The sequence below is a fragment of the Sphingomonas sp. LR60 genome, assembly GCF_036855935.1.
GTDB lineage: Bacteria > Pseudomonadota > Alphaproteobacteria > Sphingomonadales > Sphingomonadaceae > Sphingomonas.
Window position 1 is genome coordinate 3,316,258 of record NZ_JASPFK010000001.1, and the last position, 115,343, is coordinate 3,431,600.

Genomic DNA, 115,343 nt, shown 5'->3' on the forward strand with positions numbered 1-115,343 from the left:
GCCGATCTTGCCGCCCTTCGCGTATGGCGCGAGCAGGTCGATGACCTTGATCCCGGTGACGAGGATCGCATTCTCGGTCGACTGGTCGACGAAGTCCGGCGCCTTGGCGTGGATCGGCGCGCGCAGGTCGGTCGCGATCGGGCCACGCTCGTCGATCGGCTCGCCGATGACGTTCATGATCCGGCCCAGCGTCGCCGGGCCGACCGGCATCAGGATCTGCGCGCCGGTGTCGGTGACCTTCTGACCGCGGGTCAACCCCTCAGTCGCGTCCATCGCGATCGTACGGACGGTGTTCTCGCCGAGGTGCTGCGCAACCTCGAGCACCAGCCGGACGCCGTTGTTCTCAGTCTCCAGCGCCGACAGGATCGCCGGCAGCTGCTGGTCGAACTGCACGTCGACCACCGCGCCGATCACCTGGCTGATGCGGCCGGTGTTGTTGGTCTGGCCCGTAAGGTGAGTCGGGCGATCCTCTAGGACGGTGGCCATTGTCTTACCTCTTCGTCGCCCCGGCAACGGCGGGGGTTTCTGTCTGCTTTAACATACGGCATCCCTCGTGATGAGGGACGGTGACGTAACTTACAGTGCCTCGGCGCCCGAGATGATCTCGACCAGCTCGGTCGTGATCGCCGCCTGACGCGCGCGGTTGTACTGGATGCTCAGCCGCTTGATCATGTCGCCGGCGTTGCGGGTCGCATTATCCATCGCGGTCATGCGACTGCCCTGCTCCGAGGCGGCATTCTCCAGCAGCGCGCGGAAGATCTGGATCGCGACGTTGCGCGGCAGCAGATCGTCGAGGATCGCTTCCTCGCTCGGCTCATATTCCACCGTTGCGTCGGACGCCTTGGCGCCCTTCACTTCCGGGATCGCGACCGGGATGATCTGCGCCCCCATCGGCTCCTGCACCAGCGCCGACTGGAAGCGCGCGTAGAACAGATGCGCGACGTCGAACTCGCCGGCCTTGAAGCGCGCGATCAGGTCGTCGGCAATGTCCTTGGCGGCGTCGAAGCTCGCGGTCTTCATGTCCGACAGGTCATGATCCGCGACGATCCCGGTCGGGTAGAAGCGCTTCATCACGCGCCCCTTCTTGCCGGCGATGTAGAAGCGCACGGTCTTGCCCGCGGCTTCCAGCTCCTCGGCCTTGCGGCGTGCGGCGCGGACGATGTTGGTGTTGAACGCCCCCGCCAGACCGCGCTCCGAGGTCGCGACGACCAGCAGATGCACCTGATCCTTGCCGGTGCCCGCCAGCAGCGGCGACGCACCGACGCCGACCGTACGCGCGAGGCTGGCGACGACGCCCTCCAGCCGCTCGGCATAGGGACGCCCCGCAACCGCCGCCTCCTGCGCACGGCGCAGCTTGGCAGCGGCGACCATCTTCATCGCCTTGGTGATCTTCTGCGTCGACTTCACCGAGCCGATGCGGATCTTGAGGGCCTTCAAACTTGCCATTTGGGTCCTTCTTCTCCCTCTCCCCGTCGGGGAGAGGGCCGGGGTGAGGGGCCGGTGCCTCGCAGAGAGCGTCGTCTCGCTGAGACACCGGCCTCTCACCCAACCCTCTCCCCAGCGGGGAGAGGGCTAAATGCCTTTACGCGAACGTCTTCGCGAACTGCCCGAGCGCTTCCTTCAGCTTGCCCTCGGTGTCCTTGCCCAGCTCGCGGCTGTCGCGGATCGCGGTCAGCACGTCCGCATGGTCGGCGCGCATGTAGCTGAGCATCGCCGCTTCGTAGCGGTTGACGTCCGCCACCGGCACCTTGTCGATGAAGCCGTTGGTGCCCGCATAGATCGAGACGGTCTGCTCCTCGAACGGCATCGGGCTGAACTGCGGCTGCTTCAGCAGCTCGGTCAGCCGCGCACCGCGGTTCAGCAGCTTCTGCGTCGAGGCGTCGAGGTCCGAGCCGAACTGCGCGAACGCCGCCATCTCGCGATACTGCGCCAGCTCGAGCTTGATCGAACCCGACACCTTCTTCATCGCCTTGGTCTGCGCGGCGCCACCGACGCGGCTGACCGACAGGCCGACGTTGATCGCCGGGCGGATGCCCGCGAAGAACAGGTCGGTTTCGAGGAAGATCTGGCCGTCGGTGATCGAGATCACGTTGGTCGGGATATAGGCCGACACGTCGCCCGCCTGCGTCTCGATGATCGGCAGCGCGGTCAGCGAGCCCGAGCCGTTCGCCTCGTTCATCTTCGCCGCACGCTCCAGCAGGCGCGAGTGGAGATAGAAGACGTCGCCCGGATAGGCTTCGCGGCCCGGCGGACGACGCAGCAGCAGCGACATCTGGCGATACGCGACGGCCTGCTTCGACAGGTCGTCGAACACGATGACCGCGTGCATCCCGTTGTCACGGAAATACTCGCCCATCGCGGTGCCGGTATAGGGCGCGAGGAACTGCAGCGGCGCAGGGTCCGACGCGGTCGCGGCAACGACGATGGAATATTCCATCGCGCCATTCTCTTCGAGCGTGCGGACGAGCTGTGCGACGGTCGAGCGCTTCTGGCCGACCGCGACATAGACGCAGTACAGCTTCTTCGATTCGTCGGTGCCGGCGTTCGCCTGCTTCTGGTTGATGAAGGTGTCGATCGCGATCGCCGACTTGCCGGTCTGGCGGTCGCCGATGATCAGCTCGCGCTGGCCACGGCCGACCGGCACCAGCGCGTCGATCGCCTTCAACCCGGTCTGCACCGGCTCATGCACCGACTTGCGCGGGATGATGCCCGGCGCCTTGACCTCGACGCGGCTGCGCTGGTCGCTGGCGATCGGGCCCTTGCCGTCGATCGGATTGCCGAGACCGTCGACCACGCGGCCGAGCAGCCCCTTGCCGACCGGCACGTCAACGATGGTGCCGGTGCGCTTGACGGTATCGCCTTCGCGAATCTCGGAATCCGATCCGAAGATCACGACGCCGACATTGTCGGCCTCAAGGTTCAGCGCCATGCCCTGCACGCCATTGGCGAACTCGACCATCTCGCCCGCCTGGACGTTGTCGAGGCCATAGATGCGCGCGATGCCGTCACCGACGCTCAACACCTGCCCGGTTTCCGAAACCTGCGCCTCGGTGCCGAAATTGGCGATCTGGTCCTTGATGACGCGGGAGATTTCTGCGGCGCGAATGTCCATCAACTCAGCCTTTCATCGCGCTGGCAAGCGCATTCAAACGGGTGCGGATCGACGAATCGATCATCTGGGAACCGATGCGGACGACCAGGCCGCCCAGGATCTGCGGATCGACCGACAGGTCGACCGTGACCTCGCGACCGACGCGGCGGCGAAGCTGCTGCTTCAGCTCGTCGACCTGCTCGGCGGTCAGCGGGTGCGCGCTGGTGACCTCGGCAGTGGTCTCGCCACGATGCCGCGCAGCCATTGCGCGGAACGCGCGGATGATCTTGGGCAACGCCGACAGCCGGCGGTTTTCCGCCAGCACGCCGAGGAAGCTGCGCGTCGTGGGGTCGAGCCCCAGTTCGTCGGCGACGGCGAGCACCGCCTTCACCGCCGCGCCACGCGCGATCACCGGCGAAGCCGCCAGCTCCGCGAAGTCACTCGATGCGGCCAGCGCATCGCGCACCGCCATCAGGCTTTGTTCGACGCGATCGACCGCACGGGCCTCCACCGCCACATCGAACAGCGCACTCGCGTACCGGCCGCCTAGGCCGGCCTGAATGCTGCTGCCCTGATTACCGCTGGAACTCTCCACGCGATTCACTTTCCTCGTCATGACCCAAGGGTGCCTACCCATGCGAACGGATGGCGCACACCGGGTGCGCCTCGCTTGGGTACGGCGCGCGTAGCAAAGGGGGAACCGCGATGCAACCGGAGTGAAACCTTTGCGATGTCAGCGCCGGGGCTTTGAACGCAAGCCGCGGGATGCGGCGCGCCCCGCTCTGACGTAGACAATAAGGCATGAGCGCGACGATCGACTCCGACACCGCATGGGACGCCTTCGCCCGGCGTGATCGCGCCTTCGACGGGCGCTTCGTGGTCGCGGTCCACAGCACGCATATCTATTGCAAGCCGAGCTGCGCCGCGCGCCGTCCGCGCCGCGAGAACGTCGCCTTCCTGCCCGACGCCGCGGCGGCGCGCGCCGCCGGTTACCGCGCGTGCCGCCGCTGCCTGCCCGATTCGGTCGCGCGCGATCGACAGGCGATGATCGCCGCCGCCGCGCTGCTCGGCGGAGACGCGCCGCCAGCGCTGGCCGTCTTGGCCGCGTCGGTCGGTTACGCCCCGCACCATTTCCACCGGCTCTTCCATCGGCTGACCGGCGTCACCCCGGCCGCCTTCGCGCGCACGATCCGGGCCGATCGTGTTCTGGCGGCGCTGCGCGGCACCGATGGGGTGACCGCCGCGGTCTATGCCGCGGGCTATGCGGCGCCCAGCCGCTTCTACGCCGATGCCGCCCGACTCGGGATGACGCCACAGGCGGCGGCGACGGGCGGCGCGGGAGAGACGATCTATTGGACGCTCGCTTCGGCCCCACCCGGGTCGCTGCTGATCGCCGCGACCGCGCGCGGCTGGTGCCGGTTCGCGTTCGACGAAGCGGAAGCCGGCCTTCGCGCCGCCTTTCCGGCCGCCACGCTGCTGGCCGGCGATCGCGCCTTCAGCGCGCGGGCCGGCGACCTCGTCGAGCGCGCGACATCGGTGGCGACCGACGCCGCGCTGCCGCGCGACCTGCGCCGCACCGCGTTCCGCACCCTGCTGCATGTCGATGCAACTTCAGTTGGTTAGCCAATTCGAAAGGCTTGCGCAGTAGCGATCGTCGTCGAGCCAATTCGAGGACGATCAGGGTCGATGAACGCGTTCGGACGCCGCAATGGCGGCATGGGTAGCGGCGGCAACAACGGCGGGGTGCGCGGCGGTTTCGGCGTCGCACGTCCGATGCACGTCCAGCCGGGCCAGGCCGCGCGCGACGATCAATCCGAAGAGATCGCCGCGCCGCTCGACGCACTCGCCGCGCTCGATCCGCTGACTCCGCAGAGTCAGGTCGATGCGATGCAGCGGCTGTCGGATCGTCAGAACGCCACCGGCGAGCAGGGCGCGAGCCGCATGGAAGGCTTCGAGGCGTCGATCCACAAGATCAAGGAGCAGGTGCTCCCGCGCCTGCTGGAGCGCGTCGATCCGGAGGCGGCCGCGACGCTGGGCAAGGACGAGCTGGCGGAGGAATTCCGCCCGATCATCGGCGAGGTGCTCGCCGAGCTGAAGCTGACGCTCAACCGCCGCGAACAATTCGCGCTCGAAAAGGTGCTGGTCGACGAACTGCTCGGTCTCGGGCCGCTCGAGGAATTGCTCGCCGATCCCGAGATCAGCGACATCATGGTCAACGGCCCCGACCAGACCTTCGTCGAGCGCAAGGGCAAGCTCGAGATGGCGCAGATCCAGTTCCGCGACGAAGAGCATCTGTTCCAGATCGCACAGCGCATCTGCAACTCGGTCGGCCGTCGCGTCGACCAGACCACGCCGCTCGCCGATGCGCGGCTCAAGGACGGCAGCCGCGTCAACGTCATCGTCCCGCCGCTCTCGCTGCGCGGCACCGCGATCTCGATCCGCAAATTCTCCGCCAAGCCGATCACGCTCGACATGATGGCCGGCTTCGGCAGCATGAGCACGAAGATGGCGACGGCGTTGAAGGTCGCGGGCGCCTCGCGATTCAATATCGTCATCTCGGGCGGCACCGGCTCGGGCAAGACGACGATGCTCAACGCTTTGTCGAAGATGATCGACCCCGGCGAACGCGTGCTGACGATCGAGGACGCCGCCGAGCTGCGCCTGCAACAGCCGCACTGGCTACCGCTCGAAACCAGACCCGCCAATCTCGAGGGGCAGGGCGAGATCAGCATCCGCGACCTCGTCAAGAACGCGCTGCGTATGCGTCCGGACCGCATCATCCTCGGCGAAATTCGTGGCAGCGAGTGTTTCGACATGCTCGCAGCGATGAACACCGGCCACGACGGTTCGATGTGCACGCTCCACTCCAACTCCCCGCGCGAGGCGCTGGCGCGTATGGAGAACATGGTGATGATGTCGGACATCAAGGTGCCCAAGGAAGCGATCAGCCGCCAGATCGCGGACAGCGTCGACATGATCATCCAGGTCAAGCGCCTCCGCGACGGCAGCCGCCGCGTCACCAACGTGACCGAGGTGATCGGGATGGAAGGCCCGGTGATCGTCACGCAGGAGCTGTTCAAGTTCGAATATCTCGACGAGAGCGCCGACGGAAAGATCATCGGCGAATATCGCTCGATGGGCCTGCGCCCCTACACGATCGACAAGGCCAAGCAGTTCGGCTTCGATCAGGCATATCTGGAGGCGTGCCTGTAAGAGCGCGTCGCTTCCGTCATTCCCGAGAGGACGACACCCCTGCTTCCCGTTCCCCGGCGAAGGCCGGGGCCCAGTTGGGAGACGCTCGTAACTATCTGAAAGCCCTACCCACCTGGACCCCGGCCTCCGCCGGGGAACGGTGTCAGAAAGTCATGGTCCCGCCCGTTCGCAGAGGTCTAGAAAGTACCGCGCAGAACTTTAGCCCCCGCGGGATGACGGGAACGCGCGCCAACACCCACCCCACCCGTGACACGCCCGCCCGATCCGCTACACCGTCCGCGTGCCGATCCTGTCGCTCCTGTCGCTGGCGCTCGCCGCCGCGCCGCTGCCCGAACCCCGCGCGGCGTGGGTCGGTCGGTCGACGCTCGCCGCCGATGCGGAAGGTCGCTGGATCCCGTTCGACCTGACCCCCGGCAACCAGATCCGCTTCACCATGGCGGTCGACGGGCGCCCCGTCACCGCGATCCTCGACACCGGCGTCAGCTATTCGGTCCTCGCGCGCCGCTTCGCCGAAGCCTACCGCCTCCCGGTCCGTGCCGAGGGTCGCGCGACCGTGATCGGCGGCAGCGTCGCGATCGGGCGGGTCGAGACGCGCGCGGTCGCGATCGGTGCCGTGACGCGGCGCGGCGGCAGCCTCGCCGTCGCCGATCTGCCCGCCGCCGCCACCGGCAGCGCGCTGGCGGTCGACCTGCTCGTCGGACGCGACCTCACCGCGCCCTATGCGCTCGACATCGACTATCAGGCGCGCCGCTTCCGCCTGCTGCGCAGCGGCAGCCGCCCGTTCGCCGGGGTCACCGCCCCCCTGTCGATCGCGCCGGACCGGATGGTCTATGTCAGCGCGATCGGCGCGGCGGGCGCGACGCTGACGCCGATGGTGGTCGACACCGGCGACGGCTCGGCGATCACGCTCGGCCCGGCCGCCTGGGCGACCGCCCGCGCCGCCGCCGGCCCGGTAACCACCACCGTCTCGTTCGGCCTCGCCGGCGCGGTGGTCAGCGACATGGCGATCGTGCCGGCGCTGCGGATCGGCGATGCGGTCGCGCGCGATGTCGAGGTGCGCGTCGAACCGGCCGGCGGCTTCTCCGACACGATCGGCGTCGCGGGCCGGATCGGATCGGGGTTCCTCCAGCGCTACCGCGTGCTGCTCGACCCGGCCGCCGGCCACATGCTGCTCGGCCCCACCCCGCAAACCGACGCGCCGACCTTGCGTTCGACCAGCGGGCTGCTGCTCGCGATGACCGGCGAGCGGCTGCGTGTCCTCCACGTCATGCGCGGCAGCCCCGCCGCGAGCAACGGCTGGCGGGAGGGCGACACGATCTGCGCGGTCGACGGCACACGGATCGACGCCGCTTACGCCCGCAACCAGCTGGCCGGCTGGCCCGCCGGCGCCGCGGGGCGCGTCGTCACGCTCGACGATTGCGCGGGCCGTCGCCGCACGCTGACCTTGCGGAAGTTCTATTGACCTCGATCAAATAGCAGCCGGTATCGACCTGCAGCCCCGATCGTTAGCGTCACGGAAAGAGCAAAGGGTCGCGATGCCGAGTTTCACCATCATCTTCGCCGGCCGCGAGTCGGAATGCACCACGATCGAGTGCGCGGATCTGTCCGCTGCTCGCAACCAGGCCATCCAGCAACTTGGCCGCTACCTCGCCGACCATCCCCATTACGCCGAGGAAGGACATTGGCGGGTGACGATCGAGGATGAGATGGGTCGTGCAGCCGCCGCGGTGATCGTCGCGACCGTCACGCCGCGCCACGGCCCCCTGCCCGGCTGAAGCAATGACGCACGGCCGGCGGCGTCAGCGCGACCGGCCACCCTCGTCGGCGCGTGGCTCGCTCATCCGCTGCTGGCCGCGTGCGCGCGCGGCGCTGCGCACCAGTTCCTCGCTCAGCCGCATCGCGGCCTCGGCGGTAAGGTTGTAGCTGGCCCCACACCGCGACAATACGGTGACCAGCCCGTCATCGGCGCTGACGTTCGGCGCCATCGTACAAATATCTGGCTTCATGCGTACACCTGTCGTGACGGGTGAAGGCTGCCGAACCGATCTGGTGACGCGAACCTGTGCCGGGGCGTAGGAAACCGTCGCGATATGGGCCTTCGATCCCGACAAAAACCCGGTGCGGCGGCAGTGGTTCCCGGTTCGCTTTCAAGCCTTTAGCAGGATCCAGCCCGCGATCGCCGCCACGATCACCGCGATCACCTGCACCAGGGTCCAGTCGACCCAGCCGACCGCGTCGGGCTCCGCGCGCCCGCGACGACGATGCTCGCGCCACCCGGCGAACACCGCAACGAAGAGCGCTGCGCCCACAACAACATACAGCAGGTCTTGCGCATCGCTCATCGCCGCGTCAGCCTCCGGCGCATCCAATCGCGGAGAGGTTTACGTCCATGCATCGTCTCGCTCCCGTCCTGTTGCTCGCGCTACCCGCCGTCGCGGTCGCCGCCCCACGCGCGCCCGCGCCGATCGCCGCCGCGGTCGCCGCGCCGACGCGCACCCCCGCCAATATCGCGCGCGATCGTTACCGCCACCCTGCCGAGACGCTCGCCTTCTTCGGGGTGAAGCCGACCGACACCGTCGTCGAGGTCTGGCCGGGTGGCGGCTGGTACACCGAGATCCTCGCGCCGCTCACCGCCGCCCGCGGACGCTATTATGCCGCGGGGCCGTGGGAGAAGGGGCTGAACGCGGTCCGCGCGCTCGAGGGCAAGGACGCTGCGACCTATGGCAAGGTCCAGCTCGCCGCACTGCCTGCGCAGGCCGGTCAGCCGACCGTGCCCGATGGCAGCGCCGATGTCGTGCTCACCTTCCGCAACGTCCACAACTGGCGGTTCGGCGGCGAGGATCAGGCGCGGCAGATGTTCGCGGCGATGTACCGTATGCTCAAGCCCGGCGGCACGCTCGGCGTCGTCGAGCACCGCCTTCCCGAAGCACGCGACTCCGCCGCCGAAGAGAAGAGCGGTTACATGAAGCCGAGCAGCGTGATCGGCTTCGCGACCGCCGCCGGGTTCAAGCTGGCGGGCAAGTCGGAGGTCAACGCCAACCCGAAGGACACCGCCGACTGGTCCGGCGGCGTCTGGACGCTCCCCAGCTACGCGCTCAAGGACGTCGACCGCGCCAAATACGCCGCGATCGGCGAAAGCGACCGCATGACGCTCAAATTCGTCAAGCCACGCTGATCTCGACGCCAAGGATTTGATCGTCGGCCCCGCTTCTTGCCGACAGAAGTGAGAAGCGGGTGCCGGAAATATGTCAGGGTCGAAGTGCGACCCACCTGAAGCTTAAGTTGTGATCCATCAAAGCTGAGGTCGTACCCCGGCGAAGGCCGGGACCCAGTTGGGAGACGCTGCTGATACGCGTCGCGTTTCATCATTCTGGCCATCGCAACTGGACCCCGGCCTTCGCCGGGGAACGACAGGGATGGTTCAAACCGGATCGACCAAATCTTCGCAAGCCCGTCCATGCCGAGCCTGCCTCTATGGACGCGCCTCACCCACACCACTCGCGCTGAGCCTGCCAAAACGGGCGCGCCGCACCCACACCGTTCGTGCTGAGCTTGTCGAAGCACGTGCCTCGCGCCCCGCCCTCAAACAAACTCAGAGCAACGGCGGTCGCGTAAAACCCCCGCTCAATCCCCCAGCTTGTCGACCTTGTCCCGCAATTGCGCCAGCTCCGCCTTGAGCGCCGCAATCTCGCCGTCCTTGCCGCCCGCCGCCACCGGGGCCGCCGCCACCGGCGGCTTGAACGCCTGCGCCGCGGCCTCGAACATTTCGAGGTTGCGCTTTGCGATCTCCGCGAAGGGCGATCCCGCGAACGCACCCTCGACCGCGTTCTTGAACTGTGCCTGGTTGCGGCGGAAGCTGTCCATCGACGCGTCCAGATAGTCCGGCACCATCGCCTGCATCGAATCGCCGTACAGCGCGATCAACTGACGCAGGAAATTGACCGGCAGCATCGTCTGCCCGCGGCTCTCGGCCTCCATGATGATCTGCGTGAGGACGTTATGCGTGATGTCCTCGTCGGTCTTGGCATCCACGACCTTGAATTCACGACCCTCGCGCGTCATCGCCGCGAGATGTTCCAGTGTGATGTAGGAGGAGCTTTCGGTATTGTAGAGCCGACGATTGGCGTATTTCTTGATGACGACCACGCCGTCGGTACCATGCTGCTTCTTCATCCCGCGAGATCCCCGTGACCGAACCCGTTCGTGGTATTGCACAAAATGTGGCGCTGCAACACGCTGGATATGGCCCACGGCCGCTGCCGCTGTTCCTGGACATGCTGCGCCGCGAAACTGCAACATCGCCGCAACGCGCCGCCGCCGCGCTCGCCGGATTGCGCCGCTTTCAGGAAGCTCCGCGCAAACGGCGGCGGATGCGACCGATCCGCTACCGCAGCGGCGCTGCCCGACTGCGCGACGGCGCACGGGGCAGCGACGGCGTGCCCGTGGTGCTGGTGCCCTCGCTCATTAACCCGCACTGGGTGCTCGACCTCGCGCCCGGTCGCTCGCTCGTCGTGCATCTCGCCGCTGCGGGCTTCCACCCGTGGCTGGTCGATTGGGGTACGCCGCGCGCACAGGACGCCGGGCTCGATCTTGCCGGCCATGTGACGCGTCGCCTGCTGCCGTTGCTCGGGCGGCTCGACCGACCGGCGCTGCTGGTCGGCTATTGCCTCGGCGGCACGCTCGCGCTCGCCGCCGCTGCCGCTGCTGCGCCGGGCCGCGTCGCCGGTGTCGCCACCATTGCCGCACCATGGCGGTTCGCAGGCTATGGCGACGAAGCCCGCGCCGCGCTTGCCGCGCTCTGGGCACAGGTCGCGCCCGGGGCGCAGGCGCTGGGCGTGCTGCCGATGGAGGTGCTCCAGACCGCCTTCTGGCAGCTCGACCCGACGCGGACGATCGCCAAATATGCCGCCTTTGCGACAATGCCCCCGGAACGCACCGCCGACTTCATCCAGTTGGAGGATTGGGCGAACGGCGGCGCGCCGCTGACCTATGCCGCAGGGGCTGATCTGTTCGAAACTCTGCTCGCCGAAGACCGACCGGGGCGCGGCGATTGGCGGGTCGGCGGTCGACCGGTCGACCCTGGCGCATTACCTTGCCCCGCCACCGAGTTCGTCTCGCTCACCGATCGCATCACTCCCGCGGCCACCGCGATCGGGCTCACCTCGCGCCACGACCTCGCCGCCGGGCATGTCGGGATGATGGTCGGCGGCCGCGCGCGCGCGCTGCTCTACGATCCGCTGACCGAGTGGCTGCGCAGTATCGCGTGATCGGAGCCCGTCGCCCCGGATCGTGTCCCGGACGACGAGCGTGGCGAACGATCTACGACCACACCCGCTCGAACCGATCCGCCAACCCGGTCAGCAACTCATACTGGCTGACCCCGCTCGCCGCAGCGACATGGACCAGATCGTCGTCGAACCGCACCCAATCGCCTTCGCGCACCGCTGCCGCGCTGGCATCCAGCGCCACCAGGTCCATCGACACCAGCCCGATCACCGGCAGCGGCACATCACCCGCGAACGCGCACCCCCGGCTCGATAGCGCGCGGCGATAGCCATCGGCGTAACCTAGGTTGACCACCGCCACCGGCACGTCGCGCTCCGCCCGCCACGTCGCATTATAGCCGACCGTCTCGCCCGCACGCACCGTGCGGCATTGCAGCACCTCCGCCGCGATCGTTGCCACCGGACAGATCGCCCCCGCCAGCCCCGCGACCGGCACGCCGCCGTACAGCGCCAGCCCCGGCCGCGTCAGGTCGAAGTGATAAGGCGCACCCAGCGCGATCCCCGCCGAATTGGCGAGGCTCATCCGCTGCGCACCGGTCCGCCCCGCCAGCGCCGCGAACCGCGCACGTTGCGTTTGGTTGAGCGGATGGCCCGGTTCGTCGGCGCAGGCGAGATGGCTCATCAGCGTGTCGATCACCAGCCCGTCGAGCAGCCCGCCCGCGACCTCGGCCTCCGCCACGCCCAGCCGGTTCATGCCCGTGTCGACCATCACGTCGCACGGCTGCCCCGGCGCGACCAGCCGCCAGCGCGCGATCTGCGCGGCGGTGCTCAGCACCGGGCGGACACCGGGCAGCGCGGGCAACGGCAGGTCCGCCTCGCGCAGCCCGTGGAGCACCGCGATCGTCGCCTCGCGCCCGACGATCAGATCGGCGATCGCCGCCGCCTCGGCCCAGCTCGCGACGAACAGGTCGCGGCATCCGGCGTCGAGCAGCCGCACCACCACCTCGCGCGCGCCAAGCCCATAGCCATCGGCCTTCACCGCCGCCCCGCACGCCGCCGCCCCGCTCAGCCGCGCCAGCGCACGCCAATTGGCGACCAGTGCGTCGGAGGAGAGATAGAGGCGATGGGGACGGTGCGACATGCCCGCCCGGTTAGCGCCTGCCCGCGCCGCGCGCCACTGGTGAGCGGCTTACATGCCTGTGGATAAGTTGGTGGATAGCTGGTTGGCAGGCGGTGGACGAGCGGTTGGCGGTCGGTGGACGATCCGTAGACAAGCTGTGGATTGATCGTTCGCAAGCTGTGGATAGATTGTGGATGACGGGCACGGCGGCGCACCCCGCCGCAGGGGAGCGCCCGACTAAGCCTCCACTAGCCGTCACCCCGGCGAAGGCCGGGGCCCAGTGGGGAAAGCCGAAGAAACGACGCGCAGCGCGCATCATCAACGTCCCCCAGCTGGACCCCGGCCTTCGCCGGGGTGACAATAGGATCAGGTTCGATCCGGGCGGATCAAACGCTGGAAAAGATGTAGGACTTCAGGCCGAGGCTATCCGCCGATCGCCATGGCCCCGGCCGCCGCGAACCCGGCGATCGCCAATATCCCCAGCACCCGCGCCAGCGATTCCTTGCGGTAATCCGACAGCCGCGTCTCGTTGAGCCAGTACAGCCCCTCCGGCGTCTTCTCGATCGCGCCGAACGCCACCATCCGCTCGAACACGCGCCGATCGAGCCGCGACGTCGGCGTCGGGAACTTGGTCGCGGTCTCCTTCGAGGTCGCGCCTGCCGAGGTGAAATGCCAGGTGACGCGGTTGCGCGCCTTGGCGATCAGCGCCGCCATGATCGTGCCGGACATGCGAACTCCTTCTTACTTCTTGCGATTTTGATGACGCAGGTTGCCGGGTCGCCCGCGCCGCTTGAGCACGCGCGGCGGCTTGACGCCCTTCGCCGGCGCGCGCTCGCGCGACGCACCGCCATAGCGTCCCTCGGGCAGCTCGAAGCGCAGCGCCCCCGACACCGGATTGGCCTCGGCGAGCCGCAGCTCCAGCCTTTGCCCCTGCGCATATTCCTCGCCGCTCTGCTCGCCGACCAGCCGCCGCGCCGCCTCGTCGAAGCGGAAATATTCGCCGCCCAGATCGCGCACCGGCATCAATCCGTCGCCGCCGATCCCGTAGACCGTCGCGAAGAAGCCGAAATTGGTGACACCGGTGATCCGCACCCCGACCAATTCGCCGATCCGCTCGGACAGGAAGGCGGCGACGTAGCGGTCGATCGTCTCGCGTTCCGCCTCCATCGCGCGGCGCTCCAGCTTGCTGATCGTCGTGCCCGCCAGCTCGAACTCCTCGTCGCCGTTCAGCCCGCCCGGCCCCAGCGCATAAGCCGACACCAACGCGCGATGCACCATCAGGTCGGCATAACGGCGGATCGGCGAAGTGAAGTGCGCATAACTGCCCAGCGACAGCCCGAAGTGCCCGTGATTGGCCGGCGCGTAATAAGCCTGCGTCTGCGACCGGAGGATCTGCTCCATGATCTCCGGCCGGAACGGCACGTCGCCGATCCGCTCCAGGATGCGGTTGAAGGTTGCCGGCTTGACGACCTGCCCCAACGCGAACGGCACCTCGAACGTCTCGAGATAGTCCTTCAACGCCACCAGCTTCTCGCGCGCGGGCGCTTCGTGGACGCGGTACATGACCGGCGCCTTCTTCGCCTCCAGCGCCTTGGCCGCGGCGACATTGGCGGCGATCATGAAGTCCTCGATCAACCGGTGCGCGTCGAGCCGCTCGCGTGGGCTCACCGACATGATCCGCCCCTTCTCGTCGAGCACCACGCGCCGCTCGGGCAGATCGAGGTCGAGCGGCTCGCGCTTGTCACGCGCCTCCGCCAGCGCGCGCCAACAGTCCCAGAGGTTGGTGAGCGCCGGCAACAGCCCTTCCCCAACCCCTCCCCGGAGAGGCGGGAGATAGATGCATCAATCAGCGCCTGCGCATCCTCATACGCCACATTCGCCACCACCCGCACCACCGCGCGCGTAAACCGCCAGCTCTTGAGCGCCCCCGCCTTCGTCACCTGCAAATGGCACGCCAGCGCCGCGCGATCCTCGCCCGCCTTCAGCGAGCAGACATCCGCCGACAGTACCTCGGGCAGCATCGGCACGACGCGATCGGGGAAATAGACCGAATTGCCGCGCGCCCGCGCCTCGCGATCGATCGCGCTGCCCGGCCGCACGTAGAAGCTGACATCCGCGATCGCGACGATCGCCTTCCACCCGCCGGCATTGGCGGGATCGTCGTCGGGCGTCGCCCAGACCGCATCGTCATGGTCGCGCGCATCGGCAGGGTCGATCGCGACGATCGGCAGCGCGGTCAGGTCCTCGCGATCGTCCCCCAGCGGCTGCCGCGCCGCGCGCTCGGCGGCGTCCAGCGCTTCCTGCGTGAACGTGTCGGGGATGTTATGCTTGTGGATCGCGATCAGCGAGAAGCTGCGCGGTGCGAACGGATCGCCGAGCCGCTGCACCACCTTCGCCATCACGCGCGGCGGCCGCCCCGCGATCTCGGCGCTGACCAGATCGCCCGCCTCCGCCCCGCCGGCGTCGGACACCGGATATTCGCGGCGCTCCTTCTTCTCGACGCCCTGCAACCACAAGCGATCGCCCTCGCGACGCAGCACACCGATGACCTGTTCGGAGGCGGGCGCGAGCACCTTCATCGGATGCGCGGTCCAGCCACCGCCGCTTTCCTCGGTGCGCGCGAGGATCCGCTCGCCGACCCCCAACGCCCCATGCTTACGGTCGCGCACGCGGATGCGCGGGATCGGCACGTCGGCCTCCCACCGCTCGGGCACGCCCCAGACGTTGCCGCCCTGATCGACGTCGACGATCCGCAGCACCGTCACCTTCGGCAACCCGCCCATCTTGTGGAACGCGCGACCCGGGGCGGAGTCGATCAGCCCCTCGTCGCCCATGTCCTTGAGCAATGCCTTGAGCGCGATCTTCTGTTGCGCGGAGAGCCCGAAGGCCCGCGCGATCTCGCGCTTGCCTGCAGGCGTCGCGGAGGAAGTGATGAAATCGAGGATCTGCTCGCGCGTCGGCAGGCCGGGGCTGGGTTTCTTTGGCACGCACGGGAGATAGGGCGTGCGGGCTGCGAAAGCCATCTTTCCCGGACGTGCCCCGGGGGCTGCTTCTTCGCTGCACCTCGGCTGAAAGCCAGGCCGGCACGCCGTAGGATGAGCCCGCCCTGCCCCATCGTCATCCCCGCGCAGGCGGGGATCCAGAACCTCTGACCTGGCGGCTCTTACGAAGACCTGCGCGTCTGGATTCCCGCCTCCGCGGGAATGACGCAAGGGCGCGGGGATGGCGGAAAAGACCTACCGCCCCGCCGCGCTCATCTCGCTGATCGGATACACCGGCTGCGCCGACATCGTCCGCACCAGCGTCTCGAAGCGATCGCCCTCCACCCGGATCTCGTTGAACGCGGGCGGCGAGTTGCGCGTCCGCTTCGACAGCGTCCCCGCGCCGATCAACCGCAGCCGCCAGCCATTGCGCTCATACGGCATGTCGAACGGATCGTGGACATGCCCCGACAGCACCGCATGAACGCCGGCATCCGCCAGCGCCGCCAGCGCGACATCGCCGCGCTTCGTCTTCGCCGTCCCCTGGCTGCCGCCATCGATCAACGGATGGTGCCCGGCGACGAAGATCAGATTGCCGCGCGGCGCCGCCTCGACCAGCGCCATCGTCCGCCGCAGCGACCCCGTGCTCACCCGCCCCTTCGACCAGTTCCAGCGCCATTGCGCACGCGCGGTGGTCTTCAGCGGGACGATCGTGATCCCGTGGATTTCCAGCGGCCGCTCGATCATCTTCTCGACCGCGGCGTAGCGCGAATAGGGTGCGAACAGCCGGCGCAACGGATCCCAATAATAAGGGATGTCGTGGTTGCCGACCTCCAGCGTCACCGGCACGCCCAGGCTCTTCAGCCAAGCGCCGCCCTCGTCGAACTCGCGCTTGGTCGCGCGCATCGTCAGGTCGCCGGTCATGATGACCGCATCGGGCTTTTCTTCCGCCACCACATCGCGGAACCACGCGACCGCGACGGGGTCCTCCGCGCCGAAATGAACGTCGCTGACGTGGAAAAGCCGGGTCATCCCTGTCCTTTTATCGGTTATCCCACCGGCGAACGCGCGACGCGCCGATCGGCTGCGTCAGCCCCCAAACGAGCGGCCGCCGCCCCAGCCGCCGCTTGATCGCGCCGAGACGCGCCCACCGAACCCGCCGCGCGACACCACCGAGCTGCGCGTCTGGATGCGCTGCGTGGTGATCGGCGCGGTGACCGCGCGCGATCCGACCTGATAATTATACCCGCGTCCGCCATAGCCGCCGCCGTACAGCCACGCGCCCGACGGCGTGTACCAGCTGCCGTCGCGCCGGTTCTGGTACAGGCCGTTGTAGCGATAGCCGGACCCGTTCAGCAGCCGCCCGATCATGAACCCGGTCAACAGCGGCACGAAGAAGCTCTGCCCGCCCTCGTTGCGTGCCAGGCATTGCCCGGACCCGAACTGATCCTCGCACAGGCTCTTCTCGTCGAAGCGCGGCGCGGCCTTGCCGTCGGTGTTCGCGGCTTCCTTGGCGGCATTCTCGCACGTCACCTTGGCGAACGCGCCGCTCGCGACGCATTCGTCGACGGTCTTGAACGCCGACACCTCGGTGGGCGGGCCGAACTGCTGCTGGTCGGGGGTGCCGTCGCACCCGGACAGCATCGCCAGCGCCCCGGCGGCGGTCAGCCCGGCGGCGGCGGAGCGCTTGCGGCGGGTCGGAAGGGAATCGGTCATCGCGTCGACCTCAATAGCTCATGCAGGCGGCGTTGAGCAGCCCGACCGCGATCGACGTCGCCGCCATATACACCGCGCTCGCGACATTGCCGGTTTCGATCCGCGCCACCAGATCGCGGATCACGATACGCCGCACCACCAGCGACGCCACCACCTGGATCACGCCGGCCAGCACGCCCCATGCCACGAATTCCAACGGGTTGGCGGTCACCTCCAGCGCAGAGGCCAGCGGCAGCGCGAAGCCGACGATCGCCCCGCCGAAGGTAATCGCGGCGGCCATATTCCCCTCCGCGACCAGCCGCCGTTCGTCATAGGGCGTCGAGACCTGATACAGCCACTTGAAGATCGCGAGGAACAGGCACGCGATCGCAAAAGCGATCAGGAAATGCCCGGCCCCGAACAGAAATGCCGTCGTATCGAACATGCGTGCTCCCCTTTTCTATTCGATCGGCGGTCCTTCTCCCCGTCATCCCGGACTTGATCCGGGATGACGGCGAAGAGGTCGTCCGTCACCGAGCCCTGAATGTCGACCAAGTCTAGAGCATGAGCGCGCCCCCGAAACCGTCATTGCGAGCGTAGCGAAGCAATCCAGGGCGCCCTTGTCCGACACTGGATTGCTTCGCTCCGCTCGCAATGACGGCTGACTCCAGCCCCATCCCCTTGCCAGCCACCAAACCGTCAAACCAACAAGCGGCAAACCCGAGCCCCCGCCCCGTTCGTGCTGAGCCTGTCGAAGCACGTGCGTCACCCACAACGCCCGAAGCACGCCCTGCAACACCACCACCCGCTACGCACTGAACTCCGCCGGCGACAACGGCAGCCCGATCATGATGTCGTGCGTCGTATCGCCCCCTCCGGCCGCGCCGACAGCGCAAGCAGCAGCTCCTGCCCTTCCGGCGCCAGATCGCGGACATAGAGCATACATTGCTGGCGGATCTGCTTCACCGGGTCGCCGTCGCGTTCGTAATAGAGCGCTTCCCACAATTGCACCGGCGGCTGGACGCGCTCGTCGCCATCGTACCAGAAACGGCGGAAGGGTGGCAGCCCGGCCTCGTTCCACACCGGCTGGCTCAGCCGGTCGCGGAACGCCGCATCGTCCCACCCGCCGGTCGCATAGGTCGAGGACCATGGCCGGAACAGCGTGAAGTCATCGGCGTCCAAGCCGTCCGGCTGCTGGCTGACCGCCTGCAGCATCAACTCGTCGTCGGTGTAGAAACGGTGGACATAGCCCCCGCCGTCGTCGAGCTTGATGATCCCCTGCGCGGTGATCTCCAGCGTGTCGCGGTCGAGCGTGAAGGTGCCGCCCGCCAGCCGCCGCCACGCCAGCGCGTCGAGCCGCACCATCCGGCCGATCGTCACGTCGCGCACCACCGCCACCGCGCTGCGCGCGTCGTCGCGTCCGCCGCCGAACAGGCTGCCGAAGATCATGTCGCGCGCATTCCCGTAAGCCCATTCACCTTGCCAAAGGCTGCGGGCTTATGCTTGGAGTGTCAAGCATACCGAGAGGACGAAGAGCGTGGACGATACGGCACGGGTATGGACGATCGGGCGACTGGCCGAGGCGCTGGGCGCCGGCGACCATGCCGCGGAACTGAGCGTCGAGCGCGTCGGCGACGTGCTGCGCGTCACGATGCACGACCACGGCGACCTTGCGGTGTTCCTGAGCGTCGCAGGCGAACAGATCGTCGTCTCCAGCCTGTTGTGGCCGGTCGACGAGATGGACGACGACGCCGCCTTCAACCACTTCCTGCTCAAGGCGCAGAAGCTGGTGCCCTTGTCCAATTTCGCGATCACCGAGGTCGACGGGCGTGAATATTACGAGCTGATCGGCGAGCTTTCGATCGAGTCGACGCTGCGCACGATCCTGATCGAACTGCGCGTGCTGGCGCACAACGCGCTGGATGCCGCGGCCGATCTGCGCCACGCCTTCGCCGCTGCCTGAGGAATACTGACCGATGTCGATGTGGAAGCAATTCGTCACGCTGATCCGCGGCTCCGCGCATGAGGCTGGCCAGTCGGTGGTCGACGCGCGCGCGCTGACGATCCTCGACCAGCAGCTCCGCGATGCCGGGACCGCGCAGGCCAAGGCGCGCGACGATCTCGCGACCGTCACCGCCAAGCGCCGGCTGATCGAAAAGGATATCGAGCAGCTCTCGGCACAGCGCGACAAGTACGAAGCCTCCGCCCGCGCCGCGATGGGGCGTGGCGACATGGACCTCGCCCGCGAGGTTGCCGAGCGGCTCGCGCAGATCGAGCGTGAGCTGAACGCCAAGACGCCGCAGGTCGCCGACATGCGTGGCGCCGAGGACCGGATGCGCGGGATCATCAAGCAGGGCGACGGCAAGATCGAGGCGCTGCGCCGCGAGGTCGACGTCGTCCGCGCCAACGAGAGCGTCCAGCAGGCGCAGGCGCAGATCGCCAGCAACACGCACGGCGCACAGTCGCAGCTCGGCTCCGCCGCCGACAGTCTCGCGCGGCTCAAGGAGCGGCAGGCGGTGCGCGAGGAGAAGTTCCGCGCCTCGGCCGAGCTGGAGGACATGCGCACCGGCGCCGACCTCGACGCCAAGCTGGAGCGCGCGGGATTGTTGCCGGGCGCGTCGAGCGCCGACGACATCCTCGCCCGCCTGTCCGCCCCGCGCGATGGCGGCGAGGCACGGCGCGAGGTCGGGCGGCTCGACGACAAGTCCGGCGGCTGACACCCGGTGGAGCGGACCGTCATCGGTGAGCGTGCCGGGTGGGAGGAGACCGCCCGCGCGATGGGTTTCACCTTCCATCACATGGATGGTCAGCGTTACTGGGACGAACGCGCTTATTACCGCTTCTCGCTCGACGAAATCGAGGCCGGCATCGAGACGCCGAGCGCAGAGCTGCACTATTTTTGCCTCGATCTTGTCACCGAGGTGGTCGGAAGCGACACGCTGATGCACCGGCTCGCGATCCCGGACGCGATGCGCGACGTGGTCGCCGCGTCGTGGAAGGCGAACGCGCCCTCGCTCTATGGTCGCTTCGACTTCGCCTATGACGGCACTGGTCCGGCCAAGCTGCTGGAATATAACGCCGACACCCCGACGAGCATCTACGAGACCGCGCTGTTCCAGTGGCAGTGGCTCGAAGACCGCATCGCCGACGGCACCCTCCCCCGGACGCCGACCAATACAATCGCCTCCACGACGCGCTGGTCGCCCGCTTCGACGCGCTGCTAACCCCTGGAAGTACCTTGCATTTCGCGAGCGTCGCCGATCATGAGGAAGACCGGCAGACGGTCCGCTACCTCGAGGATACCGCGCGTCAGGCAGGGCTCGACCCGGCGTTCGTCGCGATCGACCGGATCGGCGTCGACGAGGACGGCCAGTTCGTCGACGAGGAAAGCGTTCTGATCGCTGCGCTTTTCAAGCTGTACCCTTGGGAGGACATGCTGCGTGAGCCTTATGCCGCGCACCTGCCCGCGACCAAGACGATGTTCCTCGAACCGGCATGGAAGGCGATCCTCTCGAACAAAGGGATGCTCCCGCTGCTCTGGGAACGCCACCGCGGCCACCCCAATTTGCTCCCCGCCGCCTTCGCCGACGATGCCGTCGGCGCGGCGGCGATCGGCGAGCGCTTCGTCCGCAAACCCCTGTTTTCACGCGAAGGCTGGGACATCGAACTCCACGACGGCAGCGCGGAGGATCGCGGTCCGGAAGGCGGCTACGGCGAGGAAGGTCACATCGTCCAGGCGCTCAGCCCGCTGCCGGTCTTCGACGGGCAACATGCGGTGATCGGCTCGTGGATCGTCGGCGACGAGCCGGTCGCGATGTCGATCCGCGAGGACGACGGCCCGATCACCCGCGACCTCGCCCGCTTCGTCCCGCACGCGATCGTCGGCTAAGACCGCCCGTTAGGCGTCACCCCGGCGAAGACCGGGGCCCAGCCGGGAAGGCCGTTGTTACAATGCGCTGGGCGTCGTCACCTACCTTCCGCAGGTAAGGTGACGCCCAAAACCTACATCGCCGCCACCCCACGACTGTCGCTGACCTCCAGCCAATATCCATCCGGATCCTGCGTGTAGATCTGTCGCACGCCATCGAACCGCGTCTGCATCGTCCGCGACTTGCCCGCCAGATCGGTCCACGGCCGCTTGTGCGCGTCGAGCCACACGGTTACGCTCGCCAGATCGTCAACGTGGATCGCGACGTGCTCGTTGATATTCGAAGGCTTGGGCGCGGTCCGGCCGTCGAGGATGTGCATCGCGAAGCCGTTTCCGAGATCGATCCAGCGCCGGTTGGGCAGCGGCTGCTTGATGAGCTGCAGCCCGAACGCCTCGTGGTAGAAGGTCGCGCTGCGATCGATGTCCGACGCCTGGATCGCGACATGCTCACCCTGCGCGGCGGCAGCGAGAACAAACAGGGCAGATAACAACGACATCGGTAACGCGCTCCGGCAGAAATCAGGTCAGCCACGCTACCGCATTTCGCGCCGTACGCCAGCGCGACGTTGGTCTGTCCTACACGCTCCAGCATCCGGCATGACGACCGCATGATGCCGCCGTTCGTCCGTCGCCGTTACCCCGCCAGCGTCTCAACATTCGCAACATTCACGCCGCCGCGCGCAACGGCTCCGGCGTCGCCGCGCCCGTGTCGTTCACCGCGACGCTGCCCGTCCGCTCCAGCTTGCCCCAGCCGACCTTCGGTCCGGTCGCAGCGACGTACAGCGCGCGAAGCACCACCGCGTAAAGCAGCTGCCGGTACCCAAACCGCTGCAACAACAAGCAGATGCCGGGGAAACGCGCCTCGCGACCGTCGAGCCGGTAGGCGATCCATCCACACGCCAGATCGACCGCCGCGAACGCCGCCCAGAATGCGACCACGGTCAGCGCGTCGCCGCCCGCCGCATCCCAACCGCGATCATAGACCCGCCACGCCGTACCACCGACTCCGAGCAGCAGCGCGAAGTCGATCAACGGCGCAGCAAGCGTGAACAGCAACTGGAAAACCAGCGCCTGCGGCAAGCCGATCCGTCCGAGCCCCCGCTTCGGCCGAGCACGCCGCGATGCTTCCACAGGCATTGCAACGTCCCGAACGCCCAGCGAAATCGCTGCTTGAACAACGCGCGTATCGTCTCCGGCGCCTCGGTCCAGGCGATCGCGTCATTGTCGCACGCCACGCGCCATCCGGCGCGCTGCACCGCGATCGTCAGATCCTGGTCCTCGGCGAGCGTGTCTTCGGGATATCCGCCGACCGCATCGAGCGCGGTGCGCCGCCATGCGCCGACCGCGCCCGGCACCACCGTCACCGCGCCGAGCGACAGCAGCGCACGACGCTCGAGGTTCTGCGCGGTGACATATTCCAGCGCCTGCCAGCGCGTGATGACGTTGATGCGATTGCCGACCTTGGCATTTCCCGCCACCGCACCGATGCGCGGATCGGCGAACCAGCGCGTCAGCTTCGCGATCGTATCGGCCTCGAACTGTGTATCGGCGTCGAGCGCGATCACCACGTCACCGCGCGCGGTGGCCAGCGCGGTGTTGAGCGCGCGCGCCTTGCCGCCGTTCTCCAGCGTCAGTAGCCGGACGCGCGGGTCGATCCCGAACGCCGCCTGCACCACGTCGCTGGTGCCGTCGGTGGAACCGTCGTCCATCACGATCACCTCGACACGCGGTCCGATGCTGGCGAGGATGCGACGCACCGACGCCTCGATCACGCGCGCCTCGTTGAAGGCAGGGATCAGCACCGAGACAAAGGTCGGCACCAGATGCGGCGCGCCCGTCGGCACCGTCTCCCGACGACGCGGCCACAGCGCCAGCCCGGTCAGCGCCACCGCGCGCGCCATGCCGATCGCGATCACCACAGCGAACAGCACCGCCCCGGCGTCGCGCAGCCACGCCAGTCCGTCGAACAGCCCGCGCGTCCCTGCCGCGTCGATCGCCGCATGACCGCGCAGCGCTGGCATGACCGAAGCAGGCGAGAGCCGCGCCAGCGTCGAGACGGCAACGAAGTCATAGCCGCGCGCGCGCAGGCCGCGAATGATGAGCGGCAGCGCCTTGATCGTCTCGGTCCGGTTTCCACCCGAATCGTGGAGCAGCACGATCTGCGCGGGGCGCTCGTCAGTCCCCGCAATGATTTGAGCGATCACGCGCTGCGCGATGACCTCGGCCTTCGGCCCCTGCCAGTCGAGCGGATCGACGTTGAGGCCCACCGTCAGATACCCCAGCCGTGCCGCGACGCGTGTCGCATGCAGTTCGTCGCGGCGATCCGGATCGGCGTCACCGAGAAACGGCGGGCGGAACAGCGTCATCGCGCGGCCGGTATAGGCCTCGACGATCCGCGCGGTCGCCTTCAACTCCAGCGCAATCGCCGCCTCGGAGCGGCGCGACAGATCGGCGTGCGACGTCGAGTGATTGCCGAGCTCGCCGCCCTGCGCGACGATCCGGCGCAGCAACGCACCCTGTCCCAACGCATTGGCGCCGGTGACGAAAAAGGTGGCGGGCACGTGTTGGCGTGCCAGCACGTCGAGGATCAACGGCGTCCATGCCGGGTCCGGTCCGTCATCGAAGGTCAGCGCGACCTGCCGTCGATGCGCGCCGGTGCGCTCGACGGTATCGGGCTGGGGCATCTGCACGAAGCGCGCGGCGCGGATCAGACCGTCGCGCCACGTCACCTCACGCGCACCCGGTGTCGCCTCCGCAGTCATGCGCATGATCTCGCCTTGTCCATGCACCGCGACCCCCGTCGGCGCAGGCAAGCGGCGAAGGTCCGGCGGCGTGCTGTCCGACAATGCCCGCCACACTGACGGATCTTCGCTGCCCAGCCGCCACAGCGCCACCCCGGCCGCGCCGGTACGCCGCACCGCCGCCATCTGATTGGCGGCGCTGAGCGCATCGAGCATCCACACCTCGTGATGCTTGCCCTGCATGTCATAGGCGAAGTGGCTGTTGCCGCTCGCCGCGTCGAACTGCGGCGTCACGCCTGCTTGCGCCGCCAACGCCAGTGCGTCGAAGATTGCGAGCGGGACGGTCGTGCGCCCCTGCCAATCATAGGCATAGCTGCCGATCGCGACGATCGCCTTGTCCGTACCGGCTTGCGCCACCGCCTGCGCGACGACGCGCGCGAACCACGGCTGCGACGCGATCGGCCCCGCCGCGCCGCCCATCCAATGCTCGTCATAGGCCATCAACACCAGCTGATCGGCGACAGCGGCATAAGCGCGCAAGTCCCAGTCCGGATCGGCCACCGGCGTGGCGAGCGCCACCATCCAGCCGCGCGGTGCGAAGCGCGCACGAAGCTCGCCGAGGAAAGTGCGATAGTTACGATGCGCGCTCACGGGCAGGCTCTCGAAATCGAGCATCACGCCCGCGCCGCTCTCGCGCGCCACCAAGGCGACGATCTGCTCCACGAGCCGCGTCCGCGCAGCACGGTCGGTGAGCAATGCGGCGGTTCCTGCACCGTCCCAGCTCCCGTCCGCCGCCGCATTCTGCACCATCGGCAACACACGAGGACGATGCGTGGCACGCGCAAGTACCTGCCGCATGTACGGATCAGCCTCGGCGACGAAGCGATGGTCCGCGCCGGTAACGGTCGCGAGTCCGGGGACCAGCCACTCGAGATCGTCGACATGCGTCGCCAGCGACTGCCGCGACGGCGTGTCCCAGGGCATGTAGAAGCCCATCGTCCCGCCGCTCAGCGCCGCGCCGCTGCGCGCGGGCAGCCAGGCGCCACGCGCTTCATCGCTCACTGGCGCGGCGACCGCGGCCTGGGGCGCGTCGGGCATTGCGAAGCGCGGCGCGACGGTCGCGACCGGGCGCAACACGGCCGCGATCAGCAACGCCGCAAGCAGCAACGGCACGCATACGGCAACGCCCAGCGCCACACGCACCCGCCGGGCGCGCCGCCCGCTGGCATCGTAGAATATCGCCACGCCTGTGCCCGTCCCATCGTTCCGATCGAGGACAGCCCGTTATACAGCGTTGACGAACAAGCGGTTAACTACGGCAGCTCATGCATCCTCGCTGCTCAGCAACCATGCGACGTCGCGCGTCATCACCCGCGGCTGCCGCGCCGACATCGCTCGCAGCCGCGGCGCGTCGAGCAGCACGACGCGGTGGCGGTCGCGCGAGACCAGCCCGCTTTCGGCCAACTGGCGGAACACGCGGTTCACGTGCACCGCGGTCAACCCGAGATGGTCGCCGATCTGTTCCTGCGTCAGCGGCATGTCGAAGCCCTCCTCACTGGCCGCGCCGAGCGCGTGCAATCGCTCCCCGACATCAAGCAGCAGCGCGGCGACACGTGCGATCGCAGGGGTGCGCCCGACGGCGGCCAGCCGGTCCATCAACGCCACCCGCTCGCGCTGCGCGCTCAGGAACATCGCGGCGGCAAAGCGCGACGAGGACGCGAACAGCGCGCCGAACGCTTCCAGCGGCACGCGGCTGATCGTCACCGCGGTCAGCGCCGTCAGCGTATCGGCTGCCTGCGCGAGGCACATGCTTGGCGTGCCCAGCATGTCGCCGGGCAGGTGGAACTTGACCATCTGGCGTTCGCCGCCGTGCAGCAGCACCGACGCGCCTACCCAGCCGCTGACCAGCAGATAGATGTAGCGCGGCGCCTCACCCTCACGATGCAACACCGCATGACGCGGCAGCGACACCGGCGTCTCGCCAAGCGCCCGTACGCGTTCCTGATCCTCTTGGGACAAGCGAATGAATTCTTCGAAACGATGGAAAGGCAGGCGTCCAGACACACGATGTTCCCGAAAAATCTTTGCGCATCCTAGACAGGGTCGCAGGGATATAGCGCTGATCCACTTTAGGCCGACGATCACTTTCGCATCATTAAGGCGGGCGCTGCGATTGGCGCGTGACGCGCCGCACGGATCGCGGCACGATGGCACTGCAATCAGGGGAAATCTCTACACGTGACCTTCCGCGCTATGACCGCCGTCGCCTTGTGCCTGTCCGCCGCGCCTCTCGCCGCGCAGGACAAGCCCGTCGAACAGACCCAGGTGCCGGAGAACGAGGCGACTGCGCCGACGCCGACCACCGCCGGCACCCTGCCGCCCCCTGCGCCGGCAACCACCGCATCCGGCGCGAAGGACGCCAAGCCTGCGAAGTGGGACGTCAACGCGCCGCGCGGGCTGCGTACCAAGCAGGTGCGGATGACGACCGACGAAGGCAGCTGGATGAACGTCGACGTGGCGCCGGACGGGCGGACGATCGCCTTTGACCTGCTCGGCGACATCTACACGATGCCGATCGCAGGCGGCACGCCGACCCGCATCGCCGAAGGGCTGGCGTTCGAGCATCAACCGCGCTTCTCGCCCGACGGTCGCCGGATCGCCTTCACCTCCGACCGCGGCGGGGGCGACAACATCTGGGTGATGAACGTCGACGGCAGCGACAAGCGCCAGGTGACGAAGGAAGACTTCCGCCTGCTCAACCAGCCGACGTGGAGCCCGGACGGACGCTTCATCGCCGCGAAGAAGCATTTCACCACCGGCCGCTCGCTCGGCACCGGTGAGGTGTGGCTCTACCATGTCTCGGGCGGGGGCGGGGTGCAGCTGGTCAAGCGCGCCAGCGAAGTGCTGCAAAAGGAACTGGGCGAGCCGATCTACGCCCCCGATGGCAAGAGCATCTATTACACGCGCAACGTCTCGTCGGGCCCGATCTTCGAATATGCGCAGAACTCGCGCACCGACCTGTTCGACATCGAACGGTACGACATCGACTCCGGCGAGGTGACGACCGCGGTCAGCGGCGTCGGCGGCTCGGTGCGGCCGACGCCGTCGCGAGGCGGCAAGATGATCGCGTTCGTCCGCCGCGACGACAATGTCACCAAATTGTGGGTGAAGGACTTGGCCAGCGGCGTCGAGCGGATCGTCTACGGCCCGCTCGACCGCGACGTGCAGGAAACCTGGGCGGTGACCGGCGTCTATCCGAACATGAGCTGGACACCCGACGACAAGGCGATCGTCTTCTGGTCGGGCGGCAAGCTGCGCCGCGTCGGCATCGACGGCGGCACCGCGAGCGTGATCCCGTTCCGGGTCGACGACACGCGCGTGATCGCCGAAGCCAGCCACCCGCAGGTCGAGGTCGCGCTCGCACGCTTCATGACCAAGGCCACACGCTGGGCGACGGTCTCGCCCGATGGCAAGCAGGTGGTGTTCGAAACACTCGGCAAACTCTGGATCAAGCCGCTGGCAGGCGGCGCCCCGAAGCGGCTGACGCGCGCGACCGACGAGCTGGAGCTGTGGCCGAGCTGGTCGCGCGACGGGCGCACGATCGTCTTCACCGGCTGGACCGACACTGGGCTCGGGCAGGTTCGCACTGTCGCGGCGAGCGGTGGCGCGGCCAAGTCGGTGACGACCGTCGCCGGCCATTATCGCCGTCCGCGCTTCTCGCCCGACGGCAAGACCATCGTCTTCGAACAGGGTGAAGGCGGTGAGCTGACCGCCGCGCGCGGCAATCCCGGCAGCGGCGTCTACCGCGTCGCCGCGACCGGCGGTGCGCCGGTCCGCGTCGCGAAGGACGCCTCCGCGCCGCAGTTCGGCACTGCCAACGATCGCGTGTTCCTGATCGTCAACGAGGGGAACAAGCGCCAACTGGTCAGCACCGATCTGTCGGGCGAGAACCGCCGCGTCCATGCGGCGGGCGAGTTGGTCAACGACTTCCAGATCTCGCCGGCCGGCGACTACGTCGCCTTCCGCCAGAATTACGAAGCGTTCGTCATGCCGCTGATGCCCGGCACGCAAGCGGTCGAGGTCGACGCCAAGTCCGGCGCACTGCCGGTGACGCGGGTAAGCGCGGACGGCGCCGACTTCATCAATTGGTCAGAGGACGGCAAGCGTATCCACTGGAGCGCCGGCCCGACGCTCTACTCCGCCGACACCGCCGCGCTGTTCCGCGCGGCACCGGCCGCAGAGGACGCTGCGAAATTTGACGCGCCGCGCACCGGCGTGTCGCTGTCGATGGACGTCGCCGCCGCCAAGCCGACCGGTACGGTCGCGCTCACCGGCGCACGCGTCGTGACGATGGCCGGCGCCGATGGCTGCATCATCGACGATGCCACGGTGCTGATCCGCGGCGATCGCATCGTTGCGGTCGGGCCGCGTGCCTCCGTGCAGGTCCCCGCGGGCGCGACCACCGTGGATGTCTCCGGCAAGACGATCATCCCCGGGCTGGTCGATGCACACGCGCATGGACCGCAGGGCGACGAGGAGCTGGTGCCGCAACAGAATTGGTCTGCAATGGCCAATCTCGCGCTCGGCACGACCACCGTCCACGATCCGTCGTCGCGCTCGGCCGAGATCTTCCCCGCCGCTGAGATGCAAGCCGCCGGGCTGGTGCTCGCGCCGCGCACCTTCTCGACCGGCGAGGTAATCTACGGCGCCAAGAGCCCCGACGTCTATGCGCAGATCGACAGCTATGACGATGCGCTGTCGATCGTCCGCCGGCTCAAGGCGCAGGGCGCACACAGCGTAAAGAACTACAACCAGCCGCGTCGCGAACAGCGGCAGATGGTCGTCGCCGCGGCGCAGGCCGAGGGAATGGAGGTCGTGCCGGAGGGCGGCTCGCTCTACACGCTCGACATGTCCCTGGTGCAGGACGGCAATTCGACCGTCGAGCACAACGTCCCGCTCGAACGTTTCTACAATGACGTGCTCAGCCTGTGGGCGCAGACGACGGTCGGCTACACCCCGACGCTGGTCGTCGCTTATGGCGGACCGGCGGGCGACCCGTATTGGCGCGCGCACAGCGACGTGTGGCGGCACCCGCTGCTGACCCGCCACGCGCCACCCGCTTTGCTCGCCGCACAGAACGCGCGTCGTTCGATCGCGCCGGAGGAGGATTATGTCGACGGCGCGACGGCGCGCGAGGCCAAGAAGCTCGCCGACCGGGGCATCCATGTCGCGATCGGCGCCCACGGCCAGCAGCCGGGGCTCGGCGCTCATTGGGAATTGTGGAGCTTCGTGCGCGGCGGGATGACCCCGATCGAGGCGTTGCGCGCCGGCACGATCGCCTCCGCGACCTCGCTCGGCTATCAGAAGGATGTCGGGTCGCTCGAAGCGGGCAAGCTCGCCGATCTGGTCGTGCTCGACGCCGATCCGACCGCCGACATCCGCAACAGCGACAAGATCAGCCGCGTGATGCTCGGCGGCCGGCTCTACGACGCCGCGACGCTCAACGAGGTGACGACCGGCACCCGCAAGCGCCTGCCCTATTGGTGGGAAACGACCAGCGGCCGCGGCGCAGACACCGGCGCCAAGGTAACGGTCGGCCATGGACACGGGAACAGCGACCTCGATTGACGACACGCCCCCGGCGGCCTTCCTCGATGCGCTCGAGGGTTGGTCGCCGGGCTATGGCGAGGGCGTGTGCGATGCGCGCCGCTGGGGCGTCACGCTGACCGAGAGCAGCGATCGGCGGCGGGTTTGGCTCTACGACGAGGAACTCGGCGGCGCGGCGCGGGTGAGCTTCAACCTCTATCGACTTGCCGGTGGACGCGTCGCGCTGCGCCCATGCGAGATGCCGGCGGCAACCGTGATCGCCTTTGTGCTAGGCTACCGCGCCGAATCGCGTTGACGCCGCCAATGCCCCATGGCAACGGAAGCGACACGCGGGTGTAGCTCAATGGTAGAGCAGAAGCTTCCCAAGCTTACGACGAGGGTTCGATTCCCTTCACCCGCTCCACATTCGCGCTGAACCCACATAAATCCGCCATTCCGGCGTCCGGCCGCGCCTCGCGCGACACCTGGCTGTAGCACCAAGCTGCGCACACGCCGCAGTCGTCCGCCCGCTATCGAAGCCCGTGCCGGCGACCGGACGATACATGGGACATGGCCTCGATCACCTATCTCTGCTGGCGTGGCGCTCGCTATTACTACCGCCGCCGCCTCTACCGGCGGAGCGTCGTCAACCATCCGATAAGCATCTCGCTCGGTACGGCCGACCCGGTCGAGGCACGTCGCCTCGTCCCCCGGCTGTCGGCCCGATCGGAGATGATGGCGATGCAGATGTTCAACCGGACCAGCCGCGGTTTCCTGCTGGCCTAAACGAGGAGTGCGGCGTGGCGCTGAGCCCACGGACCCCAGCGAGCGCCTTCTCAAGATGCGCGCGCCGAGCAGCGCTTTAGTCCCGGCCGAGCCGGCAGCGGTGGTGATCTTGCCCGCTTGGATATCGTTCACGATCGCCTGCAGGCCGCCGCTGTTCATGGTGCCGGTCTCGGCTTCTTCCGATCGCGATGCCATTCTTGGCACCGGCAACGCGGGTCCAGTTCGACCACTAGCGACGGGAGAGGAGTTGAAGTAGCGCAATGGCGAGACTGCCTCGTGCGCACGAGGTATGCGATCACCCTAGCTGACGATTGGCTGCCTACCAGCAGAGGCGTTTGGCTTGATTGCTTTTCCCGCCAGGCACGTCAGGGGTCCAGAGGGTCCATGGGATCGTTGCGCAGTGACGCGATATCGGGACGGAAGACGGCTTCGTTGGGCGATGGTCTCTGCGTGATCGTACCGGGTTGGTATCCGAGCTCGGCCTGATTTCGCGTGGTAAATGCCGGGCTGACGATGGCGTCGATGTGGCTGACATTGCTGACGACCAGCACGTCTCGCGAGAGCGGAGCGCCCAGAGCGAATAGCCGCCGGGTAGCGTTGCGGAGATTGGTGGTCGTATGCCGCGCGTAAGGCTCAACGACGATCGCCTCCGGCGGAACCGCAAAGCGTTCGATCAGCGCCCGCTGCATTTCGAGCGCCTCGACATGCCGGGTGTCGCGTGGGTGAACCGCGCTGCCGCTCACGATGATGAAGGGTGCCACGCCTTGCGCAAAGCGTTCCGCTGCAAGCCGTACGTTGACCTTCCCACGAGCGCTCAGCGGCGTGACCAGGTCGTCGGGGCCAACTCCGAGCGCAACGATGGCCGAATAGCGAAAATGCGACCAATCCAAATTTCGGGCTTTCGCCAGCGATGCCGCATTGAACCGCTGATCGAGCGGCTCGAACGCCACCGCGCCGTCCTTGTCGTTGGCATCCAGCAGCGCAAGCGCCAGTGACAGGCTGTAATCGCCGGCGACCGCCGGATCATTGCGTTGAACGTCGGCCAGCATCACCGCGTCGGCAACTCTCGCAGCGAACGCGGGACTACCGAACGGCTCGTCGGAGCCGTCGACCAGCGGATAGCGCGGCAGCTTGCCTACCCCGTAGACGCGCAGAACCTCGTTCAGACCATCGATTTCGCGACGGATATCGTCTGCTTCATTCGGCGCGCGGCTTGCCAGGCGCTCGCGCTCGCCATCACGCCAGATCGCCGCTTCGACCAGACACGGCGCGCGTCCGGCGCAGGCGTCAAGGCGGCGCTGTCGATCAGGGTTCGTTGGCAAGGCGCGCAGGTGGGGGAACAAGCGCGTTGCCAGTTTCGCGAGATGAACGTCACGGGCCGGCGCAGCAGCAGTCGATGCGGCCAGGAGCAGCAGCGCTGCTCCGATCGCGCCGACCCTTGGCTTCACCACGCCTTGCTCACGATGAAGCGCACGCTGCGACCGAAGATCGGGCGACCGTAGATCGCATCGCGCGAGGTCTGCCCGTCGAGCTGGTCGGTCCGCGGATTGCCCTCGGTCAGCCCCTTGTTGTTGAAGATGTTGTCGCCAACCACTTGGAACTGGAAGCCGTTATGGGTCAATGTTCCGCCCAGCCCAAAGGTGTTGTATGAGGGCAGTCCGGTGCGATTAAGCAAGTCGACATAGCGCCGACCGATATACTCGTAACGGCCATAGATCTCGACCTGATCGCCGCCAGCATCGAACGAGAAGGTCGGACGGACGTTGCCGAACACCTTGGGTTCGCGGATGATCTGATTGCCGTTCACCGCCGACGGATCGGCGCCGGAGCTGTTCTGCAGATTCTTGTACTGTGGGTCTTGGTAAGTGAAGGACCCTGACACGAAGAACCACCGCACTGGTGCGAGCGTACCATCGACTTCGACGCCCTTGACCTCGGCCTGACCAATGAACGGCACCGCCTGGTCGTTGCGACCCGTCGCGGGATTGAACGCCACGAACGAGGCATTGAAGGGATCGAACTTCGTGTAGAAGCCGGTGAGATACAGGTAATTGCGCCCGAACGACGCCTTCAGCCCGGCCTCATATTGGTCGGCCTGCGTTTTCACCAGCACCGGGTTGATATTGTAATAGCTGGACGATTGCGGCGGCACTTCGAGGTGCGATGCGCGGACATAGCCACCGAAGTGGTCGCTTACGTCATAATTGACGCCGAGCGTCCAGTTGGTGGCGGTCGGATTGTCCTTGCGCGACTGCCGCCCGCCGTCGAACGTACGGACAGCGTTGTCGGCCAGCGTCGTCGGGTCGCCCAGATTGACGCCGTTGGTGGCGGTCGTCAGGCCATAGCCATCGATGTGATACCATTCATGCCGGATACCTCCGTCGACGCGCAGGCCGGAAACCACCTCCCAGGTATCGTTGGCGTAGAGCGAGTAGACGGTCGAATCGACATCGCCTTGGTTAAGTGTGGTGCCGTAGCGCAGCACGCCTTTGTCGGTGACATAGCCGAGCACGTTGTTGTTGGCGTCATAGGCGACGAGATCCAGCGTCCGTGGCTGACCGCGCACCTCCATCAGATAGTCTTGATAAACCGCCTTGTTGGTCAGCCCGTACGCCGAGGCGTAGCCGCCGATGCGCAGATCATGCGTCCCAATTCCGGTTTCGAACTTACGCGTTACGCTGACGTCGCCCTGACCCGAATAGAAGCTGGAGCCGACACCGCGATATTGCGCCTGCACCACCAGGCCCGAGGCGCCATAAGGGTCGTAAGCGGTAGCGCCGTTGCTGCCCGAAAGAGCATAGCCCAGCCTGGCGACCGGAGTAGCGGTCGTGCCGAAAGCAGTGTTGGCGGCGGCGCGGAAGCCGTTGGCGAAGGTGGTGGCATCCACAGGGTTCGACGTCGAATAAAGCGCGTCGAAGTTCAACCGCCCCTTCGTATAGCCCGCACGAACCGCAAGCTGCCAACCGCTGAACTCCGCATCATATTGCAGCCCGATGTTGCCATATTCCATATGGCGGCCATCGGCGAGATCGCGCGTTTCGCTCTGCGTCACGCCCGCCGCATCGCGATACTTCAGCGTCACGCCGCGGAAGGCAGGCGAGTTGAGCGTACCGTGGAAGAAGTCGATGAATGGATCGAGCGACACCGACGGGTTGCGCGGATCGGCGACCGGGATCGGCAGGTAGAAAGTGTTATGGTCGTTGAGGTAATTGACGCTCAACCGCACCGATCCGTTGTCGAGGTCATGCTTGATGTTGGCGCGGATCTGCCCGCCGCGATCGTTCGGAAAGCCGTTGTCGCGCTGTCCGCCGTCACGACGCAGGAACCCGCCGATCGCATAATAGGTGCGCTCGCCCAGCGGACCGGATTGCATCGCGTCGAGCCGGTAGAGATCGGTGGTCCCGACCGTCATCTGCACCTTGCCGCGCGGCGTGTCGGAGCCGGTGACGGTGATGTTGTTGACGATCGCTGCCGCCTGGCTGGCGAAGATCGGCGCGGGGCCACCACGCACCACCTCGACCCGCTCGGTCATGAGGTCGTAGCGATTGAGGCTGTCGCCGCGAAAGAAGTTGCCGTTGATGTCGTGGAAGAGCGGCAGCCCATCCTGCTGGAACACGGCATAGCCATCGTCGGTTGGGATGCCGCGGATGCGGGTGACGTTCTGCACCTCACCGCCGGTCGCCTCGACCTGGATACCGGGCAATTTGCCGAGCAGGTCGGCGAAGTTGAGCGGTGCAAGCCGCTTCACGTCGTCCTGGCCGAGCGAGTTGACGGCATAGGACACGTCGAAGCGACGTTGGCGCCGGGCGGACCCGGTGACGATGATGTCGGAGCCGGTGACTTCCTCGGCGATAGTCGTCGCGGCATCCGAGTTCGTCTGCGCTGCGGCTGTCGCGGACGCCGTGCCGTCGGTCTGCGTCGGGACCGCTTGAGCCTCTACGGTGAGCGGCGTCGTCAGGAGTGCCGAGGCAGTGACGATGGCGGCTGCATACGTACCCCGTAGCAGCATGGACTTGGCGTTCACTATCATCATCCCCTTCAGGCCGGCAGTGCCGCAGCCCGTCGCGCCTGATTGCGACACCGTCATGAAAGCTCAAGCTTTTCTTAACCATTCTGCGCTGATCGCAGCACGAGTGTTGCCTTGAAGTCGCTCCAGACGCGTCGAGTAGCTTCCCGGAACCGGACATGCCTTCATCGTAGCCCGACTCCGGGTGACGTCGGTGCCGCCACTGCGCAAGGCCGCGCGCCCGCTTAACCCGCCCCCACCGTCGAGAGGATCGCGCTCCACCAGTCAGCGATAGGCGGCAAGGGTGAGCCCGCCGATTGCCCGCAACATGCCGGCCTGCGCGACCAACACGTCGGCCCGCGCGCGCGCCACATCAAGCTGCGCACCGCGATAGCTCTGATCCGCGATCAGGATGTCCACCGTCGAGCGCAGGCCGAAGCCATATTCTGCGCGCACGCCGCGAAGCGCGAGGTCAGCGGCCTTCAGCCCGGCGACCCCCGCGTCCAACCGCGTTCGGGCAGCGATCAGCGCTGCCCAGGCGGCATCCGTCCCGCGCTCCGCCTCGCGCGTGGCGGCATCGACGGCGAAGCGGTCCGCACGCCAGTTCGCCCGCGCCTCCCTCACGCGCGATCCGACGAAGCCGCCGGTCAGCAGCGGGATGCGCAGCGTCAACCCGGCATTGCCCGCCAACGGGAAACCGCCGCGCGTATCGCCAATCCGCGTTCCGCGCCCGTACCCGCCAGAGGCGTCCAGCGCGGGCGCCCCTTCCGCTCGCGCGGCATCGATCCGCGCCGCACTGGCACCGAGCGTGCGACGCTGCGCCAGCAGCAAGGGATTGTTCTCCGCCGCCGCGCCGCGCGCGTCGCTGAGCGTGCGCGGCAGGTCCGGCCCGGTGCCGTCCGCAGGCGCCGTCAGCGTGCCCGCCGCGCGCCCGACGATCGCGCGATAGCCGGCTTGGGTGGTCGCCAGTGCGCCTTCGGCATCCGCGAGGTTCGCGGCGACGCTCGCGCGCTGCGCCTCCAGCTGCGCCACGTCGGTCAGCGTCGACTGCCCCAGCCCGAAGCGCGCGCGCGCCTCCTCGACCTGCTGGTCGAGCCGCTCGATCCCGACGCGCGCGACCTGCACCGACTGCTGGTTGAAAAGCAGGGCGGCATAGACCTCCACCACCTGTTCCAGCACCGCCTGTTCCGTATCCCGCAGCCGCTCGCGCCCCGCCGCGACGTCACCGCTGGCGGCGCGCACCGCCGAGGGGACGCGTCCGCCCGTCCAGATCGGCAGCTTCGCCGCCACGGCGCCCGTCGCGGCTCGGCCATAGCCGAGGTCGTCATACCCCGCACCCCCGTCGCTGCGGCGGTGAGGCGACCGGCGGCACGCGCCTGTTCGGGGGCTTCCGCCAGCGCCTCCTGCCGCGCACGGGCCGCGGCGAGCGCGGGATTGCTCGCCCACGCCTCCGCCAGCGCCTCGCGCAGCGTTTCGCCCGAGGCCGGGGCGGCCAGCGTCAGCGCCGCGGTCAGTAGCAGCACGCGCTTAGTCATGGCGCAACGCCCAGGCGGGTGCCGCACGGCTGGCGCGCAGCGACTGGCCGAGCACGGTCAACACCGCGATGACGATCGCCAAAGCGCTCGCCGCGAGGAAGTAGACCGGCGAGAGCGTCACGGCATCACTGAACCCCGCCAGCCACGTCCGCATCGCGAAATAGGCGAGCGGCCAGGCGACGAGGTTGGCGATCAGCACCGGACGCAGGAATTGCCCGACCAGAAGCTTGACGATGTCCCCCGACGACGCGCCCAGCGTCTTGCGGATACCGATCTCCTTCGTCCGGCGCGCGGTGTTGAAGGAGGCAAGTCCCCACAAGCCGACGCACCCGATCAGCACCGCCAGCCCCGCACCGATCGCGAAGAGGTGAGTGGCGCGATCGTCAGCTTCGTAGAAATCGGCGAGGCGTTGATCGGCGGTTTTGAGTGCCAGCGGCACCTGCGGCACCATACGCTGCCAAAGGTCCGCCACGTTCTTGACCGCGCTGCGTGGATCGCCGGCGACGCGGATCGTCGCAACCGACGTGCCGATCGTCTCCGGCTTGCGCGTGTAGATGTAGTAAGTGGGCGCGATCGGGTTGCGCGGCGTGTCGAAGCGCATGTCATCGACCACGCCGACGATGGTGCGCGGCCGATCGCCGCCCAGCGTCTTGCCGATCGCCTCCTGCGGCGTCCTGAACCGCAGCGCGGACAACGCCCGGCGATTGATGACGATGTTCGTGCCATCCGTGCCTTTGCGACCGGTCGTGTCGTCGCCGCCATGTGCGTCGTCGAACCAGCGGCCGGCGAGCAACCGCGTGCCATGCGTTTCGAAGAAGCGCGGGCCGACCTGAACCCAGGTGAGCGACGGTCCCGGCCCGGCCACGCCGGGCAGCGGCATGTTGGTGTTGTTGCTCTCCCCGCTGCCTCCGACCGCGGCGTTGGCGATGGTGGCGTCCGTCACCTGCGGCAAGGCGCGGATCGCGGCGATGATCGTGTTCTTGCGATCGACGGGCACGGCCGGGTCAGACAATGAGGTCATCACGAGCAGCGAAGCGCGCTGGAAGCCGAGGTCTGTGGAACGGACGTGCCGCGTCTGCGCGACCAGCACCGCCGTGCCGATCATGAAGGCGATGGCGAGTCCGAATTGCCCGATCACCAGCAACTCGCGAACGCGGGTGCCCGCCCGTCCACCGCCGGGTGAGCGTGACGAGGCCAGAACCGCCGCGGCAGGAAAGCGCGCCAGCATCAGCGCGGGATAGACCCCTGCCAGCACGCCGACAACGATGGCGAGCACTGCCAGCGCCGGGACGATCACGCCGTAGGGGATCGTCAGCGACAGGCCGCCCGCGGCATTGACCAGTGGCAGCCCCAGTTCCGCGAGGATCAGCCCGACGAGCGCGGCGATCGCCACGGTCAGCACCGCCTCGCCGAGGAATTGTCGCACCAGTGCGCCACGGTCTGCGCCGAGCACCTTGCGCATCGCCACTTCGCGGGCGCGCAGCCCGGCACGGGCGGTGGCGAGATTGACGTAATTGACCACCGCGATCAGCAGCGTCAGCACACCGACCAACCCCAATGTGACGACGGTCAGCTTGCGGCTCCCGCCATCGCTGCCCTCTGGCGTCAGGTGCAGATCGGTCAGCGGCAGCAGCTTGAGTTGCTGGGTGTCCGATGGCTTGGTTCCCGGATCCGCCAACTCCTTGCCCCGACGGTCGACGAAGGCGGGCAGCTTACCCTCGAATGCGCGCGCAGCGGACGGTGTGTCGAAGCGAACCAGGGTGCGCAGCGACGCGCTGCCCCAGTGATGCCAATATTTGTTGGCCATGTCGCGGGTGAGCGGCACCAGCACCGACAGCTTGAAGTCGCTGTTCTTGGGCAGGTCACGAAACACGGCGCTGACGCGATAGGTGCGAACCTTGTCCATCGACAGCACCAGCGTCTGCCCGATCGGATCGCGATCGCCGAAATAGGCGCGCGCGGTCGTTTCATCGATTGCGGCGTTCCCCGGCTGCGCCAACGCGGACGCATGATCGCCAGAAACCAGCGGCAGCGGCATCACCTTGAAGAAACTTGGGTCGACCTGCGCCGCATCCACCGTTGTCGCGCGGCCGTTGGCGAGGATCGCACCTCCCTTGTCGCCGCCATTGATCTGGACGCCGAGGATGCCGGGAAAATCCTGTCGCATCTCGTCGAGCAATCCGCCCATCGTCCAGGGATAGGGGCCGTTCGCCGGGCTCTCCGGGATGGTCCATACCGTTTGCACGACATAGACCTTGTCGTGGCCGGGCAGCCATTTCTCGAAGCTGGTCTCGAACCGCACGTAAAGCCCGAGCACGAGGAACACCGCGATTCCGACGGCAAGGCCGCCAATGTTGAACGCGGCGTAGAGCCGGTGCCGCACCAGCGCGCGGTAGAAGGAGGTGAAGGCGGAGGCGTTCATCGGACGGGCTCCCTTCAGATCGCGCGCGCGGCGGAGGCGACGATGCGGCCGTCGAGCATGTCGATGCGGCGCTTCGCCATGTCGGCGTGGCTGGGCGAGTGCGTGACCATCACGATCGTCGTGCCGGCGTCGTTCAGGCCGGTGAGGATGTTCATCACCTGCTCCCCATTGGCGAGGTCGAGGTTGCCGGTCGGCTCGTCCGCGAGGATCAGCTTCGGCTCGCCGACGATCGCGCGAGCGATGGCGGCACGCTGCTGCTGACCGCCGGACAATTGATGCGGGAAGTGGCGGGCGCGATGCGCGATGCCGACCTTGTCCATCGCCGCCGCGACGCGCGTACGCCGATCCGACACATCGCTGCGATAGGCGAGGCCGAGCGCGACATTCTCCTCGATCGTCAGCTCATCGATCAGGTTGAAGCTCTGGAACACGAAGCCCAGCGTCGTGCCGCGAAACCGGGCGAGGGCCTTTTCGTCCAGGGTAGCGAGGTCCTGGTCGCCGAACAGATAGCGGCCGGCGCTCGGCCGATCGACGGTGCCCAACGTATTGAGCAGGGTCGACTTGCCGCAGCCGGAAGGGCCCATGATGGCGAGGAACTCGCCGCGTGCGACGTGCAGGTCGATGTCGGCCAGCGCGATGGTCTCGACCTCGTCGGAGACATAGTGGCGCTGGATGTTCTCCATGCGGATCATGTGCTTGGCTCCCCTATCGAATGTTCAGGATGTCGCCCTTCACGGACGAGGTGTTGCTGGTGACGATGCGCTCGCCGGGATTGAGGCCGGACACGATTTCCACCTGTTCGGGATTGCGGCGGCCGGTCCTGACCGCGCGGCGGCGGGCATGCGCGCCGTCCGCGTCGAGAACGAAGGCCGAATTGCCGCCCCCGACTCCAGCCAGCCGCCGACCGGCGCCACGACTGCGTTGCTCGCTGCGCCGAGCGTGATGCGCAGGTCGAGCGTTTGGCCGCGGTTGAGCCCCGCGGGCGGCGCACGGTCGAAAGTCAGTTCGACGCGGAAGCGGCCTTCCTTCACCGCCGGCAGCACCTTGGAGACGGTCATCAAGACGCCGTCTGCTGTCTTGGCCTTCTGCCCGACCGCGACGCGGCCGAGGAAGAATTCGTCGACGTCCGCTTCAAGCTTCCATGAGCCTTCGCTGTCGACCTGCCCGGCCGGATCGCCAGGCTTCAGCGTCTGGCCGGGCTGCAGCGTAAAGTTGGTGAGCCGCCCGCCTGCAGGCGCACGGACCGTCAGCGTCGACAGCCCGGCGCGCACCGCGCTCAGATTGCCTGCGAGCCGGCTCTGCGTCTCATCCAGCCGCGCCGATTGCGTCGAGGTGATGCGGGCCTCAGTGGCGCGCCCATTGCGGAGCTGCGCCAGACGCCGCTCCTGATAGGCCGCTTCCTCCTCGAAGCTCTTCACTCCTGCGTCTGAAAGGAACCCCTTGTCGTGAAGCTGCTGGCGAATGCCGAGGTCGCGGCGCGCCTTGATGAGGTCATATTCGGCCTGCGACACCTGCGCCGCGCGGTCGAGCCGGTTGCGCTCGATCCCCATGCCTTCGCTGGCGATGCCGCCGAGCTGGCTCGCGATCTGCGCCTCGCGCGTCAGCACGTCCAGTTTGAGCGTCGGATTGGCCAGCATCGCGAGCGGCTGCCCCTCCACCACCATCGCGCCGTCCTGCGCCAGCAGTTTCTCCACCTGCCCACCCGACAGGACGCCGACCAAAGTGGCCAGCCGAGGAGCGACGGTGGCGCGCACCGGAAGATAATCGTCGAACGCGGCGCGCGTGACCTCGCCGGTGTCTACGTCCCGGGCCGAGATGTCGGTCGATCCGGCCGCCGGCAGCATCCACCACGCCGCCACGGCGACGAGCGCGATCGCCACCACGATCAGCACGCCGCGCTGCCGCCACCACCGCTTCGGCTTCTGCGCCACGCGCCGGTCCATTGCAGCACCGGAGCCCGTGCCGGACGGGGCACTTGCGCCCATCTTCTGTTCGGTCATCATGGCCGCAGTGTCGCGCAGATCGAGAAAAACCCTAAGTCACTATGAACGCAGGATTTTCTTCAAAGGACGCGGATAGTGTCCGTCCGAATGCGGACACGGTGTTCGGGAATGGACACCCGAGCGACGCGTCAAGCGGGCTCTCGATCCTGCTCGTCGACGACAACCGCCATGTCGCCGAATCGCTCGGGGTGGCGATGCGGCTCGCGGAGCACCGGCTCGCGCACGCCGAGGGGCCGGAGGCGGCGTTGTCGCTGCTGGCGTCGCAGCGGTTCGACGCGATCCTGCTCGACCTCAATTATTCGCCGGGCAAGACCGACGGCGCGGAGGGGCTGGCGCTTCTCGCGCGCCTCCACGCCGAGGATCCCGCCGCGCGCATCGTGGTCATCACGGCACATAGCGGCATCAGGATCGCGGTAGCGGCGATGCGTGCGGGTGCCAGCGACTTCGTGATGAAGCCGTGGCGCAATGCCGACCTCATCGCCACGCTGGAGCGGGTTGCGCGGCAGACCGGTCCGGCCCCGACGCTCGCGTCGGTGGCGATGACAGACCAGCCGGCTCGCCTGATCGGCGAAAGCGACGCGATCGCCCGCGTCCGCTCCCTGATTGCGCGCATCGGCCCGACACCCGCAGGGATCGTGGTGAGCGGTCCCTCGGGAAGCGGGCGCAGCCTCGTCGCCGCCGCGCTCCACGCCGCCTCGCCGCAAGCCGCCGAGCCGCTGACGATTGTCGACCTGCGCGACGCGGCGTCATGGTCGGAGATTGCCACGGCGCGCGGCGCGCTGCTGCTGCGTCATCCCGACCGGCTCGGCGAGGTCGAGCAGGACCGCCTGCGTCACTTGTTGCCCGGTGCGGCGCGCTGCATCGCGATCGCTGACCGTCCCGCTGCGATCGCGCCTGCGCTCGCCCGGCGCATCGCCACGGTCGAAATTGCGGTCCCGCCGCTCACCGCGCGCGGCGACGACGTGCTAATTCTCGCGCGACACTTTCTCCGCCTCGCCGCTGAGCGCTACCGACGGTCGGGCGTGCGCCTCTCCCCGGCCGCAGAAACCGCGCTCCGTACCGCCGATTGGCCCGACGAGGTGCGCGGCCTCGCTGCCGCGATCGAGCGCGCGGTGCTGCTTGGCGAGGGCGACACGATCCACGCCAGCGATCTCGTCGCTACGTCTGCCCCGACCGCGCTTCCCGCACCTGCGGCGCGCTTCGACCTCGACGAGAACGAGCGCGCGATGATAGAGGCGGCCTTGCGTGAACATCGCCACAACGTCTCGCACGCTGCCACCGCTCTGGGGCTGAGCCGCGGCGCGCTTTACCGCCGCATGGCGCGCCATGGCCTTTGAGGGGCGCAGCTTCACGACGATCGCATCGGGGCTGGGACTGGCGATCGGCGGCGGGTTGCTGGTGTTGGCGTGGCAGGCGGGGCTATGGGCCTCGACCGCGGGGGCACTGCTGGTCGTGATGTGGATCGTGGCGGCAAGCGGATGGGCAGCGATGCACCGCCCACCCGCGAAGGACGCGATACCCGCGGAACCGCTCGACCCCTTGTCTGTCCGCCTCCTGCTCGATCAGATCCCTGTGCCGCTGGTGCGGGTCGATGCGGGCGACGCGCGCGCGATCAATCGCGCCGCCCGGACGTTGTTCGCGACTGACGAGCGCATCCTGCCCGTCCCGCCGGCGCTCGCCGATCCCACCGCGCGCACCCTGCGCCACGAGAGTCGCGGCCTGCGGATCGACGCGGTCGAGGGGCGGCGCGGCGACCGGCTCCTGGCGTTGATCGACGTCGAGGCGGAGGAGCGCGCTGCGCAGGATCGCGCTGCCGACGAGATGATCGACATCCTCGGGCACGAGCTTCTCAACGGCCTGTCGCCGATCGTATCGCTGGCCGACAGCGCGATCACCGCCGCGGCAGCGGGGCACCCATCGCTGCCGGAAATTCTCGCGACGCTCGCCCGCCGGATCGAGGGGCTGGAAGCGTTCACCCGCGGCTATCGCGATCTCGCTCGCCTCCCTGCCCCCGTTCGCGGACCGGTGTCTCTCCCGGAATTCGGCGACGATCTCGCGCGGTTGTTCGCCGTGCGCTTCGGCCCGGAGGTGACGCTGACCTGCGCGATCTCGGACGCGGCTACAGCAGACGTGGATCGCGACCAGTTGACGCAGGCGGTCTGGGCCCTGCTCCAGAATGGCGCCGAGGCGGCAGGCAAGGATGGTAGCGTCACGCTGTCGATCACGCACACGCCGACGGCGCTGACGATCCTGGTCGGCGACAGCGGCGCCGGTGTCGCGCCCGACGCCCGCACCCGGATCTTCCGTCCCTTCCACACCAGCAAGCCCGATGGTTCGGGGATCGGCCTCACCATCGCCCGCCGCATCGCGCGCGCACACGGCGGCGACGTGACGCTGGACGACGACCGTACCACACGCTTCAAACTGACCGCGCTGCCCTGTTGTGATTGAGGACCGACCTCAGAAAACCGGAGCCAAGGGTGGGGAACTCCTGAAAAGGGGGATCGTGACCCAGGCAATTTCTCGTTTGCGATCCTGGTTCAAGCGAGCCGCTGCCGACTCGAAAGCGTTGCCGATCTTCCGTCGGCGTTGGCCGATTGACACTGCAAGCCGCCTGCCAGCGACGGTGCCGGTACGCTTCACCAGTCGCACCGCTTTCTCGACCCACTGCTGGGCGAGTGCCGTAGGCGTGGCACTGGTGCCAGAACCACGATTGACATTCCGCCAAAGCCCGTGCGAGCAATAATACCAGAACATTACAAATTGCTCTTCGGAGAAGACCAATTCGTGCCGCGGATGCCATTCGACTCTGATCTCGTCAGACGGTGCAGACGCTTATCCGAGAGGGAGGGAATAACTTGGCGATCTCGATTCAAGACGCCGCGCGGGGGCGTGGGGTGATGGCACGGCGTGCGGCCCCGCTGCTTGCCGCGCTGCTGCTTGCGACGCCAGTGTCGGCGCAGACCAGTGCCGACGCGCGCGCGGCGCTTGTGCGGCTCGGTGTTCCCGCCCCGCGCGTTTCGGTGACGCTCAGCTCCGCTTCCGACGCGCGCTATCGCGTGCAGACCGCGCGCGATCGCATCACCGTCACCGCGTCTTCACCTGTGGCGGCGGTACGCGGCGTCACCGCTGCACTTACCGAACAGGGCCGCTTTCATGCATCATGGGAAGGCAGCCGTGTCGGCACACTGACCGGACTGACGACGAAGGATAGCGGCTGGGTGACGTCGCCGTTCGGTTTCCGCGCCTATCTCAACACCTGCACCTACGGCTATACGACGCCGTGGTGGAATTGGGCGCGCTGGGAGCGCGAGATCGACCTGATGGCGGTGCACGGCGTCGACATGCCGCTCGCCATGGAAGGACAGGAATATATCTGGCGCGCCCTGTGGCGCGAACAGGGGCTGAGCGATGCGCAAGTCGACCAGTTGTTCGCTGGCGCGCCGTTTCTGCCGTGGGAGCGAATGGGCAACATGGCGGATTATCGCGCGCCACTCTCGCCTAACTGGATCGAGAAGAAGCGCGTACTGCAAAAGCGCATCCTCGCCCGGATGCGCGGATTGGGCATGGCCCCGATCCTCCCCGCCTTCGCTGGTTACGTGCCCGAAGCGTTCGCCAAAGCGCATCCCGAAGCGCGCATCTATCGCATGCGCGAATGGGAAGGCTTCCCCGGCACCTATTGGCTCGATCCGTCCGATCCGCTGTTCGCCAAGCTCGCTGCGCGCTTTATCAAGCTCTACACCGCGGAATATGGCGCCGGCCGCTATTATCTCGCCGACGCCTTCAACGAGATGGTGCCGCCGATCGCCGACGATGGCAGCGACACCGCGCACGCCAGCTACGGCGACAGCACCGCGAACACCGCCGCCACTCGCGCCGCCGCGCTGCCGCGTGCGGTCCGCGACGCGCGGCTCGCCGCATACGGCAAGCGTCTCTACGCATCGATCGCGGACGCGCAGCCGGGCGCGACCTGGGTGATGCAGGGCTGGCTGTTCGGCGCCGACAAGGAATTCTGGACGCGTGACGCGATCGCCGCCTTCCTTCGCGAGGTGCCCGATCGGCGGATGCTGATCCTCGATATCGGCAACGATCGCTATCCGGGCATCTGGAAGCAGACCAGCGGCTTCGATGGCAAGGACTGGATCTACGGCTACGTCCACAACTACGGCGGCAGCAATCCGGTTTATGGCGCGCCCGACTTCTACCGGCGCGATATCGCCGCGCTGCTCGCCGATCCGGCGCGCGGACAGGTGCGCGGCTTCGGGATGTTCCCGGAAGGATTGCACAACAACAGCCTGGTCTACGATTATGCCTTCGATGCGGCGTGGCCGGCGGGCGACATGGCGCTGGCGCCGTGGCTCGCACGCTACACGCGCGCACGCTATGGGACGAGCGACGCAGCACTCGTCGCGGCGTGGCAGGACGTGGTGGCCGGCGTCTATGACGTGCGCTATTGGACGCCGCGCTGGTGGAACCAGCGTGCGGGTGCGCATCTGTTCTTCAAGCGTCCTGCGGCGGACGCGCCGACCTTCCCCGCCGCGCCTGGTGATCGCGCCAAGGCGCGGGCCGGGATCGACGCATTGTTGCGGCTGGCCGCGCAACACGGCGACAGCGCGCTGTTCCGCTACGATCTGGTCGATCTTGTCCGGCACGAGGCGAGCCTCGCGCTCGACGACCACCTCAAGGCGGCGGTCGCGGCCTATCAGCGCGGCGATGTCGCGGCCGGAGACCGCGAAGCCGCGCGCATCACGAATATCGCGCAGGCGATCGACCGGTTGATCGGCGGACAGCAGGAGACGCTTGCGAGCTGGATCGGCGACGCTCGGGCCTATGGCGACACGCCCGCCGAGCGCCGCCGGTTCGAAGAGGACGCGAAGGCGCAGGTGACGATCTGGGGCGGCGCAGGGCATCTGGGCGATTATGCGTCAAAGGCCTGGGCAGGGCTCTACGCCGATTTCTACCTGCCGCGCTGGACCATGTACCTTGCGGAAGCACGCGCTGCGGCGCTGGCGAAGCGCCCCGTCGATGATGCCGCGTTCTTGAAACGGCTCCGCGCGTGGGAAGATCGCTGGGTCAGCGATGGCCGCAGCTACCGCGCCGTTGCACCTGCCGATGGGGTCGGCTCGGCGCGCGCGCTGATGGCGCAGGTGGCACGTCCATGACCGTCGCGGCACGCGCCGAGCGTTTCGCCTCGCTCGACATGTTCCGCGGCGCGACGATCTTCCTAATGATCGTCGTCAACACCGCTGGTGCCGGGCAACCGTTCACGCAATTGATCCACGCGCCGTGGATCGGCTTTACGCTTGCCGATCTCGTCTATCCGTCATTCCTGTTCGCGGTCGGCAACGCGATGAGCTTCGCTCTGACGCGCCCGATGGCCAATGGCGTGTTCCTACGGCGAATCTTCAAGCGGGCGGCGCTCATCTTCCTGCTCGGCTTCCTGATGTACTGGTATCCGTTCGTCACCCATGCCGCGGACGGGAGCTGGTCGGTCAAGCCGTTTGCAGAGACGCGCGTCACCGGCGTGCTGCAAAGGATCGCGCTATGCTATCTTCTGGCCGGGCTGCTCGCCCGTTATTTGTCACCGCGACGGCTGCTTGCCGCCGCGGTCGCGCTCGTTGCGACGCATTGGGCGATCCTGGTCGGGTTCAGCGCGCCTGGCGAAGCGTTCGGGCGCTACCGCAATGCCGGCACGCTGCTCGACCTGCGGCTGATCGGACCGGAGCATTTGTACCGCAAGGATCATGGTTTCGATCCGGAAGGCTTGCTGGGCACGCTGCCCGGCACCGCCAATGTCATTGCCGGCTATCTCGCCGGGCTGGCGATCCAGCGCTGGGGCAAACATGCCACGACCGTGACGCGCATGGCGTTGATCGGCATCGCACTCGTCTTGGTTGCGCTGCTGCTCGCACCGATCCTGCCGATCGCCAAGAAGTTGTGGACCGGCTCGTTCGTGCTGCTGACCGTTGGGCTCGACATGATCCTGCTCGGCGCAGTGATCGGGGTCGTCGAAGTCAGGGGTGCGCGCGTCGGGCGAGACTTCCTCCCGATGCTCGGACGCAATCCGCTCGCGATCTACCTGTTTTCCGAGTTGCTCGTGGTGACGATGGAATTGATCCACGTCCGGCCCGGCATCGGACTATACCGCTGGATCGGTGAAAGCTGGTTTCAGGCGATCGCCCCGGGCCCGGTCGGATCGTTGCTGTGTGCGCTCGCCTATACATTCCTGTGCTGCTGGTTCGGTCGCGTGCTCGATCGCCGGGGTATCATCCTCAAGGTGTAACGGATGAAGCGAACGACGCCCGCCCCGGCCAAAGCCGGGACGGGCGTCGCAGAACCGCAAAGTTGCGCGTCAGAACTTGACTGCACCTTCCAACCCGATCGTGCGCGGCGGGTTGAAGTTGGCGTAATCGCCGAGCGTTTTCGCGTTGGCGGCCGAACGACGGTAGATGTGCGTTTCGTCGAACAGATTGCGCGTCCACAATGACAGCGTCACCTTCGTCCCCGCATCGTTGAGCGGCAGATCGGCCAGTGCCAGACGCCCGTTGACGATGAAGCTGGCGTCTGTCTTCGTCGGCTCGTTCTGGAAGCTGTACATCGAGTCCGAATAGTTCGCGTCGATGTGGAAGCGCGCCTTCGCCTCACCGATCGCGACCGGCAGCTCGTAATCGAGCGATGCCGACGCGGCGTTGCGCGGGGTAAACACCACGAACACCTTGGTCAGCGCATTGCCCAGGAACGGGTTCGCGGTCGCCGGCACGTCGGTGTAGGTATAGGCATACGAGCCACCGAGGGTCAGACCATCGACCGGGTTGATCGTCAGATCGGCCTCGATGCCGCGGATCTTCGACTTGCCCGGCGCATTGCGCGTTTCCTCGGTGTGGAGGTTGAACGTCGGGCTGCTCGTGACGGTATCGACGTTATCGAAGTCGATCTGCGTCCCGGTGCGATCCATGATGTAGCCGGCGAGATTCAACCGAACATGGCGGTCGAACAGGTCCATCTTCGACCCGACCTCATACGACTTCACCACTTCCGGTCCGAACGACGCGAAGGTCTGCGAACGATCGTTGGCGCCACCCGCACGATAACCTGTCGCGTATTTGGCGTAGAGGTGCACCGTGTCGGCCGCATCGAACGCGGCGGTGACCATCGGATCGAAGCGGCTGCGATCGAACAGGAATTTGAAGTTGGTCGGCTTGTTCACCACCGTGAACAGCGTGCCGTCGCGCTTGTCCTTGGTGTAGCGACCACCGACGGTCAGGTGGAACGCCGCGAACGCGTCCGGGGTAAACGTTGCCTGCGCGAAGGCGGCATAGCTATGCGCGGTGGCTGCGCTGGCGCGCTGCAGGAAACGCGATCCGACCGCCCAACCCTGATTGTCACTGGTGATCGTGCCGCTCACGAGAGGAGGCAGGATCGTGTAGGCGGTGCCGTCGGCGTTCCACTGGTTGGTGCTCGGCGTCCCAGCCGATTCCCGCGCATGTTCCTGGAAGTAATACAGGCCCGCGGTGTAATCGAGCTGCGGAATGCTGCCGACCGCCTGGAATTCCTGGCTGAATTGGCGCTGCGTCATCCACGACAGGCTATAGCGGCTGAACTTGCCGTTCGGCGAGAAGACCGTGCGGTGCGCTCCGCCCGAATTGTCCCATTGATCGGTATCGACGCCGCGCCACGCGGTGATCGAGCGCAACTCGATCGAGGGTGCGACCTCCCACTTGATCGTCGAGGACACGCCATGGGTGCGATCGGTGCTGAGCTGCTGCGGCACGCCGATGTCGGCCCGCGTTATGCGCCGGTCGCCCGAGACGACGACGAGCGCCGGCAGCGGTGCGATCGTGCCCGACGGCGCCTTGCCCTTGTTATTGGCAAGCTGCGTCAGCGTCGCGACAGGCAGGTTCGTCGGGTTGTAATTGACCAACTGGCTGTAGAACGGCGTATTCTCGTCCTTCGCCTGATCGTAGGCGACGGTCACCGACAGGCCCGGGGCCGGCTTCCACAGCGCGGTCGCGCGCCCGCCGACGCGATTGTAATAGTTCCAGCCGTAGCTGCCCGGCAGCGGGTTGCTGACGGTCGCGTCCTGATGCTGCGCGACGCCGTCGAACTTCAGCGAGATGTTCGCGAACTCGGGCATGTTGACGTGGAACTGACCGGTGTACGCGCCGTAATTGCCATAGCCCGCGGTCAGCGTGCCATCGAACTTGCCGGTCGGCGCGGCGGTGACGATCGACAGCGCGCCACCTTCGGTGTTGCGGCCGAACAGCGTGCCCTGCGGCCCACGCAGCACTTCGATCCGAGCCACGTCGAACAGGGCGGCGTTCAGCCCTTGCGAGCGGCCGAGATACACGCCGTCGACATAGACGCCGACGCCGGTGTCCCGCGCGGTCTGGTTCTGGTCGAACGGTACGATGCCGCGGATGCCGATGGTGAGAGCGGACTGGCGCGCCTCGAAAGTGGCGACGCGCAGCGACGGGATCGCGCCATCACCCAGATCGAGCAGGCTTTGGATGTGACGATCCTTGATGATGACCGGATCGATGACCGAGATGGCGATCGGGGTTTTCTGCAAGTTCGTTTCGCGACGGGTCGCGGTGACGACGACCTCGGTCAGCCCCTGCGTATCCGTCGCCTCGGGCGAGGCGGGCGCGGGATCGGCGGCGGCAGGCGTTTCGGCGTGCGCAGCGAACGGCAGCGTCAGTGCGGCAATTCCGGTAAGCAGACGCAGCCGCGTCCGCGAAGCATTCGACATGATAACGATCCCCTTTCGGCCAATTGGCCTGACGAGGCTCGTCTAATTCAGTTCGGCTGCAAGCTTGTGACGCATTGGTGACATCCGCAGATGGCGAATTTCATCTTGATTACATGTTCAGATCAGATGGTCCTTGATCGTAGAGCACAGAATAACAATCCGCAATCGCTCGAAAAATTGCGGATTACTGTAATCATCGTCTTGGGGACGATGATTATTCTGTCGCAGCGATCCGTCCGCCAACTGCGGCGAAGAGCGCCACGGTGTCGGTCAGCCGCGCCGCGCGCGCCTGCACGAGTTGCGCGCGGGCCTGCGCATCGGCGGCGCTGGAGTTGAGCAACGCCAGCGTGTCGATGTCGCCAAGCGCGAGCCGCCGTCGGGCAAAGGTCAGCGCCTGGTTCGACGCGTTCGCGGCACGCGTAGCCGCGTCGAGGGCGACACCGTCGGTCGACAGTCCGGTCAGCGCGTCCGAGACGTCACCGAAGGCGGTCAACACAGCGGTGCGATAATTGGCCTTTGCGCCGTCGAGCGCCGCCTCAGCAGCGCGTTGCTGGTGGCGGAGCTGTCCCGCGTGGAACAGCGGCTGCGTGATCCCGCCGATCAACGTCCAGAAAGGATTGCCGTTCTTGAACATGTCGCCGAACCGCTGCGCCGACCCGCCGGCATTGGCGCTGAGCGTGATCGACGGGAGGCGCGCGGCGATCGCGGTCTGGACGTCGGCGCCGACCCCTTCGAGTTGCGCGCGCGCTGCCTGCACGTCGGGGCGTTGCGCGACGAGGTCGGACGGGAGCACCGCGGGCAGTTGCGTCGGCAGCGTCAGCTGCGCGAGCGTCGGCAGATCGGGGAGCGCTTCACCGGCCGCGCGGCCGAGCAATGCTGCGATCACAACGCGTTGATGCGCCTCCTGCCGGACCAGCGCGGGCAGCGCGCCCTCGGCGGCGGCGAGCGCGGTTTGCTGGGTCACGACGTCTGCGGCGCCGACGGCGCCGAGGCGCTCGCGGAGTTGCAGGCGATCGAGGATATCGCGGTTGACCGTCACCGCCGTCCGCGCGGCGTCGAGCTGGTCGGCGAGCGCCGCGCGCTGGATCACCGCCTGCACCAAGTTACTGACAACAGTGGTTCTTGCCGCGTCGAGGCGGCTGCGCTGGACGGCGGCTTGGGCGCGGGCGGAGCGGACGCGGCTGCGGGTGCCGCCGAAGGCGTCGAGCGTGTAGCTGACGTTCACCTGCGCCGTGTGGAGCGTGTAGAGTTGCTGGTTCTGGTTGGCGATCACCGGCGAGATCGCGTCGGAAACGCGTGCCCGTTCCGCCTGATAGCTGGCGTCCGCCTGTGGCAACAACGCCCCGCCGGCGGCGCGCGCCTGCTCCGCGGCCTGACGCAAGGAGGCGTCGGCGGTGGCGATGTCGTTGTTGTGGCGGAGCGCTTCGGTGACCAGACCATCGAGTTGCGGACTGGCAAACGCCGTCCACCATGCCGCCTGGGACGCGGACGACCCCGAAAATACCTGGCTCGGCGCGCTCTCCGGCGTGATCGGTGCCGGCGTCGATGCCGCCGGGAGCGCGATATGCGGGTTTAGATCACGCGGGCCGACGGTGCACGCCGCGATCGCGGTGCAGCCGAGCAGCAAAGCGAGCGTCCGGGTCATGCGATCACCTCCGATCCGCCATTATGGTGGCCAACGTCGCGGCCATGCGCACCGCGATCGGCGGGCGCGACGCGGCGTGAGAAGCGGTCGATCAGCACCGGCAGGATCAGCAGGATCAGCACCGGCGCGAGCGTCATCCCGCCGACCACGACCAGCGCCAGCGGCTTCTGCACCTGGCTGCCGATCCCGTGCGACATCGCGGCGGGAAGCAGACCGATCGCGGCGACCAGACAGGTCATCACCACCGGGCGCAGCGAGTGGCGCACCGTCGTCGCGATCGCATGCGCGCGGTCGAGCCCCTCGTCGATCGCATTGTTGAAGGTGGTGACGACCAGGATGCCGTCCATCACCGCGATGCCGAACAAGGCGACGAAGCCGATCGCTGCCGAGATGCTGAACGCGGTGCCGGTCAGCGCCAGCGCCAGCACCCCGCCGACCACCGCAAGCGGGATGGCGGCGAAGGCGAGCAGGCTGTCGCGGATCGACCCGAAATTGGCGTAGAGCAGCAACAGCATCAGCAACAGGCTGATCGGCACGACGATTTCCAGCCGCGCGATCGCGTTGTTGAGATTGTCCAGCTCGCCCGCCCATTCGAGATGATAGCCCGCGGGCAGATGGACGTTGTGCTGGATCCGCGCGCGCGCCTCGTCGACCGCGCCACCCAGATCGCGCCCACGCACCGAGAATTTGATCGGGATGTAGCGTTCCTGATGCTCGCGATAGATGAACGACGCCCCCGAGGTCAGGCGAACGTTGGCCACCTCCGAGAGCGGCACCTGGATGGTCTGCGCGCTGCCGTCGAGCGCGGGCGCGCCGATCGTGATCCGGCGCAGCGCCTCGAGCGAATCACGCTGTTCGGACTTGAGCCGGACGATGATCGGGAAGTGCCGATCGGTGCCGGTCTCGTAGAGATCGGCCGAGCTGCTGCCGCCGATCGCCGCCGCGACGACGCCGTTCACGTCGTCGGGCGTCAGCCCGTAGCGCGCGGCGCGCGCGCGATCGACGTCGATGCGGACGGTCGGCTGACCCAGCGATTGGAAGACGCCGAGATCCTCGATCCCGCGCACCTTGCCCATCTGGTCCTTGATCTGATCGGCGTATTTTTCGAGCGTCGGCAGATCGGGGCCGAACAGCTTGATCGAATTGGCGCCCTTCACGCCCGAGGCGGCTTCCTCGACGTTATCCTCGATGATCTGCGAGAAGGAGAAATCGACGCCGGGATATTTGGCGCTGAGCTTCTTCGACAATTCGTCGATCAGTTTTTCCTTGGTCATGCCCGACGGCCATTCGTCGGCAGGCTTGAGCGGCACGAAGAATTCGGCGTTGAAGAACCCGGTCGCGTCGGTGCCGTCGTCGGGGCGGCCGTGCGCGGACAGCACCGCGGTCGCTTCAGGATATTGCGCGATGATCCGGCGGATGCCGTTGACGGTCGGCTGACCCGCCTCAAGGCTGATCGACGCCGGCAGCGTGGCGCGGATGTACATATTGCCTTCTTCCAGATGCGGAAGGAATTCGATGCCGAGCGAGCGCACCCCGACCATCGCGACCAGCAACAGCAGCACGCCGCCGCCGAGCGCGAGCACGCGATTGCCGAGCGCGAAGGCGGCGGCGGGTTCGTAGGCGCGGCGCAGCTTGCCGACGATGAACGTCTCCACTTCCGACAATTTGTCCGGCAGCAGCAAGGTCGCCAGCACCGGCGCGACCGTGAAGGTCGCGATCAGCCCGCCGGTGATCGCATAGGCATAGGTCTTCGCCATCGGGCCGAAGATGTGCCCTTCGACGCCGGTCAGGGTGAACAGCGGCAGGAAGCTGGCGATGATGATCGCGGCGGCGAAGAAGATGCCGCGGCTGACCTCGCTCGACGCGCCCAGCACCGCCGAGAAGCGGTTGGCGAGCGAATAATGGCCCTTGCCGCCTTCGACGTGGGCCGATCGTTCGACCATGTGGCGGAAGATGTTTTCGACCATAATGACGCAGGCGTCGACGACGAGCCCGAAGTCCAGCGCGCCGACCGACAACAAATTGGCGCTTTCGCCCTGCAACACGAGGATCAGGATCGCGAAGGCGAGCGCGAACGGGATCGTCGCCGCAACGATGATCGCGCTGCGCAGGTTTCCGAGGAACAGCCATTGCAGCGCGAAGATCAGCAGGATGCCGACCACCATGTTTTCGAGCACGGTGTGGATCGTCAGCTTGATGAGATCCGAACGGTCGTAGATCCGTTCGAGATGGACGCCGGGCGGGAGGACGCCCGAATCGTTGATCTCCGCGACTTCCTTCTGGACGCGCTCGATCGTCGGCATCGACTGCGCACCGCGCTGCATCAGCACGATGCCCTGCACGATATCGTCCTGGTCGTTGTAGCCGGCGATGCCGAGCCGCGGCGTGTTGCCGATCGTGACCCTGGCGACGTCCTTCACCAGCACCGGCTGCCCGCCGGCCGTGCCGACCAGCACGTTCTCGATGCCGGCCGGCGACTGGATCAGCCCGACGCCGCGGACGATCGCGGCCTGTGCGCCGAAATTGATCGTCTGTCCGCCGACGTTGCCGTCGCTCTTGGCGATCGCCTGCAGCACCTGGTTGACGGTGACGCCGTGCGCGGCGAGCCGGTCGTTATCGATCACCACGTCATAGGCGCGCAACTTGCCGCCCCAGCCGGTGACGTCGATCACGCCGGGAATGCGCTTGAAGCGGCGTTGCAGCACCCAATCCTGCAACGTCTTGAGATCCATGACCGAATAGCCCTTGGGCGCGGCGATACGGTAGCGGTAGATCTCCCCGACCGGGCTGGTCGGCGACAGCGTCGGCTGTGCCCCGCCCGCCAGCGGCGGCAGCTGCGACAGGCGGTTGATGACCTGCTGCCGCGCCTGTTCGTTGGTGTAATCGTAGCTGAACTGGATCTTGATGTCCGACAGGCCGAACAGGCTGATCGCGCGGATCGCGGTCAGATGCGGGATGCCCGCCATCTGCACCTCGATCGGGATCGTGACGTTGCGCTCCATCTCCTCGGCGGACAGACCCTGAGTCTGGGTGATGACCTCCACCATCGGCGGGACCGGATCGGGATAGGCCTCGATATTCAGGTTCGCGAAGCCGATCACCCCCGCCACCAGCATGGCGACGAAGATGCCGACGATCAGCAGCCGCTGGCGCAGCGCGAAAGCGACGATGCGATTCACTCGCCGAGCCCCGCTTCGTTGACGAACAAGGCGCCGGCGGTGACGATCCGCTCACCGGGGTTGAGCCCCTTGACGATCGCGACCTGCCCGTCCTGGCTGTCGCCGGTTACGACGTCGCGCGATGCCAGCAGCCCGCCGGGACGCATGACCCAGACGCGCGCCTGCTCGCCTTCGTGGATCACCGCGGCGGCGGGAACGCGCATCTCCGCGCTCGCGCTGGCGCGACGGATCGCGAAGCTGGCGAACATCTGCGGCTTGAGCGCGGCGCCGGGATTGGCGATCGCGGCGCGCACCGGCAGGCGGTGCGTGACGGGATCGAGCGCCGCGCCGACCAGATCGATCCGCGCGCTGAAGCTACGGCCGGGCAGCGCGGGGGTGGTGACGGTGGCGGCATCGCCGACATGGATCGACTCGGCATCGCCTTCCGCGACCTGCGCGACCAGCCAGACGCGCGACGGATCGGTGATCGTCATCACCGGCTTGTCGCCGCCCTGCCCGACATATTGCCCGGCGGACACGTCGCGCGAGGCGATCAGCCCGCTGATCGGCGCATGGAGCGTCGTGACGTCGTGGATACCCGATACTTCGCTGACATTTTCCAGCCGGCGGATCTCGGCGGGCGACTTTCCCAGCACCGCGAGCTTGTCGCGTGCCGCGCCCAGCGAGGCGGCGGCAGTGCGCGCGCTCGCCTGTGCGGCGGAGAGATCGGCCTGCGCCTGCTGGTAATCCTTGAGCGCGCCACCGGCGGTCTCGTAGATCTGCTTCTGCCGGTCGGCCGCGCGCTGCGCCGCGACGAGCTGCGCCTGCGCATTCTGATAGGCGGCGCGCGCCGCGAACAGCGAGCTGCGCGCCTCGACGAAATCGCCGGTGCGCACCAGCATCAGCGGCTGCCCCTGCACGACGCGCTCGCCCGCCTCGACCAGCACCTTCACGACCTGACCCGCATAGGGCATCAGCACCGGCGTGCTGCGATCGCCGTCGACGGTGATCGCACCGCTGGCCAGCACCTGCTCGGCCGATCCGCCGTCGCCGACGCGCATCGTCTGGAGCCCGGCAAGCTGCATCGGGGTCGGACGGAAGGTGCCGGGCGGCGGCGGCGCGGGCGGTGCCTCTTCATTATGGGTCAGTTTGCCGATCAGCGTGACGAGCAGGACGATCCCGACCAGCGCGGCAGCGACGATCGCCAGCCAGCGCCATTGCGCCGGGCGGGACAGACGGTTCGCGGGGGAAGCGGAACGGATTCGTCGGCTGCGTGCATGATCGACTCTGCGTACGGTGAACCGTAAGGCGCGTAGCGGTTCCGGCTTACATGTTTCTTACTATTGCTGCGCTGCGGGGGATCATTGCGCATATTATTTATCGAGGATGACGCGGCGTTGGCGGAAGCGTTGGCGGCGGCGTTGCTGCAACGCGGGCTGACGCTCGACCATGCCGCGTCGCTGGACGAGGCGGAGGCGTATCTGGCAGCGGTGGACCATGCCGCGATCCTGCTCGACCTCGGACTGCCCGATGGCGACGGACTGGCGTGGCTGCGGCGGCGGCGCGCGGGCGGCGAGACGCGCCCGGTGCTGGTGCTGACCGCGCGTGGCAGCGTCGAGGCCCGCGTGCGCGGGCTGCACGACGGCGCGGACGATTATCTGGTCAAGCCGTTCGACGCCGACGAGCTGCATGCGCGGCTGCTCGCGGTGCTGCGGCGGAAGGGCGGCTATCTGGGCGTATCGCTGACCTGCGCGCGGCTGACCTTCGATGTCGAGACGCGGACGGTGCGGGTCGGCGAGACGTTGCTGACGTTGTCGACGCGCGAGACCGAATTGCTCGAACTGCTCCTGCGGCGCGCGGGGAACGTCGTGCCCAAGCGCGTGGTGGAGGACCAGTTGTTCGGGGCGGGCGGCGATCAGGGATCGAAAAACGCGGTCGAAGTCTATGTCCACCGGCTGCGCAAGCGGCTCGACGAGGCCGGTACCGGCGCGCGGATCGATACGGTGCGCGGGGTCGGCTATCTGTTGCGCAGCGCGGCATGAGGCGGTGGTGGCCGCGGTCGCTGTTCGGGCAGCTGGCGCTGCTCAACGTAGCGATCGCTCTGGCCGCCGCGGTGACGTTGCCGGTGGCGGTCGGGGCCTTGCTCCACCGCGTCGCGCGGCATTACCAGCATGAGGTGCTTCACCAGCAGGCGCAGCGGGTCGCCGACCGGCTGAGCGCCGATCACGGCGATGCGGCGCGGGCGATGGCGAGCGTCGACCTGCTCGCGGGCGGGCTGTCGCTGGCGATCGTCGATGCCGGGCGGCACGTGGCCGGCGCGCGCAGGCCGGCGCGGGCGGAGGTGCTGGCGGCGGTGCCGCTGGTGCGTCGGGCGGCGCTGGTGCGGCGCGGGCGGATCGCGGTGCTCAGCCGACCGGCGGGGGCGCGGTGGATCGTGGTGTCGCAGGACAGCACCGCGCCCGAGGTGGTGACCGACGATATCGTCACGACCTTCCTCAAGCGGTTCGTGCTGTTGCTGCTGCCGTTCGTGATGCTGGGGCCGTTGGTGGCGGCGTGGCTGACGCGCGGGATACGGGCGCGGATGCGGCGCGCGGCGCAGACCGCCGCCGCGATCGGGCCGCGCGCCCTCGATGGGCGGCTGCCGCTGGGGACGCTGCCCGCCGAGATCGAGCCGCTGGTGGTGGCGACGAATGCCGCGCTCGACCGGCTGGAAGAGGCGTTTGCGGCGCAGGCGGCGTTCGCGGCGGACGTCGCGCATGAGCTGCGCACGCCGTTGGCGACGATCCGGCTGCGCGCGGGCGCGGTGACGGATGCCACGGCGCGCGCGGCATTGGTGCAGCAGGTCGACCGCGCGGCGCGGGTGATCGCGCAATTGCTGAGCCTTGCCGACCTGGAGCGGCCGGTGCAGGACGACGGCGCGGTGGTCGATCTCGGCGCGATCGCGGAGAACGTGGTGGCGGAGCGCGCCCCGGCGGTGCTCGCAGCGGGGCGGACGATCGAACTTTATGTCGATGGCGCCGCCGTGATCCCCGGTGAGCCGGCGGCGATCGTGCTGGCGCTGGAGAATCTGATCGACAATGCGGTGCGGCACACGTCGGCGGGGGCGCGGATCATGGTCGGCGCCGGGCCGGGGGCGCGGCTGTGCGTGTGCGACGACGGCGCGCCGATCCCGCCCGAGCGGCTGGTGCGGATGCGCGAGCGATTCTGGAAGGGCGAAGCGCGCAGCGGTGGATCGGGGCTGGGGCTGTCGATCGTCGCGCGCATCGCCGCCGCGCATGGCGGGGTGTTGACGCTTGAAGCCGGCGAGGGCGGGCGCGGGTTGAGGGCGGCTATGGTGTTCTGACCATCATTGCGCCTGCTTTACCGGGACGATCGGGAGCAGGACCGCGCTGGCCTGCGCGCCGCCGCGTTCGATCGTCACCGTCGCCTTCCGGTAATCGCCGGGCTGCGCGAAGAAGATGTTCTTCACGTAGGTCTGCGGGTTGCGGTCGTAGAGCGGGAAGAGGCTCGACTGGACCTGCACCATCACGCGGTGCCCCGGCTGGAAGACGTGGTTCACGGTCGGCAGGCGGAAGCGGTAGCGCTGAACCTTGCCCGCGGGGATCGCGCTGGGCCTGGCGAAGCTGTCGCGATAACGGCCGCGAAAGATGTCGAGGCTGATCGGAAGCTGATAGCCGCCCATCTTCGGATCGGCGACGTTCGGTGGCAGCACGTCGATGATCTTCACGACGAAATCGCCATCGGTGCCGGTCGTCTTCGCATAGAGATCGGCAATCGGCGCGCCCGAAACGCGCATCGGCTGCGTCAGCACCGGCGTCATATAGGTCATCACGTCGGTGCGGCCATCGGCCGGGCGCTGGTCGCTGACCAGCCAGTCGCCCCAGCGGCCGTCGTCGAAATTGACCGGGCGCGGCAGATGCGGGACCGGCTTGGCGGGATCGGACACATAAGCGTCGCCGCCTGCGGCGCCCTTGGCGCTCGCCAGCCCGCCGTCCGCTTGCAGATACATCGGCGTCAGCGGCGCGGCGCAGCCCTGTTCGCACGCCAGCGGCCAAGTGGCGAAGCGGTCCCAGTGGTTCTCGCCGGTGTTGTAGATCGCGGCGGTCGGCAGGTTCGCCGCGGGGCCGTCGTTGAGATATTGGTCGAACAGCGGGCGCACCATCTGCTCGCGGAATTGCGCGGCAGTGTCGCCGTTCCACTGGAACGGGCCAAGGCTCCGTCCCTCGCGATTGACCTGGCTGTGCCGCCACGGTCCCATCACGAGAAAGTTGTTGCCGACCTTCCCCTTGGCCTTGAGCGCCTCCCATGCGGTGATCGCGCCGTACATGTCCTCCTGATCCCAAAGCCCCTGTTCCCAGAGCGTCGGCACGTTCGAGGGATTGGCGGCGAGCAACTTGTCGAGTGCCTGCCCCTGCCAGAAGGCGTCATAGGCGGGATGCTGCGACATGCGCGTCCAATAGGGCAATTGGTCGTAGCCCGATCGCTTCGCCCAATCGCCCGCCGACTTGTCGCGGAAATTGTCGTAATCGTCATAGCCGCCGGTCGGCGGCAACGGGCCGCCGCTCTTGTAGCCGGTCTGCCCGCCGAGCCACGCGATATTGGCGAGCCGGAACGCACCGTAATGGAACCAGTCGTCGCCCATCCAGCCGTCGATCATCGGGCTTTCGGGCGCGGCGACCTTCAGTGCGGGGTGCGGGTTGAGCAGCGCCATCACCACCGTGAAGCCCTCGTAGGACGAGCCGATCATCCCGACGCGGCCGTTCGACTGCGGCAGGTTGGCCTTGTTCACCAGCCAGTCGATCGTGTCATAGGCGTCGGTGACGTGATCGACCTTGGTCGGGTTGAGCGGGCCGATCACCGGGCGCGTCACGACATAGTCGCCCTCCGACCCGTATTTGCCGCGCACGTCCTGATAGACGCGGATATAGCCGCCCTTGACGAAGACCTCGTCGGCGAGCGGCAGGGCGTTCTGCATCGACGGGCTGTCACTGCGGTTCGCACGCGCCGAGGCGTTGTACGGCGTGCGGGTCAGCACGATCGGGGCGTTGGTCGCGCTCTTCGGGATGACGATGACGGTGTGGAGCTTCACCCCGTCGCGCATCGGGATCATCACGTCCTGCTTGATATAGTCGCGCTCGACCGTCGGCAGGCGGAAGGCGGCGGGAATGTCGCCACCGGCTGGCGGCCGCGTCTGCGGGGCCTGCGCCGCGACGGTGGCCAGAGCGATAAGCGGCAGCGACAGCACGGAACGACGCATGGAGAACTCCGGCAGGATTGTTGTCGCGATCTGTGCGGCAGGACGCCCGCCGCCGCAAGCACGTCGAAAGGGGTGGTCATGCGCCGGGTCGCGAGGCATGATCGTGAAAACCAGTTCTCAAAAATCAAATCATCGCGAGAGGAGCAGCCCATGAAGGTGACACGCAGGCAGGCGCTGGGCGCGGGTGCGACCGCAGGGGCGATAGCGGCAGTGCCTGCCGGGGCGGCGGCGACTCCGGCGACCTGCGCCTATAGCACGCGGCCCGGCGGCGCGCGGGCGGTGCGCGTTTCGGCGCCGCGCGCCTTTACCGGCGACTGGCGTTCGCTGACCGACGGATACAGCGTGCCGGACTGGTTCCGCGACGCCAAGTTCGGGATCTGGGCGCACTGGACCGCGCAATGCGTGCCTGCCGCAGGCGACTGGTACGCGCGCAACATGTACCTGCAGGGGTCGACGCAATATGCGCATCACCTGAAGAATTACGGCCACCCCGCCGATACCGGCTTCATGGAGATCCAGAACCGCTGGAAGGCCGAAAAGTGGGACCCGGTGCGGCTGATCGACCTCTATCAGAAGGCCGGCGCGCGGTATTTCATGGCGTTGGCCAACCACCACGACAATCTCGATTGCTATGCCTCGACGCATCACGCGTGGAACAGCACCCGCGTCGGCCCGAAGCGCGACATCGTCGGGACGTGGGAGAAACTGGCGCGCGAGCGGGGCCTGCGCTTCGGCGTGTCGAACCATTCGGCGCACGCCTGGCACTGGAACCAGGCCGCTTATGGCTATGACCCCGAAGGGCCGCGGCGTGGCCAGCGCTATGACGCGTTCCGGCTGACCGCCGCCGACGGCAAGGGCAAATGGTGGGACGGGCTCGACCCGCAACAGCTGTATACCGGGCGCGACGACATCATGCCCGACGGCATCCAGACGCTGTTGGAGGCGGATGCGTGGCACGAGGCGCACGACCGGATGTGGAACGAGGGCACGCCCGCCAATCAGGCGTTCGTGCGCAACTGGTATCTGCGCTGTCAGGAACTGGTCGACCGCTATCGCCCCGACCTGGTCTATTTCGACAATTTCGACCTGCCGCTCGAACAGGCCGGGCTCGACATCACCGCCTATTTCTACAACCGCAGCATGGCGTGGAACGGCGGGCGATTGCAGGCGGTGGTGACGGGCAAGAACATCCCGCCGCAGCGCCGGATGGGCGTGGTCGACGACGTGGAGCGCGGCGGCAAGACCTATATCGAACGCTTCCCGTGGCAGACCGATACCTGCATCGGCGAATGGCATTACGATCAGGCGGTCTATGATCAGGACCGCTACAAATCCGCCGCCACGGTCATCCACACCTTATGCGACGTGGTGTCGAAGAACGGCAATCTGATGGTCAACGTGCCGCTGCGCGGCGACGGGACGATCGACGACAAGGAAGAGCGGATCGTCGAGGGGATCGCCGCGTGGATGCAGCGCTATGGCGACGCGATCTACGCGACGCGCCCGTGGCGCGTGTATGGCGAAGGGCCGCGCAACGGCGGCGGCGGGTTGTTCTCGGAGGGCGGGCCGAAGTCGCTCTATGGCCCGAAAGATATCCGCTATGTGACGAAAGGCGAGCGGCTGCACGCCCTGGTGCTCGGCTGGCCCGAGGACGGGATCGCGCGGCTGACGTTGCTCGCGAAGGACAATCGCGTTGGGCGCGGCACCGTCCAGCGCGTCACCGTGCCGGGCAGCGACGCCCCGCTGCGCTTCGTGCGCACCGGCGACGCGCTGGAGGTGACGCTGCCGCCGGCGCTGCGTAACGATATCGGCATCGCGCTGATCCTCAGCGGTTCGGGGCTGACGGAAGGATCGGTGGCTTAGGGACCTCACATTGCTCCGTCATTGCGAGCGAAGCGAAGCAATCCAGAGCCGGACCTGGACGCCTTGGATTGCTTCGCTGCGCTCGCAATGACAGCCGGACTCACGTCATTAATTCCGCGGCTGGCCTGCGGCAGTCCGGTATTTCTGCGAACGCAGGAACACAGAGCCACAATGGGCAGCGCGCAAGGCTCTGGGCTCCTGCGTGCGCAGGAGCACGGAATTCAGGGTATCGACCTTAACGCAGGATAACGGACGCATTCAGTCTCCGCTCAACGGCTCCCACCTATCGCTGTGATCGTCGCAGCCGCTTCGGCCTGCGGCAGTGATGCGTGAGGGGAGCTGGATCATGTGGAAGAAGGTCTCGGTCGGTTTCGGTTCGATGGCGCTGGCGATTGCTGCGCTGACCCCGGTCGCTGCGCAGGCGCAGCGGTGGGTCGAGCGCGACTATTACGAGCGCGACTATCGCGGCTATGACGACGATGGCTATCGCGACCATGACCGCGCGTATCGCGATGCGTATCGCGACGGCTGGAACCGCGGCCCGCGCTATGCCGAATATGATCGTGGCGGGTACGATCGCGATCGTGGCTATGCGCGTGACGATCGCCGCTATCGTTATCGTGCGCGCTGCCAGAACGGCACGACCGGCACAGTGCTCGGCGCGATCGCCGGCGGTCTGCTGGGCCGCACGATCGACCAGCGCGGCGACCGCACGCTCGGCACCGTCCTGGGTGCGGGTGCAGGCGCACTGGCGGGCAACGCGGTCGAGCGCGCCGACAACCCGCGCTACTGCCAGCGCTGAACGACCGATCTATCATCGCGGCGAACCAGCCCTCTCCCTCACGGGAGGGGGCTGTTCCTTTTCGCGTGATGTCAAACCCTTCGATCAAGTACGTGGCGGTCGTGCCATCGATGTTGCATGGCATGTCGCGTTTCGTCGAAGAGGAAGATCGTGGCACGCCCAGCGGTGCTCAACACGCTCAGTCTGGCAATCTCCAGCGGACTGAACTTCATCTCATTGTTATTGTGGGTTCGATTGCTTTCGCCGGGTGAGTTCGGTCAGTTCACGCTCATCACCACGACGACGCTGCTGATCAACGCGATCCTGTTCGAATGGGAGCGAATCGTCAGTGCGCGTACACTTTACTCTTCGACCTCAGCGACGCTTATCGACCCGCGTCGCGCCGATGCCCTGTTCACGATCGTCGGCGGGCTGATCCTCGCGCTCGGCGGCGTGACCGCGATCCTGTCGATCTCGGGGCAGACGATCTTCGGCATGGCACCCGACTGGCTGTGGATGTTGTTCGTCTTCCTGGTCAGCGAGGTGGCGCTGACGCAATTGAACGTCATCAGCCGGGCGCGGCAAGCGGCGTGGCACACCTTCTGGGTGATCGTCACGCGATCGGCATTGTCGCTGGCGATCGGCGTGACGCTGGTGCTCGGCTACCGGCTGGGGCTTGCGGGCGTGTTGCTCGGGCTGGTCATCGGTCAGTCGGCGGCGGTGATCGGCGGCGTCGTGACCGACGCGGTGTGGCGGCGGCTGCGGCTGCGCGGCACACGGCGAGAGGATCGCGCGATCATGGGCGGGATGCTCAGGCTGGGTGCGCCGTTGATGCTGAGTTCCGGGCTGTCGTACGGCGTCGGGGTGCTCGATCGCTATCAGGTCGAGCATATCCTCGGCACGTCGAGCGTCGCTTATTATGCCGCGCCCGCCGACCTGCTGCAAAAGACGCTCGGCTTCGCGATGCAGGCGGTCAACATCACAATGTATCCGGCGATGGTGCGCGCCTATGAGGACAACGGTCCGGATGCGGCGCGCGTGCTCCTGGAAGACGCGGCCGTGCTGTATTGGGCGATGTGCCTGCCGATTCTGATAGCCGCGACGGTGCTGGCCGGGCCGGTCAGCCACCTGTTGCTCGGTGCGCGGCTGGCGGCGCAGAGTGCGCCGTTGCTGCCGCTGGTCACCGCCGCGGCGCTGCTGCGCTTGCTGACCATCTACCACGTCCAGATCGCGTTTCAGCTGACGCGCCACATGCGGCTGCTGACGGTCGCGCCGACGGTGGCGATCGCGATCTTCGTGCTGCTGGGCGCGGCGTCGCTGCATCGGTTCGGGCTGGTCGGGATCGCGGGCGTGTCGCTGCTGGCGCAGGCGAGCGGCTATGCGATCAGCGCGACGCTGGCGCGGCGCACGTTCGGGATGCGGCTGCTGCGGCGCGACAATGTTAAGGTGCTGGTGGCCGGCGCGGCGATGGCGGCGGCGATGCTGCCGTTCGCGCACGTCACCGGCGTGGCGATGACGCTGGTCGCCCTCATCGCGGGCGGGTCGGTCTATGCGGGCGCGATCCTGCTGTTGCGGCTCGATCGGGTGCGCGCGATCACACCGGGGGCAGCGCGGGCAGGCAGGACCGGCCGCGCACCGTGGCGGGCAACGGCAGCAGCTTGCCGACCGGCGAGGAGAAGGCGACGGTGAGCGTCACCGACAACCCGCTCGTCGATCCGCCGCAGGTCGCCGCCGGATCGATGACGACATTGGCGGGCGTGACGGTGATGCCGTTCGCCTTGGCGCGTGTCACGGCGTAGCTCACCTGCTTCGCCGCACTGTCGCACGCGGCGCTCGCGATCGTGCGGCAGCGCGCGGTGCTGTAGGCGGCCTGGTCCAGCGCCTGATCCATCCAGATCAGCCGCGCGCCCTCGATCAGCCCGAACAGCGCCATCAGCAGCAAAGGCAGGACGATCGCGAACTCGATGACGGTCGCGCCGCGTTCGTCGCGGATCATTGGAGCCGCACCGTCGTGCTCTGCGACACCACGCCGTTGCCCAGCATCCCGCGCGGGAGCAGCGCCGGGCGGAACGGGTAGGACGCGGTCATCTTCAGGTAATAGCCCGACTGGCTGTTCGCCGACGCACCGCTGCCACACGGCGCGCCGCAGCTGCCGGCGGGCACCAGCGTCGCCGAGGAGGTCAGGCAGGCGCAGGTGCGCGAGGTGTTGACGCAATTGTCCTGCCCGCTGTTGCACCCGATCCTGACCGTCAGCGCACCCGGCGTCGTGACGTTGGAGGCGGCGCGCAGATAGCCGGGCAAGGCGCTGTAGTTGACCGCGTCGCGCGACTTGAACGCGGCGATCGACGCGCCGCTCATCGCCTGCGCCAGCCTCGCGCGCTCGATCGAAAAGGTGCCGATGTCGAGCGCGGCGAGCATGGTGATGAAGAACAGCACCATCCACAGCGCGAATTCAGCGGCGGCCACGCCGCGCCGGTCGCCGGAAAGGCGGCGGAGAAGGAAGCGCTTGCTCATGAGATCAGATCCACCGTGCCGCTGCCTCCGCTACCCGCGCCGATCCCGGTACACGTCGATCCCGCCGTCGCGCCGCCGGTCAGGGTCACGCGATAGGCGACCAGCATGAAGCAGCGCGCCGTCGAACCCGAGCTGTTGCCGCCGCTGCTGGTGAGCGCCGAATTGGGAAGATGCACCGCGCCGCTGAAGACGCTGGTCGCCCCGCCGGCCCATGTCGTGTCGGTCGAGGTAAGGCTGTCGAGCAGGATATCGGCGATCGCGCCGCCGCTCGTCGTCGTGGCGGGGGCCACGATGATCGTCTTGGCCGCGCCCGCCAGATTGATCGTCCCGGAGAGGACAAAGGTGACGTTGATCCCGGCCATGTTGTAGCCGCTGACGTCGGTGCCCTCCAGGGTATTCCCCCACGTCTGGTTGTTGATCGGTGAGGTATAGGGCCATGCATTGCCGCCGGTGCCGTTCGTGAGGCCGCCCTTGATCGTGTAGCGGCCCGCACCGAACAACACCGCTCCCGCCACGGAGAGGTTGCCGTTGATGAGGTGGTTGGCGGTCTTGCCAAATACCAGCTTGCTGTCCCCGCCCGTCACGATCGAACCATTGGCGCTGAACAGGCCATCGCCCATGAAGAAGCGTCCGCTGCCGTCGAGAGAGATCGCGTTGCCGCCGGGATTGGAAAGCGTGACGTCGGCCGCCCCCGCGATGATGGTCGAATCGCCGCCGACCGACACGCCGCCCGTGACATCGAGCGCCCCGGCCCCCAGCGTCAGCCAGCTGCCACCGCCGACCGAGATCCCGCCGAAGGCATGTGCCCCGGCCCCGATCGCCAGCGTGGCGCCGCCGCCGATCGAGAGTGGTGCGTTGATCGTCACCGGCCCGCTGCCGATGCGATTGGCGCCGGAGAAGTTGATCGTCCCCTGCCCGATCGACAGCTCGCCATCGCCGAAGACGACGTTCGCCGCGGAGAAGCCGCCGTTGATGCGATAGGTGCCGTTGCCGAAGATGACCGTCGCCCCGCCATCGATCGTCACCCCGCGCGCCACGGTCACCGTCGAATCCGCACTGAAGGTGACGCTGACACCGCCCGTGGCCGTGAGCGTGTCGATCGTGTAATTCCCGGAGGGCACCACGAAATTGCTGCTGCTGCCCTTACGGAACTTGGCGGCCGCCGCAGACGGCGAACTGCTGAACGACCAGGCCGCGCCGCCGCTCGGCGTGGTCGGGTTGGCGAGCGTCACCGGGGCGCGCCACGTTCCGATCAGCGAACGTGCGCTGCTGAGATCGAGATTGTCGGCCAGCGGATCGGCGACGGTGGAGCTTTGCTTCACACGCTTGTCCGCGCTGGGCACGTTGTTGTTCCAGCTCGGATTGGTGAAATTGCCGGCGTAGCGGAGCAGATCGGCGGTGAGCGTGCCGTAATTGTTCACGATGTCGCCGGCACCGGAAATAATGTTCTTGGCGTTGATGGCGGTGCCGTTGTTCGCGACCGATCCGACCCCGGCAACCGCGCACGCCGCCGCGTTGATCGTGGCCCCACCCTGCGTCTCGATCGCATTGCCCGAGTTGGCGAGCCCGACGATGCAGCCAGCGGTCGTCGGGGAAGTGGCGAGGCTGGCGGTGGCGGTGGTGCTGACGGGATAGCTCGCGCCGAGCCCGAGCACCCGGCCGAGCGTGATGTTGAGCGGCACGGTGATCGTCACCTGCACCGCCTTTGCACCCGGCGTCGGCACATCGGTGACCAGGCGCGCGACGACGGTGCCGTTGGTGATGCCGTGAACGGTTGCCAGATCCTGCGCGGTGGGTTGCAGGATCGCCTCGCTCTTCGCCGCGCTATACGCGACCCCGGCGGCGAGCGCGGCCATGTCGGCGACGCGCTGGTTCGACACCATGGTTTCGTAACCGCGATTCAGATCGACCGCGAAACTGGCCATGCCGATTAGGCTGACCGCGGAGAGCGCCGCAAGCACGGTGACGCCGCCGCGACGATCCGCGAAAACGTTCCTCAGCCTGAATGGCGCGCGCTTGTTCCAGGTCCACACACGCCGGACGCTAGCGGCGCTTAGTAAATAAATTCAGATCAAGTTGGGCAGAACCCACGAGAAGATCAGCGAACTTTTCGCAGAGCCGCCCGCAAGCCTCCATGAGGCGGTGCAGCGATCAGCCGTCGCTGCACCGTCACCGAGTCACAGACGCTCGACCGTTCCGGCCAGCACCACCGGCCCGGTCGGCTGCCCGGTCGGCGAGCCCCCGAGCGGCTCGATCGAGATCGCCAGCGTGCTGCCCGCCATCGGCAGGTTCGCGAGCGCCACGCGCACCTCGCGCCCGTCGCCTCGCGGCAGCAAGCCAAGCGGGATCGGCTTGCCGCCCGCCGGGATCCGCCACAATTGCCCGTCGCGCCCATCGGGCGTGTCGACGGCGCGGCTCAACCGCACCGACCCGGTCGCCGACTCGACGATCGCGACCGGGGGCGGCGCCTTCGTCTTGTCGGTCCACGCCAGCTGCGCGATCATCAGCCCTGCCGGAGTCGCCGGCACCGTCACCGGCGGTGCAGGAGATACGACGGTGGCGGGGGTGAGCAGCCAAGCGGCGAGCGACGCGGCGATCGCGCCGCCGGTCGCGCCGAACGCGAGCGAGCGCCAGTGAACGCGCTTCGTGCGTCCCGCGACGTTCGGCAGCCCCAGCATCGCCTCGATCCGCGCCGCGAGGTGCGGCGGGGGCGTGACCTCGCGATAATGATCGAAGAGCGGTGCGAAGCGGGTTTCCCACCACTCTACCTCGGCGGCGAAATCGGTGTCCTGCGCGCGCCGCGCTTCCGCCACGGCAGCCTCTTCCTCCGCGAGCAGGCCGATCACCAGCTCGGCCGCGAGAATGCGATCGTCAGGCGTCATCGTTCAGACACTCCCGCAGACGGATCAACGCACGACGGATGATGCTCTTCATCGTCGGCAGCGGCACCCCCGCGCGTACGGCGACATCGGCATAGGTCAGCCCGTCGAGAAACGCCGACCGGATCGCGTGGCGCGGCCGTTCGTCGAGTTCATCCAGACAAAGGTCGAGTCGCTGCCCGTCCTCCACAGCGACGATCGCCTGATCCGCCGGCAGCGCATCGTCGACCGGGTCGTGCGCGTCATCGGTGGGAACCGGGGTCAGGACGCGGCCGCGCGGCGAGCGTCGCCAGTCGAGCGCGCGGTTGCGCGCGATCGTCGCCAGCCACGTCACCGGGTGGCTCCGTTCCGGCCGATAGGCGGCGGCGCGACGCCAGACGATCAGATACACCTCCTGCAAAACGTCCTCCGCCGCCTGTCGCTCGCCACAGATACGAAGGCAGATGCCGTAAAGCTTCGCGGCGGTCAGATCGTACACGCGTCGAAACGCCTGCCGGTCGCCGCCCGCGCTCATCGTCAACGCGGCGACCAGCGTCGCTCTTCGCGACTCCGCCGTCTGTGTGTCGGTTGCCGTCACCGTTTCACTCCGCTGGCAGGATCGCCCGTTAAAATAGTTTTTTAACGATCCCGCATCCTAACCTGAATTCGTCTCGTACCTGCATTCACCCACGTCGAGGAAGATGCTCCGTGTCATTCCCGTGGGTTGTGGGAGGTGCGAAGTGACGATGCAAGACGCCCGAACCGAGCAGGATCTGTTGATCGAAACTTTCGACGGCCGTGCGCGCCGCCGTGAGAACCGCCGTGCCTTCTTCACCGCCGCCCTGGGCGTCGCCGCCGTCGGCGGTGCCTTCGCCTATGCCGATCCGGCGCTGGCGCAGAGCAGCGTGACCGACAGCGACGTGCTCAACTTCGCGCTCAACCTCGAATATCTCGAAGCGCAATTCTATCTCTATGCCGTGGGCGGCACTGGGCTGACCAGTGACCTGACCGCGAGTGGCGGCGGCACGGCCGGTGGGACGGTCACGGGTGGTGCCGCGGTCAATTTCACCACCGATCCGCTGGTCGGCGCCTATGCGCGCGAGATCGCTGCCGATGAGCTGGCGCACGTCAAGTTCCTGCGCACCGCGCTGGGCACCGCCGCCGTCGCGATGCCGAACATCAACATCAGCGGCGACGCGACCGGCCCGTTCACCGCGGCGGCGCGCGCCGCCGGGGTAGTCGATTCCACGAGCGGTGTCTTCAACCCCTATGCCTCGCCGACCGACTTCCTGCTCGGCGCGTTTATCTTCGAGGATGTCGGCGTGACCGCCTATAAGGGTGCGGCGCCGCTGCTCAGCAACAAGACCTTCCTTGAGGCCGCCGCGGGCATCCTCGCGGTCGAGGCGTATCATGCCGCGATCGTGCGCACGACGCTCTATTCGAAGGGCGTGCAGGCGCTGGTCGACGCGACCGAGAAGATCGCCGCCGCGCGTGACTCGCTGGACGGCGCACCGACCGAGGACAAGGTGCGCGGCATTGCGCCGAACGACGATCAGGGGATTGCGGCCTCCGGTTCCGGTGACACGCTGACCGCCAACCTGTCGCCGCTCAACAGCAACGGGCTCGCCTTCAGCCGGACGCCGGGACAGGTGCTCAACATCGTCTATCTCAACCCGGGCACCGCGACGATGGGCGGCTTCTTCCCCAACGGCGTCAACGGAAACATCAAATCGACGACCTGAGCGCGGCTCTCTGCGCTCCCGATGATGTTCTCCTGACGCTCCGAAGGAATTTCCGATGATCGATCCGTTCAAAGCTCTCGAAATCCTGTCCGCCGCCGACGCGCGACGCGCCGCACGCCGCGGCTTCCTCAAGGCCGCCGGTGGCGGCGCGGTGCTGCTGGGTGGCGCTTCGCTGTTGTCGGGCTGCTACGGCGATTACGGCGATACGGTGGACCCGACGCCGACGCCCTCGCCTACCCCGACGCCAACCCCGACCGCAATCACCGACAGCGACGTGCTGAACCTTGCGCTCAACCTCGAATATCTCGAAGCGCAATTCTACCTCTATGCGGTCAACGGCACCGGCCTGACCGCGGCGCAGACGGCCAGTGGCGGCGGCACGGCCGGCGGCACCGTGACCGGCGGCGCGAAGGTCGACTTCTCGGGCGATCCGGTCGTGGGCGCCTATGCGCGCGAAATCGCTGCTGACGAAGCCGCGCACGTCGCGTTCCTGCGCGCCGCGCTCGGATCGGCAGCGGTGGCGATGCCGAACATCAACATCGACGGTGGCGCGAACGGTGCCTTCACCGCCGCGGCACGCGCAGCGGGGGTGATCGGGTCGACCGACACGTTCAATCCCTATTCCTCGCCGGAGAACTTCCTGCTCGGCGCGTTCCTGTTCGAGGATGTCGGGGTGACCGCGTATAAGGGCGCGGCGCCGTTGTTGACGAACAAGACCTATCTGGAGGCGGCGGCCGGTATCCTGGCGGCCGAAGCGTATCACGCCGGGATCGTGCGCACCGTTCTCTACGCCAAGGGCATGTCGGCCACCACGCTGATCACCGCGACGACCAAGATCTCCGACGCGCGCGACCTGCTCGACGGCAAGCCGACCGACGACACCACCCGCGGCATCGGCGCCGACGACGATCAGGGGCTGGTCGGCGACAACAATGCGGCCAATCTGGTGCCCGCCAACGTCAACGGCCTCGCCTATAGCCGCAGTAGCGAGCAGGTGCACAACATCGTGTATCTGAACGCGACCGGCGCCAACCGCACTGGCGGCGGGTTCTTCCCGAACGGCACCAACAACCCCAACGCCGCGTTGCGCGTCGGGCTTTCGTCGTAAAGCACGCGCCGTCCGGGTGATATCGCCCGGACGGCCGTCTGCTATAACAGCAGTGCACTCGCGTAGGCGTAGGGTCTGTAGCGGATCGAGACCCAGCAGCACCCATGCCAGCATGATCAAGTTCAGCTCATCTTTGTGCGAAGGTGAGCTTTTCCGGTAATTGGCGGCGACATTGGCTCAACGCACGAGGCCAGCTTTGCTGACCCCTTAACGATCGCGACGATTGCTCAGGCGCGCGCTTGAACGGCGCTTGGTCGCAACTTCACTCTCTTCGGACTGCGCTTCAATATGGACGGCGGATGGATGCTGGCCGCCGTAAGCCCGGTTAGAAGGATCAGCATCAGCATCGTCGTGTCCATCGCCTCCCCGTAAGCGTAGGTGACCAACATGGTAATCATGTAGAGCGGCGCGCGCGCCGTTGCGGGCGAGTTGAGCCAGCCGTGGTTGGCCACATGTGCGACGGCGCGCCAGCCGATCGCCGCCAGATACGACAGCACGATGATGATTCCGACCATGCCATTCTCGGCCGGGACGCGGTGCCGCTCACCATGCACGTTCATCGAGAGGCCGCCGCTCACGCTGCCAACGCCGTACCGTTGCCTTGCCCATGCCTGATAACCGGTCGCACCGACACCGAAGACCGGGTGTTGCGCGAACAGATTGTCGGCATTTCGATTGACGAAGGTTCGGATCTCATCGCTGTGATCGGCGATACTCCTGATCGTGAGGAACGCGCGCGTGGGGATCTTGGACGTGTCCTCCGAACCGCCGCTCAGCTGTTTGCCGACATAGGAGTTCGGAAAGGCGGCGAGGAATGCCAGCGCGCCAGCCATGCTGACGGCGACGATCGTCGCCTTCACCGTGATCGAGGCACGCGACAGGAAGAATATACCCGCGACCAGGAGATACGCTTTTCGCTCGCCGCTCAGCAGGATGATGCCCGTCAGGCAGATCAGCAATGCGTACCAAGTCCCATTCGAGCGACGACGGATATCATCCTCGAAGTAGAATAACGCCACCACCGATGCCGAGAAAGCAAACTTCGTATCCAGCAGGTATTTCCACGTGACGATCTTGCCGTGGGATAAGTGATAGATGATGATATGAAGAAGCACCGCCGCGTTTAGCCAGGCGAAGCGGCGATAGAACTTCTTGGCGGTTTCCAGATCGGCAGCCGCCAGATATTTGGCGATGGCGAGCCCCCCGGCGACGACAAGGGTGAATTGAACCGTCCGGCTCGCTCCTTCATTGGATGAAACCAGATAGGCGGCCAAGGAGCCAAGACCGACGTACGCGATGCCGAGACCGACGATCGGCACGGAGGGATGCCACTCAGCCTTCCTCAACCGGTACAAGGAGCCGCTAAGCAGCACGAGGAGCGCGAGCCCAAGCGGAAGCACTTTGTACAAAAGGGAGAGGTACAGGGCTAACGTAGCGAACTGGAACCACTGTCCCGGAATGGGAGCCGTCGTAGCGAAACGCTGAGCGCGCGCGCGAAGACGTGCGCTGTTGGCGAATCGTACCGAATGACCTCCGGCCTGGCTCACCGCACCGCCAACGGGCTGGCGAAGAGCCGGCGACCTCCGCATTCGTAGACTGCCAAGCCCTACCTTCTCGTCCACTTGCCTGTCGCTCCGTCGTCTACCGCACGCCGAGCGCGCACCTGAAGGCCACGCGCAACAAGCGCGTCACTGCAAGCCTCTGTACTCTTCCATACCCCTCTAACGAAGCGGATTTTGGCCGAGGTTGCGCGGGGATTGCCCAAGATTGCCATCGGCCGCCGAGCTGCCCGTGCTGAGGGCGCGATCACCTGAAGCTCGCTCGGACAGCAGCTGCGCTTCATCGCGCGCCATCAGGGAAGGAGGAGCGAGGCATCCCCGTAGGAGTAGAAGCGGTAGTCATTCTCGATCGCGTAAGCGTAAGCCGCCTGCATCCGGTCGAGCCCCATCAGCGCCGATACCAGCATGAACAGCGTCGAGCGCGGCAGATGGAAGTTGGTCATCAGGCCGTCGATCCCGCGAAAGCGATAACCGGGGGTAATGAAGATCGACGTGTCGCCTTCGAACGGCTGGATGCGGCCATCCTGATCGGTCGCGCTCTCGACCAGCCGTAGCGAGGTGGTGCCGACCGCGATCACCCGCCCGCCGCCCGCGCGCACCGCGTTGAGGCGGTCTGCGGTGGCGGGATCGATACGGCCCCATTCGGCGTGCATCTTGTGGTCGGCGGTATCCTCCGCCTTTACCGGCAGGAAGGTGCCCGCGCCGACATGGAGCGTCAGCGTGGCGTGCTCGACACCCGCCAATTCGAGCGCGGCGAGCAGCGCGGGGGTGAAGTGCAGCGCGGCGGTCGGCGCGGCGACCGCGCCCGGCTCGGCGGCGAACATCGTCTGATAATCCTGCGTATCGCGCGCGTCGGTGTCGCGCTTGCCCGCGATATAGGGCGGCAACGGCATCCGCCCGGCGCGTTCCAGCAGCAGCTCGACCGGGTCGTCGCCCGCAAAGACCAGCGCCCAGCTCCCGTCTTCGGCACGGTCGTGCGCGGTGGCGACGACCTGCTGTCCGAAGTCGATCGCGTCGCCGTCGCGCAGCCGCCGCGCGTTGCGGACGAACGCGCGCCAGCGGCGCGGCCCCTCACGCTTGTGGAGCGTCGCGCCGATCCGCGCCGATCCGCGTGTGCCTTCGAGTTGTGCCGGGATCACGCGCGTATCGTTGAAGACCAGCAAGTCGCCGGCGCGGAGCTGCGACGGGAGGTCGGAGACGACGCGATCCGTTAGCCCCTCGGGGGTGACCACCAGCAGCCGCGCCGCGTCGCGCGGGGCGGCGGGGCGCAAGGCGATCCGCTCCGGCGGGAGCGTGAAGTCGAACAGATCGACGTTCATCGTGTCAGCGGCGGGTAGCGGTCTTCTTCGGCGAAGGCTTCGCCGCGGCCGGTGTGGTGCCGGGCAGCGTCGGAAGCGTCGCCGGCAGCGTCGGCGCGGCCGCGGCTGGCAGCGGCTGATAGGCCGGGGGATTGTCCGAGGCGATATAGGCATGGACGATCCGCGACGGGTTCTGCGGCGGCTCGCCCTTCTCGATCGCGTCGACATAGTTCATGCCAGTCAGGACGCGCCCGAACACGGTGTACTTCTTGTCGAGCTGGAAGCGCGGTTGCAGCACGATGTAGAACTGGCTGTTCGCGCTGTCCTCCTTCTCCGCACGCGCCGCCGCCACCGCGCCGCGGACGTGCGGCAAATAGTTGAACTCGGCGGGCAGGTCGGGAAGCGTGCTGCCGCCGGTGCCGTCACCCTTGGGATCGCCGCCCTGCGCCATGAAGCCGTCGATGACGCGGTGGAAGACGAGTCCATCGTAGAAATGCTGGCGCGTCAGCGTCTTGATCCGGTCGACCATCTTCGGTGCGACATCGGGACGCAGCGCCACCTCGACCCGGCCGCCCGTCGAGAGATCGAGCACCCAGATGTTGGTCTTGTCGCTGAGCGGCGGAGCGGGAAGCCGGTCCTGCGCGGCAACGGGGGTGGCGACAGACACGGTCGCGGCGAGCGCGGCGGCGAGAAGGGCGATCGGGCGCATCGGGTCTTTCGGATCGGATCAGTGGATTCTGCTTCGCCCTAGACCAGAAACGCGCTTGCGCCAAACTGAACGCGTGCGGGGGTTGGGACGAGAATCTACCATCGTCATCCCCGCGAAGGCGGGGATCCAGACGCGCAGGTCTGTCGATAGAGGCGCGGCACCGGAGGTTGTGGATTCTCGCCTTCGCGGGAATGACGGAGAAGCGGCAAGGAATGACGGAAAGAGCGGGAGGAACGGCGTAGAGTCGGTGGGACTGACGGAACGAAGGTGGGGAAAGACCCAGAAAACTCAGCTACCCCGGCGTCCGTCGCGCTCGACGCGGGCCACCACCTCTTCGCAGACTGCCGGGCTGACGAACTTGCCGATATGCCCGCCGAAGATCGCAATCTCCTTGACCAGTCGTGACGCGATCGGTTGCAGGCAGACGTCGGCCATCAGGAAGACCGTCTCGATCCGGTCGTTCAGCTGCTGGTTCATCCCCGCCATCTGATATTCGTACTCGAAGTCGGCGACGGCGCGCAGGCCGCGGACGATCATCGTCGCGCGCTCACGCTCGGCGAAATCCATGAGCAGCGAGTCGAACGAGACGACACGAATGTCGCCGCCGATGTCGGCGACCTCGCGCTCGACCATCGCCATCCGCTCGTCGAGCGAGAACATCGGCGACTTGCCGGGATTGGTGGTAACGCCGACGACCAGTCGATCGACCAGCTTCGCGCCACGCCGGATGATGTCCATATGCCCCAGCGTGACCGGATCGAAGGTGCCGGGATAGACGCCGATACGCATGGGAAAGCCTTCCGGTCAGCCGCGACGGTCGATGACGAAGCGCGCGATCGCGCGGAGCAGCTCGGCCTCCTCGCCATAGCTGCGCAGATGGTCGATCGCCTGGTCGACCAGCATCCGCGATTGCTGGCGCGCGCGGTCGACGCCGAGCAGCGAGACGAACGTCTCCTTGCCCTGTTCGCCGTCCTTGCGCAGCTTCTTGCCCGCCAGTTCCTCGTCGCCCTCGACGTCGAGCAGGTCGTCGACGATCTGGAAGGCGAGCCCCAGGTCGTGCGCATAGCCGCGCAAGTGCCGGCGGCCCTCCGGCGGGATGCGCGCGAGGATCGCACCACCCTCCACCGCTGCGCCGATCAGCGCACCGGTCTTCATTTGCTGGAGCCGGGTGACGGTGCCCAGGTCGAAACGGGTGCCGTCGGCCTTGAGGTCCATCGCCTGCCCGCCCGCCATTCCCGACGGACCGGAGGCGCGCGCGAGGTCGGCGATCAACTCGGCACGAACGAACGGATCGGCGTGTGTCGCCGGATCGGCGAGCACCTCGAATGCCAAGGCGTGGAGGCAGTCGCCCGCGAGGATCGCGGTCGCCTCGTCGAACGCCTTGTGGACGGTGGCCTTGCCGTGGCGCAGGTCGTCGTCGTCCATTGCGGGCAGATCGTCGTGGATCAGCGAATAGACATGGATCGCCTCCAGCGCGGTCGCGACGCGCCCCGCGGCATCACGCGAGACGTCGAACAGCCGCGCGGTGGCGAACACCAGCAACGGGCGCAGCCGCTTGCCGCCGCCGATCGTGGCGTGGCGCATCGCGCGGTACAGGTCCGCGCGAGGATCGTTCGGGATCGGCAACAGCGCGTCGAAGCGCCGGTCCATTTCCGCCGACACTTCCTTCAGCGCCGCTTTCAGCTGCGGCGAGGCGTTGGCGGCGACGTTCATCCGGCGGCGAACGGCTCGACCGCGGCGGGGCGCCCGTCGGCACCGGTACGGATCGCCTCGATCCGCGCCTGTGCGGCATCCAGCCGGTCGGCGCAGCGTTGCCGCAGCACGCTGCCGCGCTCGTAAAGGCGGATCGCCTCCTCCAGCGGGGTGTCACCCGATTCCAGCCGCGCGACGATCTCCTCGAGCTCGCGTAGACCGGCTTCGAAGGACGGCGTCTCGGTCGTATTCTCCATGATCGGGCTATGCGCCGGGCAAGCCTGACGGGTCAAGGAGATGCGGCAGGTTAGGCCGCGCGGCGCTGCATCCCGCCGAGCACGTCGCGCGCGGCGCGCTGTGCGGTGGCGATTTCGCGTGCGGTCATGTCCTCGGCGATGTCCGAACGGGCGGCAGCCGCCGCGTCATTGCCCCAGGCCGCCGACAGGTTGAACCACTTGTGCGCCTCGATCAGGTCGAGGACGGCACCCATGGTGCCGGTCGAATAGGCGACGCCCAGGTCGTAGGCGGCGTCGGTATCGCCGCGGGTCGCTTCGTTGATGCGGCGCGCCAGTAGCGCGGTATCAAAATCACTTACCATCGGATCACCCCTCAATCCTTCAATGTGAAGAGGAGTGTGCACCGATTCGGCTCACCAAATGGTTAAGAGCGCGAACACCTAAGTGATTGAGAATACGCGATGTCGTCGATCAGGACGGATCGACCGCGAGGTTGTCGATCAGCCTTGTGTTGCCGAGCCGCGCGGCGGCGAGCAACTGCCGACGCCGGCCCGGAGCGGGGTCGCTTTCGAGCGTTTCGGCATCGACCAGCGTGACGTAATCGATCACGAAGCCCGCCGCGACCAGCGTCGCCTGCGCATCCGCCAGCGCCTTGGCCGGATCGCCCCCGCCGAGCACCGCGCGCGCCGCGACACCCAGGGCGCGTGGCAAGGCGACCGCCTTCTGGCGCTCCTCGGGCAACAGGTAGACGTTGCGCGACGACAGCGCGAGGCCGTCATCCTCGCGCTGGGTGGGCACGCCGGTGATCTCGATATCGAAGTCGAGGTCGGCGACCATCCGGCGGATCACCGCGAGCTGCTGGAAATCCTTCTCGCCGAAATAGGCGCGAGTCGGGCGAACCTGGTTGAACAGCTTCGCGACGACGGTCGCGACGCCGTCGAAATGCCCGGGACGCGCCGCGCCGTCCCAGCCCTCGCTGACGCCCGCGACCGAGACGTTGGTCGCGAAACCGGCAGGGTACATCTGCTCGACCGGGGGCAACCACAACAGGTCGCAACCGGCATCGGTGAGCATCGCGATGTCGCTGACCTCCTTGCGGGGGTAGCGCGACAGATCCTCGTTGGCGCCGAACTGCTTCGGGTTCACGAAGATCGAGGCAACCACCAGGGCGCCCGGCCGCCGCGCGGCCTCGACCAGCGCGATATGCCCGGCGTGGAGCGCGCCCATCGTCGGCACCAACGCCACCTCACGCCCGTCGGCCGCCGCCGAGCGAAGCGCGGCGCGCAAGCCGGCGAGATCACGATACACTTCCACCCGTTACCCCTCGAAACTCGCGGTCGGGGGTTCTATGGTCGCGGCGGGACGCAATCAATCGAGGATGCGACGAATTGTCCGAAACGGGGACGCAAGCGCCACACGGTCGCACGCACGTGATTGTGTTTGCGAACGAAAAAGGTGGGACCGGTAAGTCGACAACGGCGGTTCACGTCGCGATCGCCTTGGCCGCGAAGGGCGCACGGGTGGCGTGCATCGATCTCGACCATCGCCAGCGGACGCTGGGTCGCTACCTCGACAATCGCGAGGCGACCGCCAAGCGCGCGGGGATCGAGCTGGCCGTGCCGGTCCATGCCACGGGTGACGGTCGCGCCGACGGCGTCTTCCCGGCGATGTATCGCGACTTCACCGACGGGTTCGACTTCCTGGTGATCGACACGCCGGGGCGCGACGATCCGGCGGCGCGGATCGCCGCCGCGCTGGCCGATACGCTGGTCACGCCGATGAACGACAGTTTCGTTGACTTCGACCTGATCGGGCAGGTCGATCCCGAGACGTACAAGGTCGTGCGCCCCAGCTTCTATTCGGAGCTGATCTGGGACGCCCGCAAGGCGCGCGCGCGTGAGGATGGGACGACGATCGACTGGGTCGTACTGCGCAACCGCCTGCAATATCTGGAAGCGCGCAACATGCGGCGCGTCTCCGAAGCGCTCGACCAACTGGCCCGGCGGGTCGGCTTCCGGATCATTCCGGGGCTGGGCGAGCGCGTGATCTATCGCGAACTGTTCCCCAAGGGACTGACGCTGATCGACGCCAAGGAGTTCGGCGGAATGGGGCTGAGCCATGTCGCCGCGCGGCAGGAACTGCGCGAGATGATGGCCGCGCTGGCGCTGCCCGAAATCGGCGCGACGCAGGCCGCCTGACGATGCTGATGAAATGGATCGTCGCCGCATTGATCATCTGGGGCGTGTGGATGCTGCTTCGCAAGCCGGCGAAGAAGCGCCCCTCCCCGCTCGGCGAGGCGCGGCGCGTGCTGGGGGTCGATGCGCAGGCCGATGCGGGCGAGATCCGGGCCGCGCACCGCCGGCTGATGAGCGAGCTGCATCCTGATCGCGGCGGCTCCGAGCAGCGTGCGCGGCGCGTCAATGCCGCGCGCGACACGTTGCTGTCGTCGCTCAAGGACCCGCGATGACGCACCGGCTCTCGCCCGAGATCCTGCGCGCCTATGACATTCGCGGGCGGGTCGGCGACACGCTGACCGAGGCGGATGCCTGGGCGGTCGGGCGCGGCTTTGCGACGCGGGTGCGCCGCGCGGGCGGGACGCGGGTCGCGGTCGGCTATGACGGGCGGACGCATTCGCCGATGCTGGAGGCGGCGCTGGTGGCGGGTCTTACCGCGTCCGGGGTCGATGTCGTCCGTGTCGGTGTCGGACCATCGCCGATGCTCTATTACGCCGCCGCGACGCTAGAAGTGGATGGCGGCGTACAAGTGACGGGCAGCCATAATCCCCGCGAGGACAATGGCTTCAAGCTTGTGATGCAGGGAAACAGCTTCTGCGGGCCGGACGTGCGCGATCTCGCGCGGCTCGCCGAGGCCGGCGACTGGGAGAGCGGGGCCGGCAACGTCACCGAGGCCGACGTGCTCGACCGCTACGTCGGCCGGCTGCTCGACGGCTATGCCGGGGGCACGTACCGGATCGGCTGGGACGCCGGCAACGGCGCCGCCGGGCCGGCGATCGCCAGGCTGACCGCGCAGCTGCCGGGCGAACATCACCTGCTGTTCTGCGACATCGACGGCACCTTTCCCAACCACCACCCCGATCCGACGGTGGAGGCCAATCTCGCACCCCTTCAGGCGCTGGTGGCGGAAAAGAAGCTCGATTTCGGACTGGCTTTCGATGGTGACGGCGACCGGATCGGCGCGGTCGATGCGCAGGGCCGCGTGCTGTGGGGCGACGAGATCCTGTCGATCCTGATCGCGCCGATCCTCGCCGAATTGCCCGGCAGCACGATCGTCGCCGACGTGAAATCGAGCGATGCCTTGTTCGAGCGGATCACCGCGCTGGGCGGCACGCCGGTGATGTGGCGAACCGGGCATAGCGAGATCAAGACGAAGATGAAGGAGCTGCACGCGCCGCTGGCGGGCGAGCTGTCCGGACATATCTTCTTCGCGCACGACTATTACGGGTTCGACGACGCTCTGTATGCCGCGGTGCGGTTGATCCATGCGGTGCATCTGTCGGGACGCTCGCTCACCGCGTTGCGCGAGGAAAGCTCGGCGCGGGTCGCGACGCCCGAGTGGCGCGTGCCGGTCCCCGAAGTGCGCAAGGTCGCGCTGGTCGAAGAGGTCGCCGCGCAGCTTGCCAGCCACGGCGCGCGCGTGACGGTGACGGACGGCGTGCGGGTGTCGACCGACGACGGCTGGTGGCTGCTGCGCGCCTCGAACACGCAGGCGGCGCTGACGCTGCGCGCGGAGGGGCGCGATGCAGAGGCGCTCGCGCGGCTGGTGGCGACGATCGACGCACAACTGGCGGCGTGCGGGCTGTCGCGCAGCAATTAGCGCGCGGTCCCTCCGTTACGCCGGCTGCACCTCGGGAAGCCATGACAGGTCCGCGCCGTCGCCGCGATCGTTGCGGCCCGCGGCGCGGCGCATCCCGGCCTCGTCGAGGATCGTCACCCGCCCGGGGGTGCGCGCGATCAGCGCCTGATCCTCGAGCTGACGCAGCATCCGGTTGACGTGCACCGCGGTCAGCCCGACCGCGTCGCCGATCTCCTCCTGCGTCAGACCGGGGGCGAAACTGTCACCGATCGCGGGATCACCACGCCGCATCCGCGTGCGGATTTCGAGCAGCATCCCCGCGACGCGCGCGCGCGCCGGCGTCTTCGCGACCGACGCCAGCCGATCCGCCAGCGACGCGCTCTCGATCTGTTCGAGCGCGGTGAGCGCCAGCGCCAGCCGCGGATGGCGCAGCGTCGCCTCCGCGAGCGCAGCCCGATCGATCGGCGCGACGACGCTGTCGGCGGCGGCGACCAGCGTTTGCTGCGCCTTGCCGAACACCATCACCTGCGTCCCGAACAGATCCCCCGGAAAGATCAGCCGCAGGATCTGGCGTCCGCCGTCGCCGAGCAGCACATAGCCCATCATCATCCCGCTTTTCAGCGCGAAGAGGTCGGTCCCGCGTTCATTCTGTCGCACGAGCGTCGCACCGCGGCGAAGCGGGCGTTCGCGCTCGGCAAGTCCTGCCAGCACGCTGCGTTCGACCGCCGAAAGGGATAGAAAATCACCGACCCGGTCGGCGAAACTAAGCGCTGGCACCCAATCCTAATCCTCAAATTCCTCGGATCGTTACGCGGGCGGGGGTGGACCCGCATTAAAACCGATCAACCGGCGGGCGCGTTGCTTCACTTGGCGCGACGCCGCAGCTTCGATAGAGCGTGCCGATGGACCGTATCATCATCCGCGGCGGCCGCCGCCTGACCGGCAAGCTCCCCGTTTCCGGCGCCAAGAACGCCGCCTTGACCCTGATGCCGTGCGCGTTGCTCACCGACGAGCCGTTGACGCTGCGCAACCTGCCGCGGCTCGCCGATGTCGACGGCTTCGGGCATCTGCTCAACCAGCTGGGTGCCTCGACGCGGATCGAGGGCAGCAAGCCCGACGAATTCGGCCGCGTGATGACGATCCGCGCCGGGCAGCTGACCTCGACCGAGGCGCCGTACGACATCGTGCGCAAGATGCGCGCGTCGATCCTCGTGCTCGGGCCGATCCTCGCGCGCGCCGGGCAGGCGCGCGTGTCGCTGCCGGGCGGCTGCGCGATCGGCAACCGCCCGATCGACCTGCACCTGAAGGCGCTGGAGGCGATCGGCGCGACGCTGGAGATGAGCGCGGGCTATGTCACCGCCACCGCGCCGGGCGGACGGCTCTCGGGTGGCAGCTACAGCTTCCCGGTGGTGTCGGTCGGCGCGACCGAGAATGTCGTGATGGCGGCGGTGACCGCCAAGGGATCGAGCCGGATCGAGAATGCCGCGCGCGAGCCCGAGATCGTCGACCTGTGCCGCTGCCTGATCGCGATGGGCGCGCGGATCGAGGGTGTCGGGACCGGCACGCTGGAGATCGAGGGCGTCGATGAGCTGCACGGCGCGACCTATGCCGTGATGCCCGACCGGATCGAGGCGGGCAGCTATGCCTGCGCGGTCGCCGTGACCGGCGGCGCGGTCGAGCTGACCAACGTCAATGCTGCCGACATGGGCGCGACGCTCGACGCGCTGCGCGCGGCCGGCGTCGGGATCGAGGAGCGGCGCGGGTCGATCATGGTCACCTCCGAGGCGGAGCTGAAGCCGCTGTCGCTGTCGACCGCGCCTTATCCGGGCTTCGCCACCGACATGCAGGCGCAGTTCATGGCGATGCTGTGCAAGGCGCCGGGCACCAGCACGCTGACCGAGACGATCTTCGAGAACCGTTACATGCACGTCCCCGAACTGGCGCGGATGGGGGCGGACATCAGCGTGCGCGGGCGGACCGCGGAGGTGACCGGGGTCGACCGGCTGGTCGGCGCGCCCGTGATGGCCACCGACCTGCGCGCCTCGATGAGCCTGATCATCGCCGGACTGGTCGCGGACGGCGAGACGACCGTGTCGCGCGTCTATCACCTCGACCGGGGTTACGAACGGCTTGAAGAAAAGCTGCAGGCGGTCGGCGCCGATATCGAGCGCGACGGCGGCGGCTGACGGTCGCTTCGCCGTGGCGCATTAACGGTTCATCAAGCAATATCGATTAAGCCCTTGGCGGGGCGTTGACGAACGGGCGCATAACCGGTCCTCTCCCGGCCCTGCGGCGGCACGAGTCGCCGCATGCCCGAGGGTGGAACGATGGACGCGATGACCGGCGGCTCGCCGCTCGAGACAATCCTCTGGACAGCACGCAGCGCCGGCGCGACGTTGATCATCTCGCGCGGCAACGATCCTGCGACGATCCGCCAATTGCTCGACGAGGGGCTGGTGCGCGAGCGGTTGGGGCATCTGGTGCTGACGATCAAGGGCTTGCAACGGCGCCGGGCGTGCGCGCCTTATTGAACGCGGTGACGATTCAGTTTGACGCCGAACCGTTCAGTTTCACTCGTCCACGACAGTCCATTTGATCGCATCTGAACAACGACAGGCACTTGCACCTTCGTTCTTGCCAAAGCCACGAGCAGAGCGGATCATGACCCAATGGTTGAGATCGTCGTCCCGCTTGGTGCGCTGGCATTCCTGTCATTGATGTTCACGCAGGTGTGTCGCCTCATCTCACAGGCGATCCTCAATCGCACGGTGCGCAAGGCGCTCGATGCCGATCCCGCCAGCGCACGCCTGCTGATCGAAAGGCTCGAACCCCGTTCACGAACATCGGCCGGACTGATCGGTTGGGTGATGGTCGTCGCGGGCGTTGCGATCGGCGCAATCGGCGCGATCGAAAACCCGCAGGACCATAACGACAGCGTGCCGATCGCCGTGCTCAGCCTCACGGTCGGTCTGAGCATCCTGCTCTATGCGTGGTGGGTCGGCCGCTCGACACCGGCGATCGAACAGACCGACGCCGCGTAGCATTAGGCGCTTACAACGCGTCAAAGTCGATCGCCGCGTGCCGGTCCAGCCGCTGCTCGGCAGACGGTAGCGGGTATTTCAGCCCGGTCGCGCAGTTGAACAACACGACCTCCTCATCCTCGTCCACCTCGCCGTCGCGGAGCGCCTGTCGATAGGCCGCCAGCGTCGCGCCGCCCTCCGGGCAGAGCAACAGGCCGTCCTTGCGCGCGCACTCGTCGACGGCCTTGACGATCGCAGGGTCACCGACCGCGAGCGCCTTGCCGCCGCTCTCGCGCACCGCACGCAGGATCAGGAAGTCGCCGACCGCGCGCGGAACGCGAATGCCCGCGGCGATCGTCTGCGCATCCTCCCAGCGTTCGGCATGTTCCTCGCCTGCCTCGAAGGCGCGGACGATCGGCGCGCAGCCCGACGCCTGCACCGCGTACATCCGCGGGCGCTCGGCACCGATCCAGCCGAGTTTCTCCAGCTCGTCGAACGCCTTCCACATGCCGATCAACCCGGTGCCGCCACCGGTGGGATAGAAGATCGCGCGCGGCAGCCGCCAGCCGAGCTGCGCGGCGAGTTCGAGCCCCATCGTCTTCTTGCCCTCGATCCGATACGGCTCCTTGAGCGTCGAGAAGTCGAACCAGCGCCCCTCCGCGGCGCCCTTCGCGACGATCGCGCCGCAATCGTCGATCAGGCCGTTGACGCGCCACACACGCGCGCCCTGTGCGGCGATCTCGCGGACGTTCACCTCGGGCGTGTCGTCGGGGCAGAAGACGATCGTCTCGATCCCGACGCGGGTGGCGTAGGCCGCGAGCGCGGCGCCCGCATTGCCGTTGGTCGACATCGCGATCCGCGTGACGCCGAGTTCCCTCGCCATTGCGACCGCCATCACCAGCCCGCGCGCCTTGAAGCTGCCGGTCGGCAGGCGGCCCTCGTCCTTGACCCAGACGTTGGGGCCGGCGCTCGCGGGGATCGGGATCAGCGGCGTCTCGATTTCGCCGAGGCTGACGATGTTGCGCGTCTCGCGCACGGGCAGCAACTCTCGCCACCGCCACAGGTCCGTCGCGCGCGCGGCGAGCATGTCGCGGGGGAGCGCGGCGCTGACGGCATCGATGTCGTAGCGCACGAGCAGCGGGCGCCCGGCGCGGGAGAGGTTATGAAGCTGGTCCGCCTCATACCGCTCGCCGGTCAGCGAGCATTCGAGATACGCGACGAAGGTCGCGCGGTCGGTGGTGAGGTTTTCGTTCATGCCGCGGGTTTAACGGGCGGGCGGGTGGACGTCATCCCCGCCGCCGCCCGTCATTGCCGCGAAGGCGGGATTCCAGAACCTCCAGCGTTTCGGCTCTTGCGAAGACCTGCGGGTCTGGATCCCCGCTTTCGCGGGGATCACGGCCTTGTCACCCCAGAATGTGCATCCAGAGCGGCTCGCCGGTCAGGCTCTGCGAGCCGCGGAGCCGCTCCAATGCGGCGGCGACGCAGCGCTCCGGGCCGTCGTGCGTGACGATCGCCACCAGCACGCTGCCATCGGTATGCGCGCCGCGCTGGATCAGGCTTTCGATCGACACGCCCGCGTCGCGCATCGCCGCGGCGATCTCCGCGAGTACGCCGACGCGGTCGGCAACCGCGAAGCGCAGATAGGCACGCCCGCGCCGCTCGCCGCTGTCCGCCGCGCCGGCCGTCGCCAAGGCGTCGGCGGGCATCGCGAACGGCGGGCCGGCCTCACCGCGCGCGATGTCGATCAGGTCGGCGACCACTGCACTGGCGGTCGGGCCCTCGCCCGCACCCGCGCCCTGGAACAGCAAGCGGCCGACGAAATTGCCCTCGGCCACCACCGCATTGGTCGCGCCGGTGACGTGGGCGAGCGGGTGATCGTTGGGGACGAGGTGCGCGTGAACGCGCTGGAACAGCTTGTCGCCGTCAGCCTCCGCGATCCCGACCAGTCGCACGCGATAACCGAGCGCCGCCGCCTCGGCGATGTCGGCAGCGAGCAAATGGCGGATGCCGCTGATCGCCACGTCGCCGAACGCCGGCGCTGTGCCGAAGGCCAAGCTCGCAAGGATCGACAATTTGTGCGCCGCGTCGACGCCGTCGATGTCGAACGACGGATCGGCCTCGGCGAAGCCAAGCGCCTGCGCCTCGGCGAGCACCTCGGCGAAGTCGCGCCCCTCGGCCTCCATCTTCGAGACGATGAAATTGCACGTGCCGTTGAGGATGCCATAGACGCGCGCGATCACGTTCGCCGCCGCGCCCTCGCGCAGCCCCTTGATGACCGGGATGCCGCCCGCAACCGCCGCCTCGAACTTCATCGGCACGCCCGCGCCCTCGGCGACGCGCGCCAGCTCGAGCCCGTGATGCGCCAGCATCGCCTTGTTGGCGGTGACGAACCCCTTGCCAGCTGCCAGCGTGCGCCCCGCGAGCGCCAGCGCCGGCCCATCCGATCCGCCGATCAGCTCGACCACGACATCGGCGTCGGCTTCGGCGAGCGCAGCCGTGTCGTCGACCCAGGCGAAGCGCGACAGGTCGACGCCGCGATCCTTGAACCGATCGCGCGCGGAGACGGCGACGACCTCGATCGGGCGGCCGGCACGACGGGTAATCAGCGCGCGGTTCTCGTCCAGCACGCGGATCACGCCGCCCCCGACCGTTCCCAGCCCCGCCAGTGCCACCCGCAACGCCTGCGCCATGTTCGCCTCCGTATCCGTAGTCCGCGCTGCTAGGCGGTAGGAAAGGTGCTGTCGAGCGCATCCGGAGACGAGCAGTTGCAATTCCTGCAATCAAATTAAGTTTTATTGCACTTGCGTCCTGCCGTGCTGCGGCGCAAAAAGGTGTGCCTTTCAGGCATCCTCTCCTAAAAACTTCAATAGCCGGGCCCTGCCCGGCTTTTTTGGCCACGTCGTCAGCTAGGCAGCGAATCGCCGCGCCGGAGAGTGCGGACAACAGGAAAAAACAGGACAGGATGCGCCGGTCGAACCGGCAGCGGAGTGGGGAACGGTCGGCGGGCCGTTCCCCCGGAGCGTCTCGCTTCACAATTTGCGGAACATCACCAGCGCATCGACCGGGCCCAGCAGCGGGTGTCGGAACGCACCGGGCAGTTGACCGACCACGTCGAACCCAAGTGCCTGCCACAAATCCACCGCGCGGCGATTGCTCGACACCACGAAATTGAACTGCATCGCGGTGAAGCCATTCGCCCGCGCGCGATCGAACGAGTCGTTCGCCATCGCACGCGCGACCCCGCGGCCACGTGCAGCCGGGTCGACCATATAGCCGGCATTGGCGACGTGATCGCCGCCACCGGCCTGATTCGCGCAAAGGAAATAGCTGCCGAGCAGCCGCGCTTCATCTTCGAGAACAAAGGTTTGACGATCCGGGCCACACCAATATGCCACTGCCGCCGCCGCATCCATGTCGCGCGGCAAGGCATAGGTTTCGCCGGCCGCGATTTCGGGAAGGATCAGCGCGGCGATCGCCGCCGCGTCATCGGGTGAAGCGGGCCGGATCAACATGACTGCCGTCTTTAACCAGACATGCGACGCTCATCAAACCGCAACGCAACTTGCGCGATGCTGACACGAACGGCGGGCAATGGCCCTCGCAGGCAAGCTGCGAGGTCACGCCGTGAAACGTCGACGGATGCGATCGGGAATGACACTCGCCTTGCTGCTGCTGTCCAGCCTGTCGGTCGCCGCTGCGCCACAATCGAACGAGGATGGTGTGGAGGGTGCGCGCTTTCGCGAAGCGATCGCGCTAGATGGCGAGATCTTCCACGTTCAGGGACTGGCGCTGCAAGGGCGGCGCGTGTGGATCACCTCGGTGGATCGCTTCACCCGGCGCGGCTACCTGCACCTGTTCAACCGTGCGACCGGGCGCGTCGTGCGGCGCGTCGAGCTGACCGACGGCGCACGCTATCATCCCGGCGGAATTTCGGTCGACGGGCATTCGCTATGGGTGCCGGTCGCGGAGTTGCGCGCGCACAGCTCGGCAGTGCTGGTCGAGGTGGATACGGAAACGATGCGCGTGCGGCGGCGCATCCCCGTCGCGGATCATCTCGGCTGCGTCGCGGCGCACGGGCGCTGGCTGGTGGCGGGCAATTGGAACAGCCGGTTGTTGTACGTCATCGACCGCGACGCGCCGACGCGGATGCGGGTCATCCCCAATCCGTCGGCGACGCGCTATCAAGACATCAAGTTCGCGAACGGGCAATTGGTCGCGGGCGGCCCGCGGACGTGGTGGAGCGGAACGGTCGACTGGCTCGACTGGCCGGCGATGACGGTACGCCGCTCGATCGCCGCCGGCGGCTACACCGCGGAGGGGATGGCGATCGAAGGCCGCAACCTGTTCTTCGCGCCCGAGGACGGACCGGCGCGCTTGTACCGCTCTCGGCTGGAGAACGGGGCGGCGGTGTAGTGGCTCAATCGAGCGGGATCAGACCAGCCATGTCGTGACGGCCAGCGGCGCTCAGCCCATCGGCGACAGCGACGCGATCCTCTCGACTGCGGTTCTGGCTGACCTTCCATTTGCCTTCGAGACGATCGATGGCGATTTCGACCCCGACGATCCCCTTCAGTTGCGCCTGAATGAAGTCGGCCGGGGCGTCAGCGACCGTCCATGGTTCGGGCTGGCCGTTCTCCGCTGCGGTTGTCAAGGCGGCGAGCTGATCGACCAACCATGAAGGATCGTCGATGACGCGCGTCCTGCCTCGCGCCTGCACCACGACGTAATTCCACGTCGGGACGACCTTTCCGTGGACGCGCTTGCCCGCATACCAAGAGGGGCTGACATAAGCCTGCGGCCCTTGGAAGAGGACGAGTGCCGACGCGCCCGCACGCAAATAGCCAACCTGCTCGTTCGCTCGCGCGAGATGCGCTTTGAGCACGTCGCCGCGCGCTGTGACCTCAAGGCTGAACGGAAGCACGTTCGCGACGATATCCTGCTCCGTCGCCGTCACGAGCGTTGCCAACGGGTGTGCCCGTATCGCGGCACGGAGCACGTCGCGACGGTCTTCACGGAAGGCGGGCGGCCGGTACATGATGCGGGTTGTAAGGTCGTGCTTCGGGATTGGCCATCCTGAGGGAGCCCGCCCTGTCGCGCTGCGCCGACTTGTGCCAGATAGCGGCATGGCTTCCGCTCCCCTTCGCTCCCCGTCGAACTCACGCTTCGCGGCGTGTTGCTGGGTGGTGTCATCACCCTGCTGTTCACCGCCGCCAACGTCTATCTCGGGCTGAAGATCGGTCTGACCTTCGCCACCTCGATCCCAGCCGCGGTGATCTCGATGGCGGTGCTGCGCGCATTTCGCGATTCGACGATCCTCGAGAACAACATCGTCCAGACCGTCGCCTCGGCGGCGGGGACGCTGGCGGCGATCATCTTCGTGCTGCCCGGGCTGGTGATGATCGGTTGGTGGCAGGGCTTTCCGTTCGTCACCACCGCGACGATCACCGCGACTGGCGGCATCCTCGGCGTGATGTTCTCGGTGCCGCTGCGCCGCGCGCTGGTGGTCGATACCGTCTTGCCCTTTCCTGAAGGCCGCGCCGCCGCCGAGGTGCTCAAGGTCGGCGAGGAAAGCCGCCATGGCGGGGCGGAGAGCGCCAAGGGGCTGTCGGCGATCGTCGCGAGCACGCTGGCGGCCGCGGGCGTCTCGATCCTGACGCAGACGCGGCTGATCGCGGGCGAGGCGGCGCAATTCTTCCGGGTCGGCGCGGGCGCGACCGGGGTGAGCGCCGGTCTGTCGTTCGCGCTGCTCGGCGCGGGGCATCTGATCGGATTGTCGGCGGGGCTCGCGATCCTGCTCGGCGTCGTGGTCGGCTGGTGGGTCGTGTTGCCGATCCTGACTGCCGCCGCTCCGCAGGCCGGCGACGTCGCGGCGTGGGCGAACGGGGTGTTCCGCAGCGACGTGCGCTTCTTCGGCGCGGGCGTGATCGGCGTGGCGGCGATCTGGACGCTGCTGCGGATCGCACGACCGGTGATCGGCGGGCTGCGCGCGTCGCTGACCGCATCGCGCGGCGCCAGCGTCGCGATCGAGGAACGCGATCTGCCGATCGGCGTCGTCGCGGCGGTGAGTCTTGCGACCTTGGTGCCGATCGCTGTGCTGCTCCATTCGATCGTGAGCGGCGGGCCGCTTGCGGGGCATGAATGGGCGCTGGTCGCCGGCAGCCTGCTGTTCGTCGCGGTTATCGGGCTCGTGATCGCGGCGGTGTGCGGCTATATGGCGGGGCTGATCGGCGCGTCGAACTCGCCGGTATCGGGGATCGGCATCCTGTCGGTGATCGCCGCCGCGACTTTGCTGGTCGGGCTGTTCGGGCGCGGTGGCGAGGTCGCGCAGACGCAGGCCCTGGTCGCCTATGCGTTGATCGTGACCGGCATCGTATTCGGCGTCGCGACGATCTCGAACGACAATCTGCAGGACCTCAAGACCGGGCAGCTGGTCGGCGCGACGCCGTGGAAGCAGCAGGTCGCGCTGGTGATCGGCGTCTGCTTCGGATCGGTGGTGGTGCCGCCGGTGATGCAGTTGCTCTACACGTCGTTCGGCTTCGCGGGGATGCCGGGCGCGGGGCCGAACGCGCTCGCCGCGCCGCAGGCGGCGCTGATCTCGGCACTGGCGCAGGGCGTGCTGGGGGGCAATCTCAACTGGACGATGATCGGCTGGGGTGCGGTGGCGGGCGCGGCGGCGATCGTGCTCGACGAGGCGCTGGGGCGGGCCGGGCGGCTGCGGCTGCCGCCGCTGGGCGTCGGGCTCGGCATCTATCTGCCGATGAGCGCGACGCTGACCGTGGTGGTCGGCGCGGTGATCGGCCATTTCTATGACAAGCGCGCCGAGGCGCTACCCGACGCCGAGGCGGCGAAGCGGCTGGGCGTGCTGACAGCAACGGGCATGATCGTCGGCGAAAGCCTGTGGAACGTCGTCTTCGCGGGGATCGTCTATGAGAGCGGCACCGAAACGCCGCTGGCGCTGGTCGACGGGTTCGAAGGGCCCGCGCTAATCGCGGGGACGTTGCTGTTCGCGCTGGTCACGTGGTGGCTGTACCGACGCACGCGGCGACTGCACGCGGCATGACGCGCGTCGGGCTGCACTGGACCGGCAATCGCGGCGCGGGGACCGCGACCTATACCAGCTATGCGCGCGATCATGAGATTGCGGCCGAGGGGAAGCCGGTGATCGCGGGATCGTCGGACCCGCGCTTCCGTGGCGATCCGACGCGCTGGAACCCGGAAGAGCTGCTGCTCGGCGCGGTCAGCGCCTGCCATCAATTATGGTATCTGCATCTCTGTGCCGATGCCGGGATCGTCGTCACCGACTATCGCGACGAAGCGGATGCGGTGCTGACGCTCGACGAGGACGGCAACGGCCGCGTCACCGAAGCGACGCTGCGCCCGCGCGTGACGATCGCCGCCGGGGGCGATGCCGCGCTCGCCGCGGCGCTTCACGACGAGGCGCAGCGACGCTGCTTCATCGCGCGCTCGGTCGCCTTCCCGGTGCGCCACGTGGCGGTGATTGCGGTCGCCGCGGTATGTTCTGATTAACCATCTCCCGGTAAGATGCGGGACATGATCACTTCTGGTCATCCCCGCTCGCGAAGCGTCTTTCGGTGACCGGCCTTCGCGCCTCGCCGCGACTGCTGGTCGTGCTCGCCGCGCTGGCATTGCTGGTGCGGCTGCTGGTGCCGGCCGGGTTCATGCCGCAGGTCGCGCACGGGCAGGTCGCGATCGTCGCCTGTCCGGGCATGGCGATGGTCAGCGAGGCGCACCATCACGCGCATGACGCGCCCGCGCACGATGGCTTCGAGCGCCCGTGCGCCTTTGCCGCGGTCGCCGCGCCCGCGACGTTGCTCGCGATCGTGCTGCTGTTGGTCCTGCCGTCGGCGGCAGTGGTCCGGCAGCTCTACCCCTCGCAGCGGCACCTGCCCCGCGTGTCACGCTCCGCTGGCGGCCACCGCTTCGCGCACCCCCGACGATCCTCCCGACTCGCTGACCCGCTGTCGCGGCGCACTCCAGGCGCGCCGAACCTGAGGATATTTCATGACATCTTCCCGTCCGGCCGCGATCGCGGCCGAACTCCAGCGCGCGGTGTGGCGCTGGCACTTCTTCGCCGGCCTGCTCGTGCTGCCGTTCCTGCTATGGCTGGCCGTCACCGGCGCGCTCTATCTCTACAAGCCCGAGATCGAACGGCAGGTCTATGCCGACTGGATCCATATTACGCCGGGCCGTCCGACGCTGCCGCTCGATACGCTGGCGACGCGCGTCAGTGCATCGGTCGGCGGCGCGGTGACGCAGGTGCAGAAGCCCGCCGTCCTCGACGAAAGCTGGCGCGTTACCATGCGGCGCGCCGACGGCGACCTGCGGATGGCCTTCGTCGATCCGCATGACGCGCACGTCTTCGGCACCACCAATCCGGGTGGCGTGATGCAGACCGTCAAGCATCTCCACAGCCTCGCGATCACTGGCTGGGTCGGCAATTGGTTGATCGAGATCGCCGCCGGCTGGTCGATCATCCTCGTCGTCAGCGGGCTGTACCTGTGGTGGGGGCGCGGACGAACGGTGACGGTGCGCGGTCGTGCGAGCGGGCGGCTGTTCTGGCGCGATCTCCACGCTGTAACCGGACTGTTTGCGGGCGGGTTGATCCTGTTTCTCGCGCTCAGTGGGATGCCGTGGAGCGCGGTGTGGGGGCACAACGTCCAGGCCGGGGTCGCCGGTGCGGGCTGGGGTCGCCCGGCCGCACCCGGCGGCGAGGGGCACGCCGGGCACGACCTGCCGTGGTCGCTTCAGCAACATGCGATGCCGATGGGACATGACGGCCAGCGTATTTCCGCCGACCGCGCGCTGGCGGCGGCACAGGCGCGCAATATGGCGCCCGACTGGACGCTGACGTGGCCGGAGGGACCCGGCGCGCCGTATCTGGTCAGCGCCGCACTCGGGCCATCGGAGGCAGCGCATGTGGTCTATGTCGACGCCGGAAACGGACGGGTAATGCAGGACGCCGGCTTCAGGGACTTCGGCCGCCCCGGTCAGGTAATCGAGTGGAGCGCCGCGGTCCATCAGGGCAAGGAATATGGCGAGGCGAACCGGCTGATCATGCTGTTCGCCTGCGCCGCGCTCGCGTTGCTGACGATCACCGCGCCGGTGATGTGGTGGAAGCGGGGCCCGCGCGGACGAACCACACTCCCGGATGCGCGGACCGGCACCGGGTTGCTGGCGATCATGGGCGTGGCGGGATTGCTCTTCCCGCTGACCGGGCTGACGATGCTCGCCGCGCTCGGCTATGGTCGGATCAAGGCCGTCGTCGGCGCGGCTCAGGCGAGCCGTGCGCGGAAGAGCTGGCCCTCCTCCACGACATAGACGATCACGAACGCGGCGATGCCGATCGCGAGATAGCCGAGCGTCAGCGGCAGCGTGGTGCCGGCATAGGATTGGCCGATCGCCGATCCGACCAGCACCGCGCCGACGCTGGTGATGAAGCCCTGCACCGACGACGCGGTGCCCGCGATCCGTCCGACCGGCTCCATCGCCATCGCGCCGAAGTTCGATCCGCACAGGCCGATGCAGGTCATGCTGAGCGACTGGAAGACCATGTAGCTGACCAGCGTCTCCCAGCCCATCCAGACGACCGACAGGTGCAGCATCGAGAGGACGATCAGGGCGATCACCGCGGTCTGCGAGATCAGCCGCGTGCCTAGCCGCTCGACCAGCCGGCTGTTCATGAACGACGCCACGCCCATTGCGCCTGCGCAGATTGCGAACAGCACGGTGAAGCGGTCGCCCGCGCCGAATTCGTCGACGAACACCTGCTGCGCCGAGGAGACGAACGCGATGATTCCGCCGAACGTCAGCGAGGCGGCAAGCGCATAGCCGAGCGAATAGCGGTTGGTGAGCGTCAGACGGTAGCTGCTGGAAAGATTGGTGAGCGAAATCTCCGTGCGGCGTTCGACCGGCAGCGTCTCGGGAAGCCGCATCAACGTCCAGACCAGCACCAACCCCGCAAAGCCGCCGAGCGCGTAGAAGACAAACCGCCACGGCCCGATCACCAGCAGCCCCTGCCCGATCGTCGGCGCGAGGATCGGCACGAGGAAGAAGATCATCTGCGCCACCGACATGGTGCGCGCCATCGCGCGACCCGAGGCATTGTCGCGCACCACCGCCACCGCGATCACGCGGGTCGAGGCGGACATCAACCCCTGCAACACGCGCGCGCCGAGCAGCGCGGCGAAGGTCGCGGACGCCGCGGCGAACACGCTCGCCCCGACGAAGCCGATCAGCGTCGCGACCAGCACCGGCTTGCGCCCGTAGCGATCGGCGAGCGGGCCATAAAGCAATTGCCCGACGCCGAACCCCAGCACATAGGCGGTCACCACCCATTGCCGATGGTTCGCCTGATCGATCGCGAGATCGCGGCCGATATCGGCGAGCGCGGGGAGCATCAGGTCGACGCCCAAGGCATTCACCGCCATGACCGCCGCGACGAAGATGACGAACTCGGTCGCGTTCATGCCCGGAGGCGCGGCGTGGGGCTTCATGGAATTCAGGTCCGTTCTCAATCGAATGGCCGGTCGATACTCGGTTGCGGCTCGGTAAACCACGCCGCTCCAGCGTTCGTGACGTAGAAATGATCCTCCAAGCGGATGCCGAAGCGGCCGGGAACGACGATCATCGGTTCGTTGGAAAAGCACATGCCAGGGGCAAGCGGAGTCTTGTCGCCGCGCACCAGATAGGCGGGCTCGTGGATCGACAGCCCGATCCCGTGCCCGGTACGGTGCGGCAGCCCGGGCAGGCGATAGTCCGGCCCCAGCCCCTCACGCACCAGCACCGCGCGGGCCGCGGCGTCGATATCCTCGCAGGGCACGCCGGGCGCGACTGCGGCGAAAGCGGCCGCTTGCGCGGCGTGTTCGATGTCCCAGATCGCGCGCACTTCGTCGGCGACCGTGCCGAACGCATAAGTGCGGGTTAGGTCGGAATGATAGCCGTGGACGCGGCAACCCGTGTCGACCAGCACCAGATCACCCTCCGCCAGCGCGCGGTCGCCGGGCAGCCCGTGCGGATAGGCGGTCGCCTGCCCGAACTGCACCGCACAGAAGTACGACGGCCCGCCGCCGATCGCGCGGTGCGCATCGTCGATGAACCGCACCACCTCGCTTTCGCGGATGCCGGGCCGCAGGATGCGTGCGGCGGCGGCATGGACCGCCAGCGTCATCTGCATCGCCTGCGTCATCAGCGCGATCTCCGCGGGCGACTTGAGCATCCGGCAGCCGTCGATCGCGGGCGCGCCATCGACGGTCTCCAGCCTCGCCCCCGCGAGTCGCCGCGCCCAGCCGTAGAAGAGCATCGGATCAAGCGCGAGCGTCGACCCGGAGGGCAGCGCATCGGCGACGAGCGCGACCGGGTCCTCATCCTCTTCCCACAGCGCGAGGTCGGCGGAGATGGCGAGTTCGGCCTCCAGCGAGCCGCGCTCGAACGCCGGACAGATCAGCCGCGGCGTGCCGGTAACGGGCAGGAGCAGCGCGACCAGCCGCTCGCTCGGGCTCCACGGCACACCGGTGAAGTAGTGAAGCGACGGGCCGGCCTGCACCAGCAGCGCATCGGCGCCCAACTCGGCGGTCAGCGCACGGGCACGCTCCAGCCGCGCATTGCGCTCTGCCACATCGATCGGTGGTGCCTTATTCGCCCAGGGAGTGATGGCGGCAAGTTCCGCCGCCGCGCTGGATCCGCCGATCGTCATGCCACGCTCCGTCAAAATGGGTCAGCCTGCCGAAACAACGGCGGACAATAACATAGGTGGTTACCGCTTCTTTACTTCTCGCTCCCTAAATCGGCGGCAGGGAAGAAAAGAAGAGAGAAGGGCCATGGCATCCAAACCGCTGATCGACAACCGTCGCGAGACCCGCGTTCCGGCCGAGTGCCGTGGCCTGGCACGGCTGGCAATTTCGATCGAAATCCTCGACGCCTCGGCGGCGGGACTGCGCGCGCGTACCGCGATGACGCTGATTTCGGGCACGTTGCTGAAGCTGAGCTTGCCCGGTGGTGCGGAGCGTCACGCGCGCATTGCATGGGTCGATGATCAAATCTTCGGCTGTGAGTTCATGAAGCCGTTGAACAGCAAGGAACTGCGTGATCTGGTCGATGCGACCACCAACGCCGCGCCTTATGCGATCTGTGCCTGACCGGCGGGTGCCAGCGTTATGGTGCGTGCATCGCGATCGACGGTGATCGTCGCGTCGCGAAGCTGCAGGACGAAGCCGGTCGCGTCCTCCCAATCGGCGTCGCGCATCGGCTGACCGTAGCGCCGTAACCAAGTCGCGTCGCGCGCGATGGCGGGATTAGCCAGCGACGCACACGCCGCGCGTCGCTGCGCGAGATCGGCGACGAAGGCTTCCAGGGACCGGTCACGGCCGTTCCAGTCGAGCCACAGCAACTCATCCTGCGCATAGCCGTTGTTGTTGCCGCATTGCGTGCGGCCGAATTCGTCACCGGCGGTCAACAGGATCGTCCCGCGCGTCGCGAAAAGCGTCGCGAGGAGCGCGCGCACGTCCGCGTCACGCGTAGCGCGAACGGTGGCATCATCGCTCTCGCCCTCGACGCCGTTGTCCCACGCGATCTCGCCGGCGTGGCCGTCGCGATTGTCCTCGCCGTTGGCGTGATTGTGGCGCGTGGCGAAGGCGACGGTGTCGGCGAGCGTGAAGCCGTCATGGGCGGCGACGAAGCTGACCCCGCGGGTGCGGTCCCCGAAGATATCGCTGGAGCCCATCAGCCGAGTCGCGAGCGCGCCCGCACTGCCGTCCCCGCGCCAGAAGCGGCGGACGTCGTCGCGGTAACGGTCGTTCCACTCGAGCCAGTCGTCGGGAAACTTCCCCAGCTGATAGCCGCCGGGGCCGATATCCCATGGCTCGGCGATCAACACCCGGTCACGCAGCACGGGGTCGGCGGCGATCTCGGCGAAGATCGGCGCGGCGGGGTCGAAGCCGGGCCCGCGCGCCATCACGGTGGCGAGATCGAAGCGGAAGCCGTCGACGCCCGCTTGGGCGACGAAGTGGCGCAGCGAGTCGAGCGTCAGCGCGCGCACCGCCGGGTTGGCGAAGTCGAGCGTGTTGCCGGTGCCGGCGTCGTTGATGAGCGTGCCGTCGGGCCCGCGTGCATAGGCGGCATCGTCCAGCCCGCGAAGCGACAGCGTCGGGCCGAGCGGGTCGCTCTCCCCGGTGTGGTTGAACACGAGGTCGAGGATCGTGCCGATCCCCGCCGCCCGCAGCGTCGCAACGGTGGCGCGAAGCTCGGCGATGCCGGCGGGCGCGAGGCGCGGATCGAGCGCCATCGGCACGACCGGGTTATAGCCCCAGCCGTTGCCGAGCCCGAGCGGCGGCAAGTGACGCTCGTCGATCCAGGCGACGATCGGCATCAGCTCGACCGCTGCGACGCCGATCCGCTGGAGGTGCGCGATCACCGCCGGATGCGCAAGCGCGGCGATCGTTCCGCGCTGCGCCGGCGGCACGTCGGGGTGACGCATCGTGAAGGCGCGGACGTTGACCTCGTAGATCAGCCCGCCCGGACGGAACAGCGGTGGCAGATCGAGCGGCGCGAGCGGCGCGGTGACGATCGCCTTCGGCACCAGCGCCGCCGTGTCGATCCGCGGCTCGCGCAGATGCGGGTCGTAGGCGAAGCGCCAGTCGAGCGTCACAGCGTAGGGGTCGACCAGCAGCTTGGCCGAGTCCGCATCGGTGCGGAAGCCGTAGCGCGCCCCCTCGCCAACTCCGGCGACATGCGCGTGCCACGCGTCGCCGCTACGCGCCATCGCGACGCGGCGTTCGGCCTCGCCATCAAACAGGCACAACCACACCGCACCCGCGCGCGGCGCGCGAACCGAGAAGTCGACGCCACCGGCGACGAGCGTCGCGGTCACGTCACGACGTCGGGTTGCTCGCGTCCGGTATGTGCACGGATGCCGGCGATCGCCTCGGCCGCGGCGACGATGTCCGCCAGCATCGCGCCGGTTTCCGCATCCATGTCGCCACCGACCGGCTCGTAGCGTTCGAGATAGACACGCAAGGTCGCGCCGCTCGTCCCGGTGCCCGACAGACGGAACACGACCCGGCTGCCGCCCTCGAACAGCACGCGCACGCCCTGATTACGGCTGATCGAGCCATCGGTCGGATCCTCATAGGCGAAATCGTCCGACGCCGCGACGGTAAGCGGGCCGAACGACGTGCCGGGCAGCGTGTCGAGCTTGCCGCGCAGCTCGGCCATCAACGTGTCGGCGGCGGCGCTGTCGACGCCTTCGTAATCGTGGCGCGCGTAATAGTTGCGGCCGTATTCCGCCCAATGATCGCGCGCGATCCGGTCGACGCTCTTGCCGGTCGCGGCAAGGATGTTGAGCCACAGCAGCACCGCCCACAGGCCGTCCTTCTCGCGCACATGGTCGCTGCCGGTTCCCGCGCTTTCCTCACCGCAGATCGTCGCCGTTCCGGCGTCGAGCAGATTGCCGAAGAACTTCCAGCCGGTCGGCGTCTCGAACGACGGGATGCCGAGCTTCTCGGCAACGCGATCCGCCGCGGCGCTGGTCGGCATCGACCGGGCGATCCCCTTCAGCCCGCCGGCATAGCCGGGGGCGAGACGCGCGTTGGCGGCGAGCATCGCGAGGCTGTCCGACGGGGTCACGAAGCGGCTACGCCCGATGATGAGGTTGCGGTCGCCGTCGCCGTCCGACGCCGCGCCGAAAGCGGGCGCGTCGGCCGCCATCATCGTTTCATAGAGTTCGTGCGCGTGGACGAGGTTGGGATCGGGGTGATGCCCACCGAAATCCTCCAGCGGCGTGCCGTTGCGCACCGTGCCGGGCGCGAAGCCGAGCCTCTTCTCAAGGATTTCGGTCGCATACGGCCCGGTCACCGCGCTCATCGCGTCGAACGCCATCGTCAGCTTCGCACCGCGGATTGCGTCGAAGTCGAACAGCGTCTCCATCAGTTCGGCATAATCCGCGACCGGGTCGATCACCTCTACCGTCAGCCCCTCGACCTGCGTCTCGCCGAGCGTATCCAGGTCGATGTCGGCGGTATCGGCGGCGTGCCATTGCGCGATCGAGAGCGTGCGGGCGTGGATCGCCTCGGTGACTTTCTCAGGCGCGGGCCCGCCGTTCGCGACATTGTACTTGATGCCGAAATCTTCGTCCGGTCCGCCCGGATTGTGGCTCGCGGAAAGCACCAGCCCACCGAGCGCGCCACGCTTGCGGATCACGTTCGAGGCAGCGGGAGTCGACAGGATGCCGCCCTGCCCGACGACGACCCGCGCGAAGCCTGCCGCCGCCGCCATGCGGATGGCAGTCTGGATGATCTCGCGGTTGAGGTAGCGGCCGTCGCCACCGATCACCAGCGTCGCGCCGTCCTTGCCGTCGACCACGTCAAAGACCGACTGGATGAAGTTCTCGGCATAATTCGGCTGCTGGAAGACCTTCACCTTCTTGCGCAATCCGGAGGTGCCGGGCTTCTGGTCGGTGAAAGGCGAGGTCGGAACGGTACGGATCATGCGGACAGCAGCTCCCGGTAAAGATCGGCATAGCGGCGTCCGCTGGTCGCCCAGGAGAAGTCCGCCGCCATGCCCGCGCGCTGGATCGAAGCCCAGCGATCGGGCGTGGCATATAATTGTATCGCAAGCGCAATGGCATGCGCCAGTGACTCATGCGTGACGGTGCCGAATTGCACCCCGGTCGCCACGCCCGCGTCGAGCGCTGCGGCATTGGCGTGGATCACGGTATCGGCCAGCCCGCCGGTGCGCGCAACGACGGGCACGCAGCCATAGGCCAGTCCGTAGAGCTGGGTCAGTCCGCACGGCTCGAACCGCGAGGGGATCAGGATCGCATCCGCGCCGCCCTGCATCAAGTGCGACAGCGCCTCGTCATAGCCGATCCGCACGCCGACCTTGCCGGGATGCCGCGCCGCCGCCGCGTTGAAGGCGTGTTCGAGCCACGCGTCACCCGATCCGAGCAGCGCGAGGCGACCGCCACCCGCGACCAGCGCGTCGATCGTATCGACCAGCACGTCCATGCCCTTCTGCCACGTCAGCCGCGTGACGACGCAGAACAGCGGCCCGTCCCCGGGTTCGAGCGAAAAGGCAGCCTCCAGCGCGCGCTTGTTGGCGACGCGGTGGGCGAGGCTACCCGCATCATAGCGTTCCGGCAGCGCGGTGTCGGTTGCGGGATTCCACACCGCCGGATCGATGCCGTTGACGATCCCCGAGACCCGTTCACGACGCGTGCGGATCAATCCCTCCAGCCCCATACCGAAGTCGGGGCGCAGGATCTCGGCGGCGTAGGTCGGGCTGACCGTAGTGATCGCGTCGGCGGCCTCCAGCCCGGCCTTGAGATAGCCGACGCCACCATAATATTCGACGCCGTCGACCGAGAAGGCGCGGTCGGGAAGCGCCAGCGAGCCGAAGATGCTCGCATCGTAGCGCCCCTGAAAGGCGATGTTGTGGATCGTCATCACCGATCGCGCGCAGCGCCCGCCCGCCGGGGCGAAGCGGAGATAGGCGGGCGCGAGCCCGGCCTGCCAGTCGTGCGCATGGAGCACGTCGAAGCGAAAGCCCTTGACCGCGCCCGAGGCGAGATCGGCCGCCGCACGCCCGAACGCGGCGAAACGCCGCCAATTGTCGTCCCAGTCGCGTCCGGAGGGATCGCCATACGGCCCGCCCTCACGCGCGAAATAGCCCGGCGCGTCGAGCACCAGCAGTTTGTGGGCGCCGATCGTGCCCGACAGCAGCCGCGCGGGCGCACCGATCAGGTCCGGCCAATCGTGGAGCACCGCCGAGCCCTGCACCGCCGCCATGACGCGTGGATAGCCGGGGACCAGCGTGACGACGTTGACGTCATGCGGCGCGAGCGCGGCGGGCAGCGCGCCGACGACGTCGCCCAGCCCGCCGGTCTTGACGAGCGGATAGGCTTCGGACGCGACCGACAGGACCGAGATCGTCATGCGGCTACAGCTCCAGCCGGTCGATCATCGGCTGCGTGATCAGGCACACGCCCTTTTCGGTGCGCCGGAACCGATGCCCATCGAGCAGCGGGTCTTCGCCGACGATCAGCCCATCGGGAATGACGACGCCGCGATCGAGCACGACTTTCCTCAGCTGCGCGTGACGCCCGATCTTGCAATGCGGGAGCACCACCGCCTCATCGAGCGACGAATAGCTGTGCGCCCGCACCCCGGTCGAGATCAGGCTGCGGTGCACGTTCGATCCGGAAATGATCGTATCGCCCGCCACCAGGCTCGACACCGCCTGCCCACGCCGTCCGTCGACATCGTGGACGAACTTGGCCGGCGGGGTCAGCTCCGAATAGGTCCACAGCGGCCACTCGCGATCGTAGAGGTCGAGCTGCGGCACGACGTCGGTCAGGTCGATGTTCGCTTCCCAATATGCGTCGACCGTCCCGACGTCGCGCCAATAGGCTTCGGGCTCTTCGGGCGAACGAACGCAGCTGGCGGAAAAGCGGTGCGCGTGCGCATGGCCGTGCGCGACCAGATACGGGATGATGTCCTTGCCGAAGTCGCGCGACGATCCCGGGGTGGCGGCGTCGCGGCGCAACTCCTCGAGCAGCAATTTTGTGTTGAAGACGTAGATGCCGAGGCTGGCGAGCGCGACATCGGGCTGGCCGGGGATCGACGGCGGATCGGCGGGCTTCTCGACGAAATCGACGATGCGGTCATTCTCGTCGACGTGCATGACGCCGAACGCCACTGCCTCCATCCGCGGGACTTCCATGCACGCGACCGTCACGTCGGCACCGCTGTCGCAGTGCTGCCGGAGCATGATCTCGTAATCCATCTTGTAGATATGGTCGCCCGCCAGGATGACCATGAACTCCGGCGCGCTTTCGGCGATGATGTCGATGTTCTGATAGACCGCATCGGCGGTCCCCTCATACCATTGAAATTCGCTGATCCGCTGCGACGCCGGGAGGATGTCGAAGCTTTCGTTGCGTTCCGGGCGCAGGAAGTTCCAGCCGCGCTGGAGATGCCGGATCAGCGAGTGCGCCTTATACTGGGTCGCCACGCCAATGCGGCGGATGCCCGAGTTGATCGCGTTCGACAAAGCAAAGTCGATGATGCGGCTCTTGCCCGCGAAATAGACCGCTGGTTTCGCTCGCGTATCGGTCAGCTCCTTCAATCGGCTGCCCCTGCCCCCGGCGAGGACATATGCCATAGCGTCACGCGCCAGCGGCTGACCTTTACGTTCATCCACCTCGGGCTCTCCTTCCCAGCATCTTTACTTGTTGTTCATCAGACGTTAACCACAATGACACGGATCTGACGCTAAAAGGCGCGGTCGCCGTAAGTGAGTGCGTATCAAGAATAATTCGACTTTCGAGAGGATCGCCGATGCACCCCGCTTGCCAGCCCCGTTCCGCCGACGGTTTGATCCGTGGCGTCGCCTGCGCACTGGTTCCGTCACTGCTCGCCTGGGGCGCGATCTTCGCGCTCGTCGGCCGGATCGTCTGAGCCGAACTCAAGACTCAGACTCCCATTCCAGCATCACCGTCGCGAGGGGCGGCAAGGTGACATCGGCGTGGCCGCCCGCGGCGACCACGCCGCCGAGATTGCCGAGCCCCGATCCCCAATAATCGTGCGCGTCGGAGTTCAGCACCTCGCGCCAGCGGCCGTCGTTGGGCAGCGGCACGCGGTACGGCATCCGTGCGACCGGGGTCATGTTGACGATCACCGCGATCGGCGCGGCGCCGGGTGCGGTGCGAAGCCAGACGAACACCGAGTTTTCGGCATCGTCCTGCACCAGCCAGCGGAAGCCGTCGCGCTCGCAATCGCGGGCGTGGAGCGCGCGCTTTTCCCGGTACAGTCGGTTGAGGTCGCGGACCAGTTTGCGGACGCCATCGTGCGCGTGCGAGTTGAGCAGGTCCCAGTCGAGCGACCGCTCCTCGCTCCATTCGGCACGCTGCGCGAACTCCTGCCCCATGAACAGCAGCTTCTTGCCGGGATACCCCCACATCATCGCGTAATAGGCGCGAAGATTGGCGAATTTCTGCCAATCGTCGCCCGGCATCTTGGTCAGCATCGAGCCCTTGCCGTGCACGACCTCGTCGTGGCTGATCGGCAGCACAAAATTCTCGTCGAAGGCATAGACCAGCCCGAAGGTGATCGCGTCATGGTGATGCTTCCGGTGGACCGGCTCGCGCGCCATGTACTTCAGCGTGTCGTGCATCCAGCCCATGTTCCACTTGAAGCCGAAGCCGAGCGCGGTGCGCGGGGCCTCGTCATAGGCGGGAGCGGAGACCCCGGCCAGCTCGTCGATTCCTCGGCGACGGTGAACACGCCGGGCTGGCTGGCATAGAGCGCGCGATTGGCGGCGCGCATGAAGTCGACCGCTTCCCAATTCTCGCGCCCGCCTTCGCGGTTGGCGATCCACTCGCCGTCCTTGCGCGAATAGTCGCGGTACAGCATCGAGGCGACCGCATCGACGCGCAATCCGTCGACATGATAGCGCTCGGCCCAGAACAGCGCGTTGTTGACGAGGAACGCCGACACCTCCCGCCGCCCGAAATTGTAGATCGCGGTGTTCCAGTCGGGATGGTAGCCCAGCCGCGGATCTTCGTGTTCGTACAGCGCGGTGCCGTCGAAGCGCGACAGGCCATGTGCGTCGGTCGGGAAATGCGCGGGCACCCAGTCGAGCAGGACGCCAATCCCGGCGCGGTGTGCGCCGTCGACGAAGCGCGCGAAGCCTTCGTGATCGCCGAACCGCGCGCTGGGGGCGTAGAGGCCGGTCGTCTGATACCCCCAGCTCGGATCATAGGGATGTTCCGAGATTGGCATGAACTCGATGTGGGTGAAGCCCATCGAGGTGGCATAGGGGATCAACCGCTCGGCAAGCTGGTCCCACGTCAGGAACCAGCCATTCTCGTCGCGCTGCCAGCTGCCGGGATGGACCTCGTAGATGCTGATCGGCGCGCGGCGCGGATCGACCGAGGCCCACGCCTCGCGATGTGCCGCATCGCCCCATTCATGATGCATCGGCGCGGTGGTGAGCGACGCAGTCTTGGGGCGCAGTTCGGCAGCGAAGGCATAGGGGTCCGCCTTGAGCGGCTGAAGCGCACCGTCGGGGCCAATGATCGCATATTTATAGGCACGCCCCGCTCCGATGTCGGGCAGGAACAGCTCCCAGACGCCGGTATCGTTGCGCCGACGCATCCCGTGGCGGCGTAGATCCCAGTCGTTGAAGTCACCGACCACCGCGACGCGCCGCGCGTTGGGTGCCCACACCGCGAAATGGACGCCTTTCGCGCCCTCGTGCACGATCAGATGCGCCCCCATCTTGTCATGGAGGCGGAAATGCGTGCCCTCGTTCATCAGGAAGTCGTCGGTGGGGCCGAGCACCGGGCCGAAGCTATACGGATCGGTAATCCACCATTCCGCGCCCCCGCCCTGCGCGACATAACGTAGCGGCTGCGGATCGCCGTCGATGATCCCCTCGAACAGCCCGCGTTCGTCGACGCGCTCCAGCGTGCCGAGCACCTCCCCCGCCAACGTCCGCGCGACCACGGTATCGGCACCCGGTATCCAGACCCGCGCAAACGTGCCGTCCGGCCCGTGATGCGGGCCGAGCAACGCAAAGGGATCCTCGTTGGTGCCGTCCAGCAGCGCGTCGATCGCGGCGGCGGGCGGCTTCACTTCACGCCCCAGATCTCTTGCGCATATTCTCCGATCGTCCGGTCCGACGAGAACCAGCCCATGTTCGCGACGTTGCGGATCGCACTGCGGCTCCAGCCGTCGCGATCCCCCCAGCGCGCGTCGACCTCACGCTGCGCGGTGGCATAAGCGTCGAAGTCGGCTGCCACCATGAACCAGTCATGGTCGTACAGGCCGTTCATGAGATCGCGGTAGCGGTTGTGGTCATCTGGTGAAAACACACCGGAGGCGATCGCGTTCACCGCCTGCGCGAGTTCGGCCGAATTTTCGATCACCTCGCGCGGATTGTACCCGCCCGCCCGCTTGGCCGCGACCTCGTCGGCGGTAAGACCGAAGATCACGATGTTGTCCGCACCGACATGATCGCGGATCTCGACATTGGCACCGTCGAGCGTGCCGATCGTCAACGCGCCGTTGAGCGCGAACTTCATGTTGCCGGTGCCCGACGCCTCCATACCGGCGGTCGAAATCTGTTCGGACAGGTCCGCGGCCGGCACCATCCGTTCGGCAAGGCTAACGTTGTAATTGGGAACGAAAGCGACCTTGAGCAGCCCACCGATCGACGGGTCGGCATTGACGCGGCGTGCGACGTCGCCGGCCAGCTTGATGATGAGCTTGGCCTGATGATAGCTCGACGCCGCCTTGCCCGCGAACAGCTTGACGCGCGGCGTCCAGTCGCGCTCCGGGTGGCTGCGGATCTGGTCGTAGAGCGCGACGGTCTCGACGATGTTGAGCAGCTGACGCTTGTATTCGTGGATGCGCTTGATCTGCACGTCGAAGATCGCCGACGGATCGAGCCGTATGCCCATCTCGGCGCGCAGATAGTCCGACAGCGCCGCCTTGTTCGCGCGCTTCACCGCAGCGAAGCGCTCGCGGAACGACGCATCCTCGGCAAACGGAGCGAGCGCGGTCAGCTTATCGGCATCGTCCATGAAGCCGTCGCCGATCGCCTCGCGGATCAGCGAGGTCAGCCCGGGATTGCATTCCTGCAACCAGCGACGCGGGGTGATGCCGTTGGTCTTGTTGTTGATCCGCTCGGGATAAAGGCGGTGCAGGTCGGCGAAGACGGTGGTCTTCATCAACCCGGTGTGGAGCGCCGCGACGCCGTTGACGCTGTGCGAGCCGGCGAAGGCGAGGTTGGCCATGCGGACGCGCCGCTCGCCGCCCTCGTCGATCAGGCTGATCGCGGCGATCGCGCGGTCATCCATCCCGTCTGCCTGGCGCGCGGCACGGAGCAGCTTGGCGTTGATCGCATAGACCAATTGCATGTGCCGCGGCAGCAAACGCTCGAACAGCGGCAGCGGCCAGCTTTCCAGCGCCTCGGGCAGCAACGTGTGGTTGGTGTAGCCGAACGTCGCCTGAGTGATCTCCCACGCCTCGTCGAAGGCGAGGCCGTGCTCGTCGAGCAGCAGCCGCATCAGCTCGGCGACCGATACCGCGGGATGCGTATCGTTGAGCTGGATCGCGGCGCGCGTCGGTAGCGTGCGGATGTCGCCGAAATACTGGATGTGCCGGCGGACGATGTCCTGGATCGACGCGGAGGAGAAGAAATACTCCTGCCGCAGTCGCAGCTCCTGCCCCGCCGCGGTCGTATCGTTGGGGTAGAGGACGCGGACCAATGTCTCGGCGCGCAACTGACCGGCCATCGCGCCCGCGAAGTCGCCCTGGTTGAAGGCGTCGAGCTTGAACGGATCGAGACTGCGCGACGTCCACAGCCGCAGCGTGTTCACGCGTCGTCCGCGCCAGCCGATGACGGGCGTGTCGACCGCCATCGCTTCGACCATCTCGCCCGGCTTCCACGTCACGGTGCCGCTTTCGTCGCCATGCACCTCGCCGCCGAAGCCGATCACATAGGCGCTCTCACGACGGCGGAATTCCCAAGGATTGCCATATTGCAGCCACGTCTCGGGCAATTCGACCTGCCAGCCATCGTCGATCCGCTGCCGGAACATGCCGTTCACATAGCGGATGCCATAGCCATAAGCGGGCAGGTCGAGCGTCGCGAGGCTCTCCATGAAGCACGCCGCGAGCCGCCCTAGGCCGCCGTTGCCGAGTGCGGCATCGGGCTCGATCTCCTCGAGCGCGGCGAGGTCGATGCCGAGTTCTTGCAGCGCGGTCGCCACTTCGTCGCGCGCCGACAGGTTCGCCAGCGTGTCGCGGAGCAGCCTGCCGATCAGGAATTCGAGGCTGAGATAATAGACGCGCTTCGCACCGGCCGCGTGCGCAGCCTTGGTGGACACCATCCAGCGTTCGATGATCTCGTTGCGGACGGTAAGGATCGTCGCGGCCAGCCAGTCGTGCGGGCGCGCCGCCTGCTCGTCCTTGCCGATGCGATGCACCAGCGTGTCGAGGATGTTGAGCGCAAGCGGCCCCCGCTGCCGCCCGGTTTCGGTCTCGATCACGCCTACCCCCTTGTTCGTAGATGCAATGCCTAGGCGGTAGCCGGAGTTGCAGCAACGGATTCCGCCGCGCGACCGCGATACGCCTGCACATCGAGCGCGGCGCCGAGCAGAAAGGCATAGACGCTAAGCCACAGCCACGTCAGCGCGACGATGATCGCGCCCAGCGAGCCATAGGTCGCACCGTAATTCCCAAAATTGGCGACGTAGAGACTGAAGCCGGTCGTCGCGAGCAGCCAGACGAGCGTCGCGGTGACCGTCCCCGGCGTCGCCCAGCGCAGCCGCGCGCCGTGGCGATACGGACCGAACCGGAACAGCAGCGACGCACCGGTGATGACGATCGTCGCGAGCAGCGCATAGGTGGCGATGCGGATCAGCGCGAGCACGATGCCGGGGAACCACGGGATCAGCGCGCCGATGAACGCCACCACAGCGCTGGCGGCGATGCCGAGGAAGATCAGCAGGATCCCGCCGACCACGATCGCGAACGAGGTCAGCGTCCAGACGATGAAGTTGCGCTTGTCCTTGACCTCATAGGCGACGTTGAGCGCGGTCATCATCGCGGTGGCCGCCTTGCTGCCGCCGTACAGCGCAATGACGAGCGCGATGATCAGCCCCAGCCCCTTGCGCCCCTGCGACCCCGAGGTGACGATATCAAGCTGTTGCCCGACCAGTGTTGCGACGTCCCCCGGCAACGCGGCGAACAGCGCGCGTATGTCTTCCTGAACCGTCGCCGCATCGGCGAACAGCCCGTAGGTGAACACCGTGACCGCGAGGATCGGCGCAATCGAAGAGATGATGTAGAAGGCCGCGCCCGCCGCGATCAGCCCGAGATTGTCGTCGTTCGAGGCGGTATAGGCCTCCTTCATCTGGCCCCACCAGTCGCGCCGGAAGGATCGCCAGAGATCGGACGAAGAGAGATCGATGTTCATTACGGAGGCGAACGCGGCGCAGCGGCGGAGGCTCCCGGTGGAGGGACTGTTTTGGGTTAGTGTTGAAGCGGAAGGTATCTGCTTCCCGTCATTCCCGCGAAGGCGGGAACCCAGAACCTCTGACGTTCCGACCCTATCGACGGACCTGCGCGTCTGGATTCCCGCCTTCGCGGGAATGACGGAAGAAGTCCAACACCGCTCCCGTCCTCGCAGGGCTGATGTCAGACGGTGAAGCTTTCGCCGCAGCCGCAGGCGCCCTTGGCGTTGGGGTTGTTGAAGACGAAACCCGCGGTGAAATCGTCCTCGACCCAATTCATCGTCGACCCGATCAAGTACAGGATCGACCCGCCGTCGACGAACAGCGTCCCGCCGGGCGTCTCGATCCGCTCGTCCATCGGCGTGGACTGCGTGACGTAATCGACCGAATAGGCCAGCCCTGAACAGCCACGACGCGGGGTCGAGAGCTTGACGCCGATCGCGTCCGCAGGCGCCTTGGCCATCAGGTCGGCGATCCGCGCCTCGGCGGTTGGGGTGAGGAGCAGCGGCGCGGGGCGCGCGCGGAGCGTGGTCGCCATCACAACATCCCCAGTTCGAGCCGCGCATCGTCGGACATCTTTTGCGGGTCCCATGGCGGATCCCAGACGAGGTTGACGTCGGCGAAGGCGATGCCGGGCACCGCCGCAACGCGCATCTCGACCTCGCCCGGCATCGACTCGGCAACCGGGCAATGCGGCGTCGTCAGCGTCATCGTCACCGCGGCATGGCCGTCCTCGGTGACGTCGACGCCGTAGATCAGCCCCAGGTCATAGATGTTGACCGGGATTTCGGGGTCGAAAATGTCCTTCAGCGCGTCGATCACCGCCTCGTACAGCGCGCCGCCGGGTTCGTTCGCAGCCGCGCCGCTCGGCTTTTGCGCAAGGAAACCAGACAGATAATCGCGTTGGCGTTCGCCTCCCTGCTCCGGGGCGGTATCGACCGCGTCGGACACCTGCGCGCGCGGCGGCTTGTCGACCGCCTCGACCGTTTCGCTCCTCACCGAGTCGCTCATCCGAAAATCCTCTTCACTCGCTCGATCCCGGCTGCCAGCGCCGCCACGTCCTCGGGGCCGTTGTAGACCGCGAAGCTGGCGCGCGCGGTCGCCTCGACGCCCAGCGCCGCCATCAGCGGCTGGGCGCAATGATGCCCGGCGCGGATCGCGACCCGGCTTTCGTCCAAGATGGTGCCGATATCGTGCGGATGCACCCCCTCCATCACGAAGGAGACGATCCCGGCGCTGTCGTCGGGCCCGAGCACGCGGATCGAATTGATGTGCGACAGCGCGGCGCGCGCCTCGCGCACCAAGGCGGTTTCGTGCGCGTGGATCTTGTCGAGCCCGATCGCGCGAACGTAATCGACCGCCGCCGACAGGCCGAGCGCACCGACGATATGCGGCGTCCCCGCCTCGAAGCGGGTCGGCGCAGGGGCGTAGGTGGTGCGCTCGAACGAGACGCGGTCGATCATCGACCCGCCGCCCTGATAGGGGGGCATCGCATCGAGCAGCTCGGCACGCGCCCACAACACGCCGATCCCGGTCGGGCCGTAGAGCTTGTGTCCGGAGAAGACGTAGAAATCGCAGCCGAGCGCCGCGACGTCGACCGCGATCCGCGGCACCGCCTGACAGCCGTCGATCAGGATCTTCGCCCCGACCGAATGCGCGATCCCGCTCGCCTTGGCGACGTCCAGGACGGACCCGAGCACGTTCGAGACATGCGCCAGCGCGACCAACTTATGTTCGGGGCGGATCATCGCCGCCATCGCATCGAGGTCGATGCGGTGATCGTGCGTGAGCGGGATCACGTCGATCGCCGCGCCGGCACGCTCGGCGACCATCTGCCACGGCACGATGTTGCTGTGATGCTCGAGCATCGACAGCAGGATGCGGTCGCCCCCCTTGAGATTCTGTGCCGCCCATGATTGTGCGACGAGGTTGATCGCCTCGGTCGCGCCGCGCACGAACACGATCTCGTTCGCCGGGGCACCGATAAGGTCGGCGATGTTGGCGCGGGCGGCCTCGTACGCCAACGTCATGTCGGCCGAACGTTGATACACTCCGCGGTGGACCGTGGCGTAAGTCGTATCGTAGCCGCGCGCGATCGCATCGATCACCGCACGCGGCTTCTGCGCGGTCGCAGCGGTGTCGAGATATGCCCAACCCTCCGGAATCGCGGGAAAGTCCGTGACCAGATCAAGCGGGCGATCGGTGGCGAGCGCGGTGTCGGTCATGCGATCGTACCGCCGATGTTTGCAATGGTTGCGCATGAAGCGGCGCATGTATCGCAAGCGGAGAAGGCGCGGTCCGTGGTCATCGCGGGGGAGGGTGACAGACCGGGCGCGTGTAGAACAGCGGTCACAACGCGCTCTCCAGCCACGCATCCGCGTCGGCGGCGAAGGCATCACGGACGGTTTCATCCGCGATGCGGTCCAGCGCATCGGCGACGAACGCGCGGGTCAGCAGCGCCTTGGCGCGCGGTGCCGGGATGCCACGGCTTGCCATGTAGAACAGCGCGCGCGCATCGAGTTCACCGACCGTCGCGCCATGCGCGCACTTCACGTCGTCGGCGAAAATCTCCAGCTCGGGCTTAAGGTTGACGGTCGCGGTGCGGTGCAGGAGCAGCCCGCGCAGCGACTGTTCGCCATCGGTCTTCTGGGCGTGCCGCGCGACCTCGACCGCAGCGGCGAGGCTCGCCTGCGACTGATCCGCGGCGACCGCACGCCACAATTGGTGCGATTGACCATTGGGCGCGGCGTGGCGGACGCGCACCGCGCATTCCTGCTTGAGCCGGTCGCGGGTCAGCAGCGCGCCGCCGTACTCGGCATAGCCGCCCTCACCCGCCAGCGCGATCGCGGCGTCGATCCGCACACCCTGATCGCCCGCCGCCAGCATCGTACCGACGAGGCTCGCGCCCTCGCTGAGTTCCGCCTCGTCACGGATCGTGACGAAGCCGGCCGCCTGCGTCATGCGGACGGCGCGCATCAGCCGCGCAGCCTTGCCGAGCCGGATGCGGGTGTTGCGATTCGACCAGCCCGCGCCGACGAACGTCTCGACGACGTGCGCCGAGGTGTCGGCATCGAGGACGATCTCGGCGGCGACGTGGTTTTCGCCGCCGGTCGCGACATGCACGACCTGCACCGGATGTGCGACCGACTGCGCGTCGAGGTGGAGCGACCAGCCGCGGGTGGCGCGCTTGCCGAGCGCGTGCGCGCCGGGGGTGAGGTCGCCGACGCGGACGCGGTGGAGGTCGCTGGCGGCGTCATCGAGAACACCGTCGACGAACAGCAATTTCGCGCCGGGCAGGTCCAGGAACTGTGCGTCCGGGCGGGCCAAGGGGGCGAGCGCGGCGGCGGCGGCGATCCCGCCAAGATCCGCCCAGCGCCATGCTTCCTCGCGGTTGGAAGGAAGGTCGAGCGTCACGCGGCGACCTCTGCGTAACCCTGCCGCTCCAGCTCGTGCGCCAGCTCCGGCCCGCCAGAGCGGGTTATGCGGCCGTCGGCGAGGACGTGGACGCGGTCTGGCTGCACGTAATCGAGCAGGCGCTGGTAATGGGTGATGAGCAGCACGGCCTTGTCAGGCTTGCGCATGATGCGGTTGATGCCATCGCCGACGATCCGCAGCGCATCGATGTCGAGGCCGGAGTCGGTTTCGTCGAGGATCGCGAACGCGGGATCAATGATCCCCATCTGCACCATCTCGTTGCGCTTCTTCTCGCCGCCCGAGAAGCCGACGTTGACCGGGCGCTTGAGCATGTCCTGCTGGAGCCCGAGTGCATCGGCCTGCGCGCGGGCGAGCTTAAGGAACTCCGCGCCCGACAGCGGCTTTTCACCGCGGCTGGTGCGCTGCGCGTTGAGCGATTCGCGGAGGAACTGGACGTTCGACACGCCCGGGATTTCGACCGGATATTGGAAGCCGAGGAACACGCCGGCGGCGGCGCGCTCGTGCGGTTCGAGTTCGAGCAGGTCGATCCACTCTCCTCCCCTCCCTGGAAGGGAGGGTGCGGGGGTGGGTGGCGTGCTCGCGGAACTCGGCCGATCCTCGATTTGGTCACCGTATTGGGACACAGAACCCACCCCCGGCCCCTCCCTTCCAGGGAGGGGGCACAGAAGCGGATCGAGCCTTCGGTCACTTCGTAGCCGGGGCGGCCGCCGAGGACATAGCCGAGCGTCGACTTGCCCGCGCCGTTCGGCCCCATGATCGCATGGATCTCGCCCGCGTTCACTTCGAGCGACAGGCCCTTGAGGATTTCCTTGCCGTCGATTTCGGCGTGGAGGTTTTCAATCTTTAACATCGTCATCCCGGCGTAGGCCGGGATCCAGTCCCGACCGGTGTAACTGGACCCCGGCCTTCGCCGGGGTGACGGAAGGAATTACCCGACCGAACCCTCGAGGCAGATCCCCAGCAGCTTCTGCGCCTCGACCGCGAACTCCATCGGGAGTTGCTGCAGCACCTCGCGCGCAAAGCCGTTGACGATCAGCGCGACCGCCGCTTCGGCGTCCAGACCGCGCGACATCGCGTAGAAGAGCTGGTCCTCGCTGATCTTGCTGGTGGTCGCCTCATGCTCGATCTGCGCGCTGGGGTTCTTCACCTCGATATACGGCACGGTATGTGCACCGCACTGATCCGACAGCAGCAGCGAGTCGCATTGCGTGAAGTTGCGGACGTTCTCCGCGCTCGCCGCGACGCGGACCAGCCCACGATAGGTGTTGTCGGAGCGACCGGCGCTGATCCCCTTCGACACGATCGTCGAACGCGTGTTCTTGCCGAGGTGGATCATCTTCGTGCCGGTATCGGCCTGCTGACGGTTGTTGGTGACCGCCACCGAATAGAATTCGCCGACCGAGCCGTCGCCCGCCAGCACGCACGACGGATATTTCCAGGTGATCGCGCTGCCGGTTTCGACCTGCGTCCACGACACCTTGCTGTTCTTGCCCTGGCAAAGCGCGCGCTTGGTGACGAAATTGTAGATGCCGCCGACGCCGTTCTCGTCGCCGGGATACCAGTTCTGGACGGTCGAATATTTGATCTCGGCATCGTCCATCGCGACCAGTTCGACAACTGCGGCGTGAAGCTGGTTCTCGTCGCGCATCGGCGCGGTGCAGCCCTCAAGATAGGAGACGTAGGCACCTTCGTCGGCGACGATCAGCGTGCGCTCGAACTGGCCGGTGTTCTCGGCGTTGATGCGGAAATAGGTGCTCAATTCCATCGGGCAGCGCACGCCCTTCGGAATGTACACGAACGTCCCGTCGGAGAAGACCGCACTGTTGAGCGTCGCGAAATAATTGTCGCGCTGCGGCACGACCTTGCCCAGCCACTTGCGGACCAGATCGGGATATTCGCGGATCGCCTCGCTGATCGACAGGAAGATGACGCCTGCCGCCTTCAATTCGGCGCGGAAGGTGGTGGCGACCGAGACGCTGTCGAACACCGCGTCGACCGCGACCTTGCGCGCGCCCTCGACGCCCGCCAGCACTTCCTGCTCGGCGATCGGGATGCCGAGCTTCTCATAGGTGCGGCGGATTTCGGGATCGAGTTCGTCGAGCGAGGCGATCGTTTTCTTCACCTTCGGCTCGGCGTAATAATACGCATCCTGATAGTCGATCGGCGGCACGTTGAGCTTCGCCCAATCGGGTGCCTCCAGCGTCTGCCAGACGCGAAACGCCTTCAGCCGCCAGTCGAGCATCCACTCCGGCTCGTTCTTCTTCGCCGAGATGTAGCGGACGGTGTCTTCGTTCAGCCCCTTGGGCGCGAAGTCCTGCTCGATGTCGGTCGCGAAGCCCCATTCGTACTTCTTGGCGACGGCGGCGTGTGCCTCGGCGTTCTTGGTGGCCATGATTATGCCTCAACCTTCATCTGCTGCTGCGCCACGGCGGGCACGTCTGCGGCGAGTTGCGCGATGGTGATCCCCGCCAGCGCCCCGCGCACCGCCTGGTTGACCGCACTCCAATGCGGCTTCACCCGGCAATTTCCTTCGATCGCGCAATCGTGGCTCGCCGCGTCGACGCACGAGGCCATCGCGATCGGTCCCTCGACCGCCTCGACGATGTCGGCGAGCGTGATCGACGCGGGCGGACGCGACAGGCGGAAACCGCCGCCGGTGCCACGCGCGCTGTCGATCAGCCCGGCCGCGGCGAGCTTGCTGACCAGCTTTTGCGCGGTCGGCAGCGGCACGCCGGTTTCCTCGGCGAGCGACGTCGCATTCTGCCGCGCCATCCCGCCGCAATGCCGCGCGGCGGCGCCGAGCAGCACCACGGCATAGTCGGTCAGGCTGGAAAGGCGCATCAGTTGCGAACCACTCTCAAATCGGATCGAATTGTTCCGATTGGCAGATGGTCGTTTGTAGCGCCGAAATCAACCGCGATGCGCAAATCAAAAAAGGGCCCGGCATTGCTGCCGGGCCCTTCAGGAAAGAGACTTCCCTGAGGAAGCCCTTCGGGTCGCACACATCTTATGCCGCTGGTTCGGCCGCAAAGATTGGATGGATGCGACGCGGCATCTGGCAAAACTTACAATTGCGCCCCGCTTGATCTCGCGACGCTTGGAGGCGAAACGACGGGGCATGGCCGATCTGCTCTCCCGCCTCGCGCATACGCTCGATCCCGAAACAGCGCATGTCTGGGCGATTCGCGCGCTCGGGGGCTGGGGACGGAGCGGTGCGCCGCTCGCGGGTACGATGCCGCGGCTGGAGACGGTGGTGGCGGGGGTGCGCTTCCCCAACCCGGTTGGGCTGGCAGCGGGACTCGACAAGGACGCGCGCGCGATCACCGGGTTGATGGCGCTGGGCTTCGGTTCGGTCGAGGTCGGCACGCTTACCCCGCGCGCGCAGGCCGGCAATCCCAGGCCGCGGCTGTTCAGACTGGCCGAGGATCGCGCGGTCATCAACCGGATGGGGTTCAACAACGGCGGGCTCGCGGACGGCGTCGCGCGCGCGAAAGCGGCGAATCGGCGCGGCGGGGTGTTGGGGATCAACGTCGGCGCGAACAAGGACGCGACCGACCGGGTCGCCGACTATGTCGCTGGCGTGCGCGCGGCCGCGGCGGTGGCCGATTATGTGACGATCAACATCAGTTCCCCCAATACGCCGGGGCTGCGCGACTTGCAGCAGGGCGCAGCGCTCGACGACTTGCTGGCAGCGTGCGTCGCGGAGCGGGGGACGACGCCGCTGTTCCTCAAGATCGCGCCCGATCTCGACGCAGGCGGGATCGATGGCGTCGCGAAGGCAGCGATCGCGCGCGGAGTCGATGCGCTGGTGATCGGCAATACGACGATCTCGCGCCCGGCGTTGCGGAGTGTCCATGCGGGCGAGACGGGCGGGCTGTCGGGCGCGCCGTTGCGGTCGCTGGCGGCGGCGAAGCTGGCGGAGGTGCGTGCCGCGACCGGCGGGCAGATCGCGCTGGTCGCAGCGGGTGGAATCGACAGTGGGGCTGAGGCTTATGCGCGAATTCGGGCGGGGGCGAGCCTGGTGCAGCTGTATTCGGCGCTGGTGTATGAAGGAGCGGGGCTGCCGCGGCAGGTAGTGCGTGACCTGGCGGCGTGTCTGGCGCGGGATGGGTTCGCGACCGTGGCGGAGGCGGTGGGAGCGTAGGAGCCTCGCGTCATTGCGAGCGTAGCGACGCATCCAGAGTGGGATCAGGACGCCCTAAAGTGCGTCGCTACGCTCGCAATGACGGCTACGGCGCCGGCTCGATCGCAACCTTGCCTTCGCGGCGCAGGTCGTAGCCACCGTCGAGGCGGCCATCGCGCAGGATGATGCCGTGCAGCCCCGAATCCTCGCCCTGCCCCGGCCGGACGACGATCCCGCGCGCGGCAAGACCGTCGCGCACCGCCGGAGAGAAGCGCGTCGCCTCGCCCTGATAATTGTCGCCCTTGGCGATCAGGTTGGGCAGCGCCAGCGCCTCTTGCATCGGCAGCTTCCAGTCGATCGCCGCGACCGCCGCCTTCCCGACATAAGCGAGGATCGCATTGCCCCCGGCCGAGCCGAGCGCGCCGACGAAGCTGCGCCCGCTGTCGAGCATCACCAGCGGGGTCATCGACGAGCGCGGACGTTTGCCCGCCGCCACCGCATTGGCCGCCGGATGACCGGCAGCATCGCGCGGGCTGAACGAGAAATCGGTCATCTGGTTGTTGAGGAAGAAGCCGTCGACCATCCGTCCCGACCCGAAGATCGACTCGACCGTGGTGGTGATCGACACGACATTGCCGCGCGCATCGCCGACGATGAAGTGCGAGGTGCCGGTCGGCTCCAGCGTGCGGTCGGCAGCGGCGGCCGGCGCGCCGGCGGGGTTGCCCGGCGCGGGCGCGGGGCCGGCGCGGGTGCCGATCAGTCGCGCACGCTGCGCCAGATAATCGGGCGCGAGCAGCCCGGCGACCGGCACGTCGACGAACGCGGGATCGCCGACGTAACGGTCGCGGTCGGCGTACATCAGCCGGCTCGCCTCGGCGAACAGGAGCCAGGCCTGCGGATCCTGGGGTCCGCGCGCCGCGATGTCGGTCCGTTCGAGCAACCCGAGCAATTCGAGCAGCCCGACCCCGCTGGCGGGCGGCGGCGGCGCGCAGACCAGCAGCACGCGATACGGTGCGCAGACCGGCTCGCGTACGACCGGGCGGTAGCCGGCGAGGTCGGCGAGCGTCATCGTGCCGGCGAGTGGACCTTCGGTCGTGCGCGCGACGATGCGACGCGCGGTTTCCCCCGTGTAGAGCGCGTCCGGGCCTTGGTCGGCCAGCCGGGTCAGGAAGGCCGCATAGGCGGGGTTGCGGAGCCGGTCGCCCGCACGCAGCAGTCCGCCGCCCGGCCGCGCGAAGTACGCGCGCACGTCGGGCGCGCTCAACTCGGCATAGTTGCCGCCAAGGAAGCGCGCCAGCCGCGGCGAAACGATGAAGCCGTCCTTCGCGGTGCGCCGCGCGTCGCCGAACAGGCTGTTCCACGGCAGCCGGCCGTGTTCGGCCTGCACCATCGCCAGCATCTTCACCGCGCCGGGCAC

The 115,343-nt window shown here is 67.5% G+C and carries 98 protein-coding genes, 1 tRNA gene and 4 pseudogenes (2 of these 103 only partly in view); 37 read left to right on the top strand and 66 right to left on the bottom strand.

Translation table 11 applies throughout. The features are described 5' to 3' along the window. The 4 genes from atpD to QP166_RS15805 all read right to left on the bottom strand — a co-directional run. Positions 1 to 486, bottom strand: partial view of a F0F1 ATP synthase subunit beta gene (atpD, locus tag QP166_RS15790; RefSeq protein ID WP_333916766.1) — the 5' end (the start) only. The gene continues 993 nt to the left of window position 1, outside the view; the window shows 486 of its 1,479 coding nt (coding positions 1-486); the start codon lies at positions 484 to 486; its stop codon lies off the left edge, out of view. Between the two features lie 90 nt (positions 487 to 576). Beyond that, positions 577 to 1,446 (bottom strand): F0F1 ATP synthase subunit gamma, encoded by an 870-nt coding sequence (locus QP166_RS15795; RefSeq protein WP_333916767.1) that lies wholly within the window; start codon positions 1,444 to 1,446, stop codon positions 577 to 579. A gap of 136 nt (positions 1,447 to 1,582) precedes the next feature. Continuing rightward, complete coding sequence (gene atpA, locus QP166_RS15800; protein ID WP_333916768.1) at positions 1,583 to 3,112, bottom strand: F0F1 ATP synthase subunit alpha; 1,530 nt, start codon at positions 3,110 to 3,112, stop codon at positions 1,583 to 1,585. Between the two features lie 4 nt (positions 3,113 to 3,116). Beyond that, positions 3,117 to 3,686 (bottom strand): F0F1 ATP synthase subunit delta, encoded by a 570-nt coding sequence (locus QP166_RS15805; RefSeq protein ID WP_443027222.1) that lies wholly within the window; start codon positions 3,684 to 3,686, stop codon positions 3,117 to 3,119. Positions 3,687 to 3,892: 206 nt separating this feature from the next. Here QP166_RS15805 and QP166_RS15810 point away from each other — a divergent pair, with 206 nt between their 5' ends. The 4 genes from QP166_RS15810 (at position 3,893) to QP166_RS15825 (ending at position 8,079) form a co-directional block, all read left to right on the top strand. Further along, a complete protein-coding gene (locus QP166_RS15810; protein ID WP_333916770.1) occupies positions 3,893 to 4,714 on the top strand; it encodes an Ada metal-binding domain-containing protein in 822 nt (273 codons plus the stop codon). A 63-nt stretch (positions 4,715 to 4,777) separates the two neighbouring features. Beyond that, positions 4,778 to 6,304, top strand: coding sequence for a CpaF family protein (locus tag QP166_RS15815; RefSeq protein ID WP_333916771.1), 1,527 nt, complete (start codon positions 4,778 to 4,780; stop codon positions 6,302 to 6,304). Positions 6,305 to 6,584: 280 nt separating this feature from the next. After that, positions 6,585 to 7,766, top strand: a complete 1,182-nt coding sequence (locus QP166_RS15820) for a retropepsin-like aspartic protease (protein ID WP_333916772.1) — start codon at positions 6,585 to 6,587, stop codon at positions 7,764 to 7,766. Between the two features lie 73 nt (positions 7,767 to 7,839). Continuing rightward, positions 7,840 to 8,079: a DUF6894 family protein gene (locus tag QP166_RS15825; RefSeq protein ID WP_333916773.1), complete on the top strand. Its 240-nt coding sequence runs from the start codon at positions 7,840 to 7,842 to the stop codon at positions 8,077 to 8,079. A gap of 24 nt (positions 8,080 to 8,103) precedes the next feature. On the opposite strand, the gene QP166_RS15830 is transcribed toward QP166_RS15825, so the two are convergent. Then, entirely contained in the window at positions 8,104 to 8,310 is a 207-nt protein-coding gene (locus QP166_RS15830; RefSeq protein WP_333916774.1) for a hypothetical protein, read from the bottom strand. A gap of 141 nt (positions 8,311 to 8,451) precedes the next feature. Next, positions 8,452 to 8,646, bottom strand: a complete 195-nt coding sequence (locus QP166_RS15835) for a hypothetical protein (RefSeq protein WP_333916775.1) — start codon at positions 8,644 to 8,646, stop codon at positions 8,452 to 8,454. Between the two features lie 47 nt (positions 8,647 to 8,693). On the opposite strand from QP166_RS15835, the gene QP166_RS15840 reads away from it, so the two are divergent. Continuing rightward, positions 8,694 to 9,479, top strand: coding sequence for a class I SAM-dependent methyltransferase (locus QP166_RS15840; protein WP_333916776.1), 786 nt, complete (start codon positions 8,694 to 8,696; stop codon positions 9,477 to 9,479). 449 nt (positions 9,480 to 9,928) lie between these two features. Here QP166_RS15840 and phaR read toward each other — a convergent pair whose 3' ends face one another. Next, positions 9,929 to 10,477: a polyhydroxyalkanoate synthesis repressor PhaR gene (gene phaR / locus QP166_RS15845; protein ID WP_333916777.1), complete on the bottom strand. Its 549-nt coding sequence runs from the start codon at positions 10,475 to 10,477 to the stop codon at positions 9,929 to 9,931. Positions 10,478 to 10,578: 101 nt separating this feature from the next. On the opposite strand from phaR, the gene QP166_RS15850 reads away from it, so the two are divergent. Beyond that, complete coding sequence (locus QP166_RS15850; protein ID WP_443027256.1) at positions 10,579 to 11,571, top strand: alpha/beta fold hydrolase; 993 nt, start codon at positions 10,579 to 10,581, stop codon at positions 11,569 to 11,571. A gap of 52 nt (positions 11,572 to 11,623) precedes the next feature. On the opposite strand, the gene alr is transcribed toward QP166_RS15850, so the two are convergent. The 7 genes and pseudogenes from alr to QP166_RS15885 all read right to left on the bottom strand — a co-directional run bounded on the left by alr (position 11,624) and on the right by QP166_RS15885 (position 18,774). Then, entirely contained in the window at positions 11,624 to 12,670 is a 1,047-nt protein-coding gene (alr, locus tag QP166_RS15855) for an alanine racemase (RefSeq protein ID WP_333916779.1), read from the bottom strand. 402 nt (positions 12,671 to 13,072) lie between these two features. Further along, complete coding sequence (locus tag QP166_RS15860; protein WP_333916780.1) at positions 13,073 to 13,378, bottom strand: hypothetical protein; 306 nt, start codon at positions 13,376 to 13,378, stop codon at positions 13,073 to 13,075. A gap of 12 nt (positions 13,379 to 13,390) precedes the next feature. After that, a pseudogene (locus QP166_RS15865) lies at positions 13,391 to 15,672 on the bottom strand (ribonuclease R family protein). A gap of 213 nt (positions 15,673 to 15,885) precedes the next feature. Further along, positions 15,886 to 16,662, bottom strand: a complete 777-nt coding sequence (locus QP166_RS15870) for a metallophosphoesterase family protein (protein WP_333916781.1) — start codon at positions 16,660 to 16,662, stop codon at positions 15,886 to 15,888. Between the two features lie 57 nt (positions 16,663 to 16,719). After that, positions 16,720 to 17,346, bottom strand: coding sequence for a DUF1190 domain-containing protein (locus QP166_RS15875; RefSeq protein WP_333916782.1), 627 nt, complete (start codon positions 17,344 to 17,346; stop codon positions 16,720 to 16,722). 10 nt (positions 17,347 to 17,356) lie between these two features. Beyond that, a complete protein-coding gene (locus QP166_RS15880) occupies positions 17,357 to 17,770 on the bottom strand; it encodes a DUF350 domain-containing protein (RefSeq protein WP_184039115.1) in 414 nt (137 codons plus the stop codon). A 401-nt stretch (positions 17,771 to 18,171) separates the two neighbouring features. Next, complete coding sequence (locus QP166_RS15885) at positions 18,172 to 18,774, bottom strand: DUF2491 family protein (protein ID WP_333916783.1); 603 nt, start codon at positions 18,772 to 18,774, stop codon at positions 18,172 to 18,174. An 88-nt stretch (positions 18,775 to 18,862) separates the two neighbouring features. On the opposite strand from QP166_RS15885, the gene QP166_RS15890 reads away from it, so the two are divergent. The 4 genes from QP166_RS15890 to QP166_RS15905 are packed head-to-tail and all read left to right on the top strand — an operon-like array spanning position 18,863 to position 21,214. Next, positions 18,863 to 19,288 (top strand): YjfI family protein, encoded by a 426-nt coding sequence (locus tag QP166_RS15890; protein ID WP_333916784.1) that lies wholly within the window; start codon positions 18,863 to 18,865, stop codon positions 19,286 to 19,288. 13 nt (positions 19,289 to 19,301) lie between these two features. Beyond that, positions 19,302 to 20,042, top strand: a complete 741-nt coding sequence (locus QP166_RS15895; RefSeq protein ID WP_333916785.1) for a PspA/IM30 family protein — start codon at positions 19,302 to 19,304, stop codon at positions 20,040 to 20,042. A 6-nt stretch (positions 20,043 to 20,048) separates the two neighbouring features. Beyond that, complete coding sequence (locus tag QP166_RS15900) at positions 20,049 to 20,549, top strand: glutathionylspermidine synthase family protein (RefSeq protein ID WP_333916786.1); 501 nt, start codon at positions 20,049 to 20,051, stop codon at positions 20,547 to 20,549. Then, positions 20,450 to 21,214, top strand: coding sequence for a glutathionylspermidine synthase family protein (locus QP166_RS15905; protein WP_333916787.1), 765 nt, complete (start codon positions 20,450 to 20,452; stop codon positions 21,212 to 21,214). Before QP166_RS15900 ends, QP166_RS15905 begins: the two co-directional genes overlap by 100 nt. Positions 21,215 to 21,327: 113 nt before the next feature. Here QP166_RS15905 and QP166_RS15910 read toward each other — a convergent pair whose 3' ends face one another. From QP166_RS15910 to QP166_RS15925, 4 genes are all read right to left on the bottom strand, one after another. Continuing rightward, a complete protein-coding gene (locus QP166_RS15910) occupies positions 21,328 to 21,750 on the bottom strand; it encodes a VOC family protein (protein WP_333916788.1) in 423 nt (140 codons plus the stop codon). A 169-nt stretch (positions 21,751 to 21,919) separates the two neighbouring features. Next, positions 21,920 to 22,333: a hypothetical protein gene (locus tag QP166_RS15915; RefSeq protein WP_333916789.1), complete on the bottom strand. Its 414-nt coding sequence runs from the start codon at positions 22,331 to 22,333 to the stop codon at positions 21,920 to 21,922. Next, positions 22,282 to 25,239 (bottom strand): glycosyltransferase, encoded by a 2,958-nt coding sequence (locus QP166_RS15920; protein WP_333916790.1) that lies wholly within the window; start codon positions 25,237 to 25,239, stop codon positions 22,282 to 22,284. The genes QP166_RS15915 and QP166_RS15920 overlap by 52 nt, the downstream gene beginning before the upstream one ends. Before the next feature lie 78 nt (positions 25,240 to 25,317). Beyond that, on the bottom strand, positions 25,318 to 26,013 hold the full coding sequence (locus QP166_RS15925; protein ID WP_333916791.1) for a Crp/Fnr family transcriptional regulator: 696 nt from the start codon (positions 26,011 to 26,013) through the stop codon (positions 25,318 to 25,320). Positions 26,014 to 26,247: 234 nt separating this feature from the next. On the opposite strand from QP166_RS15925, the gene QP166_RS15930 reads away from it, so the two are divergent. From QP166_RS15930 to QP166_RS15945, 4 genes are all read left to right on the top strand, one after another. Next, positions 26,248 to 29,622, top strand: coding sequence for an amidohydrolase family protein (locus tag QP166_RS15930; protein ID WP_333917366.1), 3,375 nt, complete (start codon positions 26,248 to 26,250; stop codon positions 29,620 to 29,622). Continuing rightward, entirely contained in the window at positions 29,594 to 29,896 is a 303-nt protein-coding gene (locus QP166_RS15935; RefSeq protein ID WP_333916792.1) for a hypothetical protein, read from the top strand. The genes QP166_RS15930 and QP166_RS15935 overlap by 29 nt, the downstream gene beginning before the upstream one ends. A gap of 34 nt (positions 29,897 to 29,930) precedes the next feature. Then, positions 29,931 to 30,004 (top strand) — tRNA-Gly (locus tag QP166_RS15940). A 146-nt stretch (positions 30,005 to 30,150) separates the two neighbouring features. Further along, positions 30,151 to 30,366 carry a hypothetical protein gene (locus QP166_RS15945; protein WP_333916793.1) on the top strand — a complete coding sequence of 72 codons (216 nt, stop codon included), beginning with the start codon at positions 30,151 to 30,153 and terminating at the stop codon, positions 30,364 to 30,366. A 365-nt stretch (positions 30,367 to 30,731) separates the two neighbouring features. Here the strand turns inward: QP166_RS15945 and QP166_RS15950 are convergent, their stop codons facing one another. The 6 genes from QP166_RS15950 to QP166_RS15975 form a co-directional block, all read right to left on the bottom strand. Further along, positions 30,732 to 31,817, bottom strand: a complete 1,086-nt coding sequence (locus tag QP166_RS15950; RefSeq protein ID WP_333916794.1) for a YdcF family protein — start codon at positions 31,815 to 31,817, stop codon at positions 30,732 to 30,734. Continuing rightward, a complete protein-coding gene (locus QP166_RS15955) occupies positions 31,811 to 34,396 on the bottom strand; it encodes a TonB-dependent receptor (RefSeq protein ID WP_443027257.1) in 2,586 nt (861 codons plus the stop codon). Before QP166_RS15955 ends, QP166_RS15950 begins: the two co-directional genes overlap by 7 nt. A gap of 261 nt (positions 34,397 to 34,657) precedes the next feature. After that, entirely contained in the window at positions 34,658 to 35,662 is a 1,005-nt protein-coding gene (locus QP166_RS15960; RefSeq protein WP_333916796.1) for a TolC family protein, read from the bottom strand. Between the two features lie 237 nt (positions 35,663 to 35,899). Beyond that, the gene (locus tag QP166_RS15965) at positions 35,900 to 38,329 is read right to left on the bottom strand and encodes an ABC transporter permease (protein ID WP_333916797.1); all 2,430 of its coding nucleotides are present in this window, start codon (positions 38,327 to 38,329) and stop codon (positions 35,900 to 35,902) included. Positions 38,330 to 38,343: 14 nt separating this feature from the next. Further along, positions 38,344 to 39,021, bottom strand: coding sequence for an ABC transporter ATP-binding protein (locus tag QP166_RS15970; RefSeq protein WP_056638405.1), 678 nt, complete (start codon positions 39,019 to 39,021; stop codon positions 38,344 to 38,346). A 39-nt stretch (positions 39,022 to 39,060) separates the two neighbouring features. Next, positions 39,061 to 40,329, bottom strand: a complete 1,269-nt coding sequence (locus tag QP166_RS15975) for an HlyD family secretion protein (protein ID WP_333916798.1) — start codon at positions 40,327 to 40,329, stop codon at positions 39,061 to 39,063. A gap of 101 nt (positions 40,330 to 40,430) precedes the next feature. On the opposite strand from QP166_RS15975, the gene QP166_RS15980 reads away from it, so the two are divergent. The 4 genes from QP166_RS15980 to QP166_RS15995 all read left to right on the top strand — a co-directional run bounded on the left by QP166_RS15980 (position 40,431) and on the right by QP166_RS15995 (position 46,615). Beyond that, positions 40,431 to 41,669, top strand: coding sequence for a sigma-54-dependent transcriptional regulator (locus QP166_RS15980; protein ID WP_333916799.1), 1,239 nt, complete (start codon positions 40,431 to 40,433; stop codon positions 41,667 to 41,669). After that, positions 41,659 to 42,783 (top strand): sensor histidine kinase, encoded by a 1,125-nt coding sequence (locus QP166_RS15985; RefSeq protein ID WP_333916800.1) that lies wholly within the window; start codon positions 41,659 to 41,661, stop codon positions 42,781 to 42,783. Before QP166_RS15980 ends, QP166_RS15985 begins: the two co-directional genes overlap by 11 nt. A 449-nt stretch (positions 42,784 to 43,232) precedes the next feature. Further along, positions 43,233 to 45,494, top strand: coding sequence for an alpha-N-acetylglucosaminidase (locus tag QP166_RS15990; RefSeq protein WP_333916801.1), 2,262 nt, complete (start codon positions 43,233 to 43,235; stop codon positions 45,492 to 45,494). Next, a complete protein-coding gene (locus QP166_RS15995; protein WP_333916802.1) occupies positions 45,491 to 46,615 on the top strand; it encodes an acyltransferase family protein in 1,125 nt (374 codons plus the stop codon). Before QP166_RS15990 ends, QP166_RS15995 begins: the two co-directional genes overlap by 4 nt. A 69-nt stretch (positions 46,616 to 46,684) precedes the next feature. Here QP166_RS15995 and QP166_RS16000 read toward each other — a convergent pair whose 3' ends face one another. The 4 genes from QP166_RS16000 to QP166_RS16015 form a co-directional block, all read right to left on the bottom strand. Then, entirely contained in the window at positions 46,685 to 49,081 is a 2,397-nt protein-coding gene (locus tag QP166_RS16000; RefSeq protein WP_333916803.1) for a TonB-dependent receptor, read from the bottom strand. Between the two features lie 214 nt (positions 49,082 to 49,295). Next, a complete protein-coding gene (locus QP166_RS16005; protein WP_333916804.1) occupies positions 49,296 to 50,726 on the bottom strand; it encodes an efflux transporter outer membrane subunit in 1,431 nt (476 codons plus the stop codon). Beyond that, positions 50,723 to 53,905, bottom strand: coding sequence for an efflux RND transporter permease subunit (locus QP166_RS16010; RefSeq protein WP_333916805.1), 3,183 nt, complete (start codon positions 53,903 to 53,905; stop codon positions 50,723 to 50,725). Before QP166_RS16010 ends, QP166_RS16005 begins: the two co-directional genes overlap by 4 nt. After that, positions 53,902 to 54,969, bottom strand: coding sequence for an efflux RND transporter periplasmic adaptor subunit (locus QP166_RS16015; protein ID WP_333916806.1), 1,068 nt, complete (start codon positions 54,967 to 54,969; stop codon positions 53,902 to 53,904). The genes QP166_RS16010 and QP166_RS16015 overlap by 4 nt, the downstream gene beginning before the upstream one ends. A gap of 279 nt (positions 54,970 to 55,248) precedes the next feature. On the opposite strand from QP166_RS16015, the gene QP166_RS16020 reads away from it, so the two are divergent. After that, the gene (locus tag QP166_RS16020; protein WP_333916807.1) at positions 55,249 to 55,926 is read left to right on the top strand and encodes a response regulator; all 678 of its coding nucleotides are present in this window, start codon (positions 55,249 to 55,251) and stop codon (positions 55,924 to 55,926) included. Then, on the top strand, positions 55,923 to 57,227 hold the full coding sequence (locus QP166_RS16025) for an ATP-binding protein (RefSeq protein ID WP_333916808.1): 1,305 nt from the start codon (positions 55,923 to 55,925) through the stop codon (positions 57,225 to 57,227). Before QP166_RS16020 ends, QP166_RS16025 begins: the two co-directional genes overlap by 4 nt. 3 nt (positions 57,228 to 57,230) lie before the next feature. Here QP166_RS16025 and QP166_RS16030 read toward each other — a convergent pair whose 3' ends face one another. After that, positions 57,231 to 59,141 carry a CocE/NonD family hydrolase gene (locus QP166_RS16030; RefSeq protein ID WP_333916809.1) on the bottom strand — a complete coding sequence of 637 codons (1,911 nt, stop codon included), beginning with the start codon at positions 59,139 to 59,141 and terminating at the stop codon, positions 57,231 to 57,233. Positions 59,142 to 59,291: 150 nt separating this feature from the next. On the opposite strand from QP166_RS16030, the gene QP166_RS16035 reads away from it, so the two are divergent. From QP166_RS16035 to QP166_RS16045, 3 genes are all read left to right on the top strand, one after another. Then, positions 59,292 to 61,004, top strand: a complete 1,713-nt coding sequence (locus QP166_RS16035) for an alpha-L-fucosidase (protein ID WP_333916810.1) — start codon at positions 59,292 to 59,294, stop codon at positions 61,002 to 61,004. 346 nt (positions 61,005 to 61,350) lie between these two features. Continuing rightward, entirely contained in the window at positions 61,351 to 61,806 is a 456-nt protein-coding gene (locus QP166_RS16040; protein WP_333916811.1) for a glycine zipper 2TM domain-containing protein, read from the top strand. 150 nt (positions 61,807 to 61,956) lie between these two features. Then, entirely contained in the window at positions 61,957 to 63,474 is a 1,518-nt protein-coding gene (locus QP166_RS16045; RefSeq protein ID WP_333916812.1) for a lipopolysaccharide biosynthesis protein, read from the top strand. On the opposite strand, the gene QP166_RS16050 is transcribed toward QP166_RS16045, so the two are convergent. From QP166_RS16050 to QP166_RS16070, 5 genes are all read right to left on the bottom strand, one after another. Then, complete coding sequence (locus QP166_RS16050) at positions 63,380 to 63,781, bottom strand: TadE/TadG family type IV pilus assembly protein (protein ID WP_333916813.1); 402 nt, start codon at positions 63,779 to 63,781, stop codon at positions 63,380 to 63,382. The two genes, QP166_RS16045 and QP166_RS16050, sit on opposite strands and share 95 nt — an antisense overlap. Next, complete coding sequence (locus QP166_RS16055) at positions 63,778 to 64,299, bottom strand: TadE/TadG family type IV pilus assembly protein (protein ID WP_333916814.1); 522 nt, start codon at positions 64,297 to 64,299, stop codon at positions 63,778 to 63,780. Before QP166_RS16055 ends, QP166_RS16050 begins: the two co-directional genes overlap by 4 nt. Continuing rightward, entirely contained in the window at positions 64,296 to 66,260 is a 1,965-nt protein-coding gene (locus tag QP166_RS16060) for a hypothetical protein (RefSeq protein ID WP_333916815.1), read from the bottom strand. Before QP166_RS16060 ends, QP166_RS16055 begins: the two co-directional genes overlap by 4 nt. Positions 66,261 to 66,476: 216 nt before the next feature. Continuing rightward, positions 66,477 to 67,181 carry an anti-sigma factor gene (locus QP166_RS16065; RefSeq protein ID WP_333916816.1) on the bottom strand — a complete coding sequence of 235 codons (705 nt, stop codon included), beginning with the start codon at positions 67,179 to 67,181 and terminating at the stop codon, positions 66,477 to 66,479. Continuing rightward, positions 67,171 to 67,755: a sigma-70 family RNA polymerase sigma factor gene (locus QP166_RS16070; protein ID WP_333916817.1), complete on the bottom strand. Its 585-nt coding sequence runs from the start codon at positions 67,753 to 67,755 to the stop codon at positions 67,171 to 67,173. Before QP166_RS16070 ends, QP166_RS16065 begins: the two co-directional genes overlap by 11 nt. 148 nt (positions 67,756 to 67,903) lie before the next feature. Between QP166_RS16070 and QP166_RS16075 the strand changes: the two genes are divergently transcribed. Both QP166_RS16075 and QP166_RS16080 read left to right on the top strand, forming a co-directional pair. Continuing rightward, positions 67,904 to 68,899, top strand: coding sequence for a ferritin-like domain-containing protein (locus tag QP166_RS16075; protein ID WP_333916818.1), 996 nt, complete (start codon positions 67,904 to 67,906; stop codon positions 68,897 to 68,899). 55 nt (positions 68,900 to 68,954) lie between these two features. Further along, positions 68,955 to 70,007: a ferritin-like domain-containing protein gene (locus QP166_RS16080; RefSeq protein WP_333916819.1), complete on the top strand. Its 1,053-nt coding sequence runs from the start codon at positions 68,955 to 68,957 to the stop codon at positions 70,005 to 70,007. 227 nt (positions 70,008 to 70,234) lie between these two features. Here the strand turns inward: QP166_RS16080 and QP166_RS16085 are convergent, their stop codons facing one another. From QP166_RS16085 to panC, 8 genes are all read right to left on the bottom strand, one after another. Next, a complete protein-coding gene (locus QP166_RS16085) occupies positions 70,235 to 71,326 on the bottom strand; it encodes an O-antigen ligase family protein (RefSeq protein ID WP_333916820.1) in 1,092 nt (363 codons plus the stop codon). Positions 71,327 to 71,859: 533 nt separating this feature from the next. Further along, on the bottom strand, positions 71,860 to 72,885 hold the full coding sequence (queA, locus tag QP166_RS16090) for a tRNA preQ1(34) S-adenosylmethionine ribosyltransferase-isomerase QueA (protein ID WP_333916821.1): 1,026 nt from the start codon (positions 72,883 to 72,885) through the stop codon (positions 71,860 to 71,862). Positions 72,886 to 72,889: 4 nt separating this feature from the next. Next, on the bottom strand, positions 72,890 to 73,573 hold the full coding sequence (locus tag QP166_RS16095) for a peptidylprolyl isomerase (protein ID WP_333916822.1): 684 nt from the start codon (positions 73,571 to 73,573) through the stop codon (positions 72,890 to 72,892). 288 nt (positions 73,574 to 73,861) lie between these two features. Further along, the gene (gene coaD, locus QP166_RS16100) at positions 73,862 to 74,362 is read right to left on the bottom strand and encodes a pantetheine-phosphate adenylyltransferase (RefSeq protein WP_333916823.1); all 501 of its coding nucleotides are present in this window, start codon (positions 74,360 to 74,362) and stop codon (positions 73,862 to 73,864) included. Between the two features lie 15 nt (positions 74,363 to 74,377). Beyond that, positions 74,378 to 75,286, bottom strand: coding sequence for a polyprenyl synthetase family protein (locus tag QP166_RS16105; RefSeq protein ID WP_333916824.1), 909 nt, complete (start codon positions 75,284 to 75,286; stop codon positions 74,378 to 74,380). Next, positions 75,283 to 75,522: an exodeoxyribonuclease VII small subunit gene (locus tag QP166_RS16110; protein WP_333916825.1), complete on the bottom strand. Its 240-nt coding sequence runs from the start codon at positions 75,520 to 75,522 to the stop codon at positions 75,283 to 75,285. The genes QP166_RS16105 and QP166_RS16110 overlap by 4 nt, the downstream gene beginning before the upstream one ends. A gap of 50 nt (positions 75,523 to 75,572) precedes the next feature. Beyond that, positions 75,573 to 75,863, bottom strand: a complete 291-nt coding sequence (locus QP166_RS16115) for a hypothetical protein (protein ID WP_333916826.1) — start codon at positions 75,861 to 75,863, stop codon at positions 75,573 to 75,575. Positions 75,864 to 75,972: 109 nt separating this feature from the next. After that, complete coding sequence (panC, locus tag QP166_RS16120) at positions 75,973 to 76,815, bottom strand: pantoate--beta-alanine ligase (RefSeq protein ID WP_333916827.1); 843 nt, start codon at positions 76,813 to 76,815, stop codon at positions 75,973 to 75,975. A gap of 74 nt (positions 76,816 to 76,889) precedes the next feature. Here panC and QP166_RS16125 point away from each other — a divergent pair, with 74 nt between their 5' ends. From QP166_RS16125 to pgmG, 3 genes are read left to right on the top strand one after another with little or no spacing between them, the layout of a single operon-like run. Next, positions 76,890 to 77,699, top strand: a complete 810-nt coding sequence (locus QP166_RS16125; RefSeq protein WP_333916828.1) for a division plane positioning ATPase MipZ — start codon at positions 76,890 to 76,892, stop codon at positions 77,697 to 77,699. Between the two features lie 8 nt (positions 77,700 to 77,707). After that, entirely contained in the window at positions 77,708 to 77,968 is a 261-nt protein-coding gene (locus tag QP166_RS16130; protein WP_333916829.1) for a J domain-containing protein, read from the top strand. Then, complete coding sequence (gene pgmG, locus QP166_RS16135) at positions 77,965 to 79,335, top strand: phosphoglucomutase/phosphomannomutase PgmG (RefSeq protein ID WP_333916830.1); 1,371 nt, start codon at positions 77,965 to 77,967, stop codon at positions 79,333 to 79,335. Before QP166_RS16130 ends, pgmG begins: the two co-directional genes overlap by 4 nt. Positions 79,336 to 79,350: 15 nt before the next feature. Here pgmG and QP166_RS16140 read toward each other — a convergent pair whose 3' ends face one another. Continuing rightward, the gene (locus QP166_RS16140; RefSeq protein WP_333916831.1) at positions 79,351 to 80,091 is read right to left on the bottom strand and encodes a Crp/Fnr family transcriptional regulator; all 741 of its coding nucleotides are present in this window, start codon (positions 80,089 to 80,091) and stop codon (positions 79,351 to 79,353) included. A 125-nt stretch (positions 80,092 to 80,216) separates the two neighbouring features. Between QP166_RS16140 and murA the strand changes: the two genes are divergently transcribed. The 3 genes from murA to QP166_RS16155 all read left to right on the top strand — a co-directional run bounded on the left by murA (position 80,217) and on the right by QP166_RS16155 (position 82,355). Next, complete coding sequence (gene murA / locus QP166_RS16145; protein ID WP_333916832.1) at positions 80,217 to 81,500, top strand: UDP-N-acetylglucosamine 1-carboxyvinyltransferase; 1,284 nt, start codon at positions 80,217 to 80,219, stop codon at positions 81,498 to 81,500. Positions 81,501 to 81,623: 123 nt separating this feature from the next. Beyond that, positions 81,624 to 81,845 carry a hypothetical protein gene (locus QP166_RS16150; RefSeq protein ID WP_333916833.1) on the top strand — a complete coding sequence of 74 codons (222 nt, stop codon included), beginning with the start codon at positions 81,624 to 81,626 and terminating at the stop codon, positions 81,843 to 81,845. Between the two features lie 138 nt (positions 81,846 to 81,983). Beyond that, positions 81,984 to 82,355, top strand: a complete 372-nt coding sequence (locus QP166_RS16155; RefSeq protein ID WP_333916834.1) for a hypothetical protein — start codon at positions 81,984 to 81,986, stop codon at positions 82,353 to 82,355. 10 nt (positions 82,356 to 82,365) lie between these two features. Here the strand turns inward: QP166_RS16155 and QP166_RS16160 are convergent, their stop codons facing one another. The 3 genes from QP166_RS16160 to QP166_RS16170 form a co-directional block, all read right to left on the bottom strand. Beyond that, positions 82,366 to 83,589: a threonine synthase gene (locus QP166_RS16160; protein ID WP_333916835.1), complete on the bottom strand. Its 1,224-nt coding sequence runs from the start codon at positions 83,587 to 83,589 to the stop codon at positions 82,366 to 82,368. Positions 83,590 to 83,737: 148 nt separating this feature from the next. Then, a complete protein-coding gene (locus QP166_RS16165) occupies positions 83,738 to 85,024 on the bottom strand; it encodes a homoserine dehydrogenase (protein ID WP_333916836.1) in 1,287 nt (428 codons plus the stop codon). A gap of 339 nt (positions 85,025 to 85,363) precedes the next feature. Further along, positions 85,364 to 85,846, bottom strand: coding sequence for a GNAT family N-acetyltransferase (locus QP166_RS16170; RefSeq protein WP_333916837.1), 483 nt, complete (start codon positions 85,844 to 85,846; stop codon positions 85,364 to 85,366). Between the two features lie 139 nt (positions 85,847 to 85,985). Here QP166_RS16170 and QP166_RS16175 point away from each other — a divergent pair, with 139 nt between their 5' ends. Beyond that, positions 85,986 to 86,747, top strand: a complete 762-nt coding sequence (locus QP166_RS16175) for a DUF6454 family protein (protein ID WP_333916838.1) — start codon at positions 85,986 to 85,988, stop codon at positions 86,745 to 86,747. A 4-nt stretch (positions 86,748 to 86,751) separates the two neighbouring features. Here the strand turns inward: QP166_RS16175 and QP166_RS16180 are convergent, their stop codons facing one another. Further along, positions 86,752 to 87,369, bottom strand: a complete 618-nt coding sequence (locus tag QP166_RS16180) for an FMN-binding negative transcriptional regulator (RefSeq protein ID WP_333916839.1) — start codon at positions 87,367 to 87,369, stop codon at positions 86,752 to 86,754. A 135-nt stretch (positions 87,370 to 87,504) separates the two neighbouring features. Between QP166_RS16180 and QP166_RS16185 the strand changes: the two genes are divergently transcribed. Next, positions 87,505 to 89,394 carry an OPT family oligopeptide transporter gene (locus tag QP166_RS16185; RefSeq protein ID WP_443027223.1) on the top strand — a complete coding sequence of 630 codons (1,890 nt, stop codon included), beginning with the start codon at positions 87,505 to 87,507 and terminating at the stop codon, positions 89,392 to 89,394. After that, positions 89,391 to 89,861, top strand: coding sequence for an OsmC family protein (locus QP166_RS16190; protein WP_333916840.1), 471 nt, complete (start codon positions 89,391 to 89,393; stop codon positions 89,859 to 89,861). The genes QP166_RS16185 and QP166_RS16190 overlap by 4 nt, the downstream gene beginning before the upstream one ends. Positions 89,862 to 89,899: 38 nt before the next feature. Here the strand turns inward: QP166_RS16190 and QP166_RS16195 are convergent, their stop codons facing one another. After that, positions 89,900 to 90,238: a hypothetical protein gene (locus tag QP166_RS16195; RefSeq protein WP_333916841.1), complete on the bottom strand. Its 339-nt coding sequence runs from the start codon at positions 90,236 to 90,238 to the stop codon at positions 89,900 to 89,902. 118 nt (positions 90,239 to 90,356) lie between these two features. On the opposite strand from QP166_RS16195, the gene QP166_RS16200 reads away from it, so the two are divergent. Further along, on the top strand, positions 90,357 to 91,673 hold the full coding sequence (locus QP166_RS16200) for a PepSY-associated TM helix domain-containing protein (protein WP_333916842.1): 1,317 nt from the start codon (positions 90,357 to 90,359) through the stop codon (positions 91,671 to 91,673). On the opposite strand, the gene QP166_RS16205 is transcribed toward QP166_RS16200, so the two are convergent. Both QP166_RS16205 and QP166_RS16210 read right to left on the bottom strand, forming a co-directional pair. Further along, positions 91,628 to 92,848 (bottom strand): multidrug effflux MFS transporter, encoded by a 1,221-nt coding sequence (locus QP166_RS16205; protein ID WP_333916843.1) that lies wholly within the window; start codon positions 92,846 to 92,848, stop codon positions 91,628 to 91,630. The genes QP166_RS16200 and QP166_RS16205 overlap by 46 nt on opposite strands. Before the next feature lie 17 nt (positions 92,849 to 92,865). After that, complete coding sequence (locus QP166_RS16210) at positions 92,866 to 94,047, bottom strand: M24 family metallopeptidase (RefSeq protein WP_333916844.1); 1,182 nt, start codon at positions 94,045 to 94,047, stop codon at positions 92,866 to 92,868. Between QP166_RS16210 and QP166_RS16215 the strand changes: the two genes are divergently transcribed. Then, complete coding sequence (locus QP166_RS16215) at positions 94,004 to 94,489, top strand: hypothetical protein (RefSeq protein WP_333916845.1); 486 nt, start codon at positions 94,004 to 94,006, stop codon at positions 94,487 to 94,489. The genes QP166_RS16210 and QP166_RS16215 overlap by 44 nt on opposite strands. Here the strand turns inward: QP166_RS16215 and QP166_RS16220 are convergent. From QP166_RS16220 to QP166_RS16290, 15 genes and pseudogenes are all read right to left on the bottom strand, one after another. Further along, positions 94,471 to 96,219: a glycogen debranching protein gene (locus QP166_RS16220; RefSeq protein WP_333916846.1), complete on the bottom strand. Its 1,749-nt coding sequence runs from the start codon at positions 96,217 to 96,219 to the stop codon at positions 94,471 to 94,473. The two genes, QP166_RS16215 and QP166_RS16220, sit on opposite strands and share 19 nt — an antisense overlap. Further along, positions 96,216 to 97,835 (bottom strand): alpha-D-glucose phosphate-specific phosphoglucomutase, encoded by a 1,620-nt coding sequence (locus QP166_RS16225; RefSeq protein ID WP_333916847.1) that lies wholly within the window; start codon positions 97,833 to 97,835, stop codon positions 96,216 to 96,218. Before QP166_RS16225 ends, QP166_RS16220 begins: the two co-directional genes overlap by 4 nt. Next, positions 97,832 to 99,280: a glycogen synthase GlgA gene (gene glgA / locus QP166_RS16230; RefSeq protein ID WP_333916848.1), complete on the bottom strand. Its 1,449-nt coding sequence runs from the start codon at positions 99,278 to 99,280 to the stop codon at positions 97,832 to 97,834. The genes QP166_RS16225 and glgA overlap by 4 nt, the downstream gene beginning before the upstream one ends. A gap of 4 nt (positions 99,281 to 99,284) precedes the next feature. Continuing rightward, positions 99,285 to 100,547, bottom strand: a complete 1,263-nt coding sequence (gene glgC / locus QP166_RS16235) for a glucose-1-phosphate adenylyltransferase (RefSeq protein ID WP_333916849.1) — start codon at positions 100,545 to 100,547, stop codon at positions 99,285 to 99,287. Positions 100,548 to 100,811: 264 nt separating this feature from the next. Further along, positions 100,812 to 102,982 (bottom strand): annotated as a pseudogene (gene glgB / locus QP166_RS16240) (1,4-alpha-glucan branching protein GlgB). Then, positions 102,979 to 105,402, bottom strand: a complete 2,424-nt coding sequence (locus QP166_RS16245; RefSeq protein WP_333916850.1) for a glycogen/starch/alpha-glucan phosphorylase — start codon at positions 105,400 to 105,402, stop codon at positions 102,979 to 102,981. Before QP166_RS16245 ends, glgB begins: the two are co-directional and overlap by 4 nt. 29 nt (positions 105,403 to 105,431) lie before the next feature. Next, complete coding sequence (locus tag QP166_RS16250) at positions 105,432 to 106,331, bottom strand: YihY/virulence factor BrkB family protein (protein WP_333916851.1); 900 nt, start codon at positions 106,329 to 106,331, stop codon at positions 105,432 to 105,434. A gap of 221 nt (positions 106,332 to 106,552) precedes the next feature. After that, positions 106,553 to 106,906 (bottom strand): HesB/IscA family protein, encoded by a 354-nt coding sequence (locus QP166_RS16255; RefSeq protein ID WP_333916852.1) that lies wholly within the window; start codon positions 106,904 to 106,906, stop codon positions 106,553 to 106,555. Continuing rightward, positions 106,906 to 107,379 (bottom strand): SUF system Fe-S cluster assembly protein, encoded by a 474-nt coding sequence (locus QP166_RS16260; RefSeq protein ID WP_333916853.1) that lies wholly within the window; start codon positions 107,377 to 107,379, stop codon positions 106,906 to 106,908. The genes QP166_RS16255 and QP166_RS16260 overlap by 1 nt, the downstream gene beginning before the upstream one ends. Then, complete coding sequence (locus QP166_RS16265; RefSeq protein WP_333916854.1) at positions 107,376 to 108,593, bottom strand: aminotransferase class V-fold PLP-dependent enzyme; 1,218 nt, start codon at positions 108,591 to 108,593, stop codon at positions 107,376 to 107,378. The genes QP166_RS16260 and QP166_RS16265 overlap by 4 nt, the downstream gene beginning before the upstream one ends. A 124-nt stretch (positions 108,594 to 108,717) precedes the next feature. Then, complete coding sequence (locus QP166_RS16270; RefSeq protein WP_333916855.1) at positions 108,718 to 109,782, bottom strand: SufD family Fe-S cluster assembly protein; 1,065 nt, start codon at positions 109,780 to 109,782, stop codon at positions 108,718 to 108,720. After that, positions 109,779 to 110,335 (bottom strand): annotated as a pseudogene (gene sufC, locus QP166_RS16275) (Fe-S cluster assembly ATPase SufC); the annotation flags it as partial. The gene QP166_RS16270 and the pseudogene sufC, both read right to left, overlap by 4 nt. Positions 110,336 to 110,467: 132 nt before the next feature. Continuing rightward, a pseudogene (locus tag QP166_RS16280) lies at positions 110,468 to 110,653 on the bottom strand (ATP-binding cassette domain-containing protein); the annotation flags it as partial. A 78-nt stretch (positions 110,654 to 110,731) separates the two neighbouring features. Next, on the bottom strand, positions 110,732 to 112,195 hold the full coding sequence (gene sufB / locus QP166_RS16285; RefSeq protein WP_333916856.1) for a Fe-S cluster assembly protein SufB: 1,464 nt from the start codon (positions 112,193 to 112,195) through the stop codon (positions 110,732 to 110,734). A gap of 2 nt (positions 112,196 to 112,197) precedes the next feature. After that, positions 112,198 to 112,644 carry an SUF system Fe-S cluster assembly regulator gene (locus tag QP166_RS16290; protein ID WP_333916857.1) on the bottom strand — a complete coding sequence of 149 codons (447 nt, stop codon included), beginning with the start codon at positions 112,642 to 112,644 and terminating at the stop codon, positions 112,198 to 112,200. Between the two features lie 277 nt (positions 112,645 to 112,921). Between QP166_RS16290 and QP166_RS16295 the strand changes: the two genes are divergently transcribed. Further along, the gene (locus QP166_RS16295) at positions 112,922 to 113,947 is read left to right on the top strand and encodes a quinone-dependent dihydroorotate dehydrogenase (protein WP_333916858.1); all 1,026 of its coding nucleotides are present in this window, start codon (positions 112,922 to 112,924) and stop codon (positions 113,945 to 113,947) included. An 85-nt stretch (positions 113,948 to 114,032) separates the two neighbouring features. On the opposite strand, the gene QP166_RS16300 is transcribed toward QP166_RS16295, so the two are convergent. Continuing rightward, positions 114,033 to 115,343, bottom strand: the 3' portion of a protein-coding gene (locus QP166_RS16300) for a gamma-glutamyltransferase family protein (RefSeq protein ID WP_333916859.1). It continues 411 nt past the right edge of the window; only the last 1,311 of its 1,722 coding nucleotides appear in the window; its start codon lies off the right edge, out of view; the stop codon is at positions 114,033 to 114,035.

Coding starts and splice junctions, on each gene's coding strand:
- QP166_RS15840 (WP_333916776.1), top strand. CDS start 8,694: ATGCATCGTCTCGCTCCCGTCCTGTTGCTCGCGCTACCCGCCGTCGCG.
- QP166_RS16260 (WP_333916853.1), bottom strand. CDS start 107,379: ATGAGCGACTCGGTGAGGAGCGAAACGGTCGAGGCGGTCGACAAGCCG.
- QP166_RS15875 (WP_333916782.1), bottom strand. CDS start 17,346: ATGACCGATTCCCTTCCGACCCGCCGCAAGCGCTCCGCCGCCGCCGGG.
- pgmG (WP_333916830.1), top strand. CDS start 77,965: ATGACGCACCGGCTCTCGCCCGAGATCCTGCGCGCCTATGACATTCGC.
- QP166_RS15815 (WP_333916771.1), top strand. CDS start 4,778: ATGAACGCGTTCGGACGCCGCAATGGCGGCATGGGTAGCGGCGGCAAC.
- QP166_RS16005 (WP_333916804.1), bottom strand. CDS start 50,726: ATGACCCGGACGCTCGCTTTGCTGCTCGGCTGCACCGCGATCGCGGCG.
- QP166_RS16190 (WP_333916840.1), top strand. CDS start 89,391: ATGACGCGCGTCGGGCTGCACTGGACCGGCAATCGCGGCGCGGGGACC.
- QP166_RS16025 (WP_333916808.1), top strand. CDS start 55,923: ATGAGGCGGTGGTGGCCGCGGTCGCTGTTCGGGCAGCTGGCGCTGCTC.
- QP166_RS15880 (WP_184039115.1), bottom strand. CDS start 17,770: ATGTTCGATACGACGGCATTTCTGTTCGGGGCCGGGCATTTCCTGATC.
- QP166_RS15825 (WP_333916773.1), top strand. CDS start 7,840: ATGCCGAGTTTCACCATCATCTTCGCCGGCCGCGAGTCGGAATGCACC.
- QP166_RS15810 (WP_333916770.1), top strand. CDS start 3,893: ATGAGCGCGACGATCGACTCCGACACCGCATGGGACGCCTTCGCCCGG.
- murA (WP_333916832.1), top strand. CDS start 80,217: ATGGACCGTATCATCATCCGCGGCGGCCGCCGCCTGACCGGCAAGCTC.
- QP166_RS16115 (WP_333916826.1), bottom strand. CDS start 75,863: ATGGTAAGTGATTTTGATACCGCGCTACTGGCGCGCCGCATCAACGAA.
- QP166_RS16050 (WP_333916813.1), bottom strand. CDS start 63,781: ATGATCCGCGACGAACGCGGCGCGACCGTCATCGAGTTCGCGATCGTC.
- QP166_RS16250 (WP_333916851.1), bottom strand. CDS start 106,331: ATGAACATCGATCTCTCTTCGTCCGATCTCTGGCGATCCTTCCGGCGC.
- QP166_RS15975 (WP_333916798.1), bottom strand. CDS start 40,329: ATGACCGAACAGAAGATGGGCGCAAGTGCCCCGTCCGGCACGGGCTCC.
- QP166_RS16205 (WP_333916843.1), bottom strand. CDS start 92,848: ATGAAGCCCCACGCCGCGCCTCCGGGCATGAACGCGACCGAGTTCGTC.
- QP166_RS15910 (WP_333916788.1), bottom strand. CDS start 21,750: ATGTCGTTGTTATCTGCCCTGTTTGTTCTCGCTGCCGCCGCGCAGGGT.
- queA (WP_333916821.1), bottom strand. CDS start 72,885: ATGAACGTCGATCTGTTCGACTTCACGCTCCCGCCGGAGCGGATCGCC.
- QP166_RS16225 (WP_333916847.1), bottom strand. CDS start 97,835: ATGATCCGTACCGTTCCGACCTCGCCTTTCACCGACCAGAAGCCCGGC.
- QP166_RS16215 (WP_333916845.1), top strand. CDS start 94,004: ATGGCGGCAAGTTCCGCCGCCGCGCTGGATCCGCCGATCGTCATGCCA.
- QP166_RS16180 (WP_333916839.1), bottom strand. CDS start 87,369: ATGTACCGGCCGCCCGCCTTCCGTGAAGACCGTCGCGACGTGCTCCGT.
- QP166_RS16030 (WP_333916809.1), bottom strand. CDS start 59,141: ATGCGTCGTTCCGTGCTGTCGCTGCCGCTTATCGCTCTGGCCACCGTC.
- QP166_RS15885 (WP_333916783.1), bottom strand. CDS start 18,774: ATGATCTTCGGCAGCCTGTTCGGCGGCGGACGCGACGACGCGCGCAGC.
- QP166_RS16110 (WP_333916825.1), bottom strand. CDS start 75,522: ATGGAGAATACGACCGAGACGCCGTCCTTCGAAGCCGGTCTACGCGAG.
- QP166_RS15985 (WP_333916800.1), top strand. CDS start 41,659: ATGGCCTTTGAGGGGCGCAGCTTCACGACGATCGCATCGGGGCTGGGA.
- coaD (WP_333916823.1), bottom strand. CDS start 74,362: ATGCGTATCGGCGTCTATCCCGGCACCTTCGATCCGGTCACGCTGGGG.
- QP166_RS16130 (WP_333916829.1), top strand. CDS start 77,708: ATGAAATGGATCGTCGCCGCATTGATCATCTGGGGCGTGTGGATGCTG.
- phaR (WP_333916777.1), bottom strand. CDS start 10,477: ATGAAGAAGCAGCATGGTACCGACGGCGTGGTCGTCATCAAGAAATAC.
- glgA (WP_333916848.1), bottom strand. CDS start 99,280: ATGACGATCTCGGTCCTGTCGGTCGCGTCCGAAGCCTATCCGCTCGTC.
- sufB (WP_333916856.1), bottom strand. CDS start 112,195: ATGGCCACCAAGAACGCCGAGGCACACGCCGCCGTCGCCAAGAAGTAC.
- QP166_RS15970 (WP_056638405.1), bottom strand. CDS start 39,021: ATGATCCGCATGGAGAACATCCAGCGCCACTATGTCTCCGACGAGGTC.
- QP166_RS15830 (WP_333916774.1), bottom strand. CDS start 8,310: ATGAAGCCAGATATTTGTACGATGGCGCCGAACGTCAGCGCCGATGAC.
- QP166_RS16255 (WP_333916852.1), bottom strand. CDS start 106,906: ATGGCGACCACGCTCCGCGCGCGCCCCGCGCCGCTGCTCCTCACCCCA.
- QP166_RS16210 (WP_333916844.1), bottom strand. CDS start 94,047: ATGACGATCGGCGGATCCAGCGCGGCGGCGGAACTTGCCGCCATCACT.
- QP166_RS15935 (WP_333916792.1), top strand. CDS start 29,594: ATGGACACGGGAACAGCGACCTCGATTGACGACACGCCCCCGGCGGCC.
- QP166_RS16175 (WP_333916838.1), top strand. CDS start 85,986: ATGACACTCGCCTTGCTGCTGCTGTCCAGCCTGTCGGTCGCCGCTGCG.
- QP166_RS16165 (WP_333916836.1), bottom strand. CDS start 85,024: ATGGCGCAGGCGTTGCGGGTGGCACTGGCGGGGCTGGGAACGGTCGGG.
- QP166_RS15835 (WP_333916775.1), bottom strand. CDS start 8,646: ATGAGCGATGCGCAAGACCTGCTGTATGTTGTTGTGGGCGCAGCGCTC.
- QP166_RS16105 (WP_333916824.1), bottom strand. CDS start 75,286: ATGAACGTCGCCGCCAACGCCTCGCCGCAGCTGAAAGCGGCGCTGAAG.
- QP166_RS15955 (WP_443027257.1), bottom strand. CDS start 34,396: ATGATAGTGAACGCCAAGTCCATGCTGCTACGGGGTACGTATGCAGCC.
- QP166_RS16080 (WP_333916819.1), top strand. CDS start 68,955: ATGATCGATCCGTTCAAAGCTCTCGAAATCCTGTCCGCCGCCGACGCG.
- QP166_RS16035 (WP_333916810.1), top strand. CDS start 59,292: ATGAAGGTGACACGCAGGCAGGCGCTGGGCGCGGGTGCGACCGCAGGG.
- QP166_RS16065 (WP_333916816.1), bottom strand. CDS start 67,181: ATGACGCCTGACGATCGCATTCTCGCGGCCGAGCTGGTGATCGGCCTG.
- QP166_RS16015 (WP_333916806.1), bottom strand. CDS start 54,969: ATGCAGCTTGCCGGGCTCCAGACGATGCGCGTCGGCGACGGCGGATCG.
- QP166_RS16200 (WP_333916842.1), top strand. CDS start 90,357: ATGACATCTTCCCGTCCGGCCGCGATCGCGGCCGAACTCCAGCGCGCG.
- QP166_RS15965 (WP_333916797.1), bottom strand. CDS start 38,329: ATGAACGCCTCCGCCTTCACCTCCTTCTACCGCGCGCTGGTGCGGCAC.
- alr (WP_333916779.1), bottom strand. CDS start 12,670: ATGTCGCACCGTCCCCATCGCCTCTATCTCTCCTCCGACGCACTGGTC.
- QP166_RS16040 (WP_333916811.1), top strand. CDS start 61,351: ATGTGGAAGAAGGTCTCGGTCGGTTTCGGTTCGATGGCGCTGGCGATT.
- QP166_RS16055 (WP_333916814.1), bottom strand. CDS start 64,299: ATGAGCAAGCGCTTCCTTCTCCGCCGCCTTTCCGGCGACCGGCGCGGC.
- QP166_RS15860 (WP_333916780.1), bottom strand. CDS start 13,378: ATGTCCGGCACGATCATGGCGGCGCTGATCGCCAAGGCGCGCAACCGC.
- QP166_RS16155 (WP_333916834.1), top strand. CDS start 81,984: ATGGTTGAGATCGTCGTCCCGCTTGGTGCGCTGGCATTCCTGTCATTG.
- QP166_RS16160 (WP_333916835.1), bottom strand. CDS start 83,589: ATGAACGAAAACCTCACCACCGACCGCGCGACCTTCGTCGCGTATCTC.
- QP166_RS15895 (WP_333916785.1), top strand. CDS start 19,302: ATGTCGATGTGGAAGCAATTCGTCACGCTGATCCGCGGCTCCGCGCAT.
- QP166_RS15795 (WP_333916767.1), bottom strand. CDS start 1,446: ATGGCAAGTTTGAAGGCCCTCAAGATCCGCATCGGCTCGGTGAAGTCG.
- QP166_RS16150 (WP_333916833.1), top strand. CDS start 81,624: ATGCCCGAGGGTGGAACGATGGACGCGATGACCGGCGGCTCGCCGCTC.
- QP166_RS16290 (WP_333916857.1), bottom strand. CDS start 112,644: ATGCGCCTTTCCAGCCTGACCGACTATGCCGTGGTGCTGCTCGGCGCC.
- QP166_RS15930 (WP_333917366.1), top strand. CDS start 26,248: ATGACCGCCGTCGCCTTGTGCCTGTCCGCCGCGCCTCTCGCCGCGCAG.
- QP166_RS15945 (WP_333916793.1), top strand. CDS start 30,151: ATGGCCTCGATCACCTATCTCTGCTGGCGTGGCGCTCGCTATTACTAC.
- QP166_RS15870 (WP_333916781.1), bottom strand. CDS start 16,662: ATGACCCGGCTTTTCCACGTCAGCGACGTTCATTTCGGCGCGGAGGAC.
- QP166_RS16000 (WP_333916803.1), bottom strand. CDS start 49,081: ATGTCGAATGCTTCGCGGACGCGGCTGCGTCTGCTTACCGGAATTGCC.
- QP166_RS16295 (WP_333916858.1), top strand. CDS start 112,922: ATGGCCGATCTGCTCTCCCGCCTCGCGCATACGCTCGATCCCGAAACA.
- QP166_RS16095 (WP_333916822.1), bottom strand. CDS start 73,573: ATGCGCCCGATCGCCCTTCTCGCCGCCGCGCTCGCCGCGACCGTGTCT.
- QP166_RS15850 (WP_443027256.1), top strand. CDS start 10,579: ATGCTGCGCCGCGAAACTGCAACATCGCCGCAACGCGCCGCCGCCGCG.
- QP166_RS16265 (WP_333916854.1), bottom strand. CDS start 108,593: ATGACCGACACCGCGCTCGCCACCGATCGCCCGCTTGATCTGGTCACG.
- atpA (WP_333916768.1), bottom strand. CDS start 3,112: ATGGACATTCGCGCCGCAGAAATCTCCCGCGTCATCAAGGACCAGATC.
- QP166_RS16170 (WP_333916837.1), bottom strand. CDS start 85,846: ATGTTGATCCGGCCCGCTTCACCCGATGACGCGGCGGCGATCGCCGCG.
- QP166_RS15990 (WP_333916801.1), top strand. CDS start 43,233: ATGGCACGGCGTGCGGCCCCGCTGCTTGCCGCGCTGCTGCTTGCGACG.
- QP166_RS16075 (WP_333916818.1), top strand. CDS start 67,904: ATGCAAGACGCCCGAACCGAGCAGGATCTGTTGATCGAAACTTTCGAC.
- QP166_RS15995 (WP_333916802.1), top strand. CDS start 45,491: ATGACCGTCGCGGCACGCGCCGAGCGTTTCGCCTCGCTCGACATGTTC.